This window comes from bacterium, assembly GCA_019637795.1.
GTDB lineage: Bacteria > Desulfobacterota > Binatia > HRBIN30 > CADEER01 > JAHBUY01.
The window spans coordinates 1,125,418-1,240,760 of sequence record JAHBUY010000001.1; the positions used below are offsets into that span (position 1 = coordinate 1,125,418).

The 115,343-nt window shown below is 72.0% G+C and carries 99 protein-coding genes and 1 pseudogene (1 of these 100 running past the window's edge); 46 read left to right on the top strand and 54 right to left on the bottom strand.

Annotation, left to right across the window (positions count from 1 at the left end):
* On the bottom strand, positions 1-71 hold the start of the coding sequence (locus tag KF840_04775) for a trypsin-like peptidase domain-containing protein (GenBank protein MBX3024207.1). Its footprint begins 967 nt before the window's first position; the window shows 71 of its 1,038 coding nt (coding positions 1-71); the start codon lies at positions 69-71; its stop codon lies off the left edge, out of view.
* Positions 72-212: 141 nt separating this feature from the next.
* Between KF840_04775 and KF840_04780 the strand changes: the two genes are divergently transcribed.
* A complete protein-coding gene (locus tag KF840_04780; protein ID MBX3024208.1) occupies positions 213-485 on the top strand; it encodes a hypothetical protein in 273 nt (90 codons plus the stop codon).
* 28 nt (positions 486-513) lie between these two features.
* On the opposite strand, the gene KF840_04785 is transcribed toward KF840_04780, so the two are convergent.
* The gene (locus KF840_04785) at positions 514-1,311 is read right to left on the bottom strand and encodes an alpha/beta hydrolase (GenBank protein ID MBX3024209.1); all 798 of its coding nucleotides are present in this window, start codon (positions 1,309-1,311) and stop codon (positions 514-516) included.
* A 69-nt stretch (positions 1,312-1,380) separates the two neighbouring features.
* Here KF840_04785 and KF840_04790 point away from each other — a divergent pair, with 69 nt between their 5' ends.
* Both KF840_04790 and egtB read left to right on the top strand, forming a co-directional pair.
* Positions 1,381-1,992: a hypothetical protein gene (locus KF840_04790; GenBank protein MBX3024210.1), complete on the top strand. Its 612-nt coding sequence runs from the start codon at positions 1,381-1,383 to the stop codon at positions 1,990-1,992.
* Positions 1,993-2,046: 54 nt separating this feature from the next.
* Positions 2,047-3,294 carry an ergothioneine biosynthesis protein EgtB gene (egtB, locus tag KF840_04795; GenBank protein MBX3024211.1) on the top strand — a complete coding sequence of 416 codons (1,248 nt, stop codon included), beginning with the start codon at positions 2,047-2,049 and terminating at the stop codon, positions 3,292-3,294.
* Between the two features lie 27 nt (positions 3,295-3,321).
* Here the strand turns inward: egtB and KF840_04800 are convergent, their stop codons facing one another.
* The 13 genes from KF840_04800 to KF840_04860 form a co-directional block, all read right to left on the bottom strand.
* Complete coding sequence (locus KF840_04800) at positions 3,322-5,757, bottom strand: PAS domain S-box protein (GenBank protein MBX3024212.1); 2,436 nt, start codon at positions 5,755-5,757, stop codon at positions 3,322-3,324.
* Positions 5,758-5,922: 165 nt separating this feature from the next.
* The gene (locus KF840_04805; protein ID MBX3024213.1) at positions 5,923-7,200 is read right to left on the bottom strand and encodes an ISNCY family transposase; all 1,278 of its coding nucleotides are present in this window, start codon (positions 7,198-7,200) and stop codon (positions 5,923-5,925) included.
* 114 nt (positions 7,201-7,314) lie between these two features.
* Positions 7,315-8,817, bottom strand: coding sequence for a hypothetical protein (locus KF840_04810; GenBank protein MBX3024214.1), 1,503 nt, complete (start codon positions 8,815-8,817; stop codon positions 7,315-7,317).
* Between the two features lie 13 nt (positions 8,818-8,830).
* Complete coding sequence (locus KF840_04815; GenBank protein ID MBX3024215.1) at positions 8,831-12,076, bottom strand: efflux RND transporter permease subunit; 3,246 nt, start codon at positions 12,074-12,076, stop codon at positions 8,831-8,833.
* Between the two features lie 44 nt (positions 12,077-12,120).
* On the bottom strand, positions 12,121-13,200 hold the full coding sequence (locus KF840_04820) for an efflux RND transporter periplasmic adaptor subunit (GenBank protein ID MBX3024216.1): 1,080 nt from the start codon (positions 13,198-13,200) through the stop codon (positions 12,121-12,123).
* Positions 13,197-14,573 (bottom strand): TolC family protein, encoded by a 1,377-nt coding sequence (locus tag KF840_04825; GenBank protein MBX3024217.1) that lies wholly within the window; start codon positions 14,571-14,573, stop codon positions 13,197-13,199. The genes KF840_04820 and KF840_04825 overlap by 4 nt, the downstream gene beginning before the upstream one ends.
* Positions 14,539-14,751: a DUF2892 domain-containing protein gene (locus tag KF840_04830; GenBank protein MBX3024218.1), complete on the bottom strand. Its 213-nt coding sequence runs from the start codon at positions 14,749-14,751 to the stop codon at positions 14,539-14,541. The genes KF840_04825 and KF840_04830 overlap by 35 nt, the downstream gene beginning before the upstream one ends.
* A 113-nt stretch (positions 14,752-14,864) precedes the next feature.
* Positions 14,865-15,680: a sigma-70 family RNA polymerase sigma factor gene (locus KF840_04835; protein ID MBX3024219.1), complete on the bottom strand. Its 816-nt coding sequence runs from the start codon at positions 15,678-15,680 to the stop codon at positions 14,865-14,867.
* Between the two features lie 62 nt (positions 15,681-15,742).
* Positions 15,743-15,961 (bottom strand): hypothetical protein, encoded by a 219-nt coding sequence (locus KF840_04840; protein ID MBX3024220.1) that lies wholly within the window; start codon positions 15,959-15,961, stop codon positions 15,743-15,745.
* 446 nt (positions 15,962-16,407) lie between these two features.
* Positions 16,408-17,532: a metallophosphoesterase gene (locus tag KF840_04845; GenBank protein MBX3024221.1), complete on the bottom strand. Its 1,125-nt coding sequence runs from the start codon at positions 17,530-17,532 to the stop codon at positions 16,408-16,410.
* A 2-nt stretch (positions 17,533-17,534) separates the two neighbouring features.
* On the bottom strand, positions 17,535-18,737 hold the full coding sequence (locus KF840_04850) for a cytochrome-c peroxidase (GenBank protein MBX3024222.1): 1,203 nt from the start codon (positions 18,735-18,737) through the stop codon (positions 17,535-17,537).
* 237 nt (positions 18,738-18,974) lie between these two features.
* Positions 18,975-19,409, bottom strand: coding sequence for a transcriptional repressor (locus KF840_04855; GenBank protein MBX3024223.1), 435 nt, complete (start codon positions 19,407-19,409; stop codon positions 18,975-18,977).
* A 73-nt stretch (positions 19,410-19,482) separates the two neighbouring features.
* A complete protein-coding gene (locus tag KF840_04860; GenBank protein MBX3024224.1) occupies positions 19,483-20,397 on the bottom strand; it encodes an Fpg/Nei family DNA glycosylase in 915 nt (304 codons plus the stop codon).
* Positions 20,398-20,502: 105 nt separating this feature from the next.
* On the opposite strand from KF840_04860, the gene grxD reads away from it, so the two are divergent.
* The 4 genes from grxD to KF840_04880 all read left to right on the top strand — a co-directional run bounded on the left by grxD (position 20,503) and on the right by KF840_04880 (position 23,074).
* A complete protein-coding gene (grxD, locus tag KF840_04865) occupies positions 20,503-21,426 on the top strand; it encodes a Grx4 family monothiol glutaredoxin (protein MBX3024225.1) in 924 nt (307 codons plus the stop codon).
* Between the two features lie 38 nt (positions 21,427-21,464).
* A complete protein-coding gene (locus KF840_04870; protein ID MBX3024226.1) occupies positions 21,465-21,725 on the top strand; it encodes a BolA family transcriptional regulator in 261 nt (86 codons plus the stop codon).
* Between the two features lie 307 nt (positions 21,726-22,032).
* Positions 22,033-22,731, top strand: a complete 699-nt coding sequence (locus KF840_04875) for a hypothetical protein (GenBank protein ID MBX3024227.1) — start codon at positions 22,033-22,035, stop codon at positions 22,729-22,731.
* A gap of 121 nt (positions 22,732-22,852) precedes the next feature.
* Positions 22,853-23,074 carry a hypothetical protein gene (locus tag KF840_04880; protein MBX3024228.1) on the top strand — a complete coding sequence of 74 codons (222 nt, stop codon included), beginning with the start codon at positions 22,853-22,855 and terminating at the stop codon, positions 23,072-23,074.
* 282 nt (positions 23,075-23,356) lie between these two features.
* Here KF840_04880 and KF840_04885 read toward each other — a convergent pair whose 3' ends face one another.
* From KF840_04885 to KF840_04920, 8 genes are all read right to left on the bottom strand, one after another.
* On the bottom strand, positions 23,357-23,953 hold the full coding sequence (locus KF840_04885; GenBank protein ID MBX3024229.1) for a hypothetical protein: 597 nt from the start codon (positions 23,951-23,953) through the stop codon (positions 23,357-23,359).
* A gap of 483 nt (positions 23,954-24,436) precedes the next feature.
* A complete protein-coding gene (locus KF840_04890) occupies positions 24,437-24,868 on the bottom strand; it encodes a type II toxin-antitoxin system VapC family toxin (protein MBX3024230.1) in 432 nt (143 codons plus the stop codon).
* Positions 24,865-25,107: a DUF2191 domain-containing protein gene (locus KF840_04895; protein ID MBX3024231.1), complete on the bottom strand. Its 243-nt coding sequence runs from the start codon at positions 25,105-25,107 to the stop codon at positions 24,865-24,867. Before KF840_04895 ends, KF840_04890 begins: the two co-directional genes overlap by 4 nt.
* 498 nt (positions 25,108-25,605) lie before the next feature.
* Complete coding sequence (locus KF840_04900) at positions 25,606-28,176, bottom strand: hypothetical protein (protein ID MBX3024232.1); 2,571 nt, start codon at positions 28,174-28,176, stop codon at positions 25,606-25,608.
* A 276-nt stretch (positions 28,177-28,452) separates the two neighbouring features.
* On the bottom strand, positions 28,453-29,142 hold the full coding sequence (locus tag KF840_04905) for a class I SAM-dependent methyltransferase (GenBank protein ID MBX3024233.1): 690 nt from the start codon (positions 29,140-29,142) through the stop codon (positions 28,453-28,455).
* A 267-nt stretch (positions 29,143-29,409) separates the two neighbouring features.
* Positions 29,410-29,604 carry a hypothetical protein gene (locus tag KF840_04910; GenBank protein MBX3024234.1) on the bottom strand — a complete coding sequence of 65 codons (195 nt, stop codon included), beginning with the start codon at positions 29,602-29,604 and terminating at the stop codon, positions 29,410-29,412.
* Positions 29,601-30,623 (bottom strand): DUF4331 family protein, encoded by a 1,023-nt coding sequence (locus KF840_04915; GenBank protein ID MBX3024235.1) that lies wholly within the window; start codon positions 30,621-30,623, stop codon positions 29,601-29,603. The genes KF840_04910 and KF840_04915 overlap by 4 nt, the downstream gene beginning before the upstream one ends.
* 333 nt (positions 30,624-30,956) lie before the next feature.
* Complete coding sequence (locus KF840_04920) at positions 30,957-31,733, bottom strand: enoyl-CoA hydratase (GenBank protein MBX3024236.1); 777 nt, start codon at positions 31,731-31,733, stop codon at positions 30,957-30,959.
* Positions 31,734-32,130: 397 nt separating this feature from the next.
* Between KF840_04920 and KF840_04925 the strand changes: the two genes are divergently transcribed.
* From KF840_04925 to KF840_04955, 7 genes are all read left to right on the top strand, one after another.
* Positions 32,131-33,102, top strand: coding sequence for a hypothetical protein (locus tag KF840_04925; GenBank protein MBX3024237.1), 972 nt, complete (start codon positions 32,131-32,133; stop codon positions 33,100-33,102).
* A gap of 16 nt (positions 33,103-33,118) precedes the next feature.
* On the top strand, positions 33,119-34,588 hold the full coding sequence (locus tag KF840_04930) for a DUF1800 domain-containing protein (GenBank protein ID MBX3024238.1): 1,470 nt from the start codon (positions 33,119-33,121) through the stop codon (positions 34,586-34,588).
* Positions 34,589-34,610: 22 nt separating this feature from the next.
* Entirely contained in the window at positions 34,611-36,134 is a 1,524-nt protein-coding gene (locus KF840_04935) for a DUF1501 domain-containing protein (protein MBX3024239.1), read from the top strand.
* A 106-nt stretch (positions 36,135-36,240) separates the two neighbouring features.
* Positions 36,241-37,839 (top strand): hypothetical protein, encoded by a 1,599-nt coding sequence (locus tag KF840_04940; protein ID MBX3024240.1) that lies wholly within the window; start codon positions 36,241-36,243, stop codon positions 37,837-37,839.
* A gap of 221 nt (positions 37,840-38,060) precedes the next feature.
* The gene (locus KF840_04945; protein ID MBX3024241.1) at positions 38,061-40,829 is read left to right on the top strand and encodes a hypothetical protein; all 2,769 of its coding nucleotides are present in this window, start codon (positions 38,061-38,063) and stop codon (positions 40,827-40,829) included.
* Between the two features lie 146 nt (positions 40,830-40,975).
* Complete coding sequence (locus KF840_04950; protein MBX3024242.1) at positions 40,976-41,287, top strand: GIY-YIG nuclease family protein; 312 nt, start codon at positions 40,976-40,978, stop codon at positions 41,285-41,287.
* 41 nt (positions 41,288-41,328) lie between these two features.
* A complete protein-coding gene (locus KF840_04955) occupies positions 41,329-42,480 on the top strand; it encodes an N-acetyltransferase (GenBank protein MBX3024243.1) in 1,152 nt (383 codons plus the stop codon).
* A gap of 55 nt (positions 42,481-42,535) precedes the next feature.
* Here KF840_04955 and KF840_04960 read toward each other — a convergent pair whose 3' ends face one another.
* Positions 42,536-43,471, bottom strand: a complete 936-nt coding sequence (locus KF840_04960; GenBank protein ID MBX3024244.1) for a DUF2333 family protein — start codon at positions 43,469-43,471, stop codon at positions 42,536-42,538.
* A 91-nt stretch (positions 43,472-43,562) separates the two neighbouring features.
* Here KF840_04960 and KF840_04965 point away from each other — a divergent pair, with 91 nt between their 5' ends.
* The 3 genes from KF840_04965 to KF840_04975 are packed head-to-tail and all read left to right on the top strand — an operon-like array spanning position 43,563 to position 45,775.
* Complete coding sequence (locus KF840_04965) at positions 43,563-44,012, top strand: hypothetical protein (protein MBX3024245.1); 450 nt, start codon at positions 43,563-43,565, stop codon at positions 44,010-44,012.
* Between the two features lie 33 nt (positions 44,013-44,045).
* A complete protein-coding gene (locus KF840_04970) occupies positions 44,046-44,852 on the top strand; it encodes a transketolase (protein ID MBX3024246.1) in 807 nt (268 codons plus the stop codon).
* Positions 44,849-45,775: a transketolase family protein gene (locus tag KF840_04975; protein MBX3024247.1), complete on the top strand. Its 927-nt coding sequence runs from the start codon at positions 44,849-44,851 to the stop codon at positions 45,773-45,775. The genes KF840_04970 and KF840_04975 overlap by 4 nt, the downstream gene beginning before the upstream one ends.
* A 159-nt stretch (positions 45,776-45,934) precedes the next feature.
* Here KF840_04975 and KF840_04980 read toward each other — a convergent pair whose 3' ends face one another.
* A complete protein-coding gene (locus KF840_04980; GenBank protein MBX3024248.1) occupies positions 45,935-47,167 on the bottom strand; it encodes a zinc-binding dehydrogenase in 1,233 nt (410 codons plus the stop codon).
* Between the two features lie 87 nt (positions 47,168-47,254).
* Positions 47,255-47,962 carry a hypothetical protein gene (locus tag KF840_04985; GenBank protein MBX3024249.1) on the bottom strand — a complete coding sequence of 236 codons (708 nt, stop codon included), beginning with the start codon at positions 47,960-47,962 and terminating at the stop codon, positions 47,255-47,257.
* 236 nt (positions 47,963-48,198) lie between these two features.
* On the opposite strand from KF840_04985, the gene KF840_04990 reads away from it, so the two are divergent.
* Both KF840_04990 and KF840_04995 read left to right on the top strand, forming a co-directional pair.
* On the top strand, positions 48,199-48,963 hold the full coding sequence (locus tag KF840_04990) for an arginyltransferase (GenBank protein ID MBX3024250.1): 765 nt from the start codon (positions 48,199-48,201) through the stop codon (positions 48,961-48,963).
* Between the two features lie 57 nt (positions 48,964-49,020).
* Positions 49,021-50,352: a carotenoid oxygenase family protein gene (locus tag KF840_04995; protein ID MBX3024251.1), complete on the top strand. Its 1,332-nt coding sequence runs from the start codon at positions 49,021-49,023 to the stop codon at positions 50,350-50,352.
* Here the strand turns inward: KF840_04995 and KF840_05000 are convergent.
* Positions 50,328-50,870 (bottom strand): methylated-DNA--[protein]-cysteine S-methyltransferase, encoded by a 543-nt coding sequence (locus KF840_05000; protein ID MBX3024252.1) that lies wholly within the window; start codon positions 50,868-50,870, stop codon positions 50,328-50,330. The two genes, KF840_04995 and KF840_05000, sit on opposite strands and share 25 nt — an antisense overlap.
* Positions 50,867-52,342, bottom strand: a complete 1,476-nt coding sequence (locus KF840_05005; protein ID MBX3024253.1) for a helix-turn-helix domain-containing protein — start codon at positions 52,340-52,342, stop codon at positions 50,867-50,869. The genes KF840_05000 and KF840_05005 overlap by 4 nt, the downstream gene beginning before the upstream one ends.
* A gap of 159 nt (positions 52,343-52,501) precedes the next feature.
* On the opposite strand from KF840_05005, the gene tkt reads away from it, so the two are divergent.
* From tkt to KF840_05035, 6 genes are all read left to right on the top strand, one after another.
* Positions 52,502-54,565, top strand: a complete 2,064-nt coding sequence (gene tkt / locus KF840_05010; GenBank protein MBX3024254.1) for a transketolase — start codon at positions 52,502-52,504, stop codon at positions 54,563-54,565.
* A 61-nt stretch (positions 54,566-54,626) separates the two neighbouring features.
* A complete protein-coding gene (gene pgi / locus KF840_05015; GenBank protein ID MBX3024255.1) occupies positions 54,627-56,249 on the top strand; it encodes a glucose-6-phosphate isomerase in 1,623 nt (540 codons plus the stop codon).
* Positions 56,250-56,287: 38 nt separating this feature from the next.
* A complete protein-coding gene (locus KF840_05020; protein ID MBX3024256.1) occupies positions 56,288-56,596 on the top strand; it encodes a cupin domain-containing protein in 309 nt (102 codons plus the stop codon).
* 14 nt (positions 56,597-56,610) lie between these two features.
* A complete protein-coding gene (locus KF840_05025) occupies positions 56,611-57,777 on the top strand; it encodes a hypothetical protein (protein MBX3024257.1) in 1,167 nt (388 codons plus the stop codon).
* 11 nt (positions 57,778-57,788) lie between these two features.
* Entirely contained in the window at positions 57,789-58,718 is a 930-nt protein-coding gene (locus tag KF840_05030) for an adenylate/guanylate cyclase domain-containing protein (protein MBX3024258.1), read from the top strand.
* Between the two features lie 45 nt (positions 58,719-58,763).
* Entirely contained in the window at positions 58,764-59,732 is a 969-nt protein-coding gene (locus KF840_05035) for a hypothetical protein (protein ID MBX3024259.1), read from the top strand.
* A gap of 50 nt (positions 59,733-59,782) precedes the next feature.
* Here the strand turns inward: KF840_05035 and KF840_05040 are convergent, their stop codons facing one another.
* Both KF840_05040 and KF840_05045 read right to left on the bottom strand, forming a co-directional pair.
* Positions 59,783-60,097 carry a hypothetical protein gene (locus tag KF840_05040; GenBank protein ID MBX3024260.1) on the bottom strand — a complete coding sequence of 105 codons (315 nt, stop codon included), beginning with the start codon at positions 60,095-60,097 and terminating at the stop codon, positions 59,783-59,785.
* A gap of 94 nt (positions 60,098-60,191) precedes the next feature.
* Positions 60,192-61,421, bottom strand: coding sequence for an aspartate aminotransferase family protein (locus tag KF840_05045; protein ID MBX3024261.1), 1,230 nt, complete (start codon positions 61,419-61,421; stop codon positions 60,192-60,194).
* A gap of 104 nt (positions 61,422-61,525) precedes the next feature.
* On the opposite strand from KF840_05045, the gene KF840_05050 reads away from it, so the two are divergent.
* Complete coding sequence (locus KF840_05050) at positions 61,526-62,527, top strand: fatty acid desaturase family protein (protein MBX3024262.1); 1,002 nt, start codon at positions 61,526-61,528, stop codon at positions 62,525-62,527.
* Here the strand turns inward: KF840_05050 and malQ are convergent.
* From malQ to KF840_05075, 5 genes are all read right to left on the bottom strand, one after another.
* Positions 62,497-64,002 carry a 4-alpha-glucanotransferase gene (gene malQ / locus KF840_05055; GenBank protein MBX3024263.1) on the bottom strand — a complete coding sequence of 502 codons (1,506 nt, stop codon included), beginning with the start codon at positions 64,000-64,002 and terminating at the stop codon, positions 62,497-62,499. The two genes, KF840_05050 and malQ, sit on opposite strands and share 31 nt — an antisense overlap.
* Before the next feature lie 4 nt (positions 64,003-64,006).
* Positions 64,007-65,272 carry a cytochrome P450 gene (locus tag KF840_05060; protein ID MBX3024264.1) on the bottom strand — a complete coding sequence of 422 codons (1,266 nt, stop codon included), beginning with the start codon at positions 65,270-65,272 and terminating at the stop codon, positions 64,007-64,009.
* An 83-nt stretch (positions 65,273-65,355) separates the two neighbouring features.
* Complete coding sequence (locus KF840_05065) at positions 65,356-66,324, bottom strand: COX15/CtaA family protein (protein ID MBX3024265.1); 969 nt, start codon at positions 66,322-66,324, stop codon at positions 65,356-65,358.
* A 7-nt stretch (positions 66,325-66,331) separates the two neighbouring features.
* Positions 66,332-66,520 carry a hypothetical protein gene (locus KF840_05070; GenBank protein ID MBX3024266.1) on the bottom strand — a complete coding sequence of 63 codons (189 nt, stop codon included), beginning with the start codon at positions 66,518-66,520 and terminating at the stop codon, positions 66,332-66,334.
* 83 nt (positions 66,521-66,603) lie between these two features.
* Positions 66,604-68,190, bottom strand: a complete 1,587-nt coding sequence (locus KF840_05075) for a glucan biosynthesis protein (GenBank protein MBX3024267.1) — start codon at positions 68,188-68,190, stop codon at positions 66,604-66,606.
* Between the two features lie 188 nt (positions 68,191-68,378).
* Between KF840_05075 and KF840_05080 the strand changes: the two genes are divergently transcribed.
* Positions 68,379-68,552 carry a hypothetical protein gene (locus KF840_05080; protein MBX3024268.1) on the top strand — a complete coding sequence of 58 codons (174 nt, stop codon included), beginning with the start codon at positions 68,379-68,381 and terminating at the stop codon, positions 68,550-68,552.
* 174 nt (positions 68,553-68,726) lie between these two features.
* Here the strand turns inward: KF840_05080 and KF840_05085 are convergent, their stop codons facing one another.
* From KF840_05085 to lexA, 3 genes are all read right to left on the bottom strand, one after another.
* Positions 68,727-69,887, bottom strand: coding sequence for an acetyl-CoA acetyltransferase (locus tag KF840_05085; GenBank protein MBX3024269.1), 1,161 nt, complete (start codon positions 69,885-69,887; stop codon positions 68,727-68,729).
* Positions 69,888-69,992: 105 nt separating this feature from the next.
* Positions 69,993-71,411, bottom strand: a complete 1,419-nt coding sequence (locus tag KF840_05090; GenBank protein ID MBX3024270.1) for a 3-hydroxy-3-methylglutaryl CoA synthase — start codon at positions 71,409-71,411, stop codon at positions 69,993-69,995.
* 176 nt (positions 71,412-71,587) lie between these two features.
* On the bottom strand, positions 71,588-72,190 hold the full coding sequence (lexA, locus tag KF840_05095; GenBank protein ID MBX3024271.1) for a transcriptional repressor LexA: 603 nt from the start codon (positions 72,188-72,190) through the stop codon (positions 71,588-71,590).
* Between the two features lie 191 nt (positions 72,191-72,381).
* Here lexA and KF840_05100 point away from each other — a divergent pair, with 191 nt between their 5' ends.
* Together KF840_05100 and KF840_05105 are read left to right on the top strand one after the other, a co-directional pair.
* Positions 72,382-73,002, top strand: coding sequence for a TetR/AcrR family transcriptional regulator (locus KF840_05100; protein MBX3024272.1), 621 nt, complete (start codon positions 72,382-72,384; stop codon positions 73,000-73,002).
* A gap of 5 nt (positions 73,003-73,007) precedes the next feature.
* The gene (locus KF840_05105) at positions 73,008-74,414 is read left to right on the top strand and encodes an aldehyde dehydrogenase family protein (GenBank protein ID MBX3024273.1); all 1,407 of its coding nucleotides are present in this window, start codon (positions 73,008-73,010) and stop codon (positions 74,412-74,414) included.
* Between the two features lie 67 nt (positions 74,415-74,481).
* Here the strand turns inward: KF840_05105 and KF840_05110 are convergent, their stop codons facing one another.
* From KF840_05110 to KF840_05120, 3 genes are all read right to left on the bottom strand, one after another.
* Positions 74,482-75,372, bottom strand: a complete 891-nt coding sequence (locus tag KF840_05110) for a TerC family protein (GenBank protein ID MBX3024274.1) — start codon at positions 75,370-75,372, stop codon at positions 74,482-74,484.
* A gap of 181 nt (positions 75,373-75,553) precedes the next feature.
* Positions 75,554-77,083, bottom strand: coding sequence for a VWA domain-containing protein (locus tag KF840_05115; GenBank protein ID MBX3024275.1), 1,530 nt, complete (start codon positions 77,081-77,083; stop codon positions 75,554-75,556).
* Complete coding sequence (locus tag KF840_05120) at positions 77,080-78,198, bottom strand: AAA family ATPase (protein MBX3024276.1); 1,119 nt, start codon at positions 78,196-78,198, stop codon at positions 77,080-77,082. The genes KF840_05115 and KF840_05120 overlap by 4 nt, the downstream gene beginning before the upstream one ends.
* A gap of 305 nt (positions 78,199-78,503) precedes the next feature.
* Between KF840_05120 and gcvH the strand changes: the two genes are divergently transcribed.
* Both gcvH and KF840_05130 read left to right on the top strand, forming a co-directional pair.
* On the top strand, positions 78,504-78,929 hold the full coding sequence (gcvH, locus tag KF840_05125) for a glycine cleavage system protein GcvH (GenBank protein ID MBX3024277.1): 426 nt from the start codon (positions 78,504-78,506) through the stop codon (positions 78,927-78,929).
* 130 nt (positions 78,930-79,059) lie between these two features.
* On the top strand, positions 79,060-79,686 hold the full coding sequence (locus tag KF840_05130; GenBank protein ID MBX3024278.1) for a protein-L-isoaspartate(D-aspartate) O-methyltransferase: 627 nt from the start codon (positions 79,060-79,062) through the stop codon (positions 79,684-79,686).
* 5 nt (positions 79,687-79,691) lie between these two features.
* On the opposite strand, the gene KF840_05135 is transcribed toward KF840_05130, so the two are convergent.
* Positions 79,692-80,003 carry a septum formation initiator family protein gene (locus KF840_05135; GenBank protein ID MBX3024279.1) on the bottom strand — a complete coding sequence of 104 codons (312 nt, stop codon included), beginning with the start codon at positions 80,001-80,003 and terminating at the stop codon, positions 79,692-79,694.
* Positions 80,004-80,069: 66 nt separating this feature from the next.
* Here KF840_05135 and eno point away from each other — a divergent pair, with 66 nt between their 5' ends.
* From eno to KF840_05160, 5 genes are all read left to right on the top strand, one after another.
* Positions 80,070-81,344 (top strand): phosphopyruvate hydratase, encoded by a 1,275-nt coding sequence (gene eno / locus KF840_05140; protein ID MBX3024280.1) that lies wholly within the window; start codon positions 80,070-80,072, stop codon positions 81,342-81,344.
* A gap of 175 nt (positions 81,345-81,519) precedes the next feature.
* Entirely contained in the window at positions 81,520-82,080 is a 561-nt protein-coding gene (locus KF840_05145; GenBank protein MBX3024281.1) for a LemA family protein, read from the top strand.
* Positions 82,077-82,991, top strand: a complete 915-nt coding sequence (locus KF840_05150) for a M48 family metalloprotease (protein MBX3024282.1) — start codon at positions 82,077-82,079, stop codon at positions 82,989-82,991. Before KF840_05145 ends, KF840_05150 begins: the two co-directional genes overlap by 4 nt.
* A 3-nt stretch (positions 82,992-82,994) precedes the next feature.
* Positions 82,995-83,561 (top strand): zf-TFIIB domain-containing protein, encoded by a 567-nt coding sequence (locus KF840_05155; protein MBX3024283.1) that lies wholly within the window; start codon positions 82,995-82,997, stop codon positions 83,559-83,561.
* A gap of 759 nt (positions 83,562-84,320) precedes the next feature.
* Positions 84,321-85,460, top strand: coding sequence for an acetyl-CoA C-acyltransferase (locus KF840_05160; protein ID MBX3024284.1), 1,140 nt, complete (start codon positions 84,321-84,323; stop codon positions 85,458-85,460).
* An 88-nt stretch (positions 85,461-85,548) separates the two neighbouring features.
* Here the strand turns inward: KF840_05160 and KF840_05165 are convergent, their stop codons facing one another.
* From KF840_05165 to KF840_05175, 3 genes are read right to left on the bottom strand one after another with little or no spacing between them, the layout of a single operon-like run.
* Positions 85,549-86,898 (bottom strand): patatin-like phospholipase family protein, encoded by a 1,350-nt coding sequence (locus KF840_05165; GenBank protein ID MBX3024285.1) that lies wholly within the window; start codon positions 86,896-86,898, stop codon positions 85,549-85,551.
* 42 nt (positions 86,899-86,940) lie between these two features.
* Complete coding sequence (locus KF840_05170) at positions 86,941-87,678, bottom strand: nucleotidyltransferase family protein (protein ID MBX3024286.1); 738 nt, start codon at positions 87,676-87,678, stop codon at positions 86,941-86,943.
* Positions 87,675-88,760 carry a phosphotransferase gene (locus KF840_05175; GenBank protein MBX3024287.1) on the bottom strand — a complete coding sequence of 362 codons (1,086 nt, stop codon included), beginning with the start codon at positions 88,758-88,760 and terminating at the stop codon, positions 87,675-87,677. The genes KF840_05170 and KF840_05175 overlap by 4 nt, the downstream gene beginning before the upstream one ends.
* 146 nt (positions 88,761-88,906) lie before the next feature.
* Between KF840_05175 and KF840_05180 the strand changes: the two genes are divergently transcribed.
* A complete protein-coding gene (locus KF840_05180) occupies positions 88,907-89,653 on the top strand; it encodes a response regulator transcription factor (GenBank protein ID MBX3024288.1) in 747 nt (248 codons plus the stop codon).
* Between the two features lie 142 nt (positions 89,654-89,795).
* Entirely contained in the window at positions 89,796-91,970 is a 2,175-nt protein-coding gene (locus KF840_05185; protein MBX3024289.1) for a PxKF domain-containing protein, read from the top strand.
* 82 nt (positions 91,971-92,052) lie between these two features.
* On the opposite strand, the gene KF840_05190 is transcribed toward KF840_05185, so the two are convergent.
* Positions 92,053-92,916, bottom strand: a complete 864-nt coding sequence (locus KF840_05190) for a hypothetical protein (GenBank protein ID MBX3024290.1) — start codon at positions 92,914-92,916, stop codon at positions 92,053-92,055.
* 149 nt (positions 92,917-93,065) lie between these two features.
* Between KF840_05190 and KF840_05195 the strand changes: the two genes are divergently transcribed.
* Positions 93,066-93,788 carry a hypothetical protein gene (locus KF840_05195; GenBank protein MBX3024291.1) on the top strand — a complete coding sequence of 241 codons (723 nt, stop codon included), beginning with the start codon at positions 93,066-93,068 and terminating at the stop codon, positions 93,786-93,788.
* Positions 93,789-93,801: 13 nt separating this feature from the next.
* Here KF840_05195 and KF840_05200 read toward each other — a convergent pair whose 3' ends face one another.
* The 5 genes from KF840_05200 to KF840_05220 form a co-directional block, all read right to left on the bottom strand.
* The gene (locus KF840_05200) at positions 93,802-94,527 is read right to left on the bottom strand and encodes a hypothetical protein (protein ID MBX3024292.1); all 726 of its coding nucleotides are present in this window, start codon (positions 94,525-94,527) and stop codon (positions 93,802-93,804) included.
* 46 nt (positions 94,528-94,573) lie between these two features.
* Positions 94,574-95,779, bottom strand: a complete 1,206-nt coding sequence (locus tag KF840_05205) for a hypothetical protein (GenBank protein MBX3024293.1) — start codon at positions 95,777-95,779, stop codon at positions 94,574-94,576.
* Positions 95,780-95,983: 204 nt separating this feature from the next.
* Entirely contained in the window at positions 95,984-98,350 is a 2,367-nt protein-coding gene (locus KF840_05210) for a tetratricopeptide repeat protein (GenBank protein ID MBX3024294.1), read from the bottom strand.
* A gap of 10 nt (positions 98,351-98,360) precedes the next feature.
* Positions 98,361-99,554 (bottom strand): hypothetical protein, encoded by a 1,194-nt coding sequence (locus KF840_05215; GenBank protein MBX3024295.1) that lies wholly within the window; start codon positions 99,552-99,554, stop codon positions 98,361-98,363.
* 55 nt (positions 99,555-99,609) lie between these two features.
* The gene (locus tag KF840_05220; GenBank protein ID MBX3024296.1) at positions 99,610-100,758 is read right to left on the bottom strand and encodes a right-handed parallel beta-helix repeat-containing protein; all 1,149 of its coding nucleotides are present in this window, start codon (positions 100,756-100,758) and stop codon (positions 99,610-99,612) included.
* A 252-nt stretch (positions 100,759-101,010) separates the two neighbouring features.
* Here KF840_05220 and KF840_05225 point away from each other — a divergent pair, with 252 nt between their 5' ends.
* A complete protein-coding gene (locus KF840_05225; protein ID MBX3024297.1) occupies positions 101,011-102,942 on the top strand; it encodes a tetratricopeptide repeat protein in 1,932 nt (643 codons plus the stop codon).
* A 7-nt stretch (positions 102,943-102,949) separates the two neighbouring features.
* Here the strand turns inward: KF840_05225 and KF840_05230 are convergent, their stop codons facing one another.
* A complete protein-coding gene (locus KF840_05230) occupies positions 102,950-105,361 on the bottom strand; it encodes a radical SAM protein (GenBank protein ID MBX3024298.1) in 2,412 nt (803 codons plus the stop codon).
* A gap of 249 nt (positions 105,362-105,610) precedes the next feature.
* Here KF840_05230 and KF840_05235 point away from each other — a divergent pair.
* The 6 genes and pseudogenes from KF840_05235 (at position 105,611) to KF840_05260 (ending at position 111,688) form a co-directional block, all read left to right on the top strand.
* Positions 105,611-106,568, top strand: a pseudogene (locus KF840_05235) (IS5 family transposase).
* Between the two features lie 234 nt (positions 106,569-106,802).
* Positions 106,803-107,273, top strand: a complete 471-nt coding sequence (locus KF840_05240; GenBank protein ID MBX3024299.1) for a helix-turn-helix domain-containing protein — start codon at positions 106,803-106,805, stop codon at positions 107,271-107,273.
* Positions 107,273-107,428 (top strand): hypothetical protein, encoded by a 156-nt coding sequence (locus tag KF840_05245; GenBank protein ID MBX3024300.1) that lies wholly within the window; start codon positions 107,273-107,275, stop codon positions 107,426-107,428. Before KF840_05240 ends, KF840_05245 begins: the two co-directional genes overlap by 1 nt.
* Before the next feature lie 440 nt (positions 107,429-107,868).
* The gene (locus KF840_05250) at positions 107,869-108,075 is read left to right on the top strand and encodes a hypothetical protein (GenBank protein ID MBX3024301.1); all 207 of its coding nucleotides are present in this window, start codon (positions 107,869-107,871) and stop codon (positions 108,073-108,075) included.
* A 131-nt stretch (positions 108,076-108,206) separates the two neighbouring features.
* Complete coding sequence (locus tag KF840_05255; GenBank protein ID MBX3024302.1) at positions 108,207-110,255, top strand: hypothetical protein; 2,049 nt, start codon at positions 108,207-108,209, stop codon at positions 110,253-110,255.
* A 14-nt stretch (positions 110,256-110,269) separates the two neighbouring features.
* A complete protein-coding gene (locus KF840_05260) occupies positions 110,270-111,688 on the top strand; it encodes a hypothetical protein (GenBank protein ID MBX3024303.1) in 1,419 nt (472 codons plus the stop codon).
* Here the strand turns inward: KF840_05260 and KF840_05265 are convergent.
* Together KF840_05265 and KF840_05270 are read right to left on the bottom strand one after the other, a co-directional pair.
* Positions 111,675-113,861, bottom strand: coding sequence for a hypothetical protein (locus tag KF840_05265; protein ID MBX3024304.1), 2,187 nt, complete (start codon positions 113,859-113,861; stop codon positions 111,675-111,677). The two genes, KF840_05260 and KF840_05265, sit on opposite strands and share 14 nt — an antisense overlap.
* Before the next feature lie 10 nt (positions 113,862-113,871).
* Positions 113,872-115,260, bottom strand: a complete 1,389-nt coding sequence (locus KF840_05270; GenBank protein ID MBX3024305.1) for a radical SAM protein — start codon at positions 115,258-115,260, stop codon at positions 113,872-113,874.
* Between the last annotated feature and the right edge of the window lie 83 nt (positions 115,261-115,343).

Here is a 115,343-nt window from a genome sequence, read left to right on the forward strand (position 1 = left end):
TGCTCCTGCGGGCCAGCCACCGGCGCGTCGGCGGCGTCGCGATCGGCGACCAGACGAAGACGGGAACGCATCGAACCTCCGATCATGGGGCGCCCAGAATAACCACGGTCGGGACGGCGCGCACGGGGGGTTGCGGCAGTCGCCGCCGGCCTCCCCGCCCGCCCGTCGCCGGCGGCTGGAGAAAGCGCCCCGGCGCCGTTACAAAGGGCGCCATGCACATCACGATGGTGAAGAAGGAGCTGCGCGACGGGCGGCCGTGCCGCAAATGCGAGCAGGCCATGGACACCCTGATGGCGCGCAAGGTGTGGGACCGCATCGACGAGGTGGTGGTGGCCAAGGAGGGCGACGCCAGCAGCCCCGGCGTGCAGCTCGCCAGCAGGCACGGCGTCGACGTCGCCCCGTTCTTCATCGTCCGCGACGAGGGCGGCGAGCAGGTCTACACGAGCGTGATGCAGCTCATCAAAGACCGCCTGACGCCGGCCTGAAGAGGGACGCGATCGCCCCGAGCGCGGCTCAGCGCCCGAGCAGGAACTCGCGCAGCGCCGCCTGGTACACCTCCGCCGCGACGACGAAGGCGTCGTTGTGGCCGCCGTCGAGACGCACCAGCCGCTTGCGCCCCGGCGCCGCGGCGTACAGCGCCTCGGCCATCGCGAAGGGCACGATCTCGTCGCGCGGGCTGTGCATGATCAGCACCGGGGCGCGGACGGCGGGCAGGCGCGCCAGGGCGTCGTAGCGCACCGACAGGAACCAGCGCACCGGCAGCAGCGGATAGTGGTGCTGCGCGACCCCGAGGACGCTGCTCGGCGCGCTCTCGAGCACCAGGCCGCCGATCGGCTGGCGCGACGCGAGATCGGCGGCGATCGGCCCGCCGAGCGATTCGCCGTAGACGACGATCTCGTCCGCCGCGATGCCGCGGCCCCGCATCCAGGCGTAGGCGGCATCGGCGTCACGATAGGTGCCGGCCTCGTCGGGCGCGCCGGCGCTGCGGCCGTAGCCGCGATAGTCGAGCAGCAGCACGGAGGCGTCGAGCCCGTTCAGCACCGCCAATTTGTCGAGGCGATGGCTGATGTTGCCGGCGTTGCCGTGCAGGAAGAGGACGCTGCGGCGCGGCGCCGGCGCCGGCACCCACCAGGCGTGGAGGGCGACGCCGTCGGCGGCGGTCAGCGCCACGTCTTCGTAGGCGAGACCGTAGACCGCGGGGGTTCCGCCGTCGAGCTCGCGGCTGGGGAAGAAGACGAGGCGATCGGCGGGACGCGCCATGGCGGTGAGCGCTACCAGGGTCGCGGTCCAGGTCGCCAGCGGGCTCGCCACGCCTTCTCCGTACTCCACCCCGACGGCGGGCGCACTTGCCGCGCCCGGCGCGACGTGAGACGAGCCCCCATGCGCTGTCGTTGGCTGATCGCCCTGGCGTGCCTCGCCGCCTGCGGGCCGCGCACGCCGCCGCTGCAGACGACCCTCGGCGGCGTGCCGATCGATCCGAACGCGATCACCGTCGCCGACGTGGCGCGGCAGGTGCACATCACGCCACGCGGCAACCAGGTCTTCTTCCAGGCGCCGCCCATCCAGTCGACGCAGATCATCGACCTCAGCGCCGCCGGCAAGGAGCTCGGCATCAAGCTCGGAGACGTGGAGCAGATCCGCTACGGCTACCTCTTCGGCGTCCTCGACCTGCCCTCGGGCCGCATGCAGCACTACCTCCTGTTCCAGTCGAACTTCATCGAGGGCCACGACCGCTACAAGGCGGTCACCCTCGACGACGGCACGCCGCTGCGCTTCACCGTCACCCGCACCCCGGACCCCTGCATCCCCAACTGCTTCCCGGTGATCGAAGCGCTGATCGTCGACCTGCCCGATCCCATCCTGCGCGCCCTCGCGCCGACCGGCCTCCGCCTGCTGATCTCCATCGACACCGGCCAGGTGATCCAGATCGCCGGCTCCGGCGTGTACCTGAACGGCTACCTGCAGGCCGTCGACACCTACCCGCGCGGCTGACCGATCGCCCGCCGCCGGATTCCCGCCCTCGCCGCGCGTGATACAGTCCGCCGCATGCCGACGACCGTCGAGCTCGCGGCGCGCTACCGGGCGGTGCGCGGCGAAACCGAGCGCCTGCGCGCTCCGCTGACGCCGGAGGACTGCCAGGCGCAGTCGATGCCCGACGCCAGCCCGGTGAAGTGGCACCTGGCCCACACCACCTGGTTCTTCGAGACCTTCCTCCTCGAACCGGGGCGTTCCGCCTACCAGCCGTTCCACCCCACCTTCCGGGTGCTGTTCAACTCCTACTACCAGGGCGTCGGCGAGCAGCACCCGCGGCCGCAACGCGGCCTGCTCACGCGACCGTCACTCGACGAGGTGCTCGCCTATCGCGCCCACGTCGACCGCGCCCTCCTCGACTGGCTGGCCGGCGATGACGCGACCGTCGTGGCGCTGACGCCGGTGCTCGAGATCGGCCTGCACCACGAGCAACAGCACCAGGAGCTGCTGCTCACCGACGTCAAGCACCTCTTCGGCGCCAATCCGCTGGCGCCGGCGTATGCCGCGCCACCGCCGCCGGCGTCGACGGCGGCGGCGCGGCCGTTCGGATGGCGTGCGGTGGACGGGGGCGTGCGCGAGATCGGCGCCGCGTCCGACGGCTTCGCCTTCGACAACGAGCGTCCCCGCCACGCCGTGCTGCTCGAACCGTTCGAGCTGGCGACGCGCCTGACCACCAGCGGCGAGTACGCCGCGTTCATCGCCGACGGCGGCTACCGGCGGCCGGAGCTGTGGCTCGCCGACGGCTGGTCGGCGCGGCAGGCGCGCGGCTGGGAGGCGCCGCTCTACTGGGAGCAGCGCGACGGCGAGTGGCACGAGCTCACGCTCGGCGGCCGGCGGCGGGTCGATCCGCTGGCCCCGGTCTGCCACGTCAGCTTCTACGAGGCCGACGCCTTCGCCACCTGGGCCGGGGCGCGCCTGCCCACCGAGGTCGAGTGGGAGACCGCCGCGGCGGGGCGGCCGGTGCACGGCAACCTGCTCGACAGCGGCCGCCTGCATCCGACGCCGGTCGGCGCCAACGGCAGCGACATCGCCCAGCTCTACGGCGACGTCTGGGAATGGACGCGCAGCGCCTACGCCCCCTATCCCGGCTTTCGCCCGCTCGCCGGCACCCTCGGCGAGTACAATGGCAAATTCATGTGCAACCAGTTGGTGCTGCGCGGCGGCTCGTGCGCCACCCCCGCCGATCACGTCCGCGCCACCTACCGCAACTTCTTCCCCCCCGACGCCCGCTGGCAGTTCAGCGGCATCCGCCTGGCTCGCTGACGCGCCAACCGGGGCGCCGGCCCCGGATCAGGAGCGATCGCCGACGCGGTCGGTGACGTCGACGCCGGTGCCGATGATGTAGGCCACCTCGCCGTCGGCGTCGCGCAGCGGCTGGACGTGGAACTGGATCACGCGCTCGCCGCTCGGATGGCCGCTGACCGATCCCTCGAAGCGCGATGTCAGACCCGCCGCGGCGCGCTCGATGCTGGCGCGCAATTGGGATCGCATCGCCTCCGAATGCGCGAAGGCCGGCACGTCGGCGATGTGGAGCCCGCGCACCTGCTCGATGCGCAATCCCGTCAGCTCGAGTGCCGAGCGGTTGGCCTCCAGCATCCGCCCGTCGGGCGTCGACAACCCCACCAGGATCGACGGCCCCATGCCGTCGATCAGCGCACGCAACCGCTGCTCGCTCTCGCGCAGCCGCTCTTCCGCCTCGATGCGCGCCGTGGCGTCCTCGATGACCGCGACGCAGCCGCGCACCCGCTCGCCGTCGAACAACGGCGCCACCTGCAGACTGACACAGGTCTCCCTTCCCCAATGCGAGCGATAGCGCGCCTCCTTCGCGCCCCGCTCGCCGCGCTCGAGCGCCGCGCGAAAGAGATGATCGACGCCGGCGTCGCGCAGCGCCGGCAGGTCGAGCACGTTGAGCGCGCGCGAGGCTTCCTCGGACGGAGAGCCGAGGATCGCGAGCGCCACGGGATTGAGGCCGGTGACCTGCCCCGCGGCATCGGTCAGGGCGATGCCGACCGGCACCTGCGCGGTCAGCAGCTCGAGCAACTGGCGCTCCTCGGCGCCACGCTTGAGGTCGGTCACGTCGATCAACGTCGCCTGCATTCCGACCACCACCCCATCGCGATGGATCGGCCGCCGCGAGCTGCGCACCCAGCGGACGTCTCCCGAGCGGCGCAGAACGCGGAACTCACCCGGCTCGGGGGCGCCCGCCAGCCCGCGTCGATAGTTGGCGAGCAGCGCCGCCCGGTCGTCCGGATGGATGAAGTCCGTGATCGGACGCCCGACGACCTCCTCCGGCCGATACCCGCTGTACAGCTCGACGTTGGGGCTGATGTACGTGATGCGGCCCGCGGTGTCGGCGGTGTAGATCACCTCGCTGAGATTCTCGATCAGGTCGCGATAGCGCCGCTCGGACTCGCGCAGCGCCAGCGCGGCGCCGGCGCGATCGATGGCGCTGAGGATGACCTCGCCGACGACGCGCAGCATGGCGATCAGATCGTCGGCGGCCAGGTACATCTCCCCTTCGGCGCTGAGGCCGAGGAAGCCCCGCATCGTCCCGCCATCGCTGAGCGGCACGGCCGCGATGGCGTCGACGCCGTGGCGCTCCAGCATCGCGCGCTCGGCGCCCGCTTCCGGCGGCAGGTCGTCGCGGCCGAGGACGATGGGGCGCGCGGCGCGCAGCGAGGCCCACCACCACGGCGCCGCGGCGGCGCGCGTCAGGCACTCGCCGAAGCCCTGCTCGCCGTCGGCGGTCCACGCGTGGCGCAACCGCGCCTCGTTGCCCGTCTCGGTGACCAGGAAGACGTAGCCGCGACGCGCCCGCGCCAGCGTCGCGATGGTGCGCAGGGCGGTGACGATGCAGGCGTCGACCTCTTCCGGCAGCGCGGCCGCGAGTTGCATCAGCACCGCCGCGACCTGGCGCTCGCCATCGAGCCGACGTCGCATCGCCACTTCCGCCGCGCGCCGGGCCGTGATGTCGATGGTCAGACCGCGCAGCCGCGTCACGTGCCCGGCGGCGTGACGGACCGCGCGCAGCGAGTGGCGCACCCAGACGGGGCGGCCGTCGGCGGCAATCAGGCGGTGCTCGAGCTGACGCTCGCCGCCGCCATCGGCCACCTGCCGCACCGCCGCGATCGCCGACGCGAGATCGTCGGGGTGGAGGCGGTCGGCCCAGAAGGTCGGCGACGCCCGCCACTCCGCCAGCGGATAGCCCAGCAAGGATTCGGCGCGCTCGCTGACGAAGAGGAACCGCAGCGTCGCCGGATCGGCTTCCCAGAGCACGCCGTCGAGATCGCCCACGAGCTCGCGCAGGCGCACCTCGCTCTCCGCCGTGGCCTCCTGGTCGCGCCGGCGCCGCTGCGCCTCGGCGATCTCGCGCTCGACCACCGGGGCGAGGCGCAACAGATCGCCCTTCATCACGTAGTCGCGCGCCCCGGCGCGCATCGCCTCGACCGCCGCCGACTGGCTGACCTCGCCCGACACCAGAATCACCGGCAGGTCCGGGTCGAACGCCTGCGTCTGGCGCAGCGCCGCCGGCCCGCTGAAGCGCGGCATGACGTAGTCGCAGAGGACGACGTCCCACCGCCGCGCCGCCAGCGCCGCCGCGAGATCGGCCGCCGTCTCCACCCGCTGCCAATCGGGCTCGTAGCCGCCGCGGCGGAGCGCGCGCAGGATGAATTCCGCGTCGTCGGCGGAATCCTCGACGAGGAGCACGTTGAGGGGAGCACTCATTCCGATTGCTTGGAAAGGGTGTTACGAAATGGATAGCGGGGCGCGATGCGCTCTGATCTATCTGCCCCGTCCCAGCGCCGAGAGTCAACCGGCGAATGCGGAGGCTGTCGCTGCTCAGTGATTCTGTCCGCCCTCAACTGCTCAGTGATTCCGTCCCCCCGGGGTTCATCGTGGTGGTGACGGGATCATGTCGGTGGGGGAAACGGAAGGAGCCCGCAGGGCGACTGGAGTTTTCCCCACCGAGGCGGCGCTCGGCGGCCGCCGCCGCCGGCGCTTGAGCGTGCGGAGGGCGCCGGGCGAGGTGGCGGCGGCCGTGGCGATCACCGTGTCGCCGCCGTAGACGCGCCAGCTGCCGTCGAGGAGCTGGCGCACCTCGACGCGCGTCCCCGCATAGCTGCGCTTGCGCGGGCCGGGCGGGATGTCGAGGACCAGGCCGCCGATCCGCACGGTGTTGTCGTTCAGCACGGTCGCCTCGTACTGGAAGCTGCAGATCCGGCTCAGATCGGTCCCCCGTCGCACCGGCCGCCACGCCGGGGTGGCCTCGGCCGGGGGAATGGCAAACCGCTGGTTGTGCTCCGCCCGAAAGGCCTCCAGCACGGCATTGGCCTCCTCCACGGTCGTGGCCCCCACCAACCGGAGCTCGGAGACCAACCGATCCTGCAGCGTGCCCCACAGCCGCTCCACTCGGCCCTTCGCCTGCGGCGACAGCGCGTAGATCACCTCAATCTCCAAGGCCGCGAGCGCCCGGCCCACCTGCGTCGGGTCTTGGACCCCGCGTAACTCCTCTTCCAGCGTCCAGTGCGCGTCGTTGCGCTTCAGGCTCCCGTGCCGATCCATGTAGGCGCTGTACGGAAGTCCTTTCGCCTCCGCGATCGCTCGCAGCACCCGCAGGTACCCTGCCGCGCACTCCTGCTCCACGAACGACGCCCCAGGCAGCAGCTCGCCGGTCGCGTCATCGATCGCTCCCATCAGGCACAGCATCGGCCCGCGCCCCTCGAGCCACTCGTGTCGGCTGCCGTCCCAGAGGATCATCAACCCCGCCTGCGGTTTGCGGTCTCTGCGCCGGCGGTGTTTCGGGGCGCGCCGCCGGCGCGGCGGCCCGATGCCCGCCGCGCGCAGCAGCCGCTGCACGCTGGCCCGAGAGACCTTGACCCCTTCCACGTCCCCCAGCTTCTCGGTGAAGTGCTGGTCGTTGAACCCGTCGTACTTCTTGCGCCGCAGCTCCAGGATCTGCTCCCGCACCGCTTCCCCCAAGCGGTGCTTCGGCGCCCGCCCCGTGTTCCCGTGCTGCACTCCTTTCGCCCCACGCCGCCCCACCGCCCGCCGCAGCCGTCGCACCTGCCGCTTCGACAGTCCCAGCACCTCCGCCGCTTCTCCCACCGTCAGCGCCCCTCGCTCGATCCGCTCCACGGCGTCCAGCCGCTTCCATTGCCGCTTGCTCATCCTCTCCATCCCTCCTTCTTTGCCGCGGAGGGGCGGACATTTTCACTGAGCAGTTAGGCGGACAAAATCACTGAGCTTCAACACCGGCGAATGCGGAGGCGGCCTTGGCCCCTCTCACGGCAGCGCGTACAGCGACCAGTCGCCGTAGTCGCCGACGTGCCGGAGCGCCGGCGTGCGCGCCACGCGCTCGCGCAGCGTCGGGGCGCGCACGGCGACGAAGCGAATGTCGCGCGCCTGCAGGTCCGCGAGCGGCAACGGCCGGTCGGCGGCGAGCACCGCCGCCGGGTCGTCCAGGCGCTCCGGGGTCGCGTTGGCGATGAACGCCTGCGGCCGCTGCGACGACACGAGCACGTTCAGGTACGAGTATCGCGACGTGTCGATCAGCACCCGCGTGCCCGCCGGCTGGGACGCGAGGAGTCGGTTCAGGTCGCCGCCCAGCGCGCGCTCGACCGCGGGAACCGCCCAGCGCGACTGGTAGCCGACCCAGCAGGTCCCGAACAGATAGAGCAGGCACAGTCCACCGACGGCGACGAGGTTGACCGGACGAGCGGCGCGCGGCCAGCGCTCGCGCACGCCGACGATCAGGTCGGCGGTGAACGGCAGGAGCAGCAGGCTCCACACGTCGACCATCCGCCACGCCGGGCCGCTCTGTGCCCGCCGGCCGACGAGCAACGCCGCGGTGGTGAACGCCAGGGGCATCATGGCTACGAAGAGAATGGCCCGGGCGCGCGCCGTCGCGCGCGCCCGCGTCACGGCGGCGACGACGCCGATCAGGTTGAGGGTCGCCGCGTTGACGATCAGGAGCTCGGCGAGCGGGCTCTTCCGCAGCACCGTTCCCCACGCCGCGTATTGCGTGCCGGCGCCCGCGAACAGGCCCTCCGCGCCGTCCGTGGCGAGATGCAGGCCGACCCAGAAGAGCGGAAAGGCGGAGACGATGACGCCGACCGCGAGCAGCTCCGCGAGCCCGACGCGCCGCCGATCGGTCCACCACGCGGCGAGCACCGCGATCCCGAAGGCGGCCGCGAACATCCAGCCCTCGAAGCGGATGGTGGTCGAGAGCGCGAACGCGAGCGCCGCCAGCATCAGCCAGCGGCGCGTCGGCCGCGCCAGCCATCGCGCCAGCGCCGCCATGGCGGCGAGGACGATGGCGCTGAACATGGTCGAGGTCAGCGGCGTCAGCGCGAGCACGACGCGCGGGGTGAAGAGCGCGCCGAGCAGGGCGGTGGTGCGCGTGATCCGCGGGTCGTGGAACAGCTCGGCGGCCAGCCAGGTGAGCGCCGCCAGGACGCCGAGACCGCAGAGGAACGTCACCACCCGCGGCGTGACGAAGAGATCGGGGTGGATGGCGAGCGCGGAGCCGATGACGATGCGGTGCAGCGGCAGCCAGGTGGTGGCCTCGAGGAGCCGAGGGTCGGCGCGCCAGCGGGCGGCGTCGAGCACGCGGCCGGCCTCGTCCCAGCTCACGCCGTAGAATCCGCACGCGACGCAGACGAGGTGAACGAGCGTCGCCAGGCCGAACGCCCAGGCCAGGGTGGCGGCGACGGCCGGGCGCTCGCGCTCGCCCTGGTCGCGCCCGGTCGACCGGCGCGCCGCCGCGCCGCGCCTGCGGTCTCCCATCTACCGCCGCCGGTCACGCCGGGAGCCGGCGCCGGTAGATGAGATGGTAGACGACCGGCACGACCAGCAGCGTGAAGGCCGTCGAGGCGAAGATGCCGAAGATGAAGCTCCAGGCGAGCCCGGAGAAGATCGGATCGAGGGTGATGACGATCGATCCGAACATCGCGGCGGCGGCGGTGAGCGCGATCGGGCGCAACCGGGTGGCCCCAGCCTCGATGATCGCCGCGTCGAGCGGCAGCGCCGGGTCGCGGGCGCGGATGTGCTCGATGAAATCGATGAGGATGATCGAGTTGCGGACGACGATGCCGGCGAGCGCGATCATCCCGATCATGCCGGTCGCGGTGAAGAACACCGGGTTGGCGTAGGCACCGACCGGCGACGTGAACAGCGCATTCAGCAGCCAGAAGCCCGGCATGATGCCGATCAACGTCAGCGGAATGGCGATCATGATCACCAGCGGCATGCCGAGCGAGCCGGTCTGCGCCACCAGCAGCACGTAGATCATCGCCAGCGCGGCGGCGAAGGCCAGGCCGAGGTCGCGGAAGACGTCGACGGTGATCTTCCACTCGCCCTCGCCGGCGAGGTCCATGGTATAGCCGGCCGGCAGCGGGTGCGCGCGCTCCCAGTCGAACATCGCCAGGACGGCTTCCACCGGGCTGCGCCCCGCCATCTCGGCGATGACGAAGGTCACCGGCCGCAGGTTCTTGTGGTAGATGACCTGGTCCGCCTCCTCGGCCACGGCGCTGCCGATCTCGCCCAAGGGCACCAGCGCCCCGGCGTCCGATTTCACCCGCACGGCGAGCAGGTCGGCGGCGCTGCTGCGCGCGGCGCGCGGCAGGCGGACGTCGATCTCGACCGGCAGGCGCTCCTGCGGCGCGTGCAGGCGACCGGCGACGCCGCCGCCGACGGCGGTTGCCAACGTCTGCGCCGCCCCGGCGACGGTGATGCCGCTCAGCCCCGCCTTCTCGCGATCGAGCCGGTAGCGGACGAGCGGATGCGCGGCCTGCGAGAAGTCGTCGACGTCGACCACCCCGGGCACGGCCGCCAGCGCCTCGCGCACCCGCCGCGAGACGGCGATGAGCTGGTCGTAGGGCGCGTCGAGCGGACCGTACACCTCGGCGACCACGGTCGAGATCACCGGCGGTCCGGGCGGCGCCTCGGCGATCTTGACGTTGGCGCCGTGGGCGGCGGCGATGCGTTCGATGTCGGGGCGCAGGCGGAGGGCGATCGCGTGCGATTGCTCCACCCGCGCCTCCTTCGGCAGCAGGTTCACCCGCACTTCGCCGACGTTGCCGCCGCGGCGCAGATAGTAGTGGCGGACCATGCCGTTGAAATCCATCGGCGCCGCGACGCCGACGAAGCTCTCGTAGTCGGTCACCTCGGGGACGCCGGCGAGATAGCGGCCGAGGTCGCGCGCCACCGCATCGGTCGCCTCGAGCGTCGCGCCGGCCGGCATGTCGATGATCAGCGCCAGCTCGTTCTTGTTGTCGAAGGGCAGCATCTTGAGCGGCACGGCGCGGGTGACCGCGAGCAGCGCCGAGACGACGAACGCCACCGCGACCGCGCCGAGGAAGAGCGCGGCGCGCCGGCGGTCGCGCAGCAGCGGCAGCAGCGCCGCGCGGTACCAGCGATAGACGCGCGTGCGGGCGAGATCGAAGGGCTCGTGGCCGCCGGCGTCGTATTCGTGCCGGAGCAGGTGATAGCTGGCCCACGGCGTCACGGTGAAGGCGACGATCAGGGACATCAGCATCGCCACCGGGACGTTGAACGCCATCGGCGCCATGTACGGCCCCATCATGCCGGTGATGAAGAACATCGGCAGGAACGAGACGATGACGGTGAAGGTGGCGAGGATGGTCGGCGGCCGCACCTCGTCGACGGCGGTGAGGGTCGCCTCCAGCGGCGGCTCGCGGCGCAGGCGGAAGTGTCGGAAGATGTTCTCGACGTCGACGATCGGGTCGTCGACCAGCAGGCCGAGCGAGAGGATCAACGCGAACAGCGTGACGCGGTTGATCGTGTACCCGAACAGCAGATCGAGGAGCAGCGTGATCGCCAGCGTCATCGGCACCGCGATGGCGACGATGAACGCCTCGCGCGGGCCGAGGGCGAACGCCAGGAGGACGATGATCGTGGCGATGGCGATGAGCAGGTGTTTCACCAGCTCGTTCACCTTGTGGTTCGCGGTCTCGCCGTAGTCGCGCGTGATGTTGACGTCCACCTCGTCGGGAATCACGCTGCCGCGCAGCCCGGCGACCGCCGCGACCACCTCCTCGGCGACGCGCACGGCGTTGGTCCCCTTGCGCTTGGCCACGGCGATGGTCACGGCGGGGCGTTCCTCGCCGGCGGCGGCCGCCCGGTCGCCGATCCGGCGCGCCGCCGCCGCCGCGGGACCGAAGCCGATGCGCGTGTAGCTCTCCGCCTCGGCCGGGCCGTCGACGACCCGCGCCACGTCGCGCACGTACACCGGACGGCCGCCGGGCCTGGCGACCAGGGCGGCGCCGACCTCGTCGACCGAGCGCAGGAACGGACCCGCTTCGAGGGCGATGTCGGCGTCGCCGCGCTCGAAACGGCCGGCCTGGAGGTTGACGTTGGCCGCCTCGAGCGCCTGCACGACCTCGAGCAGGGTGACGTCGCGCGCCGTCATCCGCGCCGGGTCCGCGTACACCGTCACCCGGCGCGGCTCGCCGCCGACCACCGAGCGGCGGCCGGTGTTGGGCACGCGGCCGAGCTTGTCGAGCACCTCGTCGGCGATCCGCCGCAGCGCCCCGCCATCGTACGTGGGATTGGACGACGAGAGCGTGAAGAGGACGATCGGCACGTCGTCGATTTCCACCGGCTTGACGATCCAGCGGGTGACGCCCTGCGGAATGGCGTCCTGGTTCGACATCACCTTGTTCCAGACCTTGACCAGGCTGCGCTCGCGGTCCTCGCCGACGAAGAAGCGCACGGTCACCACGGCCTGCCCCGGGCGCGCCATCGAGTAGACGTACTCGACGCCGTCGATCTCCCACAGCTTCGCCTCCAGCGGCGTCGCCACCAGGTTCTCGACCTCGGCCGCGCTCGCGCCCGGCATCTCGACGATGACGTCGGCGAACGGCACGACGATCTGCGGCTCCTCCTCGCGCGGCGTCGCCAGCAGCGCCACGGCGCCGGCGGCGAACGACGCGAGCAGGAAGAGAATCGAGAGCTTCGAGGTGATGAAGATCTCGACGATGCGCGCTGTCCAACCGCGCTCCGGACGGGCGGTGGTGTCGGTCATGACCCGAACCTCTCAGGGCCGAGACGCCGCGGCGCTGCGCGCGGTCATGGCTCGACCACCACGACGTCGCCGGCGCGCAGGCCGGAGAGCACCTCGACCTGGCTGTCGAACGCCTTGCCGGTGCGCACGCTGCGCACCAGCGGCACGCCGTCGATCAGCACCCGCACCGTCTCGAGCTGGCCGGCGCGTCGCACCGCCGACGCCGGCACCAGCAGCGCCGCGTGCGCGCCGCAGGCGAGGCGCAGGCTGGCGAAGGCGCCCGGACGGAGCGCGGCATCGGCGGGCAGCAGCGCCTTGACGTGGCGGGTGCGGCTGGTCGGGTCGGCCACCGGCGCCAGCTCGTCGATCCGCGCGACCAGATCGAGGGGCGGCGAGCCGACCCGCACCGGCAGCGCGTCGCCGACGGCGAGGGACGCGGCGCAGTGCTCCGCGACGTCGGCCTCGAGGCGCAGCGTCGATGGATCCTGCACCAGCGCCACCGGCGCGCCGGGGCCGGCGGTGTCGCCGGGATCGAGAAGGCGCGCGACGACGACCCCGTCGAACGGCGCCCGCACCTCCGTCTCGCCCAGGCGCACGCGCGCCTCGGCCAGTGCGTCACGCGCCTGCGCGGCCTGCGCCTGCGCCGTCGCCGCGCGCGCCTCGGCGGCGTCGAGGTCCTGGCGGGTGAAGGCCTGTTTGGCGAACAACTGCCGCGCCCGGCCGAGGTCGGCGTCGGCCTGGCGCGCGAGCGCGGTCGCGGCGGCCAGCGCCGCCTCCGCCTGCTGACGGCGCGCCGTGAGATCGCGCGCGTCGAGCGTGGCGATGACGTCGCCTTTGCGCACCGCGCTGCCGGCCTGCACCCGCACCTCGAGGACGCGCGCCATCACCGTCGGCGCCACGTCGGCGCTCACGCGCGCCGTCACCGTGCCCGGCCAGTCGACGAGGTCGGGAATCTCGCGCTCCTCGACCGTGGCGGTCGACCCCGCCGCCCCGCCGTCGGCCGCCGGGGGCGGTTGCCGCGGCGCCGCCGCGTGACCGCCGAGGCTGCCCTGCAGGTAGAGCAGGAGGACCACGAGACCGAGCACCGCCGCGCCGGCGGCGATTGCCGTGCGCGGCAGACGGCGGAATCCGGCGGATGGGGTCATGGCGTGAGTCCCTCGTCATCGGCCCAGGCGCCGATGGCTTTCTGCAGCGCGGCCTCGGCGCGGCGGACGTCGTAGCGGGCGACGATGGCGCGCGACCGCGCCGCGCTGCGGGCCGCCTCGGCCTCGAGGTAGCGGGTGACGGTCACGGTGCCGGCGCGGTACTGCTCCTCGACCAGACGCAGCGCCGCGTCGGCGGCGGCCAGGCCGGCCTGGCTGACATCGTCGCGCTGGCGCGCCTCGCCGTAGGACAGGAAGGCATTCTGCGCCTCGCGTTCGATGTCCAACCGGGTGCGGCGTTCGACCTCGCGCGCCGACGCCAGCTCGTGCTCGGCGGCGCGCACCCGCTCGCGGATGCGGAAGCCGCTGAACACGTTCAGCTCGGCGGTCGCGCCCACCAGCCAACTGTCGGTGTTGTGCGAGAGCTGGAAGTCGGCCGAGTCGTTGCCGTAGCCGCCGACGATGTCGATGGTCGGAAGATAGGCGGCGCGCTCGGCTTCGAGCTCGCGCTCGCGCATCGCCACCTGGCGCCCCGCGGCGGCGAGCTCGGGGCGCGCCGCGGTGGCGCGCGCCAGGGCCGCCTCCAGCGTATCCGGCAACGCCGGGGCAGCGTCGCGCGGCGGCGGGGCGATCTCCAGCGATCGCCCCGCCGGCTGGCCGAGCAGGGTGCGCAATCCCGTCCGCGCGAGCTCGATCGCGTTACTGGCGCGGAGTTGCTGCTCGCGCGACTCGGCGAGCCGGGTCTCCAGCGACAACACGTCCGACTTCAACACCGTGCCGGCGTCGAAGCCGGTGCGGGCGTGGTCGAGCGCGGCGCCCACCGCGCGCACCGACGCGCCGGCCGATTCCGCGAGTTGGGGCGCCGCGACCAGCGCGTAGAAGGCATCGATCACCGCCTCGGTGAGCCCGTTGCGCACCGCCAACCGCTCCAGCTTCGCGGCCTCGACGCCGAGCGCCGCGGCCTGGCGGCGGAAATAATCCTGTCCGCCGCGAAAGATCGGAAAGGCGCCGACGATCTCCGGGCGCACGTTCTGGGTCGGTCCGGGGTTGTTGAAGTCGAGGTCGAAGCTGAACTTGCGCTGGTTGAGGATCATCCCGAACGCCTGCGCCGGGTTGTCCGTGCGCGCGAAGACGATGCGGCCGTCGACGCGCGGGTAGAAGGCGGCGGTCGCTTCGCCGAGCCGCGCCTCCGCCTCGCCGATGCGCTCGGCGGCGGCGCGCGCGTCGGGGTTGTCGCGCAACGCGAGACCCACCGCCTCCTCGATGCTCAACGGCTGTGCCGCCGCGACGGCGGCGGCGAGCAGGAAGCCCAACGTCGCGGCGGCGACGCTCGCGACGCGCTCAACTGGGGCCGCTACCACACGATCCGACATCACGCTGCCGTCCTCCCAGGAACTTCTCGGCCGGGCAGAACCCGGTGAACGCGGACTGGATCAGATTGAAGGCGACGAAAGCCGCCAGGAGCAGCCAGGCCGGCGCGACGAAATAGCCCAACAGCAGGCTGAGGGCGACCAGGCTGCCGGCGAGGAGGCGAACCCTGCGTTCGGTGGTCATCGATCTCTCCCTTCGCAGGCAAAGAGCCAGGCGCAACGGGAAACGGTTCGCCAGGGAGCAAGTGCGCGCCCCGTCGTCGATTTCTCGTCGCGCGTATGCGGGACGGGCAGCCGCTATCGCAGGCGCTCCACCTGTTCGCGCAGCGCCCGCTGGACGGCATCCGGCACGGCCGGCGTGGGGGCGCTCTGGCACAAGGCCAGGGTGCGTCGGAGTGAATCGCAGGCGGCGGCGCAGCGCGGGCAGCGCGCCAGATGCGCTTCCATGCGGGCGCACAGATCGGCCGTGATCTCGCCCTCGCGGTGTCGCGACCACAGGGTCAGCACGTCCGGACACCCGGCCGCCGGCGGCGCCGACGGCGGCAGCCGCAACACCGGAGCGAGGCGGTTGCGCAGGGCGACGCGCGCGCGGTGCAGCCGGCTCTTCACCGCCTCGACCTCGATGCCGAGCACCGCCGCCACCTGCGGGGCGCTCAACCCTTCGATGTCGCGCAGCACCAGCACGTCACGCTGCGCCGCGTTGAGGTCGGCGATCGCCGCCGCCAGGATGGCTTCGATCTGCCGCCCGGCGACCCGATCCTCGGGCCCCAACCCGGGCGCGGCGATCTCGGCGCCGCCAGCGGCGATCTCGTCGAGCGCGCCGGTGCGCCGCGCCGCGGCGCCGCGGCGGCGCTTGATGCAGAAGCTGCGCGCCACGGTGTAGAGCCAGGTGGGCAGGGCGGCCGCGGCCTGCAGGGAGCCGACCCGCCGCGCCAGCGCCAGCATCGTCTCCTGCAGCACGTCCTTGGCATCCTCGGCATCGCCGCACATGCGCAGGCCGTAGCGGTAGATGCGGGCCTGATAGCGGCCGAGCAGCGCCTCGAGCGCCGGACGATCGCCGCGCCGCGCCGCCGCGAGCAGCGCCTCGTCGGTCGCCTCTTCCTCCCCGCTCACGTCGCCCGACTAACCCATGACCGAGCCGGTTGCCAGGCGGCGGCGCGGCGCCGCGTGCGGCCTCACCGCTTGCCGTAGTCGAGCGGCGTGCCCTTGCGCTGGGCGATGATGAAGGCCTCCAGGGCGCGCATCTCGGGCGAGTCGGGGGCCAGAACCTGCCCGCGCACGGGATGCTCGATGCACCAGTTGATCATGTCGCGGAGGAGCGCGACGCGGCCGAGCTGCGGCTGGAACTTCGGGTAGGTCTCGGGATGCGTGTTGGCGGCGTGCGGATGGCACATGTCGCAGGACACCGCGATCTGACTCTTCAGGCGGTCGCCGCTGTGGAAGATCAGCGAGCCCTCGGCCGCCAGCTTGTAGGTCTCGTTCTTCCAGACCAGCACGTCCTCGGCGGTGATCCGGCCGTAGGTGGCTCCCTGCCCCTGACCGATGAGCCCGCTGTTGTCGGCCGGCTCGACGACGGCGTGGGCCGCCTGCTCCTCCGCCACCCAGTTGCTGTCCGGGTTGGCCTCGCGCCACTGCGCCATCAGCGCGTCGGCGACCGCCTGACCCGTGGCGCGGGTCTTCGGCGCGTCGGCGGCGACGGTGGTGGTGGTGTGGTTGTCGCACAGCTTCACTTCGATCGGCTCGCCGCCCCGCGCCTGCGGCTGGAGCGCGACGACGGCGATGGCCAGCGCGGCAGCGCCGGCGACCACTGCGGGAATAGCGCGCATCTGCTCCTCCGTCCTCAGTAGCTGACCAGATTCGGCTTGGCGGGAACGGCGCTCGCGCCGTTCGACGTCAGGTAGGCGCTCGTCACCTGCACCGGATCGCGGTTCCACAGGTTGTAGAGCTTGTCGACCATGCCGTCCGGGTGCACGGAGATCGAGCCGGTCCCCAGCCCATCGTTGGGATCGAACGGATCCGGCCGGTTCATCTGCACGGTGAGCGGCGGCAGCCCCTGCGGCGCGTACGGCCACGGCCACGCCGTCGACAGCAGGCCGTGGAAGTAGATGTTGTCGATGCGGTTGGTGAGGAGCTGATGGGTGTGGCCGTGGATCACGGTGACGTGATCCATGGTCTTCAGGATCGCCTGCACCTCGTCGGCGTCGTCGGTCCAGAAGTTCCAGGGCTCGTAGTACTTGTAGAGCGGCGAGTGCGAGAAGACGATCACCGGCGTGCGCGGGTTGAGCGCGGCGAGGTCGTTCTTCAGCCACTCGCGCTGCTCGTCGCCGACCATGAAGCGGCCCTGGATGGCGTTGTCGAGGCCGGCGACGATGTGCATGCGCTGTTCCGGCGTCAGCTTGCGCTCGGTCCAGAAGTCCTTCTCGTGGATGCTGTTCAGCACCACGAAGTGCACACCCTTGTGGTCGAACGAGTAGGTGGGCTGGCCGAAGAGCTGCTGCCAGTGCTCGCCCATGTCGAGGAACCAGTCGTGCTCGCCGACCATCATGTGCACCGGCGCCTTGACGTTCTTGAGAATCTGGGCGCCGAGGTCGAGCTCGCCCCTGGCGCCGAGCTGGGCGAGGTCGCCGCCGAAGAGGACGAAGTCGGGCTGCGGATCGAGCCGGTTGACGTCGTCGACGGCGCGCAGCAGTTGGCGGACGAAGCGGTCGTTCACCTTCTGCTCGTAGAGGTGCGAGTCGGAAACGTAGGCGATGCGGAACGGCTCGCCCTCGGCCGCCAGGGCGACGTCGATCGGCATGAACGAGTGGAAATGGTGGCGGACGCCGGCCGCGGCGGCCGCGGCGGCGGCGGCGGCGGACACCCTGAGAAACGACCGGCGGTCGAGGTTGCGCAGACCGCGGAAGAACGCGTCGCGTTCCTCGTGGTGCCTGGTCTCGATGCTCTTCACTCCGCGCGGACGTCGCATGATCAGTTCTCCTTCCCCGCGTCGCCCATGACCCGGTCGGCGAAGGGCAGCACCTTGCGCTGCGCCAGCGCGTTGTCGCGGAACGGACGGGTCGTGCGCGCGCGCTTCTGCTGGGCGGCGAACGCCGCCTGGCCCTCGGCCTGGAAGCGGCGGTCGGTGAGCGTGAACATGAAGGCGACGAGCTGGTCGATCTCGGTCTCCGAGAGCGCCAGCGGCTCGATGCCGCCGTCGAGATAGGTGTTGGCCTCGCCGCCCTTGTTGTAGTGGTCCATCACGTCCCACAGGGTCTGCATCGAGCCGTCGTGCATGTAGGGCGCGGTGAGGGCGACGTTGCGCAACTGCGGCGTCTTGAAGGCGCCGATGTCGGAGCGCTGCTTGCTGACCAGGAAGCGGCCGAGCTCGGAGAGATCGGTGGTGAGCGCGAGCTGGTCGACGGCATCGGCGCCGCCGTTCTGCTCCAGCGTGACCAGCGCCTGGGCGGCCAGCTTCTCGAAGTCGCGGTGGCGGGCGGCGACGCCGATGTTGTGGAAGCGGTTGTCGCTGCCGATCGGATTCGACGGATTGAGGGCGTGGCAGGTGACGCAGCGCGCCTTGCCGTTGAAGAGCGCGAATCCCGCCTGCGCCGCCGGCGAGATGGCGGTGGCGTTGCCGGCGACGTAGGCGTCGAACGGCGCGTCGAGGAAGACCAGCGTCCGCTCGAAGGCGGCGATGGCGTTGCCGATGTCCTCGTAGTTGGGATCCCGGCCGTACGCCGCCTGGAACATCTTCTGGTAGTCCGCGTCGCCGGCGATGGCGTTGGCGGCGGCGACGCCGTCGGGCTGACCCATCTCGATCGGGTTGACGATCGGCAGCTTGGCCTGCGCTTCGAGCGTCGGCGCCCGGCCGTCGAGGAACATCGTCTGCATCAGCAGCGCGTTCATCGTCGTCGGCGCGTTGCGCCGGCCGAGCTGGTCGCGGATGCCCTCGGACACCGGGCGCTGGTCGGTGAAGCCGCGGCTGACGTCGTGGCAGGTGGCGCACGACACCGTGCCGTCGGCCGACAGGCGGGCGTCGAAGTAGAGCTTGCGCCCGAGGGCGACGCGCTCCGGCGTGACCGTGTTGTCGGCCGGCACGATCGACTGCCAGACCGTCGGGTCGATGCGCGCCGGCGGATGCGCGCCGTCGCTCAGCCCGAGCGCGTCGAGCCGCTTCTCCTGCGCTGCCATCGGCATCGCGCCGTGCAGGTCGGCCGGCGCCGCGTGGGCCGCGCTCGCGGCCAGACCGATCGCCATCATTATCGCGGTGTGGCGCATCGCCACCTCCTTTCCAACACTCAGTGTTGTCTGCAGATAGTCCGCGCGCGTGCCGGCTGTCAACGGGATGCGCGCCACGGCGGCGCGGAGCGGGGCAGCCGGCCCACCTCGACGAGGGACCGCGGGGGCCGCGCCGGCCCGCCGGGAGTCTCAGATCTCGTCGCGGCAGCGCAGGCAGATGCCGCGCAGGGTGACGGTGATCGCCTCGACCCGGAAGCCTTCCGGCACGGCGGCGAGGCCGCGAATCGGACCGTCGGCGGCGGCCGCCAGGTCGAAGAGGTGGCCGCAGATGCGGCAGCGCGCGTGATAGTGCGGCGTCGTGCGCGCTTCGTAGCGGTACGGCTCGCCGCCGTCGGTGACGCAGGCCGCCAGCCCCTCGCGCACGAACGAGGCGAGGATCTCGTACACCGTCTTCTTGCTCAGTCGGCGCTGCTCGCGGCGCACCAGGCGGTAGAGGTCGATCGCCGTCGGATGTCCGGGCACCGCCCGCAGGATGCGCAGCAGGGCGATGCGCTGGCGCGTCGCCCGCAGGCCGTGTTGGGACAGCTCCTGCGCGAGATCGCGCGCCGCGTCGGCGTCGGACATGACCGTCGTAATCCAACCCAATGCGACGACAGGGTCAACACGGGCCGGCGGCGGTCCGGTGCGCTGCCGCGGGTCAGCGGCGGCGGTCGTCGATGAACGCCTCCAGCTCCTCGAGGGTCTTCGGCCAGTCCGCCTTGAGCAGCCGCGACAGCGAGCGGTCGGCGAGCAGGCGGCCCCCGGTCTGGCAGGTCGGGCAGTAGTTGGTCTCGTTGTCGGCGTAGGCGATGCGCTGCACCGGCGTGCCGCAGTCGGGACACGGCTGGCCGTAGCGACCGTGCACCGCGAAGCCGGGGCGGAAGGCCGTCACCTCCCCGGCGCCGGGAACGCGGCCGGCGAACTCCCGCCGCAGGGTCGCGATCCACCGCTCCAGCACCGCCTGGGTGGCGGCGTGCAGGCGCGCCACCTCGGCGTCGGTCAGCCGGCCGCTGAGCTGCGCCGGCGACAGCCGCGCCGCGTGCAGGATCTCGTCGGAGTAGGCGTTGCCGATGCCGCTGAACAGGCGCGGATCGGTGAGGGCGCGCTTGAGGGTGTGGTTCTCGCGCCGCAGCGCGGCGGCGAAGTCGACCGGGCTGGCGCGCAGCACCTCGAGGCCGCCGGGATCGTGCGCCGCCAGCGCCGCGACGCCCCGCACCAAGTGGATGGCGGCCCGCTTCTTCTTGCTCGCCTCGGTGAGCAGCAGCGTGCCGGCGGGGAAATCGAAGGCCGCCAGACCGAGCCGCGGCGGCGGCTTCGCCCCGGGCGTCTCCCAGCGGAAGCGGCCGGCGATCATCAGATGGACGACGATGAACAGGTCGCCCTCGAGCGCGAAGACGATGCGCTTGCCGAGCCGTCGCAGCCCGCTCACGCGGCGGCCGACGAGCGCGCCGACGGGGGGATCGACCGAGCGCAGCACGAAGGGGCTCGCCAGCCGGATCGCCTCCAGCGGCTGGCCCACCACGCGGGGGGCGATGGTCTCGATGTAGACCGCGACGTCGGGCAGCTCGGGCACGGAGCACCACGCTCGGCCACCAGGGGCCGACGGAGATCCGTTACCGCCCCCCGTTGCCTTTTCCCAGGGGATCGGTTCCTCTTCCCGACTACGCGGAGGTGACCCATGCTCGATCAACAGACGCGCGCGCGCATCGAAACGGCGATCCGGGAGAACGATCTCGTCGTCTTCATGAAGGGCAGCCGGGCGATGCCGCAGTGCGGCTTCTCGGGTCGGGTGGTGCAGATCCTCGACAGCCTGGTCGACGACTACGCCACCATCGACGTCCTGTCGGACCCGGACATCCGCGAGGGCATCAAGGAATTCTCCTCCTGGCCGACCATCCCGCAGATCTACCTCAAGGGCGAGTTCCTGGGCGGCTGCGACATCGTCAACGAGCTGTTCGCCACCGGCGAGCTGCACGAGAAGCTGGGGCGGCCGGCGCCGGAGCGGGTCGTGCCGACGATCACCATCACCGACGCGGCGGCGGCGCGCATCCGCGAATATCTCGACCGCTCGCCGGGCAAGGACCTGAAGCTGTCGATCGACGCCCGCTTCAATTCGTCGATGGGCCTGGCGCCGCGCGAGGCGCACGACGTGGTCGCCGAAGCGAACGGCCTGACGGTGTGCATGGACGTCTCCACCGCCGAGCGCGCCAACGGCATCACCATCGATCTCGTCGAGTCGGCCACCGGAGCGGCGTTCCGCATCGACAATCCCAACGCCCCCGGCGAGGTGCACCAGATCAGCCCCGCCGAGGTGAAGCGCCTGCGCGACAGCGGCGCGAGCTTCCACTTCCTCGACGTGCGGACGCCGGAGGAGCGCGCGATCGCGACCATCGACGGCACCCGCCTGCTCGATCAGGCGACGGCGGCGGAGATCGAGCGCCTGCCGAAGGACACCATGCTGGTGTTGCACTGCCACCACGGCGGCCGCAGCCAGGCCGCCGCCGAGCACTTCCGCAGCCGCGGCTTCACCAACGTCCACAACATGGTCGGCGGCATCGACGCCTGGTCGCAGGACGTCGATCCGGCCGTGCCGCGCTACTGAATCGCGCGCCAGTGCGCCGGGACCGACCGGGGGGAGCGATGCCGTTGCCGATCCTGAATTCGACCGATGACCTGTGCGCCGCGCTGCGCGACGCCGTCCTGGCGGCGATCCCCGACGCGCAGGTGACCGCGACCGCCAACAGCCCCGGCCACTTCGAGCTCGAGGTGGTCTCGCCGGTGTTCGCCGGCAAGTCGATGGTGCAGCAGCAGCAGCTCGTCTACGGCGCCATCACGTCGCTGATGGCCGGCGACGCCGCGCCGGTGCACGCGATCGACCGCCTGCGCACCCGCGTGCCGTAGCGCCGATCGCCGACGAGTCGTCGACCAGTGCGCCGTCGCGGCCGCTTGCGGCGCCGCGCCAGGGCGCGCGGCGGCGACACGTGACGCCGGGACCGTGCCAGCGGCGGTGGCGGCTCCCGCGGCAGCCCGGGGTGGGCGAGGATGCAGGCGATGGCGTGCGGGTTCGGCAAGGGCAGCGCCGGGCTCTTCCCGTCTCGGTAGAGTGCCGATCACCACGACGAACAGCGGGCACGGCGCGCGAGGGCCGGAAAGACCGCTTGCCTCGACCGGGCAAAGCCCATAATTCGCGGCCGGAGGAGGGAGGCGCATGGCGGTCGACCGACAAGCGGTCCGGACGGTCCTGATGGTTCTCGCGATGGGCGGCGCGGCGCTCTCCGCCGTCGTGTCGCAACCCGGCGTCGCTCTCGGCGTGACGCCGTGCGGCGACATCACCGACGTCAGCGCCTGCGCCGAAGGCGACTGCCCGAGCGGGGAGGCGTGCGCCTTGGTCAACGGCGGCTGCGGCTGTCTGCCTCTCGGGTGCTGCGACCTTTCTTCGCCGCACGCCGGCGCCGCGGGCGCTGAGCCTGGCTCCGCCCAGGCCGCCGGACCGTTGTGCGATGAGACCACTGCGGTCGATTGCGACGCGCCTTTCTATCCCGGCGTGGCCTGCACCATGTACGGCTGCCCCAGCGGCACGCCGATCTCGACACCGACGGCGACCCAGACCGCGACGGCGACCCAGACCGCGACGGCGACCGCCTCGCCGATCGGCACGCGCCGCGGCGATGGCGCGATGTGCGACGATCCGAACGACTGCATCTCCGGCAACTGTGTCGACGACGTCTGCTGCGACACCGCCTGCGATCAACCCGCGCAGGCCTGCAACCTGCCCGGCAACGAGGGCGTCTGCTCGTCGCTCGCCGCACCAGCACCGGCCGCCTCGCCGACCGGACTGCTGATCGCCGGCCTGCTGCTCGTCGCCGTCGCCACGATCGGTTTCGCGCGGCGCCGCTCGGCCGGCTGAGTTCGACGCCTCGCCTGTCGCTGATCGCCTGCCGCCCGCACCACTCGTGCGCCGGTGCGCGATCGGCGACAGGCGATTTCCGAGACGCAATACTCGCCGTTCGTGGGCCGCTTCACAGAGCGTGGCGCGCAGCGAGCATGTTCGACCGGCGCTGCGCCTCGACCTCGACAACGCCGACGCGCGCAACGCCCTCGGCGTGGCCCTGGTGGAGATGGGCGAGCGCGACGCGGGCATCCGGCAACTGGGCGAGGCGGTGCGCGTCGATCCGAACCATCGCACGGCCCGCGGCAACCTCGACGAGGTGCTGGCATGCCCTGCCGGCGCCCACCCGCAAGGGAGGTGAGGCGTCGTCGCGAGCAGCTTGCGCCATGACGCAGTGCGCGATAGACGGGCGCCCATCTGCGCGGTGCTGGCCCAGGCGGAGCCAGCGTGGCTGCGCCGGAAGCGGGGTGGAGCAGATGGGAAGTGGGAGAGCTGGGCGAGAGGTCGATCGGAGCCATTGCCGCGCCGACGCGCGCCGCGCGGTCCGCAGCGTCGTCGCGGTCGCCGCCCTGCTCGCGGTGGCAGTGCTCTCGTCGGTCCCGACCGCGCGCGCGGTGTGCTGTATCTGTCGAAGCGCCGTGAATCAGGATAGTTGTGGACCCGTCCAGATCGGGAGCTGCGATCTCTGTGCCACCGCCTGCGGCGCCTTCAGCGGCACCATGGTCAAGTGCTGCCCCGACCTGGCGAACTGCGGTGATGGGGGGGCGGACAACTGTCCAACCATGACCAATGCCTGCAACGAACTGTCCACCGCACCGGGCTTCTGCAATGGCACCTGCCTCGGGCCCACCGACACCCCGACCGTCACGCCGAGCTCGACGCCCACCACGACTCCGACGAGCACGCCGACGCACACGCCGAGTGACACACCCAGCGTGACGCCGACCTGTACGTCCAGCGCAACGCCATCCGCGACGCCGAGCGCAACGCCCACGAGCACCCCGACGAGCACCCCTATCCCCAACGGCGGTTCCTGCACCGACGCGGGGCTGTGCGCGTCGGGGTTCTGCGTCGACCTGGTGTGCTGCGACACCGCGTGCGACGCGCCGCTGCAGGCATGCAATATCCCGGGACAGGAGGGGATCTGCACGGCCCTTGCCGCCCCTGCCCCGACGACCTCGAATACCGGATTGGTGGCCGCGGCGCTGGTGCTCGCCGCAATCGGCGCGCTGGCGTTCACTCGGCGAGGCCGCCCGGAAACGTAGGAGCGAGGCAAACGGGGAGTGCGCGTGAGGGTTCACTCGGAGCACCCAGTTCAAGGCCAAGACGCCGTGACTGGGAGTAATCTTCTACCCGCCGATGTCCTCTGCTACCGCCGCAGCGTGGCCGATCATCGAGCTGGCCGGGCGCGCGTGCCCCTCGGGTGAACGACCGGCTAGCAGCTTTGGCCTCGATGTTTGCAATCGCCAGCTCATACGGACTCGCACCCTCGGCGCGCGCCGCGACTTGCCGGCACTCGTGCACCGTCGTCGAGATAGAGTTGAGCAGGTCGCCGGTCATCGGCGGTCCTCGCGAGGAACGCCGACGCAGGAATATCGGGAATATTCCAAGGAGGCGTGACGCTGCGAGGGACGTCGAGGGCCGGCAAGATGCTTGAGCCTATCTCGACGACGGTGCACCAGGACTGCGGCAATTCGCCCGTTGCGCCCCAACGTCCCCGTGCTCAGGATCCGAGGGGGTGACGCCAGCGCAGGCCGGGAAAGCGGCTGAAATCCCGGTCCGTGGTGATCCATTCGCTTCCCGACTCGATGGCCAGCGCCGCCAGATACGCGTCCGGTACGAGGTTGCCCTTCACCTCCGCCTCGCGGCAGAGACGCTGAAAGATCTCCCAGTGTCGCGCCCCCGGGGCGACGGCAACGCACTGTTCGCGTTGGCGCACCGTGTCGACGAACAACAGTGCCCGGTCGAGCGGAGTCGGGGGGTCGAAGACGCGCGGGTGCGTCAGCACGCGCACGACCCCGCTCAGGACCAGTTCCGACACCGCGAAGGCGTCATCGCCTGCGAGCACGCGCTCGAGCCACTCCCGGTAGGCGCGATGGTTCGGGGCATCTTCTCTCTGGGCGTACACGAGCACGTTCACGTCCATCAGGATCAAGAGCGCTCCTCCATCCGCTCGAGCAGCGCCGCCGAGTCGTCGAGATCGACCCCGGGGAGAAGCCCGCGACCCTTGGTCGTCGGCAGACGGAGCGGCGGGCCCTTCCGCCGCTCCGTCTGCCGCGCGAGCTTCATCCGTAGCGCATCCTCGATCACCCGAGTGAGCGTCTGTCCGCTCTCCGCGGCGAGCTTCTTGGCGTCCGCGAGCAGACCCGCATCGAGACGGACCGTCGTTCGCATGGCATCATGACATATCGACGAGGCATCAATATGTCAAGGAAGCGCAAGTCGCATCGGACGCGTCGGCGCTGGCTGTGCGGGTTTCGGTCATCGCGATCAGCCGTTTCGGATCGTATTCACAAGGCGGAGGGGGGCCGGGCAATCAGCCGGTCGAGGGGCGTAGCGGCGTCGGTCAGCGTCCTCCAGTGAAGGGGTTCATCGATCCGTAGGCAATCGGAGCGCAGCGACGGTCGCTGGGTTGGTCACTCACTGGGCTGAGCAAGGAACTCATCGGGCTACCTGGGGTCTTCCAACCAGGTTGAGCGGCGCCAGCGCGAAGTGAGGTCTGCGCACGAGGCTTCGCCAACATGTTGCACGCGCGTTGCCACGGCGCGGCACGAGGACCGCGTGGAGGGCGCTGCTCCATCGCCGCCGCCGAATCGAGCGATGGTCCCCGATTCAACAGGCGCCGATGGAGCGGCGCCCCTCAGATGGGCGGCGCCTTGCGGGTGATGGCGATCAGCGGCGCCGCCGACCCCGCCTAATGGCCGCCTGCGGTCGGCGCGCGCCGGGCAGCGCGAGCGCGCCGATCGCGATGAGCGTCAGGACCACCAGCAACAGGCCGGTGGGGGTGAGCAGCGGTGCCGGCGCCGCCAGGCGTCGGCAGGTGCCGACGCTGCCGGGCAGGGTGCAGACCAGGCCCGGACCCGTGCACGCCGAATCGCAGCAGACGCCGCCGCTGCAGAAGCCGCTGGCACACATGGAAGGGTCCGTGCAGGGGCCGCCGAGTGGCTCGACGCAGACCTGGTTGGCGTCGCAGAAGGCGTTGCCGGAGCAATCGCCGTTGTCGTCGCAGCTCGTCGGGCACTCCGTGCTGCTGCCGTCGCAGAGGTACGGGGCGCAGCTCGGGCTCCCCGGGGAGCCGGCGGAGTCGGCCACGCAGTATCCGAGGCTGATGCCGATGTCGCACGTGCCGCATTCGCACGCCGTGTTGCAGCAGACGCCGTCGACGCAGTGGACCGAGTCGCACTGATTGCCCGCCGTGCAGTTCTCGCCGTCGGCCTTGCCGAGCTCGTAGGCGCCGATGTCGCAGATCGCGGTGCCGTTGTCGTCGCCGTCCAAGGGCCGCGACACCCCGCGTTGATCGGCGGGCTCGCAGCGCGGGGGCACGCCGTCGGTCGCTCCCGGGTTTGCCGTGTCGATGGCGGGACTTCCCGCCAACAGGGCGTGCGTCGCCGTGGTGCCGGGCGCGTTGAGCGCCAGCGCCGCCAGCTTGGGATCGGCCTGCACGAACGTGCCGCTGCTGAACGCGCAACTGCCCTTGGTCTCGATCAGGCTGCGCCCACCGCTCATGGCGACGCTGCCGCCGGCACGGGTCGCATTCTCGCAGTCCGTCTGCGCCGCGGGAGTGTCCGCCAGGATGCTGTTGTAGATCAGCGCGGTGGCGGTCTCGCTGCCGCCGCTGCCGGCGGCGGGGCTGTGGTCGCCCAGGTTGTACAGCCCACCCCCGCCGGCGCTCCCGGCCGTGCCGGCGACGGCAACGCCGGTCGCGCTGCCGGCGGCGCCGGCGGTCACGCCGTTGCTCGCCGCGGTGCTGTTGCGCAGCACGATGGTTCCGTTGAGGTTGAAGATGCCGCCGCCGAAGCCGCTGCCGCCGTGGCCGCTGGTGCCCACCGTGGCCGCGCCGCCGGCGCCGCCGGACGCGAGGTTGCCCGAGAGCGTGCAATTGATCAGCGTCGCGGTGCCGCGCTGATTGAACAGCGCGCCGCCCAGGCCGGCACCGCCGCCGCCGCCGCCCAGGCTGAAGGCATCGCCGCCGCCGGCGCCGCCACCGAAGCCGCCGGCGCTGCTGGCGTTGCCGGCGGCGGAGCCGCCACCGCCGCCACCGCCGAAGCCGCCGACGCCACACGCGCCGCCGGCGCCATTGGCGCCGCCGCCGCCGCCGAACCCGCCGGCGCCGCCGCAGACCCCACCGCTACCGCCGCCGAACCCGCCGCCGCCGCCACCCACGCCGCCGCCACCACCGGCGCCGCCGGGTCCACCACCGGGGCCGCCGCCGCCGCCGAACCCGCCGCCGCCACCACCATCACCACCGCCGCCAAAGGGACCGAACCCGCCAGCGCCGCCTCCGGCACCCGGCGCACCTCCGAATTCCACGCTGCCGTTGCTGCCGTTGGACACGAACCCGCCGCCGCCACCACCCCCGCCGCCGTCCATCGATCCGTTGCTGCCATTTCCGCCATTGCCGCCTCCGGTGCTGCTGCCACCCGTCGGCGCGCCGCCGCCCTCGCCGGCGAGAAAACCGCCGCCCGTCGTCAGGCCCCCTGCGCCTTTGAACCCGCCTCCACCGCCGCCGATACTGGCGCCATTCCCCCCCAGGCCACCGCCGCCGCCACCGCTGACGTCGAGGCTCACGCTCAATGGATCCGCGACCCCGCCGGTTCCTCCCTGTGCGACATTGTCGCGCAGCGTCACGCGCGTCAGCGTGAGCGTGCCCTGATTGAGGATCGCACCACCGAGACCGGCTCCGCCGCCGCCGCCGGCCGACTCCGTTCCGCCGCCGTCGCCGCCGCGCGCCAGACCGTTGCCGAGCGTGAGCTCGTTGAGAGTCAACGTCCCCGCCGGCGTCCTGGTCGGATCCGTCGGGGGGCCGATGACGGTGAACAGGCGGAATGGCGGCGTTCCCATCGCGCTCGAGCGGGCGATGGTCGAGCCGTGGCCGTTGATGGTGATGGCGGCGGTGACTTCCGGCAGTCCCGTGGGACCGTACCACCAGTTCTCCGGCTGCGTCAGCGTATAGGTGGCCGCGGCCGCCAGCTCGATGACGAACGGCCCACCGCTGCCGAAGCTCGCGTTGGTGCAATTGTCGATCGCGGCGTCCGTCGTGGCAGCCCGCATGGCCTCGCCGAGCGTGCAGTTGCCGTTGGTGACAAAGGGCACTTCCTGCGCGGTGCTGTCCACGGTGATCGTCGTCACCGCCGCGGGCGCGCGACCGGCAGCGAGGAACCGCGCCAGGCAGACGCCGAACACCGCCAGCCGGTAGAGCCCCCGACCCTCGTGACCGGTTCGCCGAACACCGTCGTCCCGCATATTCCCCTCCCTGATCGCGCGCCGTCCGCATGAACTGGCGATTTCACACAACCGCCGGTTTCAGACGTTGGCGACCTGTGCTGCGGAGGGCGCATAGCGCCCTCCCCGCGCCACTGGCAAGGAGAAGCGGCGGCGGTACGCAGCACCCAGCGCCAGTCGACCTCACCGGCATGGGCGGTGCCCACTCGGCGAAGGCGGCGGCGTCGGGCCGCGCGGCGAGCCGCGGAGCGCGTCACGCGGTGGAGGGCGGGGATGCGCCCATCGCCGGCCGCGCGCTCAACGCGCCAAGGTGGTCGCCGGCTTGACGAACTTGAGCACGAAGCGGTCGCTGGTGCCGCGACGCTCGGCGGCCGCGGTCGGCGAGTCGTTCCAGTCGCGCGGGTCGGCGGGGTTGCGCAGAAAGGCGGCGTCGGCGACGAACTGGAAGCCGGCGGCGGTGACCTCCTGCACGACCACGGGCTCGTCGATGCGGTGCATCGTCTGCACGTCGGCCGTGCCGGTGCCGGGCCGGGCGCTGTGGTCGATGATGCCGTACACGCCGCCCGGACGCAGGGCGTCGAAGATCGCGCGGTTCATCTTGGCGCGGTCGGCACCCTGCCAGACGGTGTCGTGGTAGAAGAGCACGATCAGCACGGCATCGAGGTTGCGCGCCTGCGGCGGCAGCGGATCGTCCCATTCGCTGTCGACGCGCACCACGTTCTTCATCGGCGGCGTCGCCAGGCGCGCGCTCAACGGCTGCTCGGCGAAGCGCTTGAGGACGAACGGCGAGTTCTGCGCGTAGACGACGCCGGTGGGGCCGACGGTGCGCGCCAGCAGCTCGCTGGTGTAGCCGCCGCCGGCGCCGATCTCGGCGACCCGCATGCCGGGGCCGATGCCGAAGAACGCCAGCGTCTCGGCCGGATGACGCCCGCCGTCGAGGGCGCGGTCGGCGGCGCTGCGATCGGGGGCATCGACCACCGCCTGGATGCCGGCGGGGACGACGACGGCACCGGCCGCGTGCGGCGCCGGCGGCGGCGGCGCCGGCTTGCTGGCGCAGGCGACCGCGAAGCCGGCGAGAGCGAGCACTGGGAGGAGCCGGAGCCGTGAGACGCGCACCCGCATCGCCTACCGGCGGTCGTGCGCTGCGTCAAATCCGACGGCGATCGACGCAGGCGTTGGGCGCCGCTCCGTCGGCACTCGTCGCGACAAGCGCCTGTGCAACCGGGCGCCGACGGAGTGGCGCCCTCCACGCCGTCAGGCGCTGGTGGCCCGAGCGGGCGCGGCGGCGGATTCCCCGTCGGCGCGGCCGAAGATGAACGTTGGGCGGATGCGCAGGACGAGGACCGGCCTCAGCGACAGGGCGGCGATGCAGGACACCGCCAGGCGAGCGGCAGCGCGGCCGCCGGTTGCGCGCGCGCCGACGTCGCTCCCGAAGAGCCCGAGCTTCATTCGCCGTGCGGCCGTGCCGGGGGATGCGGCGGCCCGAGATACGGGAACGTCCGGAGCACGTCGGTATGCGGCTTCAGACCGTCGGGTGGAATGTCGCCCTTCGAGAGGAAATGCAGACGGTGATCGATCACGTCGTCGGTCAACGAGCGGCCGTTCGGATACTTCGCCGGCTTCGACACATCGAACGGCAGCATGTCCGGCAGCAGCCGGTCGGCGTCGATCGCGGCGATCGCCTCCTCGCGCGTGTAGCCGCCGGTGTGCCCCATGAGATGGACGAACATGTCCGTCCACCGCCGGCGATCGTTCACCGGCTCGCTCGCGTTGTACTCCTCCTTCGTGTCGTCGGTGTTGAAGAAGCTGCTCACCGATGGATGCCCGGCGCGGTCGACGTGGCGCAGCGCCCCGTCGCGGCGGAGGCTGCACCGGCCCCAGACGCGAATCTCGCGCGCGCCGAGCTCGGCGGTCGGCAGCTCGATTGCGGTCGAGAACACGTTCGCCGCCGCATTCGAATCGATGCCCGTCCACGGCGACTTCCCACCGAGGTGCGGGGCGGTGAAGTTGCGCCCGCCGCTGGTGTCGAAGAGATTCTTGATCCCGTCGAAATCGAAGAAGAACGCGTCACTGCGCGCGCCGGCGAAAAACGTGTACGGGCCGGCGGTGATGACGTTGGCGGTCGGTCCGAACGAGACCTCGGCACCGGCGATGATCTTCTTCCCGACTGGCTCGGGCGACCGCGCGTCCGCGCCGGTGGCGTGGAAGACATCGACGGTCTGGCGCCCGCCCCGTGGCGGGCTGAATACGTAGCTGAACGCGATGTCCGTCAGACAGTCCCCGTCGGTATCGATGTTGACCCGATAGATCGCATCGGGATGCAGCGCGTCCGCGTTGGGATTCGCGTTGAGGATGATGGCGGTTCGCTTCGCGTCCGCCGGCGACTGGAAGACGTACAGGTCGCAAAGGTCGAGTCGCTGGTCGCCCATCGGCGGCCCGAGGCTGAGGCCGGTGAAGTGGTTCGACATCGTTCAGCTCCTTGGTTGGGCGATCCGCGAAACACGCGGATCACGCATGGTCGACCCACCCGGCCTTGTGCCACGATCGCTGCGCGGCCGGCAACGAAATTCCCGCGTGGCGGTCGCCCTGGGCGCTACTCGGACACCAACGGGTTGCGTGTCGTCAGCTCGGGAAACAGGGAGAAATCGCGGTCGGCCGTCAGCAGCTCGCGCACGCCGTGGGCCATGCAGATCGCGGCAATCCTGAATCGCCATGGGAAGGCCGGGCACGGGTGATTCACCGCCCGACATCCGTCATGGGTGACGGCGCGGCCGACGACGGAGCTCGCGGGGCAACGAGGGCTAGCGGTCGCTCCAGCTCGCTTTGCGCTTCTCGACGAAGGCGCACATCCCCTCCTGGGCGTCGGCGGCGAGCGCGTTCATGCTCATCACCTCCTTGGCGTAGGCGTATGCCTTGGGCTGGTCGAGATCGACCTGGGCGTAGAACGCCTGCTTGCCGATGGCGACGGTGAGGCGGCTGGCGGACGCGATGCGCGCGGCGAGCGCGCGCGTCTCCTCGGCCAGCCGGGCGTCGGCGACGACGCGATTCACCAGGCCCCAGTCGGCGGCGCGCTGGGCGTCGATGGCGGCGCCGGTGAGCAGCATTTCCATGGCGCGCTTGCGGCCGATGGCGCGGGTCAGCGCCACCATCGGCGTGGTGCAGAAGAGGCCGATGTTCACGCCGGGGGTGGCGAACGTCGCCGCCTCGCCGGCCAGCGCCAGATCGCAGGTCGCGACCAGTTGGCAGCCGGCCGCCGTCGCCAGGCCGTGCACCTGTGCGATCACCGGCTGCGGGATCGACTGCACCGCGGTCATCAACTCGACGCAGCGATCGAACACCCCCCGATAGGCGGCGAGGTCGCGCCCGACCAGCTCGCGCAGGTCGTGGCCGGCGCAGAAGGCGGGCCCGTTGGCGGCGAGGATCACGGCGCGCGTCGTGCCGTCGCCGCCGAGGGCGCGCAGGGCCGCGATCAGCTCGTCCATGTGCGCCTCGGAGAGGGCGTTGCGCTTCGCCGGGCGATTCATGGTGATGGTGGCGACGGCGCCGTCGCGCGCCAGCAGGATGTGCTCGTAGGTCATGCGCCGTTGTAGCGCGCCCCCGGCGCGCCGTACATGACGGACCCGTGCGGGCTGCCGCCGCGGACGCCATGCGGCGCGGCGCCGGCAGACGTCACCGCCGCGCGCGCGCCGTCGCCAGGCCGTCGCCGCGACGCCACCTGCAGGGGCGCCGCCCACGGCCGAGCGACCCGCCCCCGCGCGGATCGCCGCTTGCTCAGGCGAGGGCAGCGGTGATGACGGGGGAGGCGGCACGAGCGATGGGGGACCGCGGCGCGCCGCCCGGCGTGCGCGCCGGGCGGCGGACCGATCTTTTCATTGACGCTCCGCTCGCGCGCGGCATATCCTCCGCGCCGTCCGGGAGAGGGGCACGCGGGCAGCGTGGGCTGACGGAGCCAACCCGGAGTCGGGGGAGGAACGCATGAAAGGTCTGCTCGGCGGCTGTCTGGCGCTGGCTCTCGCCCTCGCCGCGCCGGCATCCGCGCTGGTCATCGGCGGTGGCGGCTCGCCGTCGACCGACTGCCTGCTGGCGTTGTCGGTCGACGCCAACTATCCGCTCGGCGGCCCCAAGCAGGTGCGCTGCGTCGACGGCGATGCGAGCTGCGACGACGACGGCGCCGTCAACGGCGTCTGCAGCCTGCGCATCGCCCTCTGCGCCAACAGCACCCTCGACCCGAGCTGCACCCTGAGCGGCCTCGGCAGCGTCATCGTCGCGCACGCCCAGGACAACGGCGATCCGCAATTCGATCCCGACTTCCAGAGCCTGCAGAACCGCGCCAACGCCGACTTCACCTTCCCGGTGACGAGTCCCGATACCTGCACGACGATCGGCATCATCCGCGTCCCGATCAAGGGACCGCTGGGCAGCAACAACTCGTGCGGGCGGCGGAAGAAGAAGCTGCAACTCCGCGCCCTCTCGACCGGGGGCCCGAACGGCATCCGCGAGGACAAGGACACCCTCAAGCTCTCCTGCGATCCGGCGCCGGCGAACGGCTGCGACCCGCAGGCCCTGTTCGGCGGCACCTTCGATCGCATCCAGCGCCAGGTGTTCAACCAGAGCTGCGCCGTCAGCGGCTGCCACGATTCGCAGGCGCAGTCCGGCAACCTGTTGCTCGAAAGCGGCGCCGCCTACGGCAATCTGGTCAACCAGACGCCGTCGAACCCCTCCGCCCTCACCGCCGGCTGGCGGCGCGTCGACGTCGTCCCCGGGGTCAGCGGCAACCTCGACGCCAGCTACCTCGTCCGCAAGCTCGCCGGCGACCTCCCCGATGCCACCTATGGCGCCCGCATGCCGTTCAATCGCGGCAAGCTGAACGGCTCGCTGCGCGACCTCATCGCGCGCTGGATCCAGGCCGGGGCGCCGCCGACCGGCTGGGTCCCCGGCACCTTCTGAACCAGGAGCCACCACCATGGCCGAGAGCTCCCCGCTCACCCTCGCACACGCCCGGCATCTGTTGCGGCGCACTGGCTTCGGCGCCACCGCGGCGGAGGCGCGCTCGCTGTCCGGGCGCTTCGCCACCCGCGGCGCCGCCGCCGATTCGCTGCTCGGCTTCAAGCCGTCGCGCTTCCGCCCCGGCGGCCGCTACATCGACGACGTCCACAACAAGTGGATCGCGTACATGGCCAAGACGCGGCTCCAGTTGCAGGAGAAGCTGGTGCTGTTCTGGCACGACCACTTCGCGTGCAGCTACGACAAGGTCGGCGACCTCGACCTGATGCGCAACCAGAACCGGCTGTTCCGCCTCAACTGCAAGGGCGACTTCGCGGCGCTGGTGAAGGCGGTCAACAAGGACGCGGCGATGATGGAGTTCCTCGACACGGTGCGCAATCGCCGCAACGAGCCGAACGAGAACTACGGCCGCGAGCTGCAGGAGCTGTTCACGCTCGGCGTCACCGACCTGCTCGGCAACCCCAACTACGAGCAGGAGGACGTGTTCCAGATCGCCCGCGCCTTCACCGGCTGGACGTACGACGACAAGGGCGTCGCCGAATTCCGCAACGGGCGTCACGACTACCAGAGCGCCTACCCGGAGCGCGGGCCGAAGCGCATCTTCAGGACGACCGGCGGCTTCGGCGCCAACGGCGCCGACTACACCACCGCCGGCGAGGGGCCGCAGGAGATCGACACCGTCATCGACGTCATCCTGCAGCACCGCTACGGGCCGGGGCTGCGCAACACGGTGGCCGACCACATCGCGTACAAGCTCATCACCTTCTTCGCCCATCCCTCGCCGTCGCTGTCGTACGTCACCGACGTCGTCGACGCCTCGGGGTTCGCCGGCAACTGGAGCATCGCCGGCCTGCTGAAGCAGATCTTCGTGCACGACGATTTCTACCTGTCCGCCGGCCCGGCGAGCGCCGGCACGCCGAAGTCGGTGAAGTGGCCGGTCGACTACGCCGTCAGCGCCCTCCGCCTGCTGCGCATGAAGCTGCACGGGCGCTACCAGGAGACGCAGGGCGGCAGCTACGCCAGCATCCGCGACCATCTCACCAACATGGGCCAGGTGCTGCTCGAGCCGCCGAGCGTCTTCGGCTGGGACTGGGAGCTGGCGTGGATGAGCAGCTCGGCGTTGTTGGCGCGCTACGGCTACGCGCGCGACCTGATCGCCTCGCGCGACGGCGGCGCCGGGTCGTTCCAGCCGGCGAAGGTGCTCGACGCCCGCGTCTTCGATCTCACCGATGCCGGCGCCATCGTCGATGCCGTCGCCGACGTGCTCGGCGTCGATCTGGCCGCCGCCGAGCGGGCGGCGCTGATCAACTACCTCACCAACAACGCCCCGGCGGCCGCCGTGGACCTGCGCGATCCGGACACCGCCGACCGCAAGCTGCGCGGGCTGTTCGGCCTGCTCCTGCAGTCGCCGGCGTTCCAGCTCCAGTGAGCGCGAGGCCGAAGGAGACCACATGGCCATCACCAGACGTCAGTTCCTCCGCCGCACCGGTCTCGCCACCGCCGGCGCGCTGTTCGGCCCCGGCCTCTTCCGCTCCCCCTGGCTGCAACAGGCGATGGCGTCGACGATCGGCGATCGCTACTTCATCGTCCTCTTCCTCGACGGCGGCAACGACGGTCTGAACACCGTCATCCCGGTGAGCGGCGGCTCGACGATCGGCAGCGGCGCCAAGGGCCTGCGCGCGCTGTACGAGGACGCCCGCGACAACCCCTCCACCGCCGGCGGCATCCGCATCCTCAATCCCCTGGTCCCGACGCCCGGCGCCAACGCGCCGGCGATGCTCGATCCCAACACCGGCTGCCAGCTCGGTTTCCACCCCGGCCTGGCGTCGCTGCGCGACATGTACGAGGACGGGATGGTCGCCGTGCTGCAGGGCTGCGGCTACCCCGAGTACAACCTCTCGCACGAGGTCTCGCGCCGCATCTGGCAGCGCGGCACGCCGCTCAGCGCGCTCGGCAGCGGCTGGATGGGACGCCACCTCGCCACCGCCGGCTATCTCGGCAGCGACATCCCGGCGGTCAACATCGGCAGCTCGGTGGCCGGCGAATACCAGCAGACCGCCACCTCGGTGCTGGTCTTCGACCGCCTGCAGGACTTCGGCTTCCCGTACGACGACGCCTACACGGGCGACAACGGCGCCAAGAACGCCGCCTTCACGGCCCTCTGCACCGCCGCGTTGGCCAACGACAACCCCGGCATGCAGTACATCGGCGGCACCGGCAACTCGACGCTGACCGCCACCAACGCCTATCCGGCGCTGCACGCGCAGTACCTCGCCGACCGCCGGCCGTGGAGCCGGCGATACAGCGGCGACAACCCGCCCGGGCTCAACACCAGCACCGCGCGCGGCTTCCGCGAGATCGCCAAGGTGATCTACGGCGTCGCCCGCGGCATGCTGCCGTCGAGCCTCAGCGCCCGCTTCTTCGAGCTCGCCAACGGCGGCTACGATACCCACTCCAGCCAGGGCGCCTCGGAAACCAACGGCGGCCACTACCGCCTGCACGCCGAGGTGGCGGATGCGGTCAAGCTCTTCTACCAGGACCTCGCCGACATGGCCTCCGGCGCCTCGATGGGCAGCGGTCTCGCCGATCTGCCCAACAAGGTCACCGTGCTGGTGTGGAGCGAGTTCAGCCGCCGCATCCGCCAGAACGACAGCGGCACCGATCACGGCTCGCAGGGCCCGATGTTCGTCATCGGCGGCGCCGACGCGATCAACGGCGGCGTGTACGGCAATCACCCCAACATCGATCCGAACGACGCCAGCAACGGCATCGACGACGACGGCAACAGCCGCTATTCGCAGTCCAACGCCAACCCGCAGCGCTCGACCGACTTCCGCGACGTCTACGGCACGATCATGAAGCACTGGCTCGGCGTCGCCAACCCGCAGCCGCTGCTGCCGCTCGACAGCGATCTCGGCTACAGCGGCCCCCATTACTGGACGGCGGCGAACTTCAACCTGGGCTTCCTGCCGTGAGCTGATGGCCGGACGCTGACGGCGATCCGGCGTCAGCGCTCGGCCGTTCAGGTCCGCGACGACGGCCACGGTCCTCGACCACTACTACTTCGGCGACCCCCGCCTGGTGCTCGTCCCGATCGAGCACCTCGGACCCGACGGCCTGAGCGGCGCGTTCGCCGCCGCCGTCGCGGCGCGTGGATGGAGCGCGGCGCGCATCGCGCTGTTCGACGCCGCCTTCGCGCGCTACTGGCAACGCAGCGCCAGCCTGGCGCGCCGCGTCCCGGGATGGCCGGCGCCGCGGCTGCGCCACGTCGCGGTGCTCGCCGATCCGCTCGCCGTCCATCCCTACGCCGCGCTGCTCAATACCAGCGCCTGGACGCTCTACGCCGACGACCTCGACCCGGCCACGTCCCATCCCGAGCTCGCCGCCTACCTGCTCGCGCACGGCGATCGCCTCATGACGCTCGGCGAGGTCACCATGGCGGCGCTGCACCACGCCCCCTGGTGGCTCGAACGCGACGACGCCGAGTGCGCCGCCTTCGCCGCCGCCGCGGCGCGCTCGTCGCGACCGGACGCCGCCGCCTACCGCGCCCTGGCGGCCGCCCTGCCGTGGCTGCGCCGCCTCGGCCACGCCGCGCTGCGCCCGCTCGTCGGCCCGCACCGCGTCATCCCGGGCAGCGGCGTCCAGGTGCCGTCCGCGATCGATGGCGAGCCGCCGGCGCTGGTGCGCGCCTGGAGCGCGGCGGCGCGCGGCGCCGTCGATGCCTACACCGCGCGCTGGCGCGCGCCCGATCCCGGGGCGGCGACGGCGCTGCTCGACTGGCTGGCCGACGATGCGCCGCCGCTCCTGCTGACCGCGCAGCGGCGCATCCTGTGGACGCCGGACGCGCCGGCGCGCCTCGATGCCCTGCGCGACGCCTGCGCCGGCCGCAGCGGCGTCGCGCTGCGCGACATCGCCGCCGACCTGGCAATCGTCGCCGCGCGCACCCGCCGCATCCTCGCCACCCTGGCGGCGCCGGAGGCGCTGCCCGCGGCCAGCGACGCGGAACAGCGCGGCTACGTCTACATGCACCGCGAGCGCGGCGTGCTCGCCTACGACCTCGACGAGCCCGGCATCGACCGCCGCCACGGCCCCGCCCTGCCCTTCGCCCGCGCCATGCTCGGCGCCCGCGCCGTCCACGAGTGGGCGCACCGCGCCGTCGACGCCGGCTACGTGCCGTGGGCGCTGCCAGCACCCGAGCGCGAGGCGCGGCTGGCGGCGATCGCCGCGCAGCTCGATGCCGCCGTCGCCGCCGCCCCGCCGGGGCTGCGCGCCGCCACCGCCGACGACCTCGCCGCGCTGACCGCCGAGGACGGGACGCCCGGCCGGGCGCTGGCGCGGCGGCTGGTCGAACGGATGCCCGACTTCCAGTGCAACCTCCTCGCCCAGCGCTTCTGCGACGAGCGCGAGCGCGAGACGTACGTCCGCCACAACATCCGCAGCCTGCGCGGCGAGATTCCCCCGCCGCGCCGCTGGCGTCTGCTCGTCCGCTACCTCTACGAGCTGCAGTACCTGCGCTTCAGCGCCGTCAGCGATCCGCGCCGCTTCCTGCTGGCGAGCACCTGGGCGGACGCCGACCTGATCGACTGCGGCCTGGTGACGCGCGCCGTCTTCGACGCCCTCGCCGACGCGGTCGCCGCGCTCTGCGACGGCTACGCCGTGGACGAGCGCAGAGTGCGCTAGCAGTCGGTCGAACAGCAGGTCGGCTACGGCGGGCGGGTCTCGGGCGCCAGCTCTTCGTTGCCGAATCCTCGACACAACCGACCGGTTTGCCTCCGCTTCGGCGCCTCGATCTGGCGCACGATCCCTCGCCCTCGCGACGCCGCCTGTTCTTCAGCGGACTGCTCGCGCGGCGCCGCATCGCGGGTTGTGATAGCCAGCCGGGCTGGGTTACTACGGAGCCCATGGGGGACTTCGCGGGGAAGCTCGTTCTGACCGCGCTCGCGGTGGCCGTATCCTTCACCACCGCCGGCGCGCAGCCGCTCGATCGCGACGCCCGCAAGTGCGTCGCCGCGGTCGACAAGGGCATGTCGCTGCAGGCGAAGGCGCAGACCAAGGTGGCGCTCGACTGCCTCAAGCGCGGCGCCAGCGGCGCGCTGCCGGCGATCGACGCCTGCCTCGGCGCCGATGCCAAGGGACAGTTGGCCAAGCAGCGACTCAAGGCGATCGGCAACGAGGGGCGCTTCTGCGCCACCGGCGACCTGCCCGCCTTCGCCGTCCCCGGCCTGGTCGGCCCCTACGCGCCGCCGCCCGACCCGGCGGCCTTCGATCCCGACCTGCACGAGATCTACGCCGAGACCACGCTCGCGGCGGCGCCACGGGCGGTCGACCTGGCGCTGCGCGATGCCTTCGGCGACTCGCTCGACGTCGGCATCCTGCGCGCCAGCGCCAACCCGGCCGGCGCCAAGTGCCAGGCGCGCCTCGCCAAGGCGATCACCGGCTGCGCCGGCGCCCAGCGCAAGGCCTTCCTGAGCTGCAAGAAGAAGGCGCTGGCCGGCGGCGCCGCCAGCGGCGGCGTGCTGGAGAGCGCCTGCCTGATGACCGCCGGCAATCCCGCCACCGGCATCCCCGATCCCTCCGGCGCCGTCGGGCTGAAGTGCGCCAGCGCCTTCGCCGCGTCGCTGAGCCAGCACTGCGCCGGGCAGGTGGCGGCGGCGCTGCCGGGCGGCTGCGGCGGCAGCGCCGACCCGGCCGCCTGCCTCGCCGCGCGCGTCGCCTGCCGCGTCTGCCAGGAAGCCAACAGCGGCGGCGATCTCAACCGCGACTGCGACCTCTTCGACGACGGCCAGGACAACGCGAGCTGCGCCGCCACCGTGCCGGTGTGCGGCAACGACGTGCTCGACGCGCCCTCGGAGCAGTGCGACGACGGCAACCGCGTCGACGGCGACTGCTGCAGCGCCACCTGCCAGCTCGAGGCCACGCCCTGCCCGGCGCCGCGCGTGGTCATCGACAGCCCGGCGCACGGCAGCTTCACGCAGGCGGCCCTGGTCCAGGTCACCGGCCACGTCGAGCACGTCAACGTCAACGACGCCCTGCTCACCCTCAACGGCGCGCCGCTCGTGCTGGCGCGCGACAAGACGTTCAGCACCGGCCTCGCGCCCGATGCCGCGCGCGTCTTCACCCCCGCCTTCGCCCGTCTCACCCGCCAGCGCGACGGCGCCGTGGCGCGCGACCGCATCGCCGTCATCGCCGGCGCGGCCCGCGCGGCGGCCGCCGGCGCGGCGAGCGGCATCGCGCTGCGCCTCAACGACAGCGCCTTCGATGCCCTCGAGCCGCTGCTCTCGTCGCTGGTGCCCCCGCTCGACCTCTCCGCGGTGCTGACCCCCGGCACGCCATTGATCAGCGACCTCTGCTATCTGCCGCTCGGCAACAGTTGCCTCGGCACCATCGACGTCGCCATCGGCTCCACGCCGGCGCCGGGGATCGACGGCGTCGGCTTCGACATCGACTCGCAGACCGGCAAGCTGGTGGTCGCCATCGACATCCAGAACCTGCGCCTGCCGCTGACCATCACCAGCGTCACCGGCGCGCCGCTGAGCTGTGACGTCCAGGTGCAGGCGCCTTCGATCCTGCTCACCGGCAACTACGCCCTGTCGCCGCTCGCCGCCGATCCGACCCAGATCGATGTCGCGCAGATCGGCAACGTCGGCGTCACCACCCCGGGGCTGACCTCGACCACGACGTGCAGCGGCGGTCTGGGCGGCCTGGCGCCGGTGATCAACGCCCTCGCCGGACAGCTCGTGGCACAGCTCGCCAACACGCTGCTCGCGCCGCTCAACCAGGTCGACGGCAACGGCAACACGCCGACCGCCGCCCTGCTCGAGAGCGCCCTCGGCGCCATCCAGCTCGGCCCGCTGCTCTCCACCGGCCTCGGGCTCGACGTGCAGGCGCCCTGGGTGGCGATCGACGAGGACGCGCTCGGCGTCTCGTTCGCCGCCGACCTGATCGCCAGCGCGCCGCTGCCGGCGCCGGGGGCGCCGGTGCTGCCGCAGTTCCTCGCCGTGGCGGAGAGCTTCCCCGCCTTCGGCGCCACCACGCCGGCCGGCGCGATGCCGTTCGACGCCGGCCTCGGTCTGTCCACCACCGCCGTCAATGCCATTCTGCGCGCCCGCACCGAGCAGGGGCTGCTGCAGCTCGCGACCACCGCCCTCGATCTCGGCGGCGGCGCCAGCCCGCTCACCGCCGGCCTGCTCGCGCCGGCGCTGCCCGGCTTCGCCGCGCTGCCGCCGGCGACGCCGCTGACGCTGCGCGTCCTGCCGACCCTGGCCCCGGTGCTGACCGGCGCCGGCGCCCCGATCGGCGTCCTCGCCGAGCTGCGCCTCGGACACGTCCTGCTCGAGGTGGTCGAGAACCCCGGGCCCGGCGAGACCGTGCACCTGCGCGCCGCCGTCGACGCCCGCTTCGACGTCGAGCTCGCCGCCGGCCCCGCCGGCCTCACCTTCTCGCTCACCGCGCCGACCGCCAGCGACGTCACCGTCGCCGTGCTCCTCGACCCGCTCGCCAGCGGCGATGCCAGTGTCACGGCGTTGATGCCGACCGTGCTGACCAACCTCCTGCCCGATCTCGCCGGCGCCCTCGGCACCATTCCGCTGCCCGGCGTGATCGGCTCGAACCTGGAGGTCTCGCGCTCGCCCTACTACACGGTGTTCGCGGAGCTCGGCTCGCTGCTGTGAGGGACCGGAAACCTTCTCCCCGGCGCCGTCTCACACGATCGTCGCATCGCCTTGCCGCGCCGTGGTGCGGTGGGTAGTCAGCGCACGGGGAGCCGATGACCGACCGCCGGACGCTGATACGCCAGTACAAGGAGACGCCGCGCCCGATGGGCGTCTACTGCGTGCGCAACACGGTGAACGGCAAGGCGCTGGTCGGCGTCGCCCGCGACGTGCCGGGCAAGCTCAACAGCCATCGCGCGCAACTGCGGATGCGGGCCCATCGCAACCCGGCGCTGCAGCGGGACTGGGATGCCTTCGGCGCCGACGCCTTCGTCTTCGAGGCGCTTGACCTGCTGACGCCGACGGCGACGCCCGGATACGACCCGACCGACGATCTGCGGCTCCTCGAGGAGCTGTGGCTCGAGAAGCTGCGCCCCTGGGACGAGCGCGGCTACAACCCGCCGCCACGTCCGCGCTGACGCCACGTTGCCGGCGCCGGCGCGCCATGTAGGATCGCGCCATGCCGGTCGAGATCGCGCTCGCGCGTCGCATCGCCGACATCGAGCGCGGCGAGTGGGAGGCGCTGCTCGGTCCCGCCGGCTCGCCGTTCCTCGAATGGGACTGGCTCGACGCGCTCGAGCAGTCGGGCTGCGTCAGCGCCAGCGCCGGCTGGGCGCCGCACCACCTCACGGTGCGCCGCGACGGCCGGCTGATCGCCGCCGCGCCGATGTACCTCAAGGGGCACAGCCAGGGCGAGTTCGTCTTCGACCACACCTGGGCCGACGCCGCCGAACGCGCCGGCCTCGCCTACTATCCGAAGCTGCTGGTCGCGGTGCCGCTCACGCCGGCGACCGGACCGCGCTTCCTCACCCACCCCGACGAGCCGCGGTCGGCGCTGCTGACGCTGATGGCGGAGTCGCTGCGCGACCTCTGCACCCGCCATCAGCTCTCCTCGGTGCACGTCAACTTCTGCGCCGACGACGAGATCGCGCCGCTGCAGGCGGCCGGGTTTCTGCACCGCCGGGGCGTGCAGTACCACTGGCGCAACCACGACTACGCGACCTTCGACGACTACCTGGGGCGCATGCGCAGCAAGCGCCGGGTCGAGGTGAAGCGCGAGCTGCGACTGATCGCCGACCAGGGCATCACCGTCACCCCGCTCGCCGGCGACGCCATCCCCGACGAGCTCTTCGAGCCGATGTTCCGCCTCTACAAGTCGACCATCGACAAGCTGTACTGGGGTCGCCAGTACCTGAACGCCGCCTTCTTCCAGCAGCTTCGCGCGCGCTGGAAGCGCAACCTCTGCTTCGTCGCCGCGCAGCGCGGCGACGAGCTGCTCGCCGGCGCGATCAACGTGCAGAAGAACGGCGTCCTCTACGGCCGCTACTGGGGCTGCTTCGCGGAGGTGCGCCAGCTCCACTTCGTCGTCTGCTACTACGCCGGCGTCCGCCACTGCATCGAGCACGGCTTCAGCCGCTTCGAGCCCGGCGCCGGCGGCGAGTACAAGCACTGGCGCGGCTTCGACGCCGCGGTCACCCACAGCCTGCACTTCCTCGCCCACCCGGGCCTGGCGCGCGCGGTCGCCGACTTCCTGCGCCGCGAGCACGCCCACATCGACGACGTGGTGGGCTTCCTCGACGAGCGCAGCGTGATCAGGAAGCCCGGCGGCTGAGCTGGCCGGCGGCCGCGGGCGCCGGCCGGACCGGCGCGCTCGCGCGCGGCCGGGTCTACTTCTCCAGCTCCTCGCGAATCGTGTACATCTTCTGCCGCGCCTCGGCGATGTAGACGTCGAGGTTGCGGCGGTGGTTGGCGGTGAGACCGTCGGGGCCGCCGTCGAGGACGATCAGCGGCTTCAGCACCGCCGCCTTGCCGAGCGTGTCGATGACCTCGTCGACCGTCCGCTGGATGCTCGGCCGATTGACGAACTCCGCCGCGTACTCGCGCTTCAGCGCCCGCGCCAGGTGGTGGATCACGTGGGCGACGCCCTGGGCGTGGTAGAAGTAGTCGTCGGTGTCCCACGGCCGGATGCTGCTGCCGTTCGACTCGACGTCCTTGAACAGGTTGGCGTGCGCGTCGCCGAGAATGTCGGACCAGCTCTGGAAGAGACGGATCAGCTCGACGTTGCGCTGATTGAGCGGCTTCGAGGTCGGCGGCGTGGCGGCGAGCCCATCGACGTAGCGCTTCAGCGCCTTGACCGCCTCCTTGTAACGGCCCTCCGCCGAGGGGAACCAGAACTTGGTCTCGTCGTTGCGCAGCAGCGTATCGGCGGCGACCAGGTTGGGATCGTACTCGTTGGACGAGATCTTGGTCAGGTGATCCTTGAACACGCGCAGGCTCTCGCGCAGCGCGAGGATGATGCCGAGCTGGCGGCTGGCGTTGTTGTCGGCGGCGACCGCCGGTCCCCAGAGGACGAAGTCGTTGGGGCGCCAGCCCGTGGGACTCGTCAGCTCGTGGTCCATCAGCGCCGCGGCGGTCGACGCGAAGGCCTCGCCGCCGACCAGGGTGCGATCCGGCGGGTAGGCGGCATCGACGTCGTACGGCAGGATCGCGTGACGCTTCAGGCCGTAGTGCAGCACCAGATTGCCGGCGACGAACAGCACCAGCAGACCGATCACGAGGTAGAGGACGGTGTTACCGCGCTGGTTGGCGAGCGGTGATCGCATGCGGCATGGGTAGCACATCGCCGCTCGCTGGCAACGTTGCGCTGGCGGCGCCGGCCCCGTAGGGTCGCGCTGCACTCGCCATGGAGGACCCATGCGGACGCGTCGCCTTCTCGCCTTCCTCGTCGTGCTGCTGTTGCCCCTCGCCGCCGCGGCGGAGCTGTCGCAGCAACTGCAGCAGCAGCTCGCGACCGGCAAGTACGTCTACATCTCCTCGACGCGAAAGGACGGCTCGCTGAGCAAGCCGGCCGAGATCTGGTACCTCTGGCACGACAACGCGGTCTACGTCGGCACCCGCCCGACCTCGTGGCGCGTGCGCCGCATCAAGGCCGGCCGCCCGCAGGCCAAGATCGCCGTCGGCTCGGTCGACGCGGCCTCCTTCATGGCCACCGGCTCGCTGGTGAGCGACCCGAAGATCGAAGCGCTGCTCATGCGGACCTTCGCCGAGAAGTACCCCGACGGCTGGACACAGCACGAGGAGAGTTTCCGCCAGGGGTTCAAGGATCGGACGCGGGTGATCGTGAAGTACGTGCCCACCCCCTGAGTCGGCACCCGGGACACGGAGCCGCGCCATCGCATGGACCGCATCGCCGCGCTCACCGCTCGGGCGGCGCGTCTGCGGGCGCACGTCGTCGGCATCGCCGCGGCGCAACTCTGCCACCTCGGCGGCTCGCTGTCCTGCGCCGACCTGATGGCGGCGCTGTTCTTCGACGTTCTGCAGCTCGACGACACCGCGCGGCGGCGCCGCGACCGGTTCCTGCTCAGCAAGGGGCACGCCGTGCACATCCTCCACGCCTGCCTCGCCGAGCGCGGCCTGATCGATCCGGCCGAGTTGCCGCGGAGCGGCCAGCTCGGCAGCCGGTTGGGCGGGCATCCGACCATGCGCGCCCCGGGCATCGAGCTCGCGACCGGCTCCCTCGGGCACGCGCTGTCGGTCGGGCTCGGCATCGCGATGGCGGAACAGCTCGACGGCTCGCCGTCGCGCACCGTGGTGCTGCTCGGCGACGGCGAGTTGCAGGAGGGCACGGTGTGGGAAGCGGCGCTGTGCGCGCCGCGCTTCCGCGTGCCCAACCTGCTGGCGATCGTCGACTACAACCGCTTCCAGTCCGCCGGCGCCGTCGACGAGGTCCTGCCGCTCGAGCCGCTGGCCGACAAGTGGCGGGCCTTCCGCTGGCGGGTGCGCGAGATCGACGGCCACGACATGGCGGCGGTCTGCGCCGCGCTCGACGCGGCGCCGGCCGCCGACGCGCCGACGGTGCTGATCGCCCACACCGTGAAGGGCAAGGGCGTGCCCGGCGTCGAGGGCACGGCGCGCGCCCACTACACGCGGCTCAGCGACGAGGAAGCGGCGCGCGCCTATGCGGCGCTGGGAGCGACGCCGTGAGCCTCGGCGGCTATCGCACCGCGCTGGCCGGCATGCAGGTGGTGGGCGAGCTCGCCGCCGCCGATCCGCGCGTCGTGCTGGTGTCGCAGGACTTCGGCCCGGTGCGCGGCTTCACCGATCGCTTCCCCGACCGCCACTTCGACGTCGGCATCAGCGAGGAGAACCTGATCGGCGTCGCCGCCGGCCTCGCCCACGCCGGCAAGCTGCCCTTCGTCCTCGGCATGGCGCCGTTCGTCTCGATGCGCGGCTTCGAGCAGATCCGCGACGACTGCGCCTACAACCGCAACCCGGTGAAGCTCGTCGCCCCCTTCGCCGGCCTCGAGGCCGGCGCCTGGGGCGCGACCCACCACGCCATCGAGGACATCGCCCTGCTGCGCACCGTCCCCGGCCTGACGATCCTCTCCCCCGCCGATCCCGACGAGAGCCAGCGCGCGATCCGCGCCGCGGCGGCGATCGACGGTCCGGTGTACCTGCGCATCGGCGCCCTGCGGCCGATCGCCGGCTACGCCGCGCCGTTCATCCCCGGCGAGATCGTCACGCTGCGCGACGGCGACGACGCGGCCATCCTCGCCACCGGCGGCTGCGTCGCGACGGCGCTGGCGGCGCACGACGCCCTGCGCGCCGGCGGCGCCAGCGCCCGGGTGCTCAACGTGCACACGCTCAAGCCGCTCGACCGCGCCGCCGTCGCGCGCGCGGCGCGCGAGACCGGACGGCTGGTCACCGTCGAGGAGCACTTCATCGACGGCGGTCTGGGCGGCGCCGTCGCCGAGATCCTCGCCGAGACCGGCGCCGCCCGCCTGCGCCGCGTCGGCGTCCGCGACCGCTTCTGCACCGAGGTCGCCCCGTACCCCGAGCTGCTGCGCCTGCACGGCATCGATGCCGAGGGCGTCGTCGCCGCGGTGCGCGAGCTCCTCGACGACTGAACGGCCCAGCAGTACAGGCGGCGTCGCGAGGGCGAGGGACTGTGCGCCAGATCAGGCGCCGAACCGGAGGCAAACCGGTCGGTGTTGTCGAGGATTCGGCAACGAAGAGCTGGCGCACGAGACCCGCCCGCAGCGGCCGACCTGTTTGTCAACGGGCTGCTACGCGAACTGGAACGCGACCTTGATGCAGCCGGTGCGCTTGCGGATGGCGGTCAGGAAGGCGTCCCGCCAGTCCGCGAGGCCGTAGCGGTGGGTGACCAGGAAGGCGAGGTCCACCTCGCCGGCGGCGCAGAGGTCGATGTAGTGCTCGATGGCGTGCTTACGGACGCCGCGGAACTCCTCGACGCCGAAGGCGTTGGAGCCGACGACGCGCAGCTCCTTGAAGTAGAGCGGCGTCCACTCGAAGCGCTTCGGCGCCTCGACGCCGATGATCGACAGGATGCCGCGCGGCCGCACCAGGCGCAGGCCGATCTCGATCGTGTCCGGCGAGCAGATCGAGTCGTAGACGGCGTCGACGCCGCCCGCCAGCATCGGCAGCCCGTGCCAGCGCGACCCCCACGGCCGCGCCCCGGTGAGGCGGGCGATCGTGGCGATGATCTCCTTGCCCTTGCGGCTGGTGATCACCTCGCTGGCGCCGAGCCGGCGCGCCGCCTCCTCCTGCTGCGGATAGCGGGCGATGACGACGATGCGCGCCTTCGGTCTCACCACCTTCACCGCCGCCACCGCCGCCAGGCCGATGGTGCCGGCGCCGTACACCAGCACCGTCGGCTCGTCGCCTTCGGGCGGATCCTTGACCACCGCGTGGAACGACACCGCGAACGGGTCGGCGAGCACCGCCTGCTCGTCGCTGACGCTGACGGGCAGCGGAAACACCTGGCTCTCGTGCAGCGCGACGCGCGCCGCGTAGGCGCCGGGGGCGTCGTTGCAGTTGCCGAGGTGCAGGCCGGCGCGCAGGCCGCCGGAGTCGAAGTTGTGGCAGATCGAGAGATTGCCCTCGGCGCAGGACGGACACAGCGGCGTGATGCCGCGCGGCGCGCAGGAGAGCCATGGATTGATGGCGACGCGATCGCCGGGCTTCACCCGGCTGACGCCGGCGCCGACCTCGGCGACGACGCCGCACGTCTCGTGACCGAGGACGTGCGGGAACGAGATGATGCCGGAGATCGGGTTGTCGAAGTGGCCCTTGAGCAGGAGTTGCTTCTGGTCGCTGCCGCAGATGCCGGTCAGGGTCGGCCGCACCACCACCCAGTCGTCGCCGCGCAGGCGCGCCTCGGGAATGTCGGCGAGCTGCACCGGGGCGTAGCCGGCGATGAACGCCCGGTAGGAGAACAGCCCGAGCGTGCGCGTGAGGATGATCTTCGGAATGTTCATCTCGAACTGTAGAGCCTGCATCGACATCTCCTTGCCGCGTCGCCCCGTCATTCCGCCCGGCGGCGGGAAAAGCAACGACCGCGGCGCGCGGCCCGCTGGCGGACCCGGCTAACGCGGCGGGCCGCCCGCCCGCGTGTCCAGCGCGGTCCGATCGCGGGCGTAGTGGTAGCGGATCTGCGCCTCGCCGTACCGATGGACGCGCCCGATCGGACAGGCATCGCGCACCGCCAGCCACAGCGGCCAGGTCGCCCCGATGTCGTCCCGTCCCTGCTGCGCGGCGCGGGCGCGGGCGAAGGCCGGCGCGCAGGTCGCCGCGCAATGCGCGCACGGCGGGGACAGCGGCGGCGCGGCCGCCGGTCCAGCGATGTCGAGCACCGCCGCGGCGCGCAGCGCGAACCACGGCCCGTACACCGGATGGACGTTGAGCCCCACCGGCGACAGCGGCGCCAGCCCGGCGCGGTCCGCCAACCCCTGGATGGCCAGGCGGGGCGGCGGGTCGTGCGCCCAGCGCACCGCGTGGCGGACGCCGAGGGCGGCGAGCGCCGGGAGCACGGCGGCCTCGACGTAGCGCTCGAGCGGATCGGCGGCGGCGCGCAGCGCCGCGTCCTTCCGCCAGGCGGCGACGAACGGCGCCCACAGGGCGCGGGTGTTGCCGATCAGCAGGCCGAGCGGGTCGCCACGGCCGAGGTCGGGCAGCGACGCCGCGGCGGTGTCGGGGCCCGCGGCGGCGAACGGATGGACGATGTCGAGCCCGTGCGGCCGCAGCCGCGCCGCCAGCGCGGTCGTCAGCGACCGCCAGTCCTCGCCCGCGCGCATCGTCCCCAGGCTAGCCCGGATGATTCATGAATTCGCTACTGCGAGCGCCGATCGCACGCCAGCTCCGGCCGTGCCCGCTCCGCCCGCCACGACAGACGGTCGAGTCTGCCTGCGTCGGTCGTCGCCGCGCGGGACCGGATCCGCGCCCTCGCGGCGCTCCCGCGACGCGAATCCATGGGTGATCCGGGCTCGCAAATGCCTTCTCCAAACGGGGCGCCTGCGGTAGGGTCGCGGCGATGGATACGCCGGTCCGCATCCCCGGGGCGCCGCCGGAGTGGCTGGTGTGGAACGAGCCGACGCGCTGTCCCTATCTCCCCGCCCAGACCGCGCACCTGCCGCTGCGCCTGCCGATGCGGCGGCTGAAGCCGGCGGAGCTCTCGGCCCGCCTGGCGGAGGGCGACCGGCGGCAGGGGCTGCTGCTCTATCGGCCGACCTGCTCGAGCTGCTCCGCCTGCCAGGCGATCCGGCTCGACGTGCAGGAGTTCGCCCCCAGCGCCACGCACCGTCGGGTCCTGCGGCGCGGCGACGACCAGCTCGAGATGCTGATCGGCCGACCGTCGATCACGGAGGAGAAGGTGGCGCTCTACAACCGCCACAAGCTGGAGCGCGGCCTGACGACCAGCGACGGACTGATCGATGCCGAGGGCTACGAGCAGTTCCTCGCCGAGAGCTGCACCGACACGATCGAGATCCGCTACCTGCTCAACGGCCTGCTGCTCGGGGTGGCCATCACCGACCGCGCCGCCGACGCGCTCTCGGCCGTCTACTGTTTCTACGACCCGTCCTTCTCCCGCCTCGGCCTCGGCACCTACTCGGTGCTGAAACAGGTCGCGCTCTGCCGGCAATGGGGACTGCGCTACCTGTACCTCGGCCTCTACGTCGCCGGGAACCGCGCCATGGCCTACAAGGCGCGCTACCTGCCGCACCAGCGCCTGATCGATGGGGCGTGGCGGCGATTCGATGCGGAACGCAAGACGAAACACGCGCATGACCGCGCATGAACGCCACGGCGCATCGGCGCGCCGTCGTGGTCACGCGTCATGTCCATTGGAGCACAGATGACTGAGCAGAACGCGACGGATCTCCCGTTCCACCTGCGGGGCAATTATGCGCCGGTCACCGAGGAACGCACCGTTTGCGACCTCCAGGTGGAGGGCGCGATCCCGCCGGCGCTGCGCGGCGTGTACATGCGCAACGGGCCGAACCCGAAGTCGGGGTACTCGCCGCACTGGTTCGTCGGCGATGGCATGCTGCACGGGGTGCGCCTCGAGAACGGGCGCGCGCAGTGGTACCGCAACCGCTACGTGCGCACGCGCACCTTCACCGAGGGCGCCGAATTCGTGGACGCCAACGGCACCGTCGACCGCACCGCCGGCGTGAACAACACCAACGTCGTCCAGCACGCCGGCCGCGTCCTGGCGCTGGTCGAGAGCTCGTACCCGATCGAGGTGAGCCGCGAGCTCGACACCATCGGGCTCTGCGATTTCGGCGGCCGTCTCACCACCGCCTTCACCGCCCACCCCAAGCCCTGCCCGGTGACCGGCGAGCTGCATTTCTTCGGTTACGCCTTCCTGCCGCCGTTCCTCACCTACCATGTGCTCGATCGCGCCGGCGCGCTGGTGAAGAGCGAGGTGATCGAGGTGCCGGGGCCGACGATGATCCACGACTTCGCCATCACCGACCGGCACGTCGTCTTCATGGACCTGCCGGTGGTGTTCGACCTCGAGCTGGCGATGCAGAACCGCCTCCCCTATCGCTGGAGCGACGACTACGGCGCGCGGCTCGGCGTCATGCCGCGCGGCGGCGGCAATGCCGACGTGCGTTGGTTCGCGATCCAGCCCTGCTACGTCTTCCACCCCCTCAACGCCTACAGCGAGGGCGATGCCGTCGTCATGGACGTCGCGCGCTATCCCGAGCTCTGGCGCGGCGGTCCGGAGGGCATCTCCACGGCGACGTTGTGGCGCTGGACCATCGACCTCGCCGCCGGCCGCGTCGACGAACGGCAGCTCGACGACCGCGCGGTCGAGTTCCCGCGCGCCGACGATCGCCGCAGCGGCCTGCGCCACCGCTACGGCTACGCCGCCGGCAACGTGTTCGAGGGCGACGACGACCGCAGCCAGCGCTGCATGCTGGTGAAGTACGACCTACAGACCGGCGGCGCCCGCAGCCACGAATTCGGCCTCGGGCGGACGCCCAGCGAGGGCGTCTTCGTGCCCGCCTCGGCCAACGCCGGCGAGGACGAGGGATGGGTGGTGCAGTTCGTCTACGACGCGGCGCGCGATGCCAGTGACCTCGTCATCCTCGATGCGTCCGACCTGCGCCCGACCGCCTCCGTCCATCTGCCGTGCCGCGTCCCCTACGGCTTTCACGGGAACTGGATCGCGGATTGATCCGACGAGGCGCGCGAGGGCGCGCGGCGGCGCTCGTGCTCCAGCAGCCAGCGCTTGCGTTCGAGGCCGCCGGCGTAGCCGGTCAGGCTGCCGTCGGCGCCGATCGCGCGGTGGCAGGGAATGATCAGCCAGATCGGGTTGGCGCCGTTGGCGGCGCCGACGGCGCGCACCGCGGTGGGCGCGCCGATGGCCCGCGCCAGCGCGCCATAGGTCGTCGTGTGGCCGAACGGGATGCGGCGCAGCGCGCTCCACACGGCGCCCTGGAATGCCGTTCCGCCCGGGTCGATCGCGACGTCGTCGAGGGCGGCCGGGTCGCCGGCGAAGTACGCCGTCAGGCGCGCCTGCAGGCCACCCCCCGCCGCGCGGCGTCGTTCGATGGCGCCGAGGCGGCGGACCAGGCGCGCCTCCATCGTCGCCCACCCGTCGCGGAAGGCGAGCGCGAGCAGCATCCCGTCGCGGCTCGCGCCGGTGACGGCGCCGAGCGGCGTGTCGTACTCGTGGATGTCGATGGCCGTCATGCCGATCTCCTCTGCGTCGCTCGCTGGTTTCGCTGGGCGCTCGCCGCCCACAGGTGAACCGCCGCGTAGGCGCGCCACGGCCGCCAGGCATCGGCGGCGCGCGCCAGCGCCGCGGCGCTGACGCCGCCCAGCGCCTGCCGCAGCACCAGATCGCCGTGCGGGCACGCGTCGGGTTCGCCGAGGCCGCGCATGGCGATGTACTGGGCCGTCCACTCGCCCACCCCCGGCAGGGCCCGCAGGCGGGCGACGGCCTCCTCGAGGCCGCGGGCGGCGTCGAGTCGCAGGCGGCCGTCGGCGACGGCGCGCGCCAGTCCCTGCAGCGCCGCCGCGCGCGCCCCGGGCATGCCGATGCCGGCGAGATCGGCGGCGGCGAGCGCGGCGGGCGTCGGGAAGAGATGGGTGAGGTCGGCGGCGAGGTCGACGCGCGCGCCGCAGCGCGCCACCAGGCGCCCGATCAACGTCGTCGCGCCGGCGACCGAGATCTGCTGGCCGACGATGCCCCGCACCGCGATCTCGAACGGATCCCACGCCCCCGGCACGCGCAGCCCGGGGCGCGCCGCGACCAGGGGCCGCAGGCGGGGATCGGCGCGCAGGTGGGCGTTGATCGACAGCGGGTCGGCGCCGAGGTCGAACAGCCGCCGCACCCGTTCGACCACCGGCAGCAGGGCGGCGCCGTCGCCGGGCCAGAGGCGCACCACCAGTGCCGATGCGCCGGCGACGGGGGCGACCTCGAGCCAGCCGACGGTCTCGCCGATCCGCACGCTGCGGCGGTAGACGTCGCCGGCGACCGATTCGACCCCGGGCGTCGCGCGCGCGGCGAGGAACGCCAGCAGCCCCGGCCAGTCGAGCGGCGGCCGGTAGGGGACGCGCAGCGCCAGGCCGGCGCGCTCGCGCAGCGACGCCGCCCACGCCACCGACTGCTGGCGCAGCGCGCGGGGCGCGGCGCCGAAGCGCTGGCGCACGGCATGATTGAACTGGCGCACGCTCTGGAACCCCGCGGCGGTGGCGATGTCGATCATCGGCAGCGACGTCTGGTCGATCATCGCCCGCGCCGCCTGCAGGCGCTGGGCGCGCGCCACCGCCGCCGGCGAGGCGCCGAGGTGCTGGTCGAAGAGACGTCGCAATTGGCGCTCGCCGACGCCGAGGCGGGCGGCGAGCGCAGCGACCCCGCCGCCGTCGAGCGCGCCGTCGCGGATCAGGCGCAGCGCCCGCGACACCGCCGCCGAGCTGCCGAGCCAGGCCGGCGTGCCGGGCGAGGTCTCCGGCCGGCAGCGCTTGCAGGGCCGGAATCCCGCCGCCTCGGCCGCCGCGGCGCAGGCGTAGAGCTCGATGTTGGCGCGCAGCGGCGTGGGCGCCGGGCAGATCGGCCGGCAGTAGACGCCGGTGGTGCGCACGCCGACGAAGAAGCGGCCGTCGAAGCGGCGATCGCGCGCCCGCAGCGCCCGGTAGCAGGCGGTGGGATCGAGTGCCATGGCGCGACGTGTAGCACGGCCGACCGCGGCGGACTCGCAACGAACGGACGCCGACGTCCGGGCGCCCGACCGCGTGCCCCGCCGCGGGCGATGGAGTTTTCCTTCTGCGCTTCTTGATCGCCCGCCAGCGCGCTACAGTGCGTCCGACCTGGAGGTGGCATGGCGGACGCACGGGACTTCGACCAGCTCTGCATCAACACCATCCGGACCCTGGCGATGGACGCGGTGCAGCAGGCGAGCTCGGGGCATCCCGGCACGCCGATGGCGCTGGCGCCGGTGGCCTACGGTCTGTGGCAGCGCTACCTGCGCTTCGACCCGGCCGATCCGATCTGGCCCAATCGCGACCGCTTCGTGCTGTCGAACGGGCACGCCTCGATGCTGCTCTACAGCCTGCTCCACCTCACCGGCGTGCAGGCGGTGGATCCGCGCTACGAGGTGCTCGGCCGCCTCTCGGTGACCCTCGACGACATCAAGAGCTTCCGCCAACTGGGCTCCAAGTGCGCCGGACACCCCGAGTACCGCTGGACCTCCGGCGTCGAGACGACCACCGGCCCGCTCGGCCAGGGCATCGCCAACAGCGTCGGCATGGCGATCGCCGGCCGCTGGATGGCGGAGCACTTCAACCGCCCCGGCTTCACCATGTTCGACTTCAATGCCTACGCGATCTGCGGCGACGGCTGCCTGATGGAGGGCATCAGCCACGAGGCGGCCTCGCTCGCCGGCCACCTCGGCCTGTCGAATCTCTGCTGGATCTACGACAACAACCACATCACCATCGAGGGCAACACGAGGCTGGCGTGCAGCGACGACGTCGCCGCCCGCTTCATGGGCTACGGCTGGAACGTGCAGCGGGTCGGCGACGCCAACGACCTCGATCTCATCAGCCCGGCGTTCGAGCACTTCCTCCACACCAACGACCGCCCGACCCTGATCATCGTCGACAGCCACATCGGCTGGGGCGCGCCGTCGAAGCAGGACACCAGCGCCGCCCACGGCGAGCCGCTCGGCGAGGACGAGATCCGCGGCGCCAAGCGCCGCTACGGCTGGCCCGAGGACGCCAAGTTCCTGGTCCCGGACGGCGTCCGCGAGCACTTCGCCGCCGGCATCGGCGCCCGCGGCGCCGCCCTCCGCGCCAAGTGGCAGGCGATGTTCGCCGAGTACGCCACCCAGTATCCGGAGCTCGCCGACCAGATCGAACGCATGCAGCGGCGCGAGCTGCCGGACGGCTGGGACAGGGACCTGCCGACCTTCCCCGCCGATGCGAAGGGGCTCGCCAGCCGCGATGCCAACGGCACGGTGCTCAACGTGGTGGCGCGGAGCGTGCCGTGGCTGATCGGCGGCGCCGCCGACCTCGCGCCGTCGACCAAGACGCGCCTCACCTTCGACGGCGCCGGCGACTTCGAGGCCGGCCGCTACGACGGCCGCAATTTCCACTTCGGCATCCGCGAGCACGGCATGTCGGCCATCCTCAACGGCATGTCGCTGGCCAAGATCCGCCCCTTCGGCTCCGGCTTCTTCATCTTCACCGACTACGCGCGGCCGTCGATCCGCCTGGCGGCGTTCATGGAGCTGCCGGTCATCTTCATCTTCACCCACGACTCGATCGGCGTCGGCGAGGACGGCCCGACGCACCAGCCGGTGGAGCAGCTCGCCTCGCTGCGCGCCATCCCCAACCTGCTCACCATCCGCCCCTGCGACGCCAACGAGGTGGTCGAGGCCTGGCGGGTCATCCTGCCGCTGCGGCACGAGCCGGTGATGCTGGTGCTGTCGCGGCAGAATCTCCCCACCCTCGACCGCGCGCGCTACGGCGCCGCCAGCGGGCTGGCGCAGGGCGCCTACGTTCTCGCCGACCCGCCGCAGGGCGCGCCCGAGGTCCTGCTGCTGGCGACCGGCAGCGAGGTCGCGCTGTGCGTGGCCGCGCACGAGGAGCTGGCCCGGCGCGGCGTCCGCGCGCGCGTCGTCAGCATGCCGTGCTGGGAGCTGTTCGAGCGCCAGCCGCAGGCCTACCGCGACGCGGTGCTGCCGCCGACGATCACGGCGCGGGTCGCCGTCGAGCAGGCCTCGACGCTCGGCTGGGCGCACTACGTCGGCCTCACCGGGGCCATCATCGGCATGCGCACCTTCGGCGCCTCGGCGCCGCTGAAGGACGTGCAGAAGAAGTTTGGCTTCGAACCCGAGCACGTCGTGGAAGCCGCGCTCGCGCAACTGGGACGGACGATCTGACCACCCAGGGCGCGGCGGGCCTCCGTGACCCTCCGCGCTTCCGTGGCGGCATGGAGAGCGTATGTCACTGACCCAGCGACCGGAATGGAAGGCGCTCGTGGCGCATCACGCGCGGGTGCGCGACGTGCATCTGCGGCGGTTGTTCGCCGACGACCCGACACGCGGTGAGCGGCTCACCGCCGAGGGCGCCGGGCTGTTCCTCGACTATTCCAAGCATCGCGTCACCGACGAGACGCTGGCGCTGCTGCTGCGGCTCGCCGCGGCCTGCGGGCTCGAGGAGCGGCGGGCGGCGATGTTCCGCGGCGACAAGATCAACGCCACCGAGAAGCGCGCCGTGCTGCACGTCGCCCTGCGCGCGCCGCGCGGCAGCACCATCCGGGTCGACGGCGCCGACGTCGTGCCCGAGGTGCACGCCGTGCTCGACCGCATGGCCGCCTTCAGCGAGCGCGTCCGCTCCGGCGCCTGGACCGGCCACACCGGCAAGCCGATCCGCACCGTCATCAACGTCGGCATCGGCGGCTCCGACCTCGGCCCGGTGATGGCCTACGAGGCGCTGCGCCACTACAGCAAGCGCGATCTGACGTTCCGCTTCGTGTCGAACGTCGACGGCACCGATTTCGTCGAGGCGACGCGCGACCTCGACCCGGCCGAGACGCTGTGGATCATCTCCTCCAAGACCTTCACGACCCTGGAGACGATGACCAACGCCCACAGCGCGCGGAAGTGGACGCTGGCGGCGCTGCGCGACGACGCCGCCATCGCCCGGCACTTCGTCGCCGTGTCGACCAACGCCGAGGAGGTGTCGAAGTTCGGCATCGACACCGCCAACATGTTCGGCTTCTGGGACTGGGTCGGCGGCCGCTACTCGATGGACTCCGCCATCGGCCTCTCGACCATGCTGGCGGTCGGCGAGGACGCCTTCCGCGACCTGCTGGCCGGCTTCCACGCCATGGACGAGCACTTCCTCAGCGCGCCGCTGGATCGCAACCTGCCCGTCCTCATGGGGCTGCTGGCCGTCTGGTACACCGACTTCTTCGGCGCCCAGACGGTCGCCGTGCTGCCCTACGACCAGTACCTGAAGCGCTTCCCCGCCTACCTCCAGCAACTGACGATGGAGAGCAACGGCAAGCGCACGACGCTCGACGGCGTTCGCATCGACGACTACGAGACCGGCCCGATCTTCTGGGGCGAGCCCGGCACCAACGGCCAGCACTCGTTCTACCAGCTCATCCACCAGGGCACGAAGCTGATCCCCTGCGACTTCGTCGCCTTCGCCCACTCGCTCAATCCGCTCGGCGAGCACCACGATCTGCTCACCGCCAACGTCTTCGCCCAGGCCGAGGCGCTGGCGTTCGGCAAGACCGCCGACGAGGTGAAAGCCGACGGCGTGCCCGACTGGCAGGTGCCGTACCGCACCTTCGACGGCAACCATCCTTCGTCGGTGCTCATGGCGGAGCGGCTGACCCCCTTCGCGCTCGGCACCCTGGTGGCGCTGTACGAGCACAGCGTCTTCACCCAGGGCGTGATCTGGAACATCAACTCGTTCGACCAGTGGGGGGTCGAGCTCGGCAAGGTGCTCGCCAAGCGCATCATCCCCGAGCTGCAGAGCAACGCGAAACTGGCCCACGACAGCTCGACGAACGCGCTCATCGCTCGCTATCGGGCGCTCCGGACACGCCGATGACCGGCCGCTCCCCGACAGACGCCGGACACCGCCCCACCATGTCGCTGGAGGTCCTGAGCTGGACCGCGGGGGAGGTCGACGCCGCCGTGCTGCGGGCGCGTCTCGCAGCGGAGGGATGCGGCGCGGTCTTCGAATGGTCGGATCCGCCCGGCGCCGACTACCACCCGCACCACCACGATCACGACGAGAGCATCTGGATCGTGCGCGGCGAGATGACCTTCACGGCGCTCGGGCGCTCGCTGCGGCTGCGCGCCGGCGACCGCCTGATGCTGCCGCGCGGCACCGTCCACGGCGCACGCGCCGGCGCCGACGGCGCGACCTACCTGGTCGGCCAATACCCGCACTGAACGACCCGCTCTCCGTGTCGCGCTACGTCGTCTGGGGATCCGAGCTCTCGCCCTACACGCTCAAGCTGCGGGCCCTGCTGACCGCGGCGGCGATGCCCTACCGCGATCTGCCGGCGGAGGGCGGGCGGCTCGAGACCCTGCGCCTGCTCCGGCGCATCGAGCGCGGCAAGCGCCGGCGCGCCATCGAGCGCTGGCCGGCGCTCGACCCGCTCGACGAATACCCGCTGGTGCCGTTCCTGGTCGTCGACGAGACGCGCATCCTCTACGACTCGAGCGCCCTCGCCGGGTGGATCGACCACGTGCAACCGCCGCCGCGCGGACCGCTGGTGCCGGCGGACCCCGCGCTCGCCTTCGTCGCCCGCCTGATCGACGAAGCCTTCGACGAGGTCGGCCTGTACGTGGTGCACCACGCGCGCTGGGTGACGTCGGCGCGCACCAACGACGCCGGCGCGCGCCTGGCGCGCGAATTCGCCCCCCTGCTGCTGCCCGGCATGCAGGCGGCCTTCGCCCGCCGCTTCGCGCGGCGGCAGGTGCGCCGGCTGCCGTACCTGTTCAGCGTCGCGCCGCCGGGTTTCGCCATCGCCGGCCTGCCGCCCGAGCTGACGCCGCCCGCGCGCGCCGGCTTCCCGCCGACCCACGCGCTGCTCGACGAGCTGCGCGGCGCGCTCCTCGGCTGCGTCGAGGGCGTGCTGAGCCGGCAGCCCTTCCTGCTCGGGGACCGCTTCACCCTCGCCGACGCCAGCGTCTACGGCCAGCTCGGCATGAACCTCAAGGACCCCACCGCCGCCGAGGACATGCGCCGCCGCGCGCCGACCACCTACCGCTGGCTGTGCGGCATCCGCGACGGCCGGCATGCCGCGAGCGCCGGCGCGCTCGGGCTCGTCGAGGCGCTGCGACCGCTGCTCGAGCTCATCGACCGCACCTTCGTGCCCCTGATGGCGCAGAACGAAGCCGCCTACGAGCGCGCCCGCGCCGCCGGCGAGACGCGCTTCAACGAGCCGGCCTTCGACCGCGGCCGCGCCCTGTACGACGGCGCGCTGCTCGGGCACCCCTTTCGCGCGGTCGTGAAGACGTTCCAGGTCCGCGTCTGGCGCGAGATCCGGGCCGCCTGGTCGGCGCTCGATGGCGAGGCGCGCTCCCGGGTGCGCCAGGTGCTGCCGGACATTCCGGAAAGGGATTGATCGCGCCTTCGATGCCCTCACCCCTGGCAGACGAGCTCGCCCGCGCCGTGCTCGGCGAACCGGTGTACACCTCGCTCGAGGTCGCCGCCGCCGCCGGCGTGTCGCTCGACGAGGCGCGGCGCATGTGGCGGGCGATGGGCTTTCCGCCGGTGGCGGAGGACGAGCGCGTCTTCACCGCCGCCGACGTGGCGACGCTGACCGCGGCGCGGGCGCTGGTGGCGCGCCACGTCACCGCGCCCGAGGTCCTGCTGCAGCTCACGCGGGTGACCGGACAGGCCCTGTCGCGCATCGCCGAGGCGCAGGTGGCGGCGCGCCTGGACGGCGCGCTCGACGTCGCCGCCGTCGCCGCGCAGGCGCGCGCCGTCGAGCCGCTGCTCACCTACGTCTGGCGGCGCCACCTGGTGGCGGCGACGCTGCGAGCCGCCACCGTCGCCGCCGCCGACGGCGGGGCGCAGATCGTCGTCGGCTTCGCCGACCTGGTCGGCTTCACCGCCTTCAGCCAGCGGCGCGCCCCCGCGGAGCTGGCGGTGGCGGTCGATCGCTTCGAGGCCCTCGCCTACGAGCACATCCCGGAACGGGGCGGCCGGGTGATCAAGATGATCGGCGACGAGGTGATGTTCGCGGTCGACGACCCCGCGGCGGCGGCGCGCATCGCGCTGGCGCTGGTCGACGCCTGCGGCCGCGAGGCGCACCTCCCCGCCGTGCGCGTCGGTCTCGCCAGCGGTCCGGTGCTGGCATGGCAGGGCGATCTCTATGGGCCGACGGTGAACCTGGCGAGCCGCCTGGTGGACCTCGCCCGCCCGGGCACGGTGCTCGCCTCCGAGGAGTTGGGCGCCCAGCTCGCCGGACGCGACGACCTGTCCCTGCGCCGCATGGGCGGCGAACGCCTCAAGGGCATCGGCCGCGTCCGCCCGTGGGTCGTCCGTGAGAGACGGGCTTGATTCAGATGACGATCGGTGATGACTCGACGCCAGGGAGGAATCACCATGCGGATTCGATGGATCGGGCTGGTCGCCATGGGCGTGGCGTTGGCCGGCGCAGCGGCAGTGCAGGCGCAGAAGTGCGACGACTTCGACCCCTGCACCAGCAACGACATGTGCTCGAACGGCGAGTGCATGGGCACGCCGGGCGGTTCGGGTAGCTGCGACGACGGCAACGATTGCACCATCAACGATCGCTGCGACGCCTTCCTGGGGTGCACCGGCGACCCGGCGCCGAACGGAACGAGCTGCGCCGGCGGCTGCGGCACCTGTCAGGCGCTGTTCCCCGGGGCGCCGGCGACCTGCGGCGGCAAGCTCGCCGACAACGGCAAGGCCTGCGACGCCGGGTACGGACCCTGCATCGACGGCAGTTGTTTCATCCAGGGCGCGGGAGGCTTCACCATCGCCTTCTGCTTCCCGGCGCCGAAGGAATGCCCGGACGCCGGCAACTGCAAGGGCGCGTGCAATCCCAACACGGGCCGCTGCGACAACAACCTCTTGCGCTGCTTCGGCGACTGCGAGAGCTGTCAGCAGGGCCAGTGCGCGCCGGCCAATCAGGGAAAGGCGTGCGACGACTCCGACCCGTGCACGGCGCAGAGCAAGTGCGGCTCCTTCGAGGTCGGCGGCGCGCTGCGCGGCGTCTGCATCGAGGGCGCGCCGAGCGGCGACACGCCGACGCCGACGGTCACGGGGGGCGCCGCGACGGCGACCGTGCCGCCGACGGCAACGGCCACGATCGGTCCGCCGACGGCGACGCGCACCGCGGCGACACCGCCGACGCCGGGTCCGTGCGTCGGCGACTGCAATCACGACGGAACGATCGCCGTCAACGAGCTGATCACCGGCGTGAACATCGCCCTCGGCAACTCCGATGTCTCGACGTGTCGGTCGTTCGACACCAACGGTGACGGCTCGGTCGCGGTCAACGAGCTGATCGCGGGCGTCAACGCGGCGCTCAACGGCTGCGCCGCCTGAGGCCGGGGCGGCGTGCGGGGGCGCGCCGTGCGGGCGCGCCCCCCGTTCGCTCAGGCCGCCTGCGGCAGGCGGGGCGAACCACCGTGGCGATCGGCGCGCAGCAGGCGCGCCCGCAGCGCCTGCGGGTCGACGCCGAAGTGGCGGCAGATCGGCACGAAGCTGAGCGACCAGCTCTCGTCCTCGCCCTCGATCCAGCGTCGCGCCTCGCCCCGCAGCGCGTCGGCGGCAGGACCGTGCGCGCTGAGGCGCAGGTCGTTGCAGGCGCAGGCCAACACCTCGATCATCAGTCGTTCCTCGGGCGCCAGGTCGCGGTCGCCCGCCAGCAGCCCCATTGCCGCCGGCTCGTGCGTTCTCTCATGAGTCATAGGCACCGTGACCATAGCCGGCCGCGGTGACAAGGCGGTTGCGCGGCGATGAAAGCTTGGTGACGCGCCGCGGCATGGACGGCGCCGGCGACCGCTATTCGACGACGCCGTAGGCGCGATGGTCGCCGCGGCGGCCGCGCACCTCGGCGACGACGCCGCGCAGCGTCTCGAGAAACTCCGGGATCACGCCGGCGTGCGCCGCGTTGACCGTGCAGTGCAGGCTCGGCGGCGGCTGTTGCTGATCGACGACCCAGCCGCGCGCCGCCAACGCCGCGCCGACCGCGAACGGATCGACGTCGTCGAACGTGAACGCCACCAGCGTCGCCGCCGGCGCGCCGAGCACGCGCGCGCCGGGAATGGCGCCCAGGCCCGCGATCAGCTCCTCGGTGGCGGCGCGCGCGGCGCGGGTCAGGCGCAGGTAGCCCGCCTCGCCGAGGTACTGCAGCACCGCCCAGGCGGCGGCGATCGGGCCGCCGCTCCTGGTCCCGAGCACGCCGGAGCTGCCGTAGAGGCCGCCGAGCCAGTTGTCGGTGACGAAGGTCTGGTCCTTCCGCAACGCCCGGTTGCGATGGACGAGCACCGAGGCGCCCTTCGCCGTGTAGCCGTACTTGTGCAGATCGACGGAGATCGAGGTCACGCCGGGAACGCGGAAGTCGAACGGCGCGATCGGATGCCCCAGGCGTTCGAGCATCGGCAGTGTGATGCCACCCATGCAGGCGTCGACGTGGCAGTTGAGGTCGCGCGCCGCCGCCAGCGCCGCGATCTCGGCGATCGGGTCGACGACGCCCTGCGGGTAGGCGGGCGCCGAGGCGACCAGCAGCACCGTGTTTGGGGTGATCGCCGCCGCCATCGCGGCCGCGTCGGCGGTGAAATCGGCGCCCACCGGCACGCGCACCGAGCGCACGTCGAAGTAGGCCGCGCCCTTCTCGAACGCGGCGTGGGCACTGGTCGGCAGCACCATCTCGGGCGCCGTGATGCCGCGGGCGCGGCCGCGCGCGCGCGCCGCCTTCACCGCCAGCAGGATGCTCTCGGTGCCGCCGCTGGTCATGAAGCCGGCCGCCTGCGGGCCGCCGTGCAGCAGGTCGGCGATCATCGCCACGACGTCGGCCTGCATGCGCCGCAGGCTGGGGAAGGCCTCGACGTTGAGGGCGTTGGCCGACTGGAAGCGCCCCAGCGCCTCGGTCGCCAGGGCCAGCACGTCGGCGCCGGCGTGATAGGCGAGGCTGAAGGCGCGGCCCGATTTCCAGTCGACGTCCTGCGCCTGCATGGCGGCGAGCTGGTCGAGGAGCTGATCGGCGGCGACGCCCTCGGGAGGCAGTTTCATCGGATTCCTTCAGCACAGCGGCGGACGTCGTGCCAGCCGGTCGCCGCGGCGCGACAGGCCGGCGGGGTGGAACCGCGGCACGGTCTGTGTTCAATGGTCGGTCGATGAACGCTCCCCTCGACACCAGCAAAGCCGCGGCGGCGATGCTGCGCGAGGTCCTCACCGCCGACGAGCGCCGGGCGCTGCGGCGCATCGACCCGCTGGCGTCGGCGTGGATGGTCGCCTCGAACTGGCTGCTGGTGTTCGCGGCGATGGCGCTGGTGGCGTGGGCGCCGAATCCGCTCACCATCGTCGTCGCCCTGTTCGTGATCGGGGCCCGTCAGCTCGGGATGGCGATCGTGATGCACGAAGCGGCGCACCGGACGCTGTTCCGCGACCGGCGCCTGAACGACTGGGTCGGCAACTGGCTCGCCGCCTATCCGGTGTGGGCCGAGGTGGCGCCGTACCGCGCCTACCACCTGCAGCACCACAGCCGCACCGGCACCGACCAGGACCCCGACCTCGGCCTGGCGGCGCCGTTCCCGATCACCCGCGCCAGCTTCCGCCGCAAGCTGTGGCGCGACCTCAGCGGCCGGACCGGCTGGAAGCAGGCGCGCGCCGTGTTCCGGCGCGACGTCGGCTGGTCGGGAGGGCGCAACCAGCGCTCGCTCGGAATGAACGCGGGGGAGCAGCCCGACGTCGGCTGGCACAAGCTGGTGCCGGTGGCGAGCACCAACGCGGCGCTGTTCGCGCTGCTCGCGATCGCCGGTCATCCGGCGCTGTACCTCTTGTGGGTGGGCGCCTGGCTGACCACCTACCGCCTCGTCACCCGCATTCGCTCGATCGCCGAGCACGGCATGGTACCCGATCGCCACGACCCGCTGCGCAACACCCGCACCACCCTGGCGCGCTGGTGGGAGCGGCTGCTGGTCGCCCCCAACCGGGTGAACTTCCACCTCGAGCACCACCTGCTGATGACCGTGCCGCACCACAACCTGCCGCGCCTGCACCGGCTGTTGCGCCAGCGGCAGGCCATCGACGAGCGCTGTCTGACGCGCGGCTACCTCGAGGTGCTGCGACTGGCGACGGCGCGCGGTCAGGCTTCCGCCGGCTCGTCGCGGCCGTAGGTCGCCGCCAGCTCGGCGAGCGCCTCGGCGTGCGCGGCGCCGAGCTCGCCGTCGCGCAGGCGCCAGCGCCAGTTGCCCTCCGCTCGTCCCGGGGTGTTCATCCGCGCCTCGCTGCCGAGGCCGAGCACGTCCTGCGCCGGAACGATGGCGGTGTCGGCGACCGACGCCATCGCCAGCCGGATGAGGTGGCCGACGATCGCGTCGGCCGAGCGGCGCCCGAGGTAGCGCAGCGTCGCCTGGCGCAGCTCCGGCGGCGCGGCCGCGAACCAGCCGGCGGCGGTGTCGTTGTCGTGGGTGCCGGTGTAGACGACGCTGTTGGCGTCGTAGTTGTGCGGCAGGTCGCGATTGCGGGCGTCGCCGCCGAAGGCGAACTGCAGCACGCGCATGCCGGGGAGGGTGAATTGCTGGCGCAGCGCGTCGACCGCCGCGGTGACGACGCCGAGATCCTCGGCGACGATCGCCAGCTCGCCGAGCGCGGCGCGCGCCGCCTCGAGAACGGCCGCGCCGGGCGCCGGGTGGTAGGCGCCGTTCACCGCGGTGGTCTCGCCGGCCGGCACCACCCAGTAACGGGTGAAGCCGATGAAATGGTCGACGCGCACCGCGTCGCAGGCGCGCAGCGCGGCGCGCAATCGGGCGATCCACCACGCGAAGCCGTCCGCCACATGGGCGTCCCAGTCGTACAGCGGATTGCCCCAGAGCTGGCCGGTGGCGCTGAAGTAGTCGGGCGGCACGCCGGCCACCGCGATCGGCGCACCGGCGGCGTCGAGCTGGAACAGGTCGCGGTGCCCCCAGACGTCGGCGCTGTCGCCGGCGACGAAGATCGGCAGGTCGCCGAGGATGCGGATGCCCCGCGCCGCCGCCGCGGCGCGCACGCCATCCCACTGGCGGAAGAAGAGGTACTGCAGCGCCGCGTGCTCGGCGATCGCGCCCTCCAGGCGCGCCTGCCAGCGGCGCAGCGCCCCGGCATCGCGTCGCGCGAGCTCCGGCTCCCACTGCTGCCACGGGGCGCCGCCGTGCGCGTCCTTGGCGGCCATGAACAGCGCGAAGTCGTCGAGCCAGGCGGCCTCGGCGGCGCGAAAGCGGGCGCACGCGCTGGCGAGATCGGCGACCGCGCCGGCGGCGAGCCGGCGGGCGGCGCGGCGCAGCAGCGGCTGCTTGCGAGCGATGACCGCGCCGTAGTCGACGCGCTCGCCGCGGCTCGCCGCCGACGCCGCTTCGTCCGCGGTCAGCAGGCCGTCGGCCACCAGGCCGTCGAGGCTGATGAGCAGCGGGTTGCCGGCGAAGGTCGAGGGGCTCTGGTAGGGCGAGTCGCCGACGCTGGTCGGTCCGAGCGGCAGCACCTGCCACCAGCGCTGGCCGGCGGCGGCGAGGAAGTCGAGGAAGCGCAGCGCGCCGGCGCCGAGGTCGCCGACGCCGTGCGGCGCCGGCAGCGACGTCGGATGCAGGAGCACCCCGCTGGCGCGCGGGAGGCGCACGCGGTCAGCCTCGCGGCGGCTGCGGCGTGAAGCGGCACGGCATGCGCTTGATGCCGTGGATGAAGGCGGAGAGGAGCATCGCCGGCTCGCCGCTGATCTCGATGTCGGGCAGGCGGCGGAACAGCTCCTCGAACATCACCGCGATCTCGCGCCGTGCCAGGTTGGCGCCGAGGCAGAAGTGCGGCCCGCCGGCGCCGAAGCCGACGTGCTCGTTCGGCTCGCGGGCGATGTCGAAGCGGTAGGGATCGGGAAACTTCGCCGCATCGCGGTTCGCCGAGTTGTACCACATCACCACCTTCTGCCCGGCGGCGATCGGCTGCCCGCCGAGCTCGGTGTCGCGCGCAGCGGTGCGGCGGAAGTGGATCACCGGCGTCGCCCAGCGCACGATCTCCTCGACCGCCGTGGCCTTGTGGCGCTCGAAGTCGTTCTGCCACCTGCGCCGCTCGTCCGGCCAGTCGGTGAGCGCCTTCATGCCGTGGCTGATGGCGTTGCGCGTCGTCTCGTTGCCGGCGGCGACGAGGAGGATGAAGAAGGAGCCGAACTCCTGCTCGCTCAGGCGCTGGCCGTCGACCTCGGCGTGCATCAGCGCCGAGGTGATGTCGTCGCGCGGGCTCGCCAGACGCTCGCCGCCGAGCGCCTGCGCGTACTGGAACAGCTCCATGCCAGCCGACATCAGCTCCGGGATGGTGGTCGCGAACTCGGGATCGCCGACGCCGAGGATGGTGTTGGTGAGCTCGTAGATGCGCCGATAGTCGGCGGGCGGGATGCCCATCATCTCGCAGATGATCTCGAGCGGCAGCGCGGCGGCGACGTCGTTGACGAAGTCGCACTCGCCGCGCGGCGCGACGCGGTCGACGATCGCCGCCGCGCGCTGGCGCACCATCTCCTCGACCCGGCCGACCATGCGCGGGGTGAAGCCCTTGTTCACCAGCAGGCGCAGCTTGGTGTGGCGCGGCGCGTCCATGTTGATCATCGAGCCGAAGAATTCGAGCAGCTCGACCGGCAGATCGCCGATGTTCGATCCCTGGCCGGACACGAACACCTCGGGCGTCCGGCTCACCGTCCACAGCTCCTCCCAGCGGGTGACCGCCCAGAAGCCCGGACCCTTGGGAATGCCGGGGTACTCGAACTCCTCGTGCCAGGACACCGGCCGCTCGGCGCGCAACGTCGCGAAGGCGCCGTCGCGTTCCGGCTCCGGCAGCATCCAGAACGTCTGGTCGGCGAGGCGGATGTCGTCGAGAGCGAGGGAGGTCGTGGGCGTGCGCTGCATGGCCGGTTCTATAGCCGGACGCCGGCGCGAGTGCATTCCCCAACGCGGGTGGTCAGGGGGGACGGCCACGTCGGCGTCCCGACTCAGCCTGGGGTGTCGTCTGATGCCAGCGTCGCGGCGATGAGCAGGACCAGGGCGATCCAGATGAGGTCGGAGAGCAGGAGGTGGACGATCTGGATGGGGATCGGCGCCAGCAAGTAGACGTTGAGCGCGCCGAGCAGGAGCTGGGCGACCCAGAGCAGCGCCACCGCACCCCCCAGGCGGCGGACGCTGTCTGCCGGCGTCGCCCGCGCGGCGGCGAGCGCGGCCGCGAGCACGCCGGTGCCGACGGCGAGGGCGAGCAGCGGGTGGTAGATGCGCAGGCGGACGAACAGATGGGCGCTCTCGGAGAAGGTCATCGCCTCGCCCTCGGCCAGCGAGCCGACCGGGAAGAGCGTGTCGCCGAGCGCGGTGACGGCGCCGCTGACGCCGAGCACCAGCACGCCGGCGGCGGCGGCGACGAGTCCGGCGGCGAGACCGCGCCGGCCGCGGATCCGCGGCGGCGCGCCGCCCGACGACCACCAGGCGGTGAGCGCCAGGGCGGCGACGAGCAGGAAGGTGTTGACGAGGTGGCCGGCCACCCACCAGCCGCGGGCGACGCGGGTGTCGTCGGCGACATAGCGCAGCAGCACCAACCCGGCGCCGATCGCCGCCTCGCTGACCATGAACGCCGCGGCGTATGCGGCGCCGCGGCGGACGACGTGGCGCGGTGGGTAGCGGCGCCAGGCGCCGATCAGCAGTCCGCCGACCAGCAGCAGGGCGATGCCGCTGCTCAGCCGGTGGCTGAGCTCGATCAGCGTCTGGAGCGCTGGGTCGCGCGGCAGGACCTCGCCGTTGCACAGCGGCCAGTGGGCGCCGCAGCCGGCGCCGGAACCGCTGGCGCGCACGTAGGCACCGAGCAGGATGACGGCGAGATTGACGGCGAGAACCGCCCAGGCGTAGCGGGCGAAGCGCGCCGCGGGCGCGGCGACCGCGCCCGGCGACGCCAGCGCCACATCGGCGGTTCGCGACATCACGCGCTCACGGGCGCGGCGTCGACTCCGCCATGGCAGCCGGCGGCGTGCGGGTGATGCTGCCGTTCATCTGCCCGTCGTACTGCAGCAACAAGGGGACGAAGAAGGCGACGACCAGGCCGATCACCATGAAGCCGACGTAGACCGCCATGATCCACACCGCCTGGCGAATCTTCTCCTGTTCCTTGTCGGGCATGGGGACGGCGGCAGTATCGCGCAGTGGCGGGGGCAGGGAAACCCACCGGCCGATCTTCTCGGCCCCCGTACCGCGCCCGCGCCTCATTGCAACAACACGTTCGACCAGGTCTCCGTCAGCACGTCGTTGTTCTCGGTGAGGAACGCGCGCAGCTCGATGGGAGCGGCGCTCTTGGGCGTGAGCTGGAACGACAGGCGCCAGCCGCCGGTAGCGGGATTCTTCACCACGTGCTGGTCGACCAGCTCGGCGACGTCCGGCCCGGGCCCGAATGTCACGACCGCGTTGGGCGGCCGGTCGGCGGGGATGGCGCGCAGGCGCTCGCCGTCGAAGTCGATGACGTAGCGGAATCCACCGGGGACCGTGCCGTGGTCGCGGCGGGTCGCCACCGTGCGCGCGCCGGGCGGCCGGCCGGGGTCGTTCATGTACCACGACAGCGTGTAGCCGAGCGCCAGCGACTTCCCGGGTTTGAGCGGCGTGTCGGGCACCCAGAAGGCGACGATGTTGTCGACCAGCTCGGACGTGGTGGGAATCTCCACCAGCTCGATGTGTCCATCGCCCCAGTCGCCGCGCGGCTGCACCCAGACGCTGGGGCGCAGCTCGGCGCGGGTCTCGATGTCCTGGTGGCTGGCGAAGTCGCGGTCGCGCTGGATCAGCCCGAAGCCGCGCGGGTTCCTGGTCGCGTAGCTGCTGACGTTGATGCGGGTCGGGTTGTCCAGCGGCCGCCACAGCCACTCGCCGCTGTCGAAATGCACCAACAGGCCGTCCGAGTCGTGCACCTCGGGCCGGAAGTCGTCGAAATGCCGGGTCGTGTTCTCGCCGAAGTAGAACATGCTGGTGAGCGGCGCGAGGCCGAGCTTGGCGACCTGCCGGCGCGGGAACAGCCGCGCCTGCACGTCGACGGTGGTGGTGACGCCGGGGGTGATGTCGAAACGGTACGCGCCCGTGATGCTCTTGCTGTCCATGAGCGCGTAGACGACGACGTGGTTGGCGTCCGGGGTCGGCGTCTGCAGCCAGTACTCGATGAACGCGGGGAACTCCTCGCCCGACGGCTCGACGGTGTCGATCGCCAGGCCGCGCGCCGAGAGACCGTAGACGTTGTCGCGGCCGACGGCGCGGAAGTAGCTGGCGCCGAGGAAGACGATGACCTCGTCCAGGTAGTTGGGATTCTTGATCGGATAGTGGATGCGGAAGCCGGCGTAGCCGATGTCGGTGGGAATGCGGTCGGCGAACGTGTTCTTGCCGTAGTCGAAACGCTCGGGCGAGAACGGCACCGCGTGCACGCCGTCGGGATCGATGACGTTCATCTGCACGGTGCGGTCGTAATAGAGGCCGGGATGGAAGAACTGCACCTGGAAGGGCAGGTTCCGGTCGCGCCACAGGCTGTGGTCGGGGCGAAAGCGGATGTCGCGCCACTGGTCGTAGGTCATCGACCCGACGAGCATCCAGTCGGGCACCTTCTTCTGCTGGTTGGTGTAGGGCTCCGAGGCCAGCGACTCGGCGCGCGCGGCGACGTCGTTGAGGTCGAACGCATGGGCCGTGATCGGGACGAGGAGGAGGAACGTCGGCAGGCACAGGCAGCGAGCGATTCGGCGCATGCGGGTAAAGGAGCGAACGGCCGCGAGCGCGTCAAGTTGCGGAGCCAGGCGACGCGGCGTGCCCGCCGCGCCCATCCATGGAGCGCGCGGCGGCGCGCGGTGCGGGCGGCCGCGGCGAACGGCCGGCAGGATCAGGCTCGGAGATGACGACCGACAGGCGACAGCCTGATATTTCTCTCACCACCCACTTGCCAACTGCGCGCGCCGGCGTAGTTTAGCGTCACCGTGAGTGAATCACGATTCATTGGAGTGTTGCTTATCTCATGACTCTGCTGATTGGATGGCTCCTCGGCTCGAGCGCGCTGCCGGCCGGTCCGCTGGTGTGGATCCATGGCGGACTGGTCACGGCGGTGATTCTGACCGTACTCTTGCTGGCCACGATCGCCGTATTGGCCTCGCAGCACGACGCCCGCAAGCCGGCGGCGCGTGCGGCGTGAATCTCGCGGGTCGGTTTCGACTGACCTGCGCAGCGGGGTGATGGTCCCCCCCTCACCCCGAGACAAGGGGCCGACCGGCGCCCACACCGGTCGGCCCACCCTTTCCCGTTGGGGGAGGCGTTTCAGCCGTCCGCCCCGGGCCGGGATCCACCGCCGGCCGAGGGCTGACCGAGGCTAGTCGCGGCCGACGATGGCGATGCCGCAGGCCTGCGGCGCGCCGCCGATGTTGTGGCTGAGGGCGAGGCCGCTCTTGGTCTTGATCTGGCGGTCGCCGGCCTTGCCCTGCAACTGCTTGTAGTTCTCGTAGATCATGCGCACGCCGGTGGCGCCGGTGGGGTGGCCGAAGGTCTTGAGGCCGCCGTCGGTGTTGACCGGCAGCTCGCCGTCGAGCGCGAAGGTGCCGCTGGCGATGTGGTCCCGGGCCGCGCCCTTCTCGCACAGGCCGAGGTCCTCGTAGGTGAGCAGCTCGGTGAGGGTGAAGCAGTCGTGCACCTGGGCGACATCGAGCTGTTCGAAGGGATTGCTGATGCCGGCCTGGGCGTACGCCTGCTGCGCGGCGGAGACGGTCGGCTTCCAGCGCAGGAAGTCGAAGGCCGGATCGGTCTGCGGATTGGCCTCGAGCGAGATCGCCACCGCCTTCACCAGCACGTAGTCGTCGCGAAAGCGCTTGGCGAGCTCGCGCTTGGTGAGCACGGCGACGGCCGCGCCGTCGGATTGGGCGCAGCAGTCGTAGAGCCCGAAGGGCCAGGAGATGATGGGCGCGTTCAGCGCCTCCTCGACCGAGATTTCCTTCTTCAGCATCGACTTCGGCGCCAGGGTGCCGTTGTGGTGGTTCTTCACCGCGATCTTCGCGAGGTCCTCGCGCGTCGCGCCGTAGGTCTCGAAGTAGCGGGCGGCGCAGAGCGAGAACCAGCCGGCGGGCGTCATCGGCAGGCCGCGCACGCCGGCGGTCTGGACGTTCGGACCCGACACGCCGCGGTCCTTCGGCTTGTCGAAGCCGACCACCAGCACGGTGTCGTAGAGGCCGCAGGCGATGGCGAAGACGCCGAAGCGGAAGGCGTCGGTGCCGGTGGCGCAGTAGTTCTGCGTCATGCTGACCGGCCGGCCGTACAGCTTGAGCGAATCCGCGACCTCCGCCGTACCGCGCGACGGGTACACGGCGCCGCAGAACACCGCCTCGATCTGCTCCTGCGGGTTCTCGATGCCGGCGTCCTGATAGGCCTCGAACGCCGCCTCGACGATCATGTCCTCGGGGGCCTTGTCCCAGTTCTCGCCGAACTTGCAGCACCCCATGCCGACGATGGCGACCTTGTCGCGAATGGCGTCTGGATTCATCGCTCGCTCCTGAAGGCTGTTCGCCAGGCCAAGCTGTTAGGCTGTTGGGGCCAGAGCTCTGAAACCCCAACAGCCTAACAGCCTCGCCTGCCTAACAGCCTCTGCTCATCTCACCGGCGTGCACTTCCAGAAGTAGTTCGGGGTGCCGCCGTACTCGTGGATCTTGCGGAAGGCGAACTCGACCGGCAGGTCGAGCTTCACTTCCTTGGCGTTGGCGTCGGTCATCTGCAGATAGAGCCGCGCCCCACCCTCGGCCTCGATCGTGGTCACGATCAGCGGCGGATCGGGACTGCCGGCGAAGAAGTCGAAGGTGTGCGACAGCACCCGGCCGGTCCGTTCGGCGAGCCGGATCTCGTCGAACTGGTCGCGCGCGTAGCAGGTGAAGCAGACGCGCTGAAATGGGAACTGCTCCTGGCCGCAGGTGCGACAGCGCTGCCCGTGCAGGCTGATGTCCTCCTGGCGGTCGCGGAAGTGCACCGTCGCCGAGACCCCCGCCCCGCCGCGACGGTCGAGCTCGCTCGGCTCGAGGTTCCGGTAGCGCAGGTACTTGTTGTAGTCGGTGAGCTCGCTGCGGCGCTCGAGATGCCAGCGCATGCCGCGCCGGTCGCTGAGGCCCTTCACCGCGTCGGTGACGCGCAGCGCCAGCGCGTCGGCGCCATCGCCGTAGCTCGCCACCAGCAGCGCGTCGCCGGGCTTCGCGTTCTCCAGCGCCGCCACCAGCAGCATCGGCGCGAAGGCGGCGCCGGCATTGCCGAGACGGCCGAACAGCGGATCCTGCACCTGCGTCTTGGCATCGAAGCCGAGGGCACGCGCCGCGCCGGCGTGGCTGCGCGCATCCGGCCCGTACAACGCCGCCTTGGTGAAATCCTTCGCCGTCTTGCCGGTCTTGGCGTAGAGCCCCTTCACCGCTTCGACCAGGTTGTCGCGGTAGCCGTGCTCGACGACGAAGCGGTCCTCCCAGGAGCGGACGTACTTGTCGGAGTCGAGCCGCCAGATGTCGATGATCTCGTCGGCGATGGTGTGCTGCGCCTCGATCTCGGCCGCGACCGCCTGGCCGCTCACCAACAGCGCCGCGGCGCCGTCGCCGGTGCTGCGCTCGAGCCCCGAACGCGGCGGCGCCGGCCGGCAGTCGGCGGCGAGCACCAGCACGTTGTCGGCGCTGCCCGCCTTCACCGCGTCGAGCGCCGCGCGCAGCGCCGTGGTGCCGGCGCGCAGCGAGCCGCCGAAGTCGGCGGTCGCCACCTCGCGCGGCAGGTCGAGCGCCTTGGTGATCAGGCTGGCGCCCTGCTTCTCCTTGTACGGGTGCGAGGTGGAGGCGAAGAGCACGCCGCCGACCGTGGCGCGATCGACGCCGCGCAGACAGTCGGTCGCCGCGGCGACCGCCATGGTCACCGCATCCTCGTCGAAGTTGGCCACCGCCCGCTCCCCACTCCCCGCCCCCGCCTTGCGGCCGCCGCCGGAAATGGCCGCGAACTGCAGCCGCTGCATGGGGACGTAGGCCCCGAACGATCTGATCCCTGCCATGTGCCCGCTATCCTTCGGACGGAGTGTGGGAGAACCGCTACTGCGCGGAACCTACCCGCGCCCCGCTCACGCGGTCAAGGGAGCCCAAACAACCGTTTCAGGACTGACGGCCCGTCACACCGCGGATGGAGCCACGGGCGCTCTTCGCTGCCCGTGCCGCCGCGCGGGGATCCGCCTCAGTACTTTCTGAGCACGGCCACGACGACGCCGCGCAGCTCGCAGTCCTTCTCCTTGAGGACGATCGGCTGCATGGCGTCGTTCGCCGGCTGGAGGCGGACGCGGCCCGGCCGGTCGCGGTAGAAGCGCTTGACCGTCGCCTCGCCGTCGACGACGGCGACCACGGTCTCGCCGTTGTCGGCGCTCGCCCGCTGCTCGACGACGATGTAGTCGCCGTCGAGGATGCCATCCTGGACCATCGAGCTGCCGACCACCTTGAGCACGAAGGTGTTCTGGCGCCGGATGAACTGCTCGGGGACGGCGATGTGGTCCGCGTCCTCGAGCGCCTCGATCGGTTGGCCGGCGGCGACGCGGCCGAGCAGCGGCAGGTCCACCGCGCCGCTGCCCCTGTTCCGCGGCACCAGCTCGATGGCGCGGCTGTGGTTCCAGGTGCGGCGGATCAGCCCCTTCGCTTCCAGGTTGGTGAGGTGCTTGTGGACCGTGGCGAGCGAGCTCAGCGTGAAGCGGGCGCCGATCTCTTCCAGCGTCGGCGCGTAGCCGTGCTCGGCGATGTAGCCTTCGAGGTAGTCGAGCAACTCCTTCTGCCGCTTGGTGAGATACACGCTGGTCCGCCTTCCTGCCGATGGATAGCGAAAATATGGCGAATCCGCAATTCGCGGCGGTCGCCCGGCTCCGCCAGTGACGCATCCAGCACCACGGCGAGGGTATTGGGGCGGGATCCAGGTCACGAACCCCGATCGGGGGTTGGTCCGGGAGCAACAATGCGGTAGCTATAATTTTGGAGTCACTCTAATTGACCGTCGCAACAGTCGATGAATCGCGCCGCTCCCGGAAGCGGCATGCGACGCGGCGCCGCATCCTCGCGGCCGCGCGTGACCGCTTCGAGGCCCGCGGCCTGGAAGCGACCATGGGCGAGATCGCGGCGGCGGCCGACGTCGCCCCGGCGACGGTGTTCAATCACTTCCCGACCAAGTCGGCGGTACTCGAAGGCCTCGCCGCCGATCTGTTCGAGGCCATTGCCGACGGCATCGCGGTCCAGCGCGCCGCCGGCGACTCGCTGCCGCAGCGCCTGGAGGCGCTGGCCGATGCGCTGGCGGCGGTGTTGGGCGACGCCTACCGCCGGGTGCCGGACCTGCTGCGCCAGCTCGTGCAGGCGACCGCGCTCGACAACTATCGCGGCGCCGCGATGTCGCGCCTGCAGCGCGTGCTGTCGGCGTTCATCTACGACGGCCAGCAACGGGGCGAGATCCGCGCCGACGTCGACGCCGCGTACCTGGCGCTGACGGCGCGCGCCATGCTGCTCGCCGCCCTGCTCGCTTGGCTCGACGACCCTCGCTATCCGCTGGCGCCGCGCCTGCGGCAGACCACCACCCTCCTTCGCGACGCCCTGCGCCGCCCCAGCCCACAGGAGTAATCGAGATGTCCGACTTCACCATGACCATTGGCGGCCGGGCCGTGCCGGCCGTCGACACCTTCGAGGTCATCAACCCCGCCACCGGGGCCCCCTTCACGACCGCGCCCGAGTGCACCAAGGGCCAGCTCGACGCGGCGATGCAGGCGGCGGCCGAGGCTTATCGCGCCTGGCGGCGAGACGAGGACGCCCGCCGCGCGGCGCTGCAGCGCTGCGCCGCCGTCATCACCGAGCGCGCCGGCGAGCTGGCGCCGATCCTCACCCGGGAGCAGGGCAAGCCGCTGCCGCAGGCCTTCGCGGAGATCATGGGCGCGGCGATGTGGTTCACCTACACGGCGACCCTGCAGTTGCCGGTCGAGGTGCTGCAGGACGACGCCGCGGCGCGCGTCGAGGTGCGCCGCCGGCCGCTCGGGGTCGTGGCGGCGATCACGCCGTGGAACTTCCCGCTCATCCTCGCCACCTGGAAGCTGGCCCCGGCGCTGCTGGCCGGCAACACGGTCGTCCTCAAGCCGTCGCCGTTCACGCCGCTGACGACGCTGAAGCTGGGCGAGCTGCTGCGCGACGTCGTCCCGGCCGGGGTCGTCAACGTCGTCTCCGGCGGCAACGACCTCGGCGGCTGGATGACCACCCATCCGGTGCCGCGCAAGATCTCGTTCACTGGCTCGGTCGCCACCGGCAAGAAGGTCGCCGCGGCGGCGGCGCCGGACCTCAAGCGCGTCACCCTGGAGCTCGGCGGCAACGATCCAGCCATCGTGCTGCCGGACGCGAACCCGAAGGAGATCGCCAGCAAGCTGTTCTGGGGCGCCTTCCAGAACTGCGGCCAGGTGTGCAGCGCCATCAAGCGCGTCTACGCGCCGGCGGCGATGTACGACGCCCTGGTGGGCGAGCTGGCGGCCATCGCGCGCGGCGTCATCGTCGGCGACGGGCTGGCCGACGACAGCCAGCTCGGCCCCCTGAACAATCGCCCGCAGTTCGAGCGCGTGCAGGAGCTGGTCGAGGACGCCCGGAAGCACGGCGCCCGCATCGCCGCCGGTGGGGAGCCCCTGGGCGGCAACGGCTACTTCTACCGCCCGACGGTGGTGGCCGAGGTGTCGGACGGCGTCCGCCTGGTGGACGAGGAGCAGTTCGGCCCGGCGCTGCCGGTGATCGCCTACCAGCGCGTCGAGGACGCGATCGAGCGCGCCAACGCCACCCACTTCGGCCTCGGTGGCTCGGTGTGGTCGCGCGACACCGAACGCGCGGTCGAGGTCGCCAAGGAGCTCGAGTGCGGCACCGCCTGGGTGAACCAGCACCTCGAGCTGTCGCCGGCGACGCCGTTCGGCGGCGCCAAGTGGTCCGGCATCGGCGTCGAGAACGGCCCCTGGGGCCTCTACGGCTTCACCGAGCTGCAGACGGTCAACGTCGCTCGCGGATGAGCCGCCCGCGCGCGGCCGTCAGCCGTCCGTCGCTCGCGCCTGGCTGACGGCTGGCCGCGGATCGCGTTCAGTCATCGGCGCTGTCCGCGATCTCCGGCAACAACAGCGACGCGATCACCGACAGCAGCAACACGCCCGCCACGACGGCCAGCGAGGAGCCGATCGGGATCTGGATCCATTTGGCGATCAGCATCTTGGTGCCGACGAACACCAGGACCACGGAGAGGCCGATCTGCAGGAAGCGGAACGTGCCGATGATCCCGGCGAGCAGGAAGTACAGCGAGCGCAGGCCGAGGATGGCGCAGATGTTGGAAGTGTAGATGAGAAACGGGTCGGTGGTGACGGCGAAGATCGCCGGAATCGAGTCGATCGCGAAGATGAGATCGGTCGTCTCCACCATCACCAGCACCACCAGCAGCGGCGTCGCGATGTAACGCCGCGTGCGGCCGGCCGGCGCCCTGACGATGAAGCGCTGGCCGTGGTAGCGCTTGGTCACCGGCACGAAGCGGCGAATGAGTCGCACCACCGGATTCGCCGAGACCTCGATGCCCTCCTCGCCGGCGAAGGCCATGCGGACGCCGGTGAACACGAGGAACGCCCCGAACAGATAGAGCACCCACTCGAAGCGATGGATCAGCCAGGTCCCGGCGCCGATCATGGTGCCGCGCAGGATCAGCGCCCCGAGCACGCCCCAGAAGAGGATCCGGTGCTGGTACCGCTTCGGCACCGAGAAGTAGGAGAAGATCAGGACGAAGACGAAGATGTTGTCGACCGACAGCGCCTGTTCGATCAGGTAGCCGGTGAGGAACTGCAGGGCCGGTTCGACGCCCATGAAGCGGGCGATGGCCAGGCAGAGCAGCAGCGACGCGCTCACCCAGGTGATCGTCCAGCCCGCCGCCTCGCGGACGCTGACCTCGTGGGCGTGGCGATGGAAGATGCCGAGGTCGATCGCCAGCATCGTGAACACGGCGGCGTGAAAGGCGACCCACACCCAGATCGGCACGCCCCGTGCGTAGCAGACCCCCGCGGGCCGGTGAACTGCGAGAAGAGAAAGGCCCCTTCACCGCAGAGGCGCAGCGGCCGCGTCGTCGATCGGCGGCGGCTCGGCGTCTCCGCGTCTCCGCGGTGAATTCCCGGTCTCAGACCTTGAGGAAGATGTCCCGGGTGGCCTCGTCGGTGAGCTGGCGCACCGAGGTGACGTGGTCGCTGAACGCGGTGACGGCGGCGAGCGAGCTCGGGCCGACGTCGATCAGCACCGAGAAGACGGTGAACCCGAGCCGCGTCTTCTCGCGCTGGAACGCCTGCAGCCACGCGCCGTCGACGCGGCACTCGCCGTCGGTGATGAAGACCACGTCGCCGCGCCGCCGGCGGTCGGCGCGCAGGCATTCCAGGGCCGCGTCGAGCGGCTTCTGGAAATCGGTGCCGCCGCCCGGAAAGTACTCGGCGAGCGCGAACACCTGCGACAGCTCCGGCGCCGAGCGCTGGCGGCCGTTGAGCTCGAGCACCTGCAGCGGGGTCTCCGTCGAGGCGAAGCAGATGGAGCGGAAGCGGCGGCGCTGGCGGGCGGCGATGTCGAGCAGCGTCAGCGTCACCGCCTTCGACCAGATCTCCTTGTCGCCGGCCATCGACGAGCTGCCGTCGAGGCAGACGATCATCGGCCCGCGGCCGCGCTGCTCGCGACCGCGCAGCGCGTAGACCTGCAGCTCGCCGTCGAGCAGGCGGCGGCGGAAATCGCGGCGCAGCAGCGGATGGCGCAGGCTCAGCAGCTCGGGCGGCAGCAGGCGGCTCAGGTCGGCGGCCTGGCCGACCGCGAACACCTCGTCGGTGGCGCGCTCGTACAGCGTACGCCGCAGGCGGCGGGCGCTCTCGCGCATCCGCCCCACCAGCCGCGCCATGCGCTTCAGCTTGGGATTGCGGGCCAGTTGGTGCCCGAGCTCGAGCTGCGCGGCCGGCGACGACGAGTGCCCGGCGCCGAACTGCGTGCTCCACTGCTCGGCATCGTCGCGCGCCGTCTCGAGATCGGCGAGCGTCCGGTCGAGCTGCGCCGCGACGCGCGGCTGGCGGCGCGTGGCGGAGTCGCCGAGCGACTGCGCCACCCGCCGCGCCTGCTGCGCGAGATGCCGCTGCGCCGCCGCGTTCTCGCGCTCGAGTCGCTGCCGCAGCTCCCGGAGCTGCTTCTCGCCGCTCTGCCCGGCGCGCTCGGCGGCCAGCTCGGCGGCGGTGTCGGCGTGCGCGCGGCGCTCGGCGATCTCCTCCGCCTGCTGCTCCAGGCTCCACAGGTCGAGCATCTCTCCCCGGGTGAGGACGCGCTCGGACTTGAGCAGCTCGAGCAGCGACTCGCCGAGGAGCAGCGCCGCCAGGCCGGCGACGCGCTCGTCGAGCATCGTCTGCTGGCGCAGCGCCTCCAGCGCCGCGGCGCCGCGCAGCTCGTCGATCAGGACGCGGAAGACGGTGGCGCCCGGGGTGACGCTCTCCGGCGGGTGCAGGACGATGTTGAGCTTGTAGAAGAGCGCGTACAGATCGAGGACGAAGCCGTCGAAGTGTGGCAGCAGCTTGCCGCCGCTGGCGAGCAACGTCAGGTAGGCGGGCGAATCGGCGGTGAGGCCGGCGAAGGCGGCGCGGTCGTAGGCGTCGACCTCGACCCAGTGGGTGTGCGCCGGCGCCGTCACAGCGCCTCGAGCATCTCGTGCTGGATGGATTCGATCTCGACCCGCACCGCCTCCACCGCGTCGAGCGGCCGTCCGGCGGCGCGCGCGTCGTCGAGGATCGACCCCACCTTGGCGAGGATGTGGCGGATCTTGGTGTGCGCCTCGACCACGGCGCGGCCGCGCAGCTCGTTGTTCTCCCACTGTCGGTGGGCGTAGTCGCGCAGCTCGCGGGTCTGGAACAACAACGCCCGCGCGTCGTCGACGTAGCCGCGCAGGTGCCGGTGCACGGCGGCGCGCACCTCGGCGCGCTCGCCGGGATCGCGCCAGAGCACGTGCTCGAGGAAGAAGACGTCGTCGTCGCCCACCACGTCGCGCCCGTCCAGGTAGGCGTGGGCGCGCAGGACGTCGAGCGCCTGCCGGTAGCGGCGGTCCGAGACGACGAGTTGCGCCTTCGCCAACTCGCGGCGCAGATCGACGAGGGCGCGGTAGACGCCGTCCGAGACGGCGACCGCCGCGACCTCGGCCTGCGCGGCCTCCAGCGCGGCGAGCGACAAGGTCGTGCGCGCCGCCGCCGGTCGCGCCTGCAGCATCTTGAGGAAGCGGAAGTCCTCGTCGATGTAGCCGACGACGAAACGCAACAGGAACCGGTCGTAGAGCGCCTGCAGCTCGTCGTCCTCCGGCAGCTCGTTGCTGGCGCCGAAGAGCGTGATCAGCGGCACCGACTCGACGGCGCGGCCGTTGTGGAAGCGGCGTTCGTTGAGCAGCGTGAGAATGGCGTTGAGGATCGACGAGCTCGCCTTGAACACCTCGTCGAGGAAGGCGATGTGCGCCTCCGGCAGCTTGCCGGTGGTGACGCGGCGGTACTCGTCGCGCTCCAACGCGCTCAGACTGACGGCGCCGAACAGCTCCTCGGGGGTGGTGAACTTGGTCAGCAGCCACTGGAAGTACGCCGCGCCCTCGAGGCGCCGGCAGAGCTCGTCGGCGAGCATCGACTTCGCCGATCCCGGCGGGCCGATGAGCAGGACGTGCTGGCGACTGAGCAGCGCCGTGAGCGCGCCGTCGATCACCTCGCTGCGCTCGAGGAACAGTTGCGACAGCTCGTCACGGATCGTGCGCAGCGTGTCGCGCGCGGACATGCGGCGATGCTAACGCGGATGCGCCCGCCTTTCCACGACATCCGCCGCCTCGTCGCGCGGCGCGGTGCGCGACGGGGCGGCGCCGCGGCGCGGAGCTGCACGGGGGAAGGCGAGGACGGGCGGGGCTGGCCGGTGGTGCTGATCCGGCGCTGGCCGCGCCCGCCCACCCCCGCGAGGCGGCCCGGCGCCTCACCTCCCGGTGGGCGATCCCGCGCGTCGCTGCGACGCCGGCGTCGCGATCAGGTCGCCGGCGTGACCCGATCGGGGCTTGACATCGCGAATCGGCGATTTGTAAGGGACGGGCGGTGCCGAAACCGACCAGAAGCCGTCCGAAGGAGAGCGAGGTCGCGACGGTTCTCCGCTTCAGCGAGGACCACCTCTGGGTGCGCGCGGAAGCGGACCGGGCGCAGATCGGGATCTCCGACCAGGGGCAGGACGCGATCGGCGAGATCATCGCCGTCGAGCTGCCCGATGTCGGCGACAGCGTCGAGAAGGGCGAGACGTTCGGCGAGCTGGAATCGGTGCGCACCGTCCAGGAGCTGATCTCACCGGTGAACGGCACCGTGCGGGCGGTGAACGGCGACCTCGAGGACCACCCCTCGTTGGCCAACGAGGATCCGTATCACGAGGGATGGCTGATCGAGATCGAGCTCGACGACGAGGGGGAGCTCGAAGCGCTGATGGCGACGGAGGAGTACGAAGACTACGTCGCCGGCGGCGACGAGGACTGACGCGACGGCCGCCGCTCGCTGGCGCGGTCCGTTGGCCCTCCTGCTGGTGGGATTGGCGGTGACGGCGGCGCGCCCGGACAGCTCGACCCCGGCGATCGACACGCCGTCCGACGCGGCCGCGCGGCGCGACATGGTCGAGCGGCAACTGCGCGGCCGCGACATCGTCGACGAGCGGGTGTTGCGCGCGATGCGCACGGTGCCGCGCCATCGCTTCGTCCCTGCCGCCGAACGCGCCGCCGCCTACGGCGACCACGCGCTGCCGATCGGCCGCGGCCAGACCATCTCGCAACCGTACATCGTCGCGCTGATGACCCAGCTCCTGGCGTTGCGCGGCGGCGAGCGGGTGCTCGAGATCGGCACCGGCTCGGGATACCAGGCGGCGGTGCTCGGGCTGCTCGCCGGCGAGGTCTACTCGATCGAGATCGACGCCGTGCTGGCGGAGAACGCGCGCCAGGCCCTGGCGGCGGAGGGCGCCCGCAACGTCCACGTGCGCGCTGGCGACGGCTTCTACGGCTGGCCCGAGGCGGCGCCCTTCGACGCGCTCATCATCACCGCGGCGACGCCGCGGCTGCCGAACGCGCTGCGCGACCAGTTGCGCGAAGGCGGCCGCGTCGTGGTGCCGCTCGAGCGCGCCGACGGCGAGACGCTGGCGGTCGGCGTGCGGCGCGGCGACGAGATCGACTGGACCTGGTCGGGCGCCGTGCGCTTCGTGCCGATGACCGGCGCCGTCCGCGCGACGCCCAGCCCCACCCGCTGACGCGATCAGCGGCGCTCGTCGGTGACCCGGTAGAGGCGCTCGCCGGGCTTGATCCACCCCAGCCGCTCGCGCACGACCTTCTCGAGGTAGGCGTCGTCGGCGTCGATGCGGGCGAGGTGATCGCGCAGCTCCTGGTTGTGCCGCGCCAACTCGTACGCCTGGGCCTCGACCTGCGACTGCTCCGTGTACAGGCGACGGAGCTGCACGACGCCGCCGCTGCCGAAGACCGCGGACACGGCGCAGAGTCCGAGCAGCACGAAGCCGACGGCGACGACCGCCTTGTACTTCAGCGACAGGGTGACGCGTTGATCGTTCATCCAGCGAGCCGGCCGGCTTGTTTCTAGGACAGGATCGGCTACGAGGCAATTCCGGAGGGCGCGACGGTGAAGATCCAGAGGGTGACGGCACGCGAGATTCTCGACTCGCGCGGCAATCCGACGATCGAGGTCGACGTCGTGCTGCGCAGCGGCGCGCTCGGGCGAGCCGCGGTGCCGTCCGGCGCCTCCACCGGCGAACACGAGGCGGTCGAGTTGCGCGACGGCGGCAAGCGCTACAGGGGCAAGGGCGTCCGCAAGGCCGTCGCCAACGTGAACAGCGTCATCGCCCCCAAGCTGCGCGGCCGCGACGCCCGCCAGCAGGCGGCGATCGACAAATTCCTCATCGACCTCGACGGCACGCCGAGCAAACGCAAGCTGGGCGCCAATGCGATCCTCGGCGTCTCGCTCGCCGTCGCCCGGGCGGCGGCGGCCGCTGCCGGCGAGCCGTTCTTCCGCTACCTGGGCGGCGCCAAGGCGGTGACCCTGCCGGTGCCGATGATGAACATCCTCAATGGCGGGGCCCACGCCGACAGCTCGGTGGACCTGCAGGAGTTCATGGTCGCGCCGGTCGGCGCCGCCTCGTTCGCCGAGGCGCTGCGCATGGGCACCGAGGTCTTCCACGCGCTGAAGGGCGTGCTGCACCAACGCGGCCTCGGCACCGCGGTCGGCGACGAGGGCGGCTTCGCGCCCAACCTGCCGTCGAATCGCGACGCGCTCGACCTCGTCGTGCAGGCGATCGAGACCGCCGGCTACAAGCCGGGCCGCCAGATCGCGATCGCCCTCGACCCCGCGGCCAGCGAGCTCTACGAAGCCGGCCTGTACGTGTTCCGGAAATCCGACGGCGCCCGCAAGTCGGCCGCCGAGATGACCGACTTCTGGGCCGACTGGGTCGGCCAGTACCCGATCGTATCGATCGAGGACGGCCTCGCCGAGGACGACTGGGAGGGCTGGCAGGCGCTGACCGCGCGCCTCGGCAGGAAGGTGCAACTGGTCGGCGACGACCTGTTCGTCACCAACGCCCGCCGCCTCCGCCAGGGTATCGAAACCGGCGTCGGCAATTCGATCCTCATCAAGCTCAACCAGATCGGCACGCTCACCGAGACGCTGGAGACGATCGCCCTGGCGCGCGAGGCCGGCTACACGACGGTGATCTCGCACCGCTCCGGCGAGACCGAGGACAGCACCATCAGCGACCTCGCCGTCGCCACCAACGCCGGCCAGATCAAGACCGGCAGCGCCTGCCGCGGCGAGCGCACCGCCAAGTACAACCAGCTCCTGCGCATCGAGGAGATGCTCGGCAAGCGCGCCGTCTACCCCGGCAAGGCGGCGTTCAAGCGCTAGTCCAGCGCACCCGCGTCCCCCCACGGCGCCGAGACGCGCTCGCCCGAGCAACCGTCGCCGCTCTCGCCACCCCGAGCGCGTGACGGCGTGGCGCGCCTCGCGGTCGCGCTCGGATCGCGGGGGTGGGGCCTGTTTCCGGTAGAGCCACCCCACGTCGTGCCGTATAAGGCGCGGCATGTGGCTGCTGCTGCTGATCATCGTCGCCCCGGGGCTGTGGGCGATCTGGACCTACAATCGGCTGGTGGCGCTGAAGAACCAGGTCGCCAGCGGCTGGCGGCAGATCGACGTCCAGCTCAAGCGGCGGCACGACCTCATTCCCAACCTGGTCTCGGCGGTGCGCGGCTACATGGAGTTCGAGCGCGACACCCTCGAGCGCGTCATCGCGGCCCGCAACCAGGCCGCCGGCGCCAACACCGTCCAGCAGAGCATGGCCGCCGAGGCCGACCTGACGCGGGCCCTGCGGCAGCTCTTCGCGGTCGCCGAGAGCTATCCGCAACTGCGGGCGAACGAGAACGTCATGCACCTGCAGGAGGAGCTCACGACCACCGAGAACCAACTCGGCTTCGCGCGCCAGTACTACAACGACGTGGTGATGCGCTTTAACACCCAGCAGGACGTGTTCCCGGCGAACCTGCTCGCCGGTCGCTTCGGCTTCCAGCACGCCGAGCTCTTCGCCGCCGACGACAGCGCCCACGCCGTCCCACCGGTCGATCTCTCGCTCCCCCCGGCGCGGTGAGCTTCGCCGAGCAACAGCGCCGCAACCGCCGGCGCACCGCCGTGCTGATCGGCGCCTTCCTGGGCCTCTTCGCGGCGGTCGGGCTGCTCCTGGATCTGACCGTCATCGGCGCGCCGGCGCCGATCGCGACGCTGACCGCGCTGACCGTCGCCAGCGTCACCAGCGCGCTCGGCTGGCGGCGGGGCGCCGACTGGATCCTGGCCTCGCTGCTCGCCGAACCGCTGCGCGACGACGAGCCGGAACACCGTCAGCTCGCCAACATCGCCACCGAAATGGCCATCGCCGCCGGCCTGCCGCGACCGCGCCTGTTCGTCATTCCCGATCCGTCGCCGAACGCCCTGGCGACGGGACGGGCCGCGGCGGACGCGGCCATCGCCGTCACCGCCGGCGCCCTCGCCCTGCTCGACCGCGAGGAGACCCAGGGGGTCGTCGCGCACGAGATGGCGCACATCGCCAACCGCGACAGCGCCGTCATGACCCTGGTGTCGGTGCTCTTCGGCGGCCTCCTGATGCTCGCCGACTGGGCCCGCCGCAGCGCCGTCCTCGCCCGCCAGGGCGGCCGCGCCACCCCGCCCCTCGCTCTGCTGCTCCTGCCGCTGCTGATCGTGCTGACCCCGTTGCTGTCCCAGCTCCTGGCAATGGCCGTGTCGCGCCGCCGCGAGTACCAGGCGGACGCCACCGCCGTGGAGCTGACCCGCAACCCGGAGGGCCTGGCACGAGCGCTCGAGAAGATCGCCGGCAGCGAGTTCCCGCTGCGCGCCGCCAGCCGCGGCTCGGCCCACCTCTTCATCGTCAGCCCGCTCCGCCGCCGCACCGACCGCGTCGCCGACGCCCCCTGGGGCAGCCTCTTCGCCACACACCCACCGCTGGCGCAGCGCATCGCCCTGCTGCGCGGCCTGGCCGGCCACTGACACATGCCCTCGGCACCGATCCCCTGCCCGCACTGCGGCGTCACCATGAGCCAGGTGACCGCTCACGCCCGCTCCGGATACGGGCTGCTGCTCGACCAGTGTCGGCGCTGCGGCGGCATCTGGTGCGACCGCTGGGAGCTGTACCCCCTCGACCGCGGCGAAGCCGCCCGCCTCGAGGCGGTGGACGAAACCCGCCTCCAGGACACCATCCCCCCGCCGACCACCCCCGGACGCTGCCCCCGCTGCTCGAGCCCGCTGCGCCCATTCCACGATCCGGCCCTGCCCGCCGACGCCGCCATCGAACGCTGCCCGGTGTGCGACGGCATGTGGCTCAACCGCGGCACCCTGACCCGCGTCAAGGAGCACGCCCCAGGGAGACCCGATCCCCTGCCGCGCCTGACCGGCACACTGGCGCGGCAGGCCACCTGGGCCCAGGTCAGCAACCTCGACGCCGCCACCTATGCCGCCGACGAGCCACCCGCGCACGATACCCAGCCCTGGCTCGCCTGGCTCAGGTCCGCCGGCCCCTGGCTGGCCCTCGCCGCCCTCCTCCGCCTCGTCCTCCGTTGAACCCACCCACGTCTCGTCGAGCGGCTGACGATCATCCGACACGTCCGCGAAATCGCTGGATAAAGACAAATCCCAGGCCTGATGCAGCGGGCGTCGTTTTTGCCCCACAAGCGTCTAGCCCTTGTGGCGCAAGGGTTTGGTGGCCTACACGCTGTCGTGGGTCGCGACTAAAACGGCCTGCTACGCCAGCCAGGCTGGTCAGGGGTAACAGCATTCTAGGGTCGTGATTTGCCCCGGAACTGGGGCCTCTTCAGGTTTAAAAAAAAATTTCCAAAATGGCATTCGACTGTTGACGGTCCGGCCGGGCCTTCCCTATAATCCGCCGCGTATGGGTGGTGGGTGGCTGTTGAGGATAGTGCCTGTGATGAGAGGGGCCCAAGAGTAAGCAGACTCAGTGAAGGAGGCTCACATGCCCGCAAAGAAGAAGGCTCCTGCCAAGAAGGCCGCTTCGAAGGCGAAGAAGAAGGCTCCTGCCAAGAAGAAGGCGACTGCGAAGAAGAAGAAGTAACACCCGTCAGTAGCAACACCTGTCAGAGGCCATTCACTCGGCCCAAATTTTTCCCTCTCGCACAGGCACGAGCCCACGGGCTCACGGAACGGCCCTCCGGTAACCCGGAGGGCCTTTTCGCTTTCACGGATGGGGCACGGGCTCGCGCCGCCGCTCCCCGATGGCGGACCGTCCCGGTGCCAACTATCGCGGGGGCGTTGACTCGATCCGCAGTCGGCTGTTAGCGCCGGCGGGACGGGGAGGAACGCAGCATGGCCGACGCATTCATCATCGACGCCGTTCGCACCGCGCGCGGGCGTCGCAAGGGCAGCCTGAGCGAGACCCATCCGATCGATCTGCTGGTGGCGCCGCTGAAGGCGGTGGTGGCGCGCAACGACGTCGATCCCGGGCGGGTCGAGGACGTGATCGTCGGCTGCGTCACCGAGACCGGCGAGCAGGGATCGAATCTGGCCCGCTCGACGGTGCTGGCTGCCGGGTGGCCGGTGGAGGTGCCGGGGGTGACGCTGAACCGGTTCTGCTCCTCGGGCCAGCAGGCGGTGAACTTCGCCGCCATGGCGGTGAAGTCGGGAGCGCAGGATCTGGTGCTGGCGGGCGGGGTCGAGAACATGACCCGCGTGCCGATGGGCTCGGATATGGGCGCCCTGCCGATGAGCCTGATGGAGAAGTACGATCTGGTGCCGCAGGGGCTCTCGGCGGAGATGATCGTCGAGAAGTGGAAGTTCACCCGCCAGCAGCTCGACGAGTTCTCGCTCGCCAGCCAGCAGAAGGCCTGGCAGGCGATCCAGGAGGGGCGGTTCGCGCGCAGCATCGTGCCCATCGAGGTGACCCACAACGGCGAGCGCAAGGTGTTCGACACCGACGAGCACGTGCGGCCGCAGTCAACGCTCGAGGGCCTGATGGCGCTCAACCCGTCGTTCAAGCCCGACGGCGTGATCACCGCCGGCAACTCGAGCGGCATCGTCGACGGCGCCGCCGCGGTGCTGGTGGCCTCCGAGCGGGCGGTGAAGGAGCTGAAGCTGAAGCCGCGCGCCCGCGTCGTCGAGCAGGTGATCGTCGGCTCCGAGCCGGTGATCATGCTGACCGGCCCCATCCCCGCGACCCAGAAGGCGCTGCGGCGCGCCGGCCTGACGGCGGACGACATCGACCTCTACGAGATCAACGAGGCCTTCGCGCCGGTGCCGCTGGTGACGATGAAGGAGGTCGGCATCGACCCCGAGAAGGTGAACGTCAATGGCGGCGCCATCGCCATGGGCCACCCGCTCGGCGCCACCGGCGCGATGCTGATCGGCACCCTGATCGACGAGCTCGAGCGCCGCGACCAGCGCTACGGCCTGGCCACGATGTGCATCGGCATCGGGATGGGCATCGCGACCATCATCGAGCGCGTCTAGAGAAGTGCACCGCCGAGACGCGGAGGCGCAGAGAGCGGCTGCGGGACGCGGGGTTCTCCGCGTCTCTGCGTCTCGGCGGTGAAGAGACTCAGGCGACCCGCAGGCGCCGCTTCGGGACCTCGCGGGTCAGCGCCTCGGTGGCGTTCTCGACGTCCTCTTCGCGGATGCGATCGACGCTCTCGCGCACCTCGCGACGGGTGATCGTCAGCCCGTAGCGCTCGAGCACCGACTTCACCAGCTCGTACTGGTTGGCGATCGACTCGGTGACCGAGACGTACCCGAGCTGGGCGGCGCGCAGGCGCTCCCAGTACGACAGCGCGTTGAGCTGGAAGAAGTGGACGTCGCTCTCCTTCGGCTCGATGACGATGATGTCGCCGCGGAAGCTCGGATCGTCCTGGTACTCGCGCAGGCCGTACTGCAGCCGCGAGTGGAGCAGGGTGCGGAAGACCTGATTCAGCACGCTCAGGATGCCGCTCTCGGCGAGCGGCTGGCCGTCGTAGACGTAGCGGCCGGCGTCGCGGTCGAAGCGGCGCTGGACGCGATTGGAGAACGGGCGGAACGGGTTGTAGCAGATGATCAGATCGGCGCCGTGTTCGACCGCGACGTCGAGGTTGGCGGTGCGCCGCACGCCGCCGTCGACGTAGTCGATGCCCTTCAGCCGCGCCGGCTTGTAGAACCCCGGCAGCGCCGTCGACGCCTGCACCGCCTCCGAGATGGTGACCGAGGCGTCCTCGTCGTGGCCGAAGACGACGCGCTCCGCCGTGTCGAGGTTCATGGCGCTGATGTAGAGCTCGCGCTTGGTGCGCCGGTACAGGATGCGGAAGTCGTTGCTCAGCTCCGCGTCCTCGAGATTGCGGCGGATGTAGCGCTCGATGCTCGAGTTGTCGAAGAGCCCGCTGGGCAGGTGATCGAGCAGCGACGGGAAGTCCCGTCGCTTCCACAGCGCCTCGGCGATCGGCGCCAGCAGCTTCGGCAGTTGCGACGGCGACGGCCGGCGGACGTAGTCGCGCAGCGCCGCCCGCAGGTCGGTCTGCAACTGCGGCGTGTTGCGGAGAACGTCGATCAGCGATCCGGGCAGGAAGCTGACCAGCGCCAGCGCGTACTGCAGCGGCCGCTGGACGAATTCGGCGACGTTCGGGCTGTAGAAGTCGACCATCCGGAAGACGTCGATCTCGTCCGACTTGCCCTCCAGGCTCTTGATCATCTCCGCCGGACTGATCGCCGCCGCCAGCGGCGCCGCCAGCACGGCCCCCGCGGAGAGCCCGATGTACGAGTCGAATTCGGTGGTCTTGCGGTTGACCAGGAAGTCGTCGAGCGCCTTCAGGCCGCCGAGCTTGAACGCCCCGCCCGTGATCGCGCCGCCCGCGAGCACCAGTGCGATCTTCGGGTTCTTCTTGCGAACCTTGGGATCGCTCTTCTGGACGATGGTGATGCCCATCTGGCCCAACGGTTCATCAGTAGTGAGTGATGACGCAGTATGTCAAGGTCGATTCCCGGGCGCGAGGGGAGGCGGGCCGGCGGTGAAGTCGTAGCGCCCCTCGGCGAGCCCGACGTGGGTGTCGAGGACGCGCCAGTAGCCGTCGTGGACGTAGCCGTGCACCGGGCGATCGGCGGCGAGCAGGGCGGGATAGGTCTGCTTGACGATGCCGAAGGCGCCGCTGGCCATGTGGTCGAACACGGCGGGCTCGAGCACGTGCACGCCGGCGAACATGAACGGCGTCAGCGGCGCCGGCGCCGCGGCGGGCCGGCCGAGCAGGCGGCGGACGCGGGACGCCGCGTCGATCTCGATCTCGCCGAAGCGCGCCTGCTCGCGATCGCGGCGCAGCACCATCGTCGCCACGCCGCCGCGCGCCACGTGCCAGTCCACCAGGCGGCGCAGGTCGAGGTCGACGATGCTGTCCGAGTTGAGGACCACGAAGCGCTCGCCGCCGAGCAGCGGCCGCGCCCGCAGGATGCCGCCGCCGGTGTCGAGGATCGGATCCTCGTCGGAGTAGCGGATCGAGACGCCGAACGCGGCGCCGTCGCCGAGCGCGGCGCGGATGGCGGCGCCGTGGTGGTGGAGGTTGATGACCACGTCGCGGATGCCGGCGGCGCGCGCCAGCGCCAGCGGGTAGGCGATGAGCGGCTTGCCGCCGACCGCGAGCAGCGGCTTCGGCACGCGGTCGGTGAGCGGGCGCAGCCGGCTGCCGAAGCCGGCGGCGAGGATCATCGCCTTCACGGGCGCAGCTCGACGACGTGACGGGCGAGGATCGCGCGCACCGGCGCCAGCTCCGGCCAGTCCGCCAGCAGGCGGGCGATCTGCCGCCAGGTGCCGGGCAGATAGCGCAGGTAGCCCGGCTTGCCCTTCACCCGGTCGAGGTAGTGGAAGCGGCCGACCACCTTGAACGCCTTCTGCAGGGCGCAGGTGGCGTAGACCTCCCACAGCGCCGCCGCGCTCCACGGCGGGCCGCCGCGCGCCGCCCAGGCGCGGGCGTAGTAGGCGAGCAGGCGCTGCTCGAGCGGCGGCCGGACGACGTCGCGGGTGTCGCGATCGCCGAGCAGCGTCGCCAGGTCGTACGGCGCCGGCGCCAGCAGCGCGTCCTGGAAGTCGATGACCCGGATCCGCCCGTCGCAGAGGTAGAGGTTCCAGGCGTGGAAATCGCGGTGGTTGAGCACCCGCGGCTGCGCGTCGAGGAAGGCGGACAGGCGCCCGAAGTGCTGCCGCAGCTCGTCCTGCTCGCCCGCCGGCAGGCCGGCGGGCAGACGGTCGACCAGGCCGTATTCCAGGAAGTGCTCGAATTCCCAGTCGAAGAGACGCCGGTCGAACATCTGCTGGAAGGCGATGCAGGAATCGTCGCGCGCCGCCGTGCCGTCGATCTCGATGCGCAGGAGCTGGTCGATGGCCGCCTCGAAGAGCGCCTGCTGCTCGGCCTCGGCGCGCCCCTGCAAGGCCTCCCACAGGGGCGTGTCGCCGATGTCCTCGAGCAGCAACAGGCCCCGCGCCGAGGCATCGACGTAGAGCGCGGGGATGGCGACGCCCAGCCGCTCGAGAAAGCGGTGCACGTTGACGTACGGCAGCTCGCGCAGCGGCTCCCGGAACACCGCCAGCTCGTCCGACGACATGGCGATGCCGCGATCGGCGAGGATCATCACCACCGCCGTCGCCGGCGCCCCCGGACCGCGCAGCCAGGCGCGGGCGTAACGCCGGGTCGACGCGTCGCCGGCCAGCGGCGCCAGACGCGTCACCGCCGCCGCGCCGCCGAAGCGGTCGCGCACCAACTCCGCCACCGTCCGTCCGATCCCCGCCTCCACGTCGGCCATGGAGCGCGCCTAGCAGGCGGCCGCGGCGGCGGTCAAAGTTGCTTCGAGCGCACCGCGTCCGGCCCTTGCTCGAGCGGCGCGCGATCGCCTAAAGGCGAAGCTCGGTGCGGCGGCGCCCCGCCGTCGCCGCGACCCGCCAGTCCGCGATGAGCACCGGGAAATACACGAAGTCCTGCCAGTCGGCCGACTCCCGCCGCGCCGCCTCCAACGGCGGCGCGACCCCGGACGCCACGGTTGTCGGCAACGGCCCTGGTACCTCGCCCGGCGTCGCGGTGCGGATCGCCATCGCCGACGACCACGCACTGTTCCGCCAGGGCGTGCGCTCGCTGCTGCGGCAGGAGCAGGACGTCGACATCGTCGCCGAGGCGGAGCGCGTCGACGACATCGCGCCCCTGCTGGCGCGCCATCGCTGCGACCTGCTGCTGCTCGATCTGCAGATGGACCGCAGCGCCCTGCCCGCCATTCCCGCCCTCGCCCGCGCCGCATCCGTGATCGTCCTGACGATGAACGAGAACGTCGGCGATGCCGCGGCCGCCATCCGCAACGGCGCCCTGGCGGTGGTGTTCAAACGCTTCGCGGTCACCACCCTGCTGGAGGCGATCCGCGCCGTCGCCGCCGGCCAGGCGTGGCTGCCGCCGACGGTCCAGCGCGTCGCCGTCGCCGAGCTGGGCGCACCGTCCCGGCCGGCGATCAGCGAGCGCGAGCGGGAGATCATCCGCCACGTCGCGCTCGGCCGTCGCAACGCCGAGGTCGCCCGCGATCTCTTCATCAGCGAGGAGACGGTGAAGAAGCACCTCAACTCGATCTTCCAGAAGCTGGCGGTCCGCGACCGGGTCCAGCTCACGCTCTTCGCCATCCGCACCGGCATCGTCACCGGATTCGAATCCCACTGATTCGTATACCTCGAAAGAGGTATGGCGAATTCCCTCCTTCGGGTGTTGCCGAAGCGCGACGACTCCCATACCTCCCTGCCGCGCGCGCCACCGTGGGGGCTGGCTGCGCAAGCACCTTTTTCGGCACCAGGGGGAGACTCTTATGAGCGGTTGCGTACGGAAGGGAGGACGGCACACGGCTGTCCTGATCACGGCGATGTTGCTCGCCTCGCAGGCATCGGCGAGCAGCATCGCGCAGAACTCGGCGTGGAACGTCACCCGCACGGGCTCCACGCAGACCTATCGGGTCGTCGCCTACGGCGATTCGATCTTCGCCGGCTACACCAGCGCCACGAGCATCGCCCGGCGCGCCGCGCCGCACGTCATGGGCGAATACCTCGCGGCGCTGTCGGGCCAGAAGGTGGAGATCCGCCGCCGCTGCCAGTCCGGCGCCGTCGCCGCCGACATCTACAACACCCGCCTCAACACGACGACGGACCGCGCCTTCATGCAGGATGCGAACACGCGCGTCGTGATGTTCGAGATGTGCGGCAACGACTACCTGCAGGCGCGCTCGAGCTTCCGCAGCGCCGCCGGCGCGTGCAACTACAGCGGCCTGCAGACCGCCGGCACCAACTGCCGCACCTACACCGAGCTGGCGATGAAGAACATCAACCAGTACGCGCACGCCAACACCAAGGTGAAGGTGGTCATGAACCTGTACTACCCGGGGTTCGACGCCGACAACGCCTACAGCGCCTGCACCGACCCGGTGAACGGCGATCCGGCGAACGGCAACCGCGTCCACATGCGCACGCTCTTCCTGCCCCTGCTGGCGGAGAGCAACTGGTGGACCTGCCACCTGGCCGAGCAGTACGGGTTCGAGTGCGCCGACGCCTTCGCGCAGTACATGGCGCGCGACTATGACGGCAACGGCGACGGCCGCATCGATTCCGACGCCATCCGCTACCTCAAGGGCGAGAGCCTCGACGACTACAGGAGCCGCATCCTCTCGCTCGCCGGCACGCTGCGCGACGCCAACCTGAAGCTGGTGACCAACAGCACCACCTTCGACTACATCCAGTCGGACGACACCCACCCGACCTTCGAGGGCGCAACCGCTTCCGCCTTCCTCACCACCCCGGGCGGCGACGTGGCGGTGCAGTTCGCCACCGCCGGTCCGTACCCGGACGGCAAGAATCCGCACTGGAACTGGAACGGCCACGACCGCATGGGCTGGGGCCTCGACCCCACCGGGACGCTCACCCCGCCGGCGTGCGGCAACGGCGCCATCGAGACCGTGTGGCTGCCCTCGGGGACGCCGCAGGACGAGGCCTGCGACGACGGCAACGGCGCGAACGGCGACGGCTGCTCGAGCCGCTGCGAGGTCGAGCCCGGCTACGCCTGCAGCGGGACGCCCTCGCTGTGCGCGCCGATCTGCGGCGACGGCCTGGTGGTCGGCGGCGAGGAGTGCGACGACAGCAACCTGACCCCCGGCGACGGCTGCTCGCCGACCTGCACCACCGAGGACGGCTACGCCTGCATGGGCAGCCCGTCGAGCTGCGCCGCGGTCTGCGGCGACGGCCTGGTGGTCGACAGCGAGGGCTGCGACGACGGCAACGCGCTCGACGGCGATGGCTGCGCTGCCTGCGCGGTCGAGGACGGCTGGGCCTGCGCCGGCGCGCCGTCGGCCTGCGCCCCGGTCTGCGGTGACGGCCTGGTCCGCGGCACCGAGGAATGCGACGACGGCGACGCCAACGGCACGGCGCAGAGCTGCTGCGCGGCGACCTGCACCTTCCAGGCCCAGGGCACTCTCTGCGACGATGGCGACATCTGCACCGACAACGTCTGCAACGGCGCCAATCAGTGCATCGCGACGCCGAAGAGCTGCGACGACGGCAACGTCTGCACGACCGACGCCTGCCAGGCCGGCGTCGGCTGCGTGAACACGCCGAACGGCGATCCGAGCTTCTACACGTTCAACGGCTTCTTCGCGCCGGTCGACAACGCCCCCGTCTACAACATCGGCCAGGCGGGGCGCACCTATCCGCTCAAGTGGCAACTGCCGATGCGCTGCACCAGCGGCTACATCCGCCGCCTGAGCGCCGTCACCAACAACCCGATCCGCTTCGCCGAGGTGCCGTGCAACAGCACCCTACCGGTCGATCCGGTCGAGGTGACCGACACCGCCGGCAACGCCGGGCTGCGCTACGACGCCGGCAGCGAGCAGTTCACCTACAACTGGCAGACGGCGAAGAGCTTCGCCGGCAAGTGCTACCAGGTGGTCCTCGAGCTCGACAACGGCACGACGCCGTTCGCGCTCTTCAAGTTCAAGTAACCCGGGGGGCACGGGCGCCTCGAGGCAGGAGCGGCGGGGGAGCGATCCCCGCCGCCCCTGCCGGGGTGCGCCCCCTGCGCGCTCAGGACGCGAGATACAGCCGCAGCAGGAAGAGCGGCACGGCGCCGAAGTAGAGCCCTCTCCGCGCCGTCTCCGCGGCGCCACGGACCGCCGGGAGGCGCATCGGCGCCAGCCACGCCGTGGCGTACGCGAGCGTTTCAACCACGGCCCGCAACACCGCCGCGTAGAGGACGAGGTAGACCACGGCGGTGCCCCAGAAGATCGCCAGGCCCGCCACGTACGCCCGCAAGCCGTACATGTAGTACTCGCCGAACGTTCCCCCGTAGGCTACCCACTGATGCAGTCGGAACACCGGCAATGCCGGCACCAGGCCGAAGAGGCCGAAAGCGAGCAGCGGATGATACCACCGGCGGCGCCAGACGGCGCGCGAGGCCGCGTAGCGCGCCACCGGGTGCGCCGCCGCGGACGTGCCATCGGCCACTCCGGCAGCGCCCAGCGCGGCGGCGAAGGCGACGGGATCGCGCACCTGCAGCGCGAGCCGGAAGCGCCGCCCGGCATCCAGCCGGAGCGAGACGCCGCCGGCCGGCAGCGGCAGGCGCCACGGCCGCACCGCGGCGATGGCGGCGGTGGCCATCTCGATGCGCTGCCCGGCGCGCCGCAGCGTCAGCACGCCGTCGCCGATGCTCGCCCGCGCGGCGAATGCCCGCTGCAGCAGCCAGCCCGCGACGCCGGGGAGCAGGGAAAGGCTGGCGACGCCGCGAAACAGACGCAGCGGATTGTCCAGCCTGCCGCCGACCTCCGGCCAGACGTCCGGAAAGAAGAGCAACACGGCCAGCAGCAGCAGTCCGCAGCGGCTGACGCCGGCGAGCAGCGCCGCGGCAACGCGCCAGGGACGCCGATAGGCGATCACCTCGAAAGTGCTCACACTGGCCGCCGCTGGCAGGGACACGGACCGGGCTCGTTACCGCACCAGCATTCGCCGGGCAAGCACGGCGCGGCCACGCGCGCGCTGCCGGACGCCGCGTGCTGTACGCCCCGCGGAGCCATCCGGTAGCGTTCGCTGAGCCTCCCGCCATGGCCGAACATCCCCGTGAGCGACGCGCCAGCACCGATGGGGTGCGCGTGTTCGAGACCCGACGCGGCCGCGCCATCCGTCGTCTGCGGACGATCGGCGCCACCGTCGCCGTGATCGTCGCGCTGGTCGTCGCGTGGAGGATGCTGCAGCCGACGCGCCCGCACGGCACCTCGCCGGCGGGCGCCGGGACGAGCGCCACGGCGAGCCTGCCCGCGGCGGCGCAACCGGCCGCCGGCGCCGCCGTGCGGTTGACCCGGTCGACGCGCCGCGCGCCGACGCGAGAAGTGACGCCCGCCGGCGATGCCGCGCCCCCCGCGGCCAACCCGGCGCCGGAGGGGGACGCGGACGCCGCGGCGACCGGCGAGGCCCTGCCGGAATGGGTCGGAGAGCTCGTCGAACGCCTGCGCACCCAGGACGGCAAGAGCGGCATCGGCGTCTTCCCGCCGCGCGGCACCAATCCGCTGAAGAGCGGGCTGATCGTGCCCGACGACTTCACCCTGCCGGAGGGCTACGTGCGCTACTATCAGGTGACCGACGACGGGCAGCGCCTGGCGCCGATCCTGATGTTCTCGCCCGACTACGATTTCGTCGACCAGAGCGGGCAGCGCATCGACATCCCCGCCGACGGCGTCGTCCCGCCGGAGCTGGCGCCGCCCGGATTGCCGCTGCAGCGGCTGGCGCTGCCCGAGGATCCGAGCGCCGGCGGCCCGCGCCCGCGTTGACGCGCCGGCGCGCTCAGGGCTCGCTGCACTCGGCCGCGCTGAAGCTGGTGGCGACGGCGATGCCGAGCGTCGCGCAGACGGCGAGCAGCGGTTCGCGCGCCGGGCGCGGAAGGGCGACGGCGAGGACGTTCGGCGCCGGTTGGACGCTGTAGCGCAGATACAGCTCCGCGCGCTCCGGCGCCGTCTCCGTCAGCATCTGGAAGAGCTCCAGGTTGGCGCGGCGGTGAACGTCGTCGACGATGAGCACGCGGCTGGTCGCCGCCGCCGCGCTCAGCCAGGCGTGGGCGCGCTCGCCGCCGCGCCGACCGCGCCCGAGGTCCTCGTCGACGCCAACCGGCCCGTCGACGAACAGGCAGTCGCAGGCGAAGTCGACGGCCCGGCGCAGGCGGTCGCCGTCGTACCAGCCGTCGGCGGCGAGCGGCACGTGGCACACGTAGCGCCCGCTCAGGAAGCTGTGGCGCAGGCCGTGCCGGATGCGCACGGCGTGGAACCAGCTCTGTTCCACCGAGGCGAAGGGAACGCCCGCTTTCATCGCGTATTCGGTGAGGTACGAGGTGCTGCGGCCGCTGCCCAGCTCGACGATGCCGCGCGGTCGCACGAGGGCGAGCAACGCCATGAGGAACGTCCAGCACTCGAAGCTCTTCGTGCCCCAGTGCAGGGCCGCCGTCTTCAACACGGCGCGCCTCGCCAGGCGCACGAGGCGGCCGCGCTCCTTCCATGGCGGGCGAGCGGCGGTCATTCGCCTGGCCGGTCGGGCCCTGCTCCGGCCGCCGACCCGCTGGTCGTCAGGGACCGCTGGCGCTGAAGGCGACGCCGTCCGCCTTCTTCACCGTCGTCAGCGCGACGCCGAAGCACGACGCGTCGCTGGACAGGATCTGCACCGTCGCCGCGGTCTGGCTCTGCAACGCCGCGGCGATCCCCGACGGCAGATCCGCGCCCTTGCCCTTGATCTTGATCTTGCCCTTGCCGGCATCGCCGCCGCTCAGCTTCATCGTCGTGATGCCGTCGGCGGTGGCGCTCTTGTCCTTGTACTTGTAGCCCTTGTCCGACACCGCGGCCCAGCAGGGCGCGTCGCCGCAGGTCTGGCCGGCGCGCGCCACGGTGTACACCCCCTTGAGCTGGTTGGCGCCGTTGTAGATGCAGATCCGGTAGCCGGTGGTGCCGCTGACCGGATTGCCGAACTGGCTCTGCGTCACCGCCGGCAGCAGCTTCGAGAACGTGACCTTGAGCTTTTCCTTGCCCGCCGTCTTCTCGTCCACCAGCAGGCTGCCCTTGGCCGGCGCGACGCAGGCGAGCGCCGGCGCGGTGCCGCAGGCGATGCCGATGTTCGGCGTCGGCGTGCCCGGAAGCGGCGTCGCCGTCGGCGTCGGCGTGAACGTATCCGCCGGGGCCGGGCAGTCGCTGTCGGCCGGATAGTCGGCGAACCCGTCGCCGTCGTTGTCGAGGCCGACGCTGTCGGGATCGAACGGCAGGTCCTCCTGCGAGCTCGAACACGGGTCGGTCAGATTGCTGAACAGAGGGTTGTAGTACGGCGGGGCGACGTTCTCGCCATAGCGGGTCGGGAAGGGGTTGGGATGGCCGAGCGTTCCCGGCTGATGGCACCCCGACGGGCCGCAGGAGGAGACGCCCTGGTCGACGTGGAACTGGCGCAGGCCGTACGCGGTCGCCTTCGCCTGACCGCTGTTGGGCGACGTTTCGCCGTAGTCCTGGCCGTGACAGCCGGCGCACCCGAACCCGCCGCCGGTGCCGCTCCAGTACGTCCGCACCGGCGTCGATCCGCCGCCGCTCGGATGACAGACGTTGCAGGTGGTGACCGCGAAGCGAGTGCGGTGCTGGGTGTGCAGCACGCCGGTGCCGCTCTGGAACTGGTTGTGGCACGAGACGCAGCCGACCCCGGCCCCGTTGTCGTAGTAGGGGTAGGCATGGGCGCTCGGCACCGCCGAGGCGACCCACCCCACGACCAGCGCCAGCGCGGCGCCGCGCGCGATCATCCTCGCTCCAAGTCGGTTCATGGACTCCCCCGCTGCGAGGCCGGCCGGTTCGCAGCACTGCGTCGTAGACGTCTTCCGGCGCCGCACCGCAGGCCCCCGCGCTGCGCGCCAGCTCCGACCATTCCCGTCCGCTTCCTTCATTGTCAAGACAGGACTGGCGGGACGAGGGGACAGCTCCCCAGCGCCAGCGGCCGGGCGATCGGATCAGCGGGCGCGGCTCATGGCGCTCGCCTTGCTGAATTGCTCCGCCGCCTCCGCCGGCTTGCCGAGCTGGCGCAGGATGCCGCCGAGGGCGTTGTGGACCGCGGCGCTCGGCTTCAGCGCCAGCGAGCGCCGGTAGGTCTCGGCGGCCTCGTCGAGGTGGTCCTGTCGCGCCAGCGCGTCCGCCAGGTTGTTGTAGGCCGGCACGTACTGCGCATCGGCGTCGATCGCCTGGCGGAACTCGGCGATCGCCTCGTCGGTGCGCCCCTGCTGCACCAGCACGTAGCCGAGCCCGTTGTGCGTCTCGGCCGACGGCCGGCCGGGGAGCGCCTTCCGATAGTGCGCCTCGGCCTGCGCGAAATCGCCGTCGCGGACGTACGTCACCGCCAGGTTGAAGTGCGCCGAGGCGCAGTCGGGATCGAGCGCCAGCGCCTGGCGATAGTTGGCGACCGCCGCCTCCATGTCTCCCTGCTGCGCCAGCACGAAGCCGAGGTCGCTGTAGATCTCGGCCTTCGGCTCGACCGCCAGCGATTGGCGGAAGTGGTCGGCCGCCTCGGCGATCTCGCCGAGCTCGACCAGCGCCAGCGCCAGGTTGTTGTGCGCCTTGGCGTGGCCGGGATTGAGCGCCAGGGCGCGGCGGTACTCGGCCACCGCTTCCGGCGTGCGGCCGTCCTGGAACAGCGTCCACCCCAACGCGTTGTGCAGCTCGACGTTGTCGGGCGCGATCTCCAGCCCGCGCCGGTAGCTGCGCTCGGCGCCGCGGTGGTCGCCGGTGTGCTCGTTGGCCATGCCGGCGCGCAGGAAGGAGTACGAATCGAGGAACTGTTCGCGAATGTCGGCGATGGCGTTGCCGGGCAGGTGCGTGAACTCGGGAATGTTCGCGGCGCGGTCCGGCGAGGTGAAGCGCTCGAGCAGCACCGGCGGGCTGTCGTTGCCGTCCTCGTCGATGTGGGTGAGGAAGAGCTGCGTGTAGGGCCCGTTCACCTTCGAGGAGAACACCAGCCAGCGGCTGTTCGACGACCAACTGTGCCACGAGTTCATGCGCGGCGTGTTGTAGCGCAGCCGCCGCGCCTCGCCGCCGGCGGCGGGCACGATCCACAGCTCGCTGTCCGGCTGCAGCAGCATGTAGCTCTTCGACTTGGTGAAGACGATCCACTTCCCGTCCGGCGAGTACTTGGGGAAGTAGTTGCTCATGCCGTCGTTCGCTGCGCCTTCGAGCGGCGCGGCGGTGCCGCCTTTCCCGTCGTTGAAGGGGATGCGGTACAGGTCGTAGCGGAAGGGACGCTTCTCGACCGTGAACTCCGGCACGTCCTTCTCGTCGACCAGGGCGCTGTTCTGCTGCTCGAGGTGCTCGGCGCGGTGGGCCGTGGTGCGCGCGAAGACGATCTCCCGGCCGTCCGGGCTCCACACCGCGTTGGTCTGCACGTACTGCGGATCGTCGGCCCCGGGCAGCGCCGCGAAGGTCTTGGTGTCGCGGTCGTAGACCACCAGGATCCCTTTGATGGGGAAGAAGAGCTGCGAGATCATCAGGTCGGGGATGGCGACGAACACCGAGCGATCCTTGACCGTGCTGATGACGTAGCGCCCGCTCGGCGACACCCGCGACAGCAGGCCGAAGGTGAGCTCGCCGTCCTCGCGCTTGTAGTCGGCCCAGGTGATGATCTTCTCGTCGTTCATCACCATGTGCTCCGACACCGGCAGGATGCCGTAGGCGCCCTTGTCGTTGCCGTAGTCGACGTCGAGCCCGAGCACGCTGCCGTTGTCGGCGAAGGAGTGGCAGTTGCCGCACACCGGCAGGTTCTGCAGGACGATCGGCGGTCCGCCCTCCTGGTCCACCGTGCCGAAGCGCCAGCGGATGCGCGACGGGTCCTGCACCGCGGTGAGGAACGGCAGCGGCACTTCGCGGTAGAAGAGCGAGTCGTTCACCGGGTCCTTCGACGTGCGGATGCGCACCCGCGCCGAGGAGAGCACGCGGCCGAGGCGGCCCTGGTTGACGCCGGCGATCAGCACCTCGGCATCGCGCTCGGCGCTGCGCTGCTTGATCTCGCGCCAGCGTTCCTCGGACGGCCGCCAGCGCGGCGCGTCCACCGCCTCGCGCAGCACCTCGCCGCCGGCGTCGTCGCGCACCACCACGTACCAGCGGTCGACGTTCGCCGTCGCGTCCTCCCAGACGAAGGTCGGGGCGACGATCTCGGGCGGGAACAGCGTCCCCTCCTGCGGGTAGCTGATCCGCGCCGTGCCGCCGGCGGCCTCGGCGGCGGCGACCAGCGCCGGCGTCTCGGGCTCGCGATTGCACCCGGCGAGCAGCGGCGCGACGGCGAGCGCAACCGGCAGCGCCAGGGCGAGGAGCGAACGACGGCCTCTCCGCATGTCTTCCTCCCTACGCCGGCGGGTCGGGAAGAGGAAGCAAGGCCACCGCCTCGGCCTCGCAGAGCAGCTCGGGCCGGCACAGCGGCGCCTCCACCAGGGCGCACGGGAAGCCGTCGAAGCCGCGCTCGCGGCAGATGGCGCGCACCACCGCCGCGTCGCCGCGGCGCTTCAGGTAGACGACCCCGGCGTGCAGCGTCGCGAAGCTCGTGCCCTGACGCGCGAGCAGGGTGGCGATGTTGTGCAGCATGCGCTCGACCTGGGCCGCGACGTCGCCGACGTGCGCCGTCCGCCCGGCTTCGTCGATGCTGGCGGTCCCCGAGACGTGCAGCGCCACCTTGTTGGCGTCGCCCACCCGCAGGCCGCGCGAGAAATCGGCGCCGTAGCTCCAGGCCTCGTTGAGGGTCGGCGTCGACACGGCGGCGATGGCGAGCGGTCGGGTCGACTGCAGCGCCTGCAGGGTCAGCGAGACGTCGTGCGCGTCCGGCAGCGGCCCGCCCTGCACCCCGGTGCTGGCCGGCCGCACCTCGATGCCCTGGCGGCGGAAGAAGTCGCGCCGGGCGCGGTTGAGGGCGTCGTAGTCGCGGTCGATGTCGCGCAGGTGGATCCAGGTGCGGACGACGTCGCGGAACCCCATGCCGCCCTGCGCCAGCAGGCGCCCCGCCGCCTCGAACATCGCCGTCGCCTGCGCGTGGAGGTCGCCGCCGGCGCCGTAGAGGTTGCTCGAGCACAGCGCGGTCTGCGGGCCGAGACGGACGACGCGGGCCGCGCTGCGGGCGCAGCCGTCGCAGCCGCAGGCGGGCGCCGCCGCCACGTCGCGCACCGACCACGTCGCGCCATCGCGGGGGAGCAGCGCCGCCGCCGCCACCTCGAGCGCGCCGCCGGCGAGCGGCGGCTGCTCGATGACGACGGGCGGCGCGGCATCGGCGACCGGCCCGAGCGCCGCGAAGGCCCGCGCCCGCGCCGCCAGCGCCGGCGGCAGGTCGCGCCGGATGTCGCGCAGGAACAGCGTCTCGCTGGTCAGGGCGCGCAGCGGCACGCCCGCCCCGGCCAGGGCCTCCGCCAGCGCCCGGTAGGCGCTCTCGGCCTGCCGCAGTGGGTCGTCGCCGGCATCCGGCGGACGGCTGAGGATCGCCAGCTCGTCCGCCAGCGGGCCGGCGAAGCGGCGCAGCGAGAGCGAGACGGCGCGCGGGGGCGACACCGTCACCCCCGCGCCACGTGCGCGCCGCGGCGCGGGCGACCGCCCGCGCGCGGCGTCGACGCTAGCACCCGGTCGGTGCCGGGAAGATGATCGACGAGGTGAAGGTGTTGTCGCTGAAGCAGTTGTTCGTCCCACCCAGGGCCAACAGATCGGACGCGAAGAGCGCGAACGGACCGGGCGGCGGATTGCCGCCGTTGCCGGTCAGCGTGTTGCCGATGAAGCGGTTGTAGTCCGGCGCCGTGTCCGCGACCTGCGGCGGATTGATATCGCAATCGAAGCTCGTGCCGTCGACCGCGACGCAGTAGTCGATCATCGCGATGCCGAAGAAGTTGTTGTTCTCGACCAGGTTCTTGGTCACGTCCACGTGGTCGACGCCGAGCACCAGGATGCCGCCGCCGGCCGGCAGCGCCGCCGACATCGAGCCCGGCGGGGCGCTGTTGGGCGAGTTGTTGTTGTAGACGTGGTTGCCGCTGACCGTCCAGTAGCCGTTGTCGCTCAGAGGCTGCAGCGGCGGCAGGCCGGCCGCCGACGGATGGTAGAGGCCGATGCCGATGGTGTTGTCGTGGACGCTGTTCTTGAGGATCTTGATGTTCTTCGAGACCGTGACCTCCAGGCCGGTCGGGCTGGAGTGCAGCTCGTTCTTGATCACGCGCACGTTCTCGGACGCCTCGACCCACAGCGCGCTGTCCTCGGAGCCGTAGGAGACGTTCTTCTTCACCGAGCCGTTGGCCGACAACGTCGGCCAGATGCCGTTCTCGAGATTGTTGATCGACTCGTTGCCGATGAGCTTGAAGTTGTTCACGTGGCGCAGCCAGATGCCGTTCTTCTGGAAGCCCTCCACCGTGAAGCCCTTGATCAGCACCTTCTCGACATCCGGATCCCCGGGGTTGGCCGGCTCGATGAGTATGCCCTGCGTCTGCCCCGGCCCGGGAAGGATGCGCACCTTCACGCCCTTCTTGATCTTGCTCTTGGCGACCAGCTTGATCGACTTGGTGATGCGGATGGCCGCCGCCGACGAGCCGGCCGGCACGCCGACGTAGTCGCCCGGCATCACCTTCACGGTGTCGCCAGCCGCGGCGGCGTCGATCGCCGCCTGGATGGATTCGCCTTCCTTGACGGTGTGCGTCGCAGCCGCCGCGGCGCCCGGCATCGCGCCAACGTAGAACCCGACCGCAGCGACGATCGCGATCACCCATCGAACTGACATCATCTGGACTCCCCCCGCGCGCCACAGTCCGGCCGCGCACTACTGAACAGTCAGTCAGTAGTCAGCCGGCGGCGATAGAGTCAAGAAATTCCGTCGTCCGTCTCCATCGGGGAAGCGATGGGGCGGAGGGTTCATGCCGGCGGTGGACCTTTTTCGCCCCCTCGCGGTTGACTCGCCGGCGCCGGCCAGCGCACTTGGCGAGCCCATGGGCGGCTACCTCGTGGCTGATGCGGCGGCGGCCGGGCGGCGGACCTCATGAGCGAGGGCGCGCTCTCGCCGGCGACCCGCGAGGCGCTGCGGCGCGCCCTGCAGGCGATCGCCGCCGGCCAGCGCGCCGAGGCGGTGGCCGTCGCCCGCGCCCTGGCCGGCGACGCCGACCGCGGCGCGCTGCTGATCGGCGCCCGCCTGCTCTTCCTCCTGCGGCTCTACGACGAGGCCCTCGCGGCGCTGCGCCGCCGCCTCGCCGCCGACGACGGCGACCAGTTCGTCCGCCGCCTGCAGTTCGCCTGGTTGAAGCGCCTGCACTTCGAAGCCGACGCCGAAGCCGCCCTCGCCGCCTGGCTGCGCGATCACGGCGACCTGCACGCCCACAAGGCCGCGCTCGTCCACTACGAGACAACCGACCGGCCCGCCGCGGCGCTCCAGCACATGGACGCCACCCTCGATTCCGACCCCAGCGCGGCGGACCGCTATCGCGCCCAGGTGCGCCTGGCGGCGCGCGCGGGTGACGTCGCCGCCGCCCGCCGCGCCGCCGAGCAGGCGCTGCGCCGCGATCCGGATCGGTGGTTGGAGGTGGTCGAATCGCTGCTCCAGCTCGGCTGCTACGACGTGGTCGAGCAGGAGGCCGCCCGCCGCCGCCCGGCGCCGCCGGCGGAGGCCCTGCTCGCCGAGCTGGCGCTGTTTCGCGGCCGCTGGGACGACGCCTACGCCCAGGCCGCCGCCGCCCGGCAGCGGGATGGCGATTGCCAGCGGGCGCTGACGGTGATGGTCGCCGCCGCGCTCCTCGCCGGCGATCTCGAGCGCGCCGAGCGCGACCTGGCGCAGTGGCAGGGCGCCATCAGCCCCGCCCTCGGCTGCTGGCGGGCGGAGCTGTGGTTCCGCCGCGGCGACGCCCAGCGCGCCTTCGACGAGCTGTCGCGGGTCCAGAACGAAGTGGCGGACTACCTCGCCGCCAAGCTGATGTCGGTGGTGGTCAAAGGCGCGATCGCGCCCGAGCCGATGGCCACCTCGACCGTCTTCGACGGGCTGCTGGAAGGGCAGATGCAGGCGCTCGGCGTCGAGGTCGTCTGGGCGCAGGGCCGCATCAGCGGCGAGGCCCTGCAGGCGTGCGCGGCGCGGGGATTGGCGATCCTCGGCGGCAACCGGACGCCCTATCCCAGCATCGCCGGCGACGACGGCTCGCTGCGCCGCGTCCAGGTTCCGGCCAGTGTCCGGCACCGGGTGCGCGTCATCCAGCACCGCGCCCCCTGGCTCGGCCTGGACGAGACGCGCGCCGCGCTGCGCGCCGAGTTGGCGCGCATCGGGCCGCATCCGATCGCCGAGTGCTACGCCGCCGAGATCGACCTCTGGTCGGGCGATTACGCGGCGGCGCGGGCGGCGTTCGAGGACATCCTGCGGCGGGCGCCGCGCACCACCTGGGCGTGGATCGGCCTCGGCGCCAGCCTGGTCTGTCTCGGCGATCCGGCGAGCGGCCTGCGCACCCTCGATGAAGGCATCCGCACCATGGGCTGGCGCGGCGCGACCCTGCCGGTCTACCGCGGCGAGGCGCTCTTCCGCCTCGGCCAGCTCGACGAGGCGGCGGCGGAGCTCGACGAGGCGTGCGCGCGCCATCCCGGCCGGGTTGCCGCCTGGCTGCTGCGCCTGCTGGTCGCCGACGCGCGCGGCGACGGCACCGGCCGCGATGCCGCCTTCGCCCACCTCGACCTGGTGGCCGCGCCGCTGCTGGCCGACGCGGCGCGCGCCGCCGGGGTCGACGGCTGGTGGCCGCGTCCCGCCGCCGCCGCGGTCCAGGTCGCGGTCGCCACCCAGGCGCTGGCGGCGATGCGCGGCAACCGCTCCTCGAGCTGCGGGTTGTGGATGGCCCCCGGCGCCGCCACCGTGCGGGCGCTGGCGCCGCACCGCCCGACGTCGCCGCCGCAGTGGGAGCGGCAGGAGCAGCAGCGGCTGCTGGCCCTCTGCCGCGCCTGAGCGCGCGTCAGCCGCGGATCGGCGTCACCCCGCGCGAGCCGTGCGCCGCCACGTAGGCCGTGTGCAGGCCGAGGCAGCGGGGGCGCCAGTCGCAGGTGTCACAGGCGTCGACGAAGGCGCGGCCGGCGCGCAGGTCGGCGCCGACCCCTGGCGGCGCCTGCGCGGCGACCGCCGCCGGCTCGTCGACGGCGCAGGGGGTGAAGCCGCTGGTGCCGAGCACCCGCGCCTCGATGCCGGCGGCGGCGAGGGTACGCAGCGCCGCCGAGAGGTGGGGTCGCAGCTCGTCGAGCGGCACGATCGCCTCGCCGTAGGCGGCGCGGTCGCGGTAGCCGATCGGAAAGCTGTAGCTGACGTGGCTGATGCGCTGCCCGCCGCGGCGCAGCTCCTCGGCGACGAAGCGGGCGTGCGCCGCGAGGCCGGCGACGTTGCCGCGCTCGACGACGCAGTGCACGCCGACCCGCAGCCCAGCGGCGAGCGCCCGCTGGATGCCGTCGACGGTGCGCGCGAAGCCGCCGGGGCTGCGCGTCAGCGCGTCCGAGGCGCCGGCCTCGGCGGCGTGCAGCGACACGACGACGGTCTCCAGCCCCGCGGCCTGCAGCGCGTCGAGCACCCCGGGCTCGCCGAAGCGGACGGCGTTGGTCTCCAGCGTGACCGCGACCCCCGCCGCCCGCGCCCGCCGCAGCCACGCCGGCAGCAGCGGCTGCAACGTCGGCTCGCCGCCGCTGAGGATCAGGCCGCGCACGCCGAGGGCGCACAGCTCGTCGATCCAGCGGGTGAAGACGTCCTCCGGCGGCGCCGGCCAGTCGCGCCCCTGCCAGCACGGGCGGCAGTCCTGGTTGCAAGCGAATCCCAGCCACACGATGCCGACCGGATCGCCGGCGCCGTGGAAGACCATGCGGAAGTCCTCGTCGCGCACCGCCAGGAAGGGGCGGTAGCGGTCGAGCGCCGCCAGCAGCGCCGCCACCGCCGGCACCGGGCGCGGGCCGGACGGATCGCGCGCCGCCAGGCGGTCGCGCAGCGCGTGCAGCGCCGCCGCGTCGCGCGGATCGGCGAAGGGATCGCCGCCGTCGGCGCGATAGGAACAGGCGAGGTGCGCGGTGCGGCACCACGCCGGCCGCGTCGGGTCGGCGGCGGCGAAATCGAGCGTCGCGGCGCGGCCCGACGGCAGGCGCAGCTCGACCGCGCCGCGCCATTCGCCGGCGCCCGCCTCGGCCGGCCCGACCGTCGCCGTGCGCACCGCGTCGCCGCAATCGAGCAGCGCCAGCAGGCGGTCGCGCGCCGCCGCGGCGAGCGTCGCCACGAACGGCGACAGCGGCGACGACGCCGGCGCCGCCGCCTCGACCGCCGGCGCCGGCGCGGGCGCGCTCACCGCGATGCCGAGGGCGCGCCGCTTGCGCTCGAGCGCCGCCTGCAGCGCGGCGGCGCCGGCCAATCCGTTCTGCGCCTCGGCGAGCGCCAGGAGGCGCGGCGCCGGGATGCGCAGCGAGCCGCGGGCGACGACGTGGATGCGCGGCTGCGGCGAGTCGTTGACCACGTAGTGCGGCTTGGCGACGTTCATCAGCAGCGCCGTGCCGGGGCGGAACGGCGCCACCCGGGTGTACGGCGTGTCGGCGCCGTCCGCAGCGCAGTCGATCACCAGCCGGCAGTCGTCCGGCATGTTGAGCGCCACGTTGAGCGAACGCATCACCGGCGGGCCGACGCCGTCGACGTGCACGGCGATGCGCGCCCCCGGCAGCAGCATGAGGAACGAGACGGTGCGGCAGTGGTCGAAATCGAGCACCGCGTCGAGCAGCGCCATGGTCAGCGGGCAGCGGGCGGCGATCTCGGTGCGGCGGTAGCGCGACTGGTCCTCGAAGATGCCGGCGTCGTCGGCGGTGGTCGCGACGTGCGCCGGATCGCCGTCGAGGGCGTGCAGCGCCAGGCCGCGCCAGCCGGTGATGCCGTAGGTCGGATCGCTCTGGTAGGCGACGAAGCGGTCCTGCAGCGCCAGCGCCTCGGCGTACGCCGCCTGGTGATCGAAGCGCAGGCCGAGATCGATGTACGGCGTGAGATCGAGGTGCAGGTTGATCTCCGCCTCCGCGGCGCGCCCCGCCTCGGCGCTCGGCCCGGCGGCGTCGACGTCCCGCGGACCGTCGACCGCCGCCCAGGCGAAGCCGTCCTCGGCGGCGCGCACGGCGGCGAGCACGGCGCGGTACAGCGCCGCCGTCGCCGCCCCCGGCGCCTCGACCGCGAGGCCGACGGCGAAGCGCTCGGTGCGCCCCCACTTCGGCGGCGCGCCGTCCCGGGCGCGCAGGACCACCCGCGCCCGCTCGCCGGCCGGCCCGCGGTACAGCGCCGCGATCGACTCGTCCTGGATCACCGCGCGCGCCAACCGCCAGCCTCCGCCCAGGCCGTGCGGCGGATTCAGCATCCGCGACACCACCGCCTCCTGTCCGGGTGGAATCACCGTGCGCGCGCGCTGTGTCGGGCTTGACGCCATGATGCGACCGGCCGGCCAGCCGCAGGCTTACCAAGCGCGCCGCCGAGTTGAAACGACTTCCCGCCCGGCGGCGGGCGGCGCACGGTTTGCGTGTTGAAGCTCAGTGATTTTGTCCGCCTAAGGAACCTCTGCATAAGGCCGGGGCGTCATGTATAGTGCGCCGCAGCTGAGTGCGGAGGTGGTGTGGTGATGGAGAAGCAGCAAACGTTTGCGTCGGTGGCGTGGAGCCAGAAGGGCAAGGTGACGCGTCGCGAACGGTTCCTGGCGGAAATGGATGCCGTGGTGCCGTGGGCCGAGTTGCTGCGGGTGATTGCGCCGCACTACCCGAAGGCGGGCAACGGCCGGCAGCCCCTGGGGTTGAGAAAATGCTGCGGATTTACTTCGTCCAGCAGTGGTTCAACCTGTCGACCCGCAACAGAGGACTCCGCTGTACGACAGCGAGGTCGATCCGGCGCTTTGTGCGCATCGAGGTTGAGAAGATGTCGTCCCCGACGAAACGACGATTTTGCGTTTCCGCCACCTGCTGGAGAAGCAGGGCCTGACGGCGAAGCTCTTCGAGCTGGTGAAGGAGCTGCTGCAGGCGAAGCGGCTGTTGCTGAAGGCCGGCACCATTGTGGATGCGACGATCATCGCCGCGCCGAGTTCGACCAAAAGCGGACAAAGCGCGCGATCCCGAGATGAAAGCAGACGCGCAAGGGGAACCAGTGGCACTTCGGGATGAAGCTGCACATTGGGACCGATACGCGGGGCCCGCGTGACAGCGTGGTGGCCACCAATACGGCGACCGCGGACATCACGCATGGAGGAGCTGCTCCATGGCGAGAGAGCGCGGTGTACGGGGACAAGGCGTACTGGAAGGAAGCCGATCGCCAGGCGTTCGAGGCGGCCGGAGTGCGGTACCGCATGAATCGGCGTCAGCGGTCGTCAGCCGCTGAGCGAGCGGTGGCGCCAGATCAACCGGGGCGCGCTCGCGCATTCGCGCGCGCGGCGAACATCCGTTTCCCATCGTGAAGCGGCTGTGGTTCGCCAAGGTGCGCGCTACCGCGGCTTGCCAGACCTGGCGCGAGCGCAGACGATGTTCGCATTGGCGAATCTGTACAGTGTCCGTCATCACCTCCTGCCCGCGGGGGCGCGGTGCGCGCTGTGAATGGGCGAACGCGGACTGTGAACGCAATGCCACGAACCTCGACACTCCGGCGATACGCGGGCCCCCGGCAATTCCACCCGGCTGGCGGCGAATTCTCGCTCGTCGAGCCCTGCTGATGCCGGGAGCCGTCCAAGTTTTCACGATTTCATTCACTGACGGGACCTGTGCAGAGGTTCCCTAACTGCTCAGTGAAAATGTCCGCCCCTCCGCGGCAAAGAAGGAGGGATGGAGAGGATGAGCAAGCGGCAATGGAAGCGGCTGGACGCCGTGGAGCGGATCGAGCGAGGGGCGCTGACGGTGGGAGAAGCGGCAGAGGTGCTGGGACTGTCGAAGCGGCAGGTGCGACGGCTGCGGCGGGCGGTGGGGCGGCGTGGGGCGAAAGGAGTGCAGCACGGGAACACGGGGCGGGCGCCGAAGCACCGCTTGGGGGAAGCGGTGCGGGAGCAGATCCTGGAGCTGCGGCGCAAGAAGTACGACGGGTTCAACGACCAGCACTTCACCGAGAAGCTGGGGGACGTGGAAGGGGTCAAGGTCTCTCGGGCCAGCGATGCAGCGGCTGCTGCGCGGCGGCGGGCACGCCGCGCCGGCGGCGCGCCCGAAACACCGCCGGCGCCAGAGACCGCAAACCGCCAGGCGGGGTTGATGATCCTCTGGGACGGCAGCCGACACGAGTGGCTCGGGGGCGCGGGCCGATGCTGTGCCTGATGGGAGCGATCGATGACGCGACCGGCGAGCTGCTGCCTGGGGCGTCGTTCGTGGAGCAGGGAGTGCGCGGCAGGAGGGTACCTGCGGTGCTGCGAGCGATCGCGGAGGCGAAAGGACTTCCGTACAGCGCCTACGTGGATCGGCACGGAGCCTGAAGCGCAACGACGCGCACTGGACGCTGGAAGAGGAGTTACGCGGGGTCCAAGACCCGACGCAGGTGGGCCGGGCGCTCGCGGCCTTGGAGATTGAGGTGATCTACGCGCGCTGTCGCCGCAGGCGAGGGGCCGAGTGGAGCGGCTGTGGGGCACGCTGCAGGATCGGTTGCTCCGAACCGGTTGGTGGGGGCCACGACCGTGGAGGAGGCCAATGCCGTGCTGGAGGCCTTTCGGGCGGAGCACAACCAGCGGTTTGCCATTCCCCCGGCCGAGGCCACCCCGGCGTGGCGGCCGGTGCCGACGGGGACCGATCTGAGCCGGATCTGCAGCTTCCAGTACGAGGCGACCGTGCTGAACGACAACACCGTGCGGATCGGCGGCTGGTCCTCGACATCCCGCCCGGCCCGCGCAAGCGCAGTATATGCGAGACGCGCGTCGAGGTGCGCCAGCTCCTCGACGGCAGCTGGCGCGTCTACGGCGGCGACACGGTGATCGCCACGGCCGCCGCCACCTCGCCCGGCGCCCTCCGCACGCTCAAGCGCCGGCGGCGGCGGCCGCCGAGCGCCGCCTCGGTGGGGAAAACTCCAGTCGCCCTGCGGGCTCCTTCCGTTTCCCCCACCGACATGATCCCGTCACCACCACGATGAACCCCGGGGGGACGGAATCACTGAGCAGTTGAGGGCGGACAGAATCACTGAGCAGCGACAGCGGCGCACGGTTTGCGTCGCTTCTCCGCCGCCGGCTGTGCTACGCGTCGCAGTCGGAGGCGCCAGGCGTCGTGAGCGAACATAGCGGCCCGAGCGGTCTGCCCGCCGGACCGGCGTGGCCCGAGGACGATCGCGGCGACGGCGGCGGCCTGGACGGTTGGCGGATCGCCAGGGTGACCGGCTCGCTGCCGACCGCGGTCAGCTTCTGGCTCGAGCGCGACGACGGCGCGGCGCGCATCCAGATCGTGGTCAGCCAGCGCGGCGAGGGGCGCTGCCTGCAAGCGACGCCGCTCGGCGACGTGTCGTACCACCGCCTGGTCGGGCTCGACGAACGCGAGGCGGCCGAGATCACGCAGGCGTTCGCCGCGGCGGTGACCGCGAACGGCGTCCCGATCGCCCGCCACTTCCCGCATCTCGCGGCCGAAGCGGCGGCCGACGACGACGCGGCGCGGCTGCGCCTGGCGGCGCTCGTCGAGCCGGCGACGCGCCTGCTCGGCGGCCAGCACGAGGACTTCGCCACCCTGCCGGCGCAGCAGTTGCCGACGCTGCTCTACTTCGACCCGCCGGGGATCGCCGAGTTCCTCGCGCCGCAGCTCGTGGTCGACGGCCCGCCGCTGCTCGACTGGGTGTTCCGCGGCATCTACCTGCCGAGCGTGGCGCGCCGCAGCAGCGCCGACTTCGGCGCCTACATCCTCGAATTCACGCACCGGGAGCAGGAGCAGATCGCGCGCCTGGGGCTGCGCGTCGACGGCGACCAGTCGAAGGCCTTCGCCCGCTGCGGCCGGCTGTCGCTCGCCATCCTGCACGAGGGCGAGGTCGACGCGGTGCCGATGGAGATCGCCTCGCTGGCCTCGTGGGTGGCGGCGCTGCTGCGCCTCAAGTCGTCGGCCGCGCTGGCGATCCGCGTCCCCGGCCAGCTCGCCGAGGTGCGCGCCATCTCCCACCCGGCGCGCGCCGATACCCTGGAGACGCGCCGCGAGGCGGACGGCCGGGGCGGCGAGCAGGTGGTGGCCGCGGTGAGCGCGCCGCCGGCGCTCAACCTGGCGCTCGATCCCGATTGCGGCCAGCGCTGCGTCTTCTGCTCGGTGAAATCGTACGTCACCCCGACCGACGCCGGCGCGGTCGACGTCGACGACATCCGCGTGCAGTTGGAGAAGGCGCGCGATCAGGGCGTCCGCCAGGTGCGGCTCAACGGCATCGACCCGCTGCGCCACTCGCGCGTCCTCGACGTGCTGGAGCTGATCCGCACGATGGGGTTCAGCGACCTCGACGTCTTCTCGACCGGCCGCCGCCTCGCCGACGCGGACTTCCGCGGCCGCTTCCTCGCCGCCATGCCGACCCGCTTCACCATCTACGTGCCGCTGTACGGCGTCAGCCCGGCGGTGCACGACGCGGTGACCGGCACCCCCGGCGCGCACGCCGAGGTGCTGGCGGCGATCGCCGCGCTGCGCGCCGAAGCGCCGGCCGGGGCGCTGCGCATCAGCACCATCCTGGTGCGCCAGAACGCGGCCGAGATCGTGCCGCTCCTGCGCTGGCTGCGCGGCAACGGCCTCGGCGCGCACATCGGCGCCCACCTGCCCTACCCGATGCGGCCGACCACCCGCGATCCCTACATGGGGTCGGCGATGCGCGAGACGGAGCTGCTGGCGGACGTGCTGGCGGACGTGCAGGCGCTGCCGGCCGACGAACAGGCCTGGGCGCTGGCGGTGCTGGGCGGCGCCTTCCGCCACCCCTGCATCCGTTGGCAGGCCGAGCGCGCCTCGGCGCTGCCGGTGCTCGGCGCCGCCTTCCCGGAGCGCGCCTTCCCGCTCGCCGGCACCGAGTATCGGAGCGACGCCTTCATGCACGCCAGCGGCACCAGCGGCGAGGCGGAGGCGTTCTCGGTGGCGGTGGTCGAGTGCCCGCACGCCGCGACCTGCGCCCTGGCGCCGGTCTGCCCGCGCGAGCACTACGCCGCCTACGCGCAACACTTCGGCCTGGACGAATTCCGCGCCGTCACCCCGGCCGATCTCTACACGGCGCGGCCGGTCGGCCCGGGGCTGCGCCGGCTGGCGGCGAAGGGGCGCCAGGTCGGCGCCGACGTGTGGGGCCGCGTCCGGGCGTGGACGGCGCGGCCGTAGCCGCTCCCCCTGGCATGCCGCCGGCCGCGCCGCACGCCCTCGCCAGCGACGCCGAGGCGCAGGTGCTCGGCCTGCTCCTGGTGGCGGTGCCGCTGCTGCTCGGCTGGATCCTCGGCGGCGCGCTGCGGCCGCTGTATCGCCGCGCCGGCGGCTGGCGCCGCCTGCCGATCGTGGCGCTCGCCGCCCTGCCGCTGCTCCTCGCCGTGCCGGCGGCGCACGCCATCCCGGCGATCGGCTCCTGGGACGTCATCGCGTGCATGGCCTGGATCGCGCTCGCCATGGCGCTGTCGATCCCGCACACGCCGCGGGCCCGCAACCGCGTCGCGCTCCTGGTGCTGCCGGCGGTGAGCCTGCTGGCGCTCGAGCTCCTGTCGCGCGTCGCGCTGCCGCCGCCGCCGCGCTTTCCGCCGCCGCGCGCGGCGCACCTGGTGGTCAGCTTCTCGAACCGCGACGCGCCGTGCGACGCGCTCTTCCCCGACGCCAGCGGCTTCATCGACGGGCGCGCCGCCGACGCCGGGGCGCGGCCGTTCACCGTCGTCCACGTCGGCGATTCGATGGTGTTCGGCAACGGCGTGCAGCGCGACCAGACCTTCACCGCCTTGCTCGAAGCCCGCCAGCCCGAGGTCGCGCACGTCAACGGCGGCACGCCCGGGGCGGGTCCCGACACCGACCTGATCGCCAGCGGCCACTGGCGGCGGCAGCTCCGTCCCGATCTCACCGTGGTCTACGTCTTCATGGGCAACGACGTGCACGACGTCGATCGCGCCTACACGTGCTGCGACATGGGGCCGCTGCTCGACTGGAGCGGCGGCGAGCCGCGGCCGCGCTGCACGGCGCTGGAGTGGGCCTTCCCCACCGGCGTGCTGCTCTCCAGCAGCCCGGCGCCGTATCCGTTCCGCGTCGCCGCCCGCCAGTCGGCGTTCGCCGCCCAGGTCACCGCCGCCTTCGACGCCGTCAACCGCGCCATCCTCGGCCGGCAACTGTTCAACGTGAACTTCGGCCGCGACAAAGGGGGCGCGGTCGACGAGCGCCTCGACAAGGTCGAGCGCATCCTGCGCGCCCTGCGCGACGACTTCGCGCGCGACCACGCCCGCCTGCTGCTGGTGATCCTGCCCTTTCGCCAGACCTTGGAGCGCGCCCACGGCGTCGCGCCCAGCAACGTCGATCCGTGGGGCAGCCTGGAGGCGGGCCGCGCCGCCGAACAGCGCGTCGCCGCCGGCGCCCGTGGGCTCGGCATCGACGTCCTCGACGCGTGGGATCTGCTCGATGCCGCCATCGCCCGCCAGGGCGTGCCGCCGTGGTTCGCCGGCGATTACCCGGGCGACGTCCACCTGAGCCCCGCCGGGCACGCGCTGCTCGCCGACTGGCTGGCGCCGCAGATCGCGGCGCGGCTCGGCGACGGCCGGGCCGCGGCGGCGGTCAGCGACCGCTGAGCGGGGCGCGCGCCCGGTAGGCGGTCAGCGCCACCGGCGTCCCCTCGCCCAGCACGATGTGCGAGCGCATGCCGCCGTCGGCGTCGGGGCCGAGATAGCCGGAGTTGACCGGGTCGTAGATGCGCGAGGCGAACGTCGCGCTGGCGAACGGCGTCAGCTCGAGCCGTTCGCGGATCGCCGCGCACACCGGCGTCGACGTCTCGCCCGGCCGGCGCAGGCTGGCGCAGCTCAGGCCCTCGTAGAACACCAGGCAGTGCGGCGGCTGCGCGAGCAGCGCCGCGGCCGCGGGCGAGAGCTGCTCGCGCGCCGGCCCGTCGCCGTCGCCGGCGACGTCGGCGTCGACCACCGTCCAGTAGTCGCCCGCCTGGCCCCCCTCGAGCACCGCCGCCACCCGCCGCAGCCGCGAGGCGAACTGGTGCTGTAAATCGCCCGGCGCGCCGCGGTACTCGAGCACCGTGCAGCCGGCGGGGATCTGGGTGCGCAGCGAGCGCAGGAAGTCGAATTCGCGCATCTCGTTGAAGCGCGCGTCGCCGATGAAATCGCGATGCAGCAGCGGCACGGCCGCCAGGTAGGCGGCGACCGCCCAACGGAAGAGCGGCCGCCAGGCGAGCACCACCGGCGTCGCCGCGGCGGCGAGGAGAACCAGCGGGCTGACCAGGTTCATGTGGTACCGGGCCTGCATCGCCGCGTGGTACGGGTAGACGAAGGAGTGGACGAGGAAGAACCCGACCAGCCAGGCGACGAGGAAGATCGCCCGCGGCCGCTCGCCGCGCCGGCTGAGCGAGCGCGCGCCGAGAATGGCCAGCACGCTGACCAGCGGCGGCATGATCCACGGGTTGACCAGGGTGTTGAGGCGCGGATTGACGGCGATGCGCAGCGCGTTGAACAGCGTCTGCAGCGCCAGCCCCTGCTCGACGCTGCCACTGTAGCGGGCGCGCAGGTTGAACCACGCCGCCAGCAGCGCGGTGGCGCTGACCATCGCCACCGCCAGCGCCGCCCGTCCGGGGATGCCGCGGCCGCGCGTGCAGATGTAGATGGCGCCGAGGTCGAGGGCGAAGAAGACGATGTTCTCCGGGCGCACGAAGTAGGTCGCGGTGCAGAGCAGCGGCAGCATGGCGAAGGAGGCGACGCGCCAGGCGCGCGAGCGATCGCCGAGCGCGGTGTAGAGCACGACGAAGGTCATCGACGACGTCGCGATCGACTGGATCATGTAGACGTCGCTGCGCGAGAAGCGCAGGTGCTCGGGGAGGATCACCAGCAGCCCGGCGGCGGCCAGCGCCTGCCGGTGGTCGCCGAGGATGTAGCGGGCGTGCGCGTACATCGCCAGCGGCGTCATGATCGCGATCAGGTAGTTCGAAGCGAACAGCACGTCGGTGAGGAACAGGCGGCCGCCGCCGACGCGGTTGAGCCAGCGCAGGATCTCGCCGTCCCAGATGCGCGCCGGCAGCGGCGCCAGCCGCTCGTAGGCCCAGGCCTCCATCAGGTTCGAGCTCGGCAGCGCGGCGCGCAGGATCGCGCCGACCACCAGCAGCGCGAGCAGCGCCGGCGCCACCCACGGCGGATCGTCGCGCATCTGGCGACTGAGATGGGCGAGCAGGAAGACGAGGCCGACGAGCATGATGACGATGCCGTCGCCGGGCAGGCCCAACGCCATGCGCCGCCAGTCGAAGCGCGGCGCCGGAGCCGAACCGGAGCCGGCGTCGCGCGTCGTCTCGTCGGGCGCATCCGGCGGCCAGAAGTCTGAGGCGTCGTTCTGCTCGACCGCCGCCGCCAGAACGTCGAGCGGATCCGGCGCCGGCGCCGCCCCGGGCGGTGCCTCGCGCAGCAGCGCGAAGCTGCGGCTGCGCGCGCTCCCCGCCGGCGCCCGCCCGGGATGGGTCAGGATCAGGGTCCGCGTCTGCTGCCCCGGGCCGGCCAGCACGCAGCGGATCCGGTCCGCCTCGATCGACACCCCCCACAGCACCCAGCCGGGCGCCACCTCGCTGCCGACCCCGTACGGCCGCAGCAGCGCGACCACCTCCTGCTCGCGGCCGCCGGCGATCACCGGCAGGCCGTCGGACGGCGGGCCGTCCGCCGCCGCCACGCCGAGCGCCGCCAGCCCGAGGATGATGCCGGCGCCGAGGACGCGCATCGCGCGCCGGCGGCGCCAGGGGGGCGCGGCGGGTGTGGTCACCGGCGGGCGTTCACGCCGCCGGAGCGGCGGCGAGCGGCTGGGCGCAGGCGTCGCCGTAGAGCTCGACGTCCGCGACCCGGACGCCGAAGCAGGCGCCGCGGACGGCGCAGTCGGCGCACGCCGGGAGATAGGTGCGGCCGTCGAGGCGCTCCGGGATCGGCGCCAGGGTGGCCACCCGCGGATCGGCGGCGAAGGCGCAGAGCGGCGGGCCGCAGGGGCCGTCGAGGCCGCTGACCCGCACCCCGAGGGCGAAGGCGCGATCGATCACCGTGCGCAGCACGGCGCGCAGGCGCTCGGGCTCGGGGAGGATCGACGGCAGGAGCGAGCGGTCGTAGGGATCGGTCGGCTGCGACAGCATCAGCCCCTGCAGGTTGGGGTGCGGTCCGAAGGTCTGGTGCACGAACCCGGGCACGTCGGCGAGGTGGTCGATGCCCTCGCGCGTCATGACGCAGTTGAGCCGCACCGGCACCCCCGCCTCGAGCAGGGCGCGAATGCCGGCGACGGTGCGGGCGAAGGTGCCGGGGGCGCGGGTGATCAGATCGGAGGTGGCGGCGTCGCCGCTGTGCAGCGAGACGAAGCAACTGGAGAGCCCGGCGGCGCGCAAGCGCGACGCCAGGTCCGCCTTGCCGAATTGGATGGCATTGGTCTCCAGCGTCACCGACTCGAAGCCGAGCTGACGCGCCCGGCGCACGTAGTCCTCGAGTCGGCGGTCGAGCGTCGGCTCGCCGCCGGAGATGATCAGGCTGCGCGCCCCGGCGGCGCGCAGGTCCTCGATCCAGGTCAGGACCTGTTCGGCATCGAACCGACCCCAGGCGCGGTCCTGCCAGCAGATGCCGCAGTTCTGGTTGCACAGGAAGCCGGTGCGGACGAGCCCCTGGTCGCCGATGCCGGGCACGAGCTGGCGGTAGAAGGCCATCGGCACGCCGAGCGGCAGGGTCGCCAGTTGCCGCGCCGGCGCCAGCGCGCGCTGCCATTTGTCGGCGCCGATCGCCGCCTGCAGCCGGCGCGCCATGGTCTGGAGCTGGCGGTCGAAGCGGCGCGCGTCGGCGTGCAGCTCGACGACGGAGGCGCGGATGGCGGCGCCGCCGCCGTTCTCCTCCAGGCGCAGGCGGGCGAGCGGCGCGCTCTTGCCGAGGACGAGATCGATGGCGCCGCGCGTCGTCGCGACCGCGAGCAGGGTCAGGTCGAAGGCCGGCAGCTCGATCGGCACCGCCGGCGCGCCGACCAGGGCGCGCGCGATCTCCAGTTGCAGCGCCGCGCCGCGGGTCTCGATGTCGACCGGGTCGCGGAAGCGCGCCGCGCTCATGGCGACCCCCTCGCCGCGCCGCAGCCGGCTCTCGCCATCGCCGGCCCGCGGCGCCGCGGCCGACGCGGAACTGGAGCTGCTGCTGGCCGGCATCGCCCGCGACCCTAGCGCAACCGGAATCCTTTCTGAAACGACTTCTGCGCGGCGCGGTGCGCTCCAGCTTCGTCGGCGGCAGC

Bases quoted from the DNA above. Each gene is read 5' to 3' on its own strand.
- KF840_04925 (MBX3024237.1), top strand. From the start codon at position 32,131: ATGAAAGGTCTGCTCGGCGGCTGTCTGGCGCTGGCTCTCGCCCTCGCC.
- KF840_05225 (MBX3024297.1), top strand. From the start codon at position 101,011: ATGAGCGAGGGCGCGCTCTCGCCGGCGACCCGCGAGGCGCTGCGGCGC.
- KF840_05145 (MBX3024281.1), top strand. From the start codon at position 81,520: ATGTGGCTGCTGCTGCTGATCATCGTCGCCCCGGGGCTGTGGGCGATC.
- KF840_05085 (MBX3024269.1), bottom strand. From the start codon at position 69,887: ATGAATCCAGACGCCATTCGCGACAAGGTCGCCATCGTCGGCATGGGG.
- KF840_05195 (MBX3024291.1), top strand. From the start codon at position 93,066: ATGGCCGAACATCCCCGTGAGCGACGCGCCAGCACCGATGGGGTGCGC.
- KF840_04780 (MBX3024208.1), top strand. From the start codon at position 213: ATGCACATCACGATGGTGAAGAAGGAGCTGCGCGACGGGCGGCCGTGC.
- KF840_04815 (MBX3024215.1), bottom strand. From the start codon at position 12,076: ATGACCGACACCACCGCCCGTCCGGAGCGCGGTTGGACAGCGCGCATC.
- KF840_05120 (MBX3024276.1), bottom strand. From the start codon at position 78,198: ATGTCCGCGCGCGACACGCTGCGCACGATCCGTGACGAGCTGTCGCAA.
- KF840_04945 (MBX3024241.1), top strand. From the start codon at position 38,061: ATGGGGGACTTCGCGGGGAAGCTCGTTCTGACCGCGCTCGCGGTGGCC.
- KF840_04805 (MBX3024213.1), bottom strand. From the start codon at position 7,200: ATGAGCAAGCGGCAATGGAAGCGGCTGGACGCCGTGGAGCGGATCGAG.
- KF840_04935 (MBX3024239.1), top strand. From the start codon at position 34,611: ATGGCCATCACCAGACGTCAGTTCCTCCGCCGCACCGGTCTCGCCACC.
- KF840_04895 (MBX3024231.1), bottom strand. From the start codon at position 25,107: ATGCGAACGACGGTCCGTCTCGATGCGGGTCTGCTCGCGGACGCCAAG.
- KF840_04790 (MBX3024210.1), top strand. From the start codon at position 1,381: ATGCGCTGTCGTTGGCTGATCGCCCTGGCGTGCCTCGCCGCCTGCGGG.
- KF840_04870 (MBX3024226.1), top strand. From the start codon at position 21,465: ATGCCGTTGCCGATCCTGAATTCGACCGATGACCTGTGCGCCGCGCTG.
- KF840_05030 (MBX3024258.1), top strand. From the start codon at position 57,789: ATGCCCTCACCCCTGGCAGACGAGCTCGCCCGCGCCGTGCTCGGCGAA.
- KF840_04990 (MBX3024250.1), top strand. From the start codon at position 48,199: ATGGATACGCCGGTCCGCATCCCCGGGGCGCCGCCGGAGTGGCTGGTG.
- KF840_05000 (MBX3024252.1), bottom strand. From the start codon at position 50,870: ATGACGGCCATCGACATCCACGAGTACGACACGCCGCTCGGCGCCGTC.
- KF840_05220 (MBX3024296.1), bottom strand. From the start codon at position 100,758: ATGATGTCAGTTCGATGGGTGATCGCGATCGTCGCTGCGGTCGGGTTC.
- KF840_05040 (MBX3024260.1), bottom strand. From the start codon at position 60,097: ATGACTCATGAGAGAACGCACGAGCCGGCGGCAATGGGGCTGCTGGCG.
- KF840_04910 (MBX3024234.1), bottom strand. From the start codon at position 29,604: ATGAAGCTCGGGCTCTTCGGGAGCGACGTCGGCGCGCGCGCAACCGGC.
- KF840_05090 (MBX3024270.1), bottom strand. From the start codon at position 71,411: ATGGCAGGGATCAGATCGTTCGGGGCCTACGTCCCCATGCAGCGGCTG.
- KF840_04985 (MBX3024249.1), bottom strand. From the start codon at position 47,962: ATGCGCGCGGGCGAGGACTGGCGGTCGCTGACGACCGCGCTGGCGGCG.
- egtB (MBX3024211.1), top strand. From the start codon at position 2,047: ATGCCGACGACCGTCGAGCTCGCGGCGCGCTACCGGGCGGTGCGCGGC.
- KF840_04965 (MBX3024245.1), top strand. From the start codon at position 43,563: ATGCGGACGCGTCGCCTTCTCGCCTTCCTCGTCGTGCTGCTGTTGCCC.
- KF840_05080 (MBX3024268.1), top strand. From the start codon at position 68,379: ATGACTCTGCTGATTGGATGGCTCCTCGGCTCGAGCGCGCTGCCGGCC.
- KF840_05060 (MBX3024264.1), bottom strand. From the start codon at position 65,272: ATGCAGCGCACGCCCACGACCTCCCTCGCTCTCGACGACATCCGCCTC.
- KF840_05045 (MBX3024261.1), bottom strand. From the start codon at position 61,421: ATGAAACTGCCTCCCGAGGGCGTCGCCGCCGATCAGCTCCTCGACCAG.
- KF840_05035 (MBX3024259.1), top strand. From the start codon at position 58,764: ATGCGGATTCGATGGATCGGGCTGGTCGCCATGGGCGTGGCGTTGGCC.
- KF840_05135 (MBX3024279.1), bottom strand. From the start codon at position 80,003: ATGAACGATCAACGCGTCACCCTGTCGCTGAAGTACAAGGCGGTCGTC.
- KF840_05245 (MBX3024300.1), top strand. From the start codon at position 107,273: ATGGGAGCGATCGATGACGCGACCGGCGAGCTGCTGCCTGGGGCGTCG.
- KF840_05240 (MBX3024299.1), top strand. From the start codon at position 106,803: ATGAGCAAGCGGCAATGGAAGCGGCTGGACGCCGTGGAGCGGATCGAG.
- KF840_04855 (MBX3024223.1), bottom strand. From the start codon at position 19,409: ATGTCCGACGCCGACGCGGCGCGCGATCTCGCGCAGGAGCTGTCCCAA.
- KF840_05270 (MBX3024305.1), bottom strand. From the start codon at position 115,260: ATGCCGGCCAGCAGCAGCTCCAGTTCCGCGTCGGCCGCGGCGCCGCGG.
- KF840_05185 (MBX3024289.1), top strand. From the start codon at position 89,796: ATGAGCGGTTGCGTACGGAAGGGAGGACGGCACACGGCTGTCCTGATC.
- KF840_04845 (MBX3024221.1), bottom strand. From the start codon at position 17,532: ATGCGACGTCCGCGCGGAGTGAAGAGCATCGAGACCAGGCACCACGAG.
- KF840_04955 (MBX3024243.1), top strand. From the start codon at position 41,329: ATGCCGGTCGAGATCGCGCTCGCGCGTCGCATCGCCGACATCGAGCGC.
- KF840_05110 (MBX3024274.1), bottom strand. From the start codon at position 75,372: ATGCTGGCGATCGACCTCGGCATCTTCCATCGCCACGCCCACGAGGTC.
- KF840_05130 (MBX3024278.1), top strand. From the start codon at position 79,060: ATGGTCGAGCGGCAACTGCGCGGCCGCGACATCGTCGACGAGCGGGTG.
- KF840_04800 (MBX3024212.1), bottom strand. From the start codon at position 5,757: ATGAGTGCTCCCCTCAACGTGCTCCTCGTCGAGGATTCCGCCGACGAC.
- KF840_05005 (MBX3024253.1), bottom strand. From the start codon at position 52,342: ATGGCACTCGATCCCACCGCCTGCTACCGGGCGCTGCGGGCGCGCGAT.
- KF840_05210 (MBX3024294.1), bottom strand. From the start codon at position 98,350: ATGCGGAGAGGCCGTCGTTCGCTCCTCGCCCTGGCGCTGCCGGTTGCG.
- KF840_04960 (MBX3024244.1), bottom strand. From the start codon at position 43,471: ATGCGATCACCGCTCGCCAACCAGCGCGGTAACACCGTCCTCTACCTC.
- KF840_05175 (MBX3024287.1), bottom strand. From the start codon at position 88,760: ATGGCCGACGTGGAGGCGGGGATCGGACGGACGGTGGCGGAGTTGGTG.
- KF840_04840 (MBX3024220.1), bottom strand. From the start codon at position 15,961: ATGTGCCATCCGCACGCCGCCAACACGCATCCCGAGACCTACCCGAAG.
- KF840_04830 (MBX3024218.1), bottom strand. From the start codon at position 14,751: ATGACCACCGAACGCAGGGTTCGCCTCCTCGCCGGCAGCCTGGTCGCC.
- KF840_04950 (MBX3024242.1), top strand. From the start codon at position 40,976: ATGGGCGTCTACTGCGTGCGCAACACGGTGAACGGCAAGGCGCTGGTC.
- KF840_05205 (MBX3024293.1), bottom strand. From the start codon at position 95,779: ATGATCGCGCGCGGCGCCGCGCTGGCGCTGGTCGTGGGGTGGGTCGCC.
- KF840_04900 (MBX3024232.1), bottom strand. From the start codon at position 28,176: ATGCGGGACGACGGTGTTCGGCGAACCGGTCACGAGGGTCGGGGGCTC.
- KF840_05105 (MBX3024273.1), top strand. From the start codon at position 73,008: ATGTCCGACTTCACCATGACCATTGGCGGCCGGGCCGTGCCGGCCGTC.
- tkt (MBX3024254.1), top strand. From the start codon at position 52,502: ATGGCGGACGCACGGGACTTCGACCAGCTCTGCATCAACACCATCCGG.
- KF840_05050 (MBX3024262.1), top strand. From the start codon at position 61,526: ATGAACGCTCCCCTCGACACCAGCAAAGCCGCGGCGGCGATGCTGCGC.
- pgi (MBX3024255.1), top strand. From the start codon at position 54,627: ATGTCACTGACCCAGCGACCGGAATGGAAGGCGCTCGTGGCGCATCAC.
- KF840_04995 (MBX3024251.1), top strand. From the start codon at position 49,021: ATGACTGAGCAGAACGCGACGGATCTCCCGTTCCACCTGCGGGGCAAT.
- KF840_05065 (MBX3024265.1), bottom strand. From the start codon at position 66,324: ATGTCGCGAACCGCCGATGTGGCGCTGGCGTCGCCGGGCGCGGTCGCC.
- KF840_05260 (MBX3024303.1), top strand. From the start codon at position 110,270: ATGCCGCCGGCCGCGCCGCACGCCCTCGCCAGCGACGCCGAGGCGCAG.
- KF840_04820 (MBX3024216.1), bottom strand. From the start codon at position 13,200: ATGACCCCATCCGCCGGATTCCGCCGTCTGCCGCGCACGGCAATCGCC.
- KF840_04875 (MBX3024227.1), top strand. From the start codon at position 22,033: ATGGCGGTCGACCGACAAGCGGTCCGGACGGTCCTGATGGTTCTCGCG.
- KF840_05180 (MBX3024288.1), top strand. From the start codon at position 88,907: ATGAGCACCGGGAAATACACGAAGTCCTGCCAGTCGGCCGACTCCCGC.
- KF840_05200 (MBX3024292.1), bottom strand. From the start codon at position 94,527: ATGACCGCCGCTCGCCCGCCATGGAAGGAGCGCGGCCGCCTCGTGCGC.
- KF840_05165 (MBX3024285.1), bottom strand. From the start codon at position 86,898: ATGGGCATCACCATCGTCCAGAAGAGCGATCCCAAGGTTCGCAAGAAG.
- KF840_05160 (MBX3024284.1), top strand. From the start codon at position 84,321: ATGGCCGACGCATTCATCATCGACGCCGTTCGCACCGCGCGCGGGCGT.
- KF840_05020 (MBX3024256.1), top strand. From the start codon at position 56,288: ATGTCGCTGGAGGTCCTGAGCTGGACCGCGGGGGAGGTCGACGCCGCC.
- KF840_04920 (MBX3024236.1), bottom strand. From the start codon at position 31,733: ATGACCTACGAGCACATCCTGCTGGCGCGCGACGGCGCCGTCGCCACC.
- KF840_04915 (MBX3024235.1), bottom strand. From the start codon at position 30,623: ATGTCGAACCACTTCACCGGCCTCAGCCTCGGGCCGCCGATGGGCGAC.
- KF840_05155 (MBX3024283.1), top strand. From the start codon at position 82,995: ATGCCCTCGGCACCGATCCCCTGCCCGCACTGCGGCGTCACCATGAGC.
- KF840_04980 (MBX3024248.1), bottom strand. From the start codon at position 47,167: ATGCAGGCTCTACAGTTCGAGATGAACATTCCGAAGATCATCCTCACG.
- KF840_04930 (MBX3024238.1), top strand. From the start codon at position 33,119: ATGGCCGAGAGCTCCCCGCTCACCCTCGCACACGCCCGGCATCTGTTG.
- KF840_04810 (MBX3024214.1), bottom strand. From the start codon at position 8,817: ATGGGAGACCGCAGGCGCGGCGCGGCGGCGCGCCGGTCGACCGGGCGC.
- KF840_05075 (MBX3024267.1), bottom strand. From the start codon at position 68,190: ATGGGCGCGGCGGGCACGCCGCGTCGCCTGGCTCCGCAACTTGACGCG.
- grxD (MBX3024225.1), top strand. From the start codon at position 20,503: ATGCTCGATCAACAGACGCGCGCGCGCATCGAAACGGCGATCCGGGAG.
- KF840_04850 (MBX3024222.1), bottom strand. From the start codon at position 18,737: ATGGCAGCGCAGGAGAAGCGGCTCGACGCGCTCGGGCTGAGCGACGGC.
- KF840_05070 (MBX3024266.1), bottom strand. From the start codon at position 66,520: ATGCCCGACAAGGAACAGGAGAAGATTCGCCAGGCGGTGTGGATCATG.
- KF840_04970 (MBX3024246.1), top strand. From the start codon at position 44,046: ATGGACCGCATCGCCGCGCTCACCGCTCGGGCGGCGCGTCTGCGGGCG.